Here is a 115,343-nt window from a genome sequence, read left to right as displayed (position 1 = left end):
ATAAATACGGTGCTCTTCATGTTCACATCCATGATCGTATTGTACATGTCAACGGTCATCTCCGCGTTCGGAACACGCTGCACCAGGTGACCGGCGTTATTCACGAGAATGTCCACCGTACCGCCGAACGCCTTCTCCACCTCGCTCACAAGCTTATCGATCTGTTCGAGATCCGTGACGTCCGCTTGCACTAGTACAGCTTCTCCACCCGCCGCGCGAATGGCGTCAACCGTTTCTTGCCCCTGCTGAACATTGCGCAAGCAGTTGACACCCACTTTCGCTCCACTCGCAGCCAAAGCCATAGCAATCGCGCGTCCAATCCCCGCATTCGAGCCTGTTACCAAAGCAATTTTTCCTGTCAAATCGATTTTCATAGTGAACCCTCCGCTGTTTTAATTTGGCCTGTCTTGATTTTAGGCGTTGGAGTGGCCGGCATGACCATCGTGATCCGACTGCCCTGTCCCCACTCGCTATCTATTTGAAGACCATATTGCTCTCCAAAAACCATTTGAATGCGCCGGTGTACGTTCATAATTCCGATGCCGCCCCGGCGCGGTCCTCCTCCGTGATCCTCAGCCAGCTTGTTCAGCTGCAGACGTCTTCGAAGCTCCTGCAGCCGTTCAGGACGAATCCCGGCGCCGTTATCTTCAATGATCACTTGGAAGAGACCGTTCTCCTTCTTCGCATCGATTCGAATATAATGATGCGGCTCAATGCCATCCGGAAACGCATGCTGGAAAATATTTTCCACGATCGGCTGCAGTGTAAGGCGAACCATTTTCTCCAACAGCAATGCCGGCGGAATGGCAACCTCGATCTCAAACTCACGGTCGATACGATGCTGCAGGATGATCATAAAATTACGCACATGATTGAGCTCGTTGGCTACCGTAATTTCCTCCAGATTCGCCTGGATGGAATAACGAAGCATGAAGGCCATGGCATCGACCATCTCTGTGATCTCATCGGAATCCTGAACAATGGCGTAACAGTTGATCGTCTCCAGCGTGTTGTATAGGAAATGCGGGTTGATCTGCAGCTGGAGCGATTGGTATTCCGCACGCTGCCGCTCCAGCTCCGTCTGATGCAGCTCCAGGTCGTGCTTCTGCTGCTGCAGCTCGGCCTGATACACCCGTTCGATCATGTCCGAGAGGCGCGTCACCATCAGATTGTAGCTGTGGATGAGTCCGCCGATCTCGTCGGTGCGGCCGATTTCATCGATATGCTGCCAGTTTCCCTTCTCTGTCTCGCGCATGCTGTCCTTGAGCTCCATAATCGGCGCAACAATGGAGCGTCCGAATTTGGCGGCAAGCCAGAGTGCCGCTATTAAAGTAAGCAAGCCCACGGCTAAGGTCGTCGTACGGATGAAGGATACCGGCTTGCGCATCTCGTCGACAGGCATCGCGACCACCAGATTCCATTTGGAGTAATCCGACTTCCGCGACAGCACCAATCGATTCTCTCCCCCGATGGATTCAACCACGGTCTTGTTCTCCGTCCGAAGAATGCGATTCGCCAGCTCCGGATCCATTTTGGTATCTTTCATGTGAACATCCGGGTGGTAAATGTAGTTCCCCTCATCGTCTACAATGAAGAAGTATCCTTTATTGCCCAGATTCACCAGCTGCCATACCCGGTACAGCTCATCCAGCTTGAATTCGATCGCTACAACCCCGCGGAAGGATTCGCCGTAAGAGGCTCCTCTTACCTTGCGCGCCATCGTGACGACGGTGCCTTTATCCTCAGGACGGATGCTCATATCAAGCAGTACAATCCTGCCGTTATTCGGAGTCGACTGCATCAAGTAGTCGAATTTTTCCGTAACCAGCTCGGGATCAACCGCCGAGAAGTTCTGATTGTCGTAAATAACCGAGCGGCCGTGCTGTCCTACGACATACACCATGTTCAGCTGCTTATAGATGTTATAGATCGAATTGACCGAGTTCTGCACAAATTTTTTGATGACGTCGGAGTAGTAATAGTACTCATATGAATCATCGCGGGATATCTCCATAAACTGCCTTACATCGGTATTCGACGAGAACGAGTTGCTGAACAATTCATAGGTCTGCAAATAAATGTCCGTCTGCGCGGAGGTGCTGTTGATCGTTTGCTCCATGTAGAGCTGCACCTGCTCGTCGATTGCCCGGGAGGATAGAACATAGCTCGCTACCCCGACACTCGTTAGTGAGAGAATGATCACGATAAAAAAGTAACGGTAAAGCTGTGCCGAAAGCGTTCGCTTTTTCATTATTCGATCCCCAGCCTCTGGCGATATTCCGAGGGCAGACAGCCGGTATACTTCTTAAAGGTCTTTGTAAAATGCGGATGGTCCGCATAGCCGACCTCTCCGGAAATATCGGTAATCCGATACTGCGGCTGCTGCAGCAGCTTTTTTGCTTTCTCCATCCTGGCACGGGTCCGGTATTGAACGAAAGTCTCCTGGGTGGATTGCTTGAACAGCTGACTAAAGTAGGAGGCATTTAGCCCGATACGCTCCGCCACCTCCTCCAGCGATACTTCTTCAGCAAGGTGCTCGTCAATGTATCGCTTCGCCTCCTCCACCGGATCCTTGGCTTTGCCTCGGCGCTTGACCCGAAGCTCCTCCAGCCGTCCGTGTATGCTTTGGGCAAACGACTGCCATACCTCCTCCTCGTCCGAGGAGGAACTGAGCATCAGCGATGCTTTGAGATTAAAGACATCTCTCGCATTAAAGGTTTTGGTGAGATGAGCATACATTTCCTCAAGGAGTTCTCTGTAGCGGTTCATTTTCAGATCAAGGGCTTTGAGGTCTTGGCGAATCCCTCCCAGAATACTAGTAAGCTGGGACTCATTCAGAGTCCATACGGCTTCCTCCAGCTCTGCGACCCAAGCTTCCAGCTGGGTAACGGTAACGAAGGATTCCGCCTTCTGCTTCAGACGAACCAGCTTTTCCAGCACATCTTGAATTTTCTTTTTGTTGACCGGCTTCAGCAAATATTCCTTTACCCCGAAGGAAACACATTTCTGCGCATAGGTGAAATCGCTGTAGCCGGAAATGACGACAATGTGGATATCCGCATTCATTTCGTACAGACTGCGGCATAGCTCCAGTCCGTCCATCTTGGGCATGCGAATGTCCGTGAACAAGAAGTCCGGCGCCTCTTCGGCGATAATCTCCAAAGCTTGTACGCCGTTCGTAGCTGTGCGAATGCCGGCGATCGGGATCCCCGACTGCTCCACCAGCTTCTGCAAGCCGCTGCGGATGATAGGCTCGTCATCAACGATCATGATTTTGTACATAGATGCACTCTCCTTTTGAAGCCGCTTCTTAACCTATCATATCAAAAGGCAGATTTACATGCTTGAAGGTAACTCCATCATACCCCGAAAAAACAGGCCGGACTATAGAATGACTTTTCACCTGCTTGTGTTTTTTTTAGGTTTATGTGTGTGCTAAAGAGCAAAAAAGCCGTTCCCCCACTTGCGCAGGGGAACGACTGTGTTGTGTTACTTACGAATCGCGTCGGCTTCGGCGCCGCGGATCTTAAAGTCCTTCTTCGCATCGTAGCGGGCTTGAGCTTCCTTAAGGATATCGTTACCGCCCTTGGACTTCCACTCCTCGATTACCTTCGGCCAATCGGAGATCGGTTCTTTGCCGTACACCATTTTGACCATGTGAGCTAACAGCAGCGGTGCCGGCTCATCGGAGATGGAGGCGGCATCCGGGTTTTTGCCCATTGCCTCCAAGCGAGGATCAAACTCGATACCGCCGCGGCCTTCCTTCGGCAGAATCGTTTCGAACGATTTCAACAGTTCCTTGCCGGCTGGCGTTGCTTCCAGAATCGGCTTGCGGTAAGCATCATCCTTCACCATGTGCAGGAAGCCTGTCAGATAGCGCTGCTCCGCCACTTCCTCCGGTGTCTTCGGCTCTACCGGCAGCGTCGTATCAAACCACTTATCCGCCTCTTGCGTTACCTGCCAATCGAAGAACTTGATGATCGCAGCCGCTCTGTCCTTCGCTTTAGCATTGATCAGGAAGCTTCTTGTAACCGGGGAATACAGGTAGCCGCCTCCCTTGCCGTCCGTACCGACAGGTGAAGGAATGATTTTGATCTTCGCGTTAGGGACATTCGCTTGAAGCTGGGTCTCCCATTGGAGCAGCTCCTGGGCGTTCATTTCCCACATGCCGGCTTTACCGGAAAGAATAATATTCTTGAAGTTCGTCGGGTTGATGGTCGCAAACTCCTTGCTGATCAAGCCTTCATCGAACATCGTTTTGTACGTATTGAGCGCTTTGGTCATATTCTCCACATCGAAGAATTTCGGCTGCACCTTGCCTCCGACAACCTCGAATTGGCTTTGGTACGTATAGACGTCATACGCTCCGAAGAACAGATCCGCATACTTGAACTTCTCGCGGCCCATGAACGGATGCTCTACGCCGATTTTCTTGAAGGCGCGAAGCATATCCATATATTCCTCCACGGTCTTCGGATCCTTCGTTATGCCTGCCTTCTCCATGAGATCGGCACGCACCCATGTTGCGCGGCGGGAGGAGCTGGATAAGAACTCCGGAATTCCGTAGATTTTGCCGTCATACTTCAGCTCTTCCCAAGCCTCTTTCGGAATCACCTTCAGCAGGTTCTGCCCATGCTCCTTAAGCAAGTCGTCCAGAGGGAGGAACACGCCTGCCTGTACCGAGCCTGCGAGCTCCTTGCCGTTGGTGCCTGCGCCTGCTTGCACGACATCAGGAATGTCATTGATGGCGAACATCTGAATCATCTTCTGCTCATAATCCTTATGCGGAATCAGCTTGATGTCCAAATCGACATTCGTTTTCTTCTCCAGCTCTTTGACCCACTTATCGTCATTGATATTGGCATGCTTCTCCACGTAATCGAAGTTCAGCGTACGCATGGAAATCGAAAACTTCGTCGGGCCTGCAGGTGCAGCGCCTCCCTGACCTTGATCCTTCGGAGCGTCCGTATTGCCGGCGCATCCTGCCAAGGTACCGAGTACAAGCGATAAAGCTACGGATGTCGTGACTACCTTCTTTTTCATGCTACCCCTCTTTTCTTTCGTTAGTATGGGTTGATATAGAGAAAGCCATTTGTAATAGCGCTTTCATCATCTACTGTCATTCTACATTTCAGAACAAACTTCAAACAATGGAGTGATTTTGTATGCGCTTGTATTTTCTTTAGATCGGGCTCAGGTTAGCTTTTGACGGAGCCGATCAGCATTCCCTTAATGAAATGACGCTGCAAGAAAGGATATATCAGCAGGATCGGTACGGTTGCGATAAAAACGGTTGCCATTTTGACGCCTTCGGGCGACATGTTCAGCATTTCGCTGTAAAGCGAGCCGTTAGGGTCCATACTCAAGGAGTCCGTGTCGATCATGGCGCGCAGTCTGACCTGAAGAGGCATCAGATTGCGATCATTCAAATAATAGATAGCGCTTTGGTACGAATTCCAGTGATACACCGCATAATAGATCCCCATCGTCGCCATAGCCGGCTTGGACAGCGGAAGGATGATGCGCCAAATAATACCGACCTCCGAGCAGCCGTCGATCCGTGACGAGTCGATCAGCTCATTCGGGATGTTCATAAAGAACGATCTCATCACAAAGAAGTTAAAAGCACTTACGGCATTGGGAATCATGACCGCCCACAAGGAGTTCATCAAGCCCAAATTTTTAATCAAGATAAACTGCGGGATGAGCGGCGCACTGAAGATGATGGTAAACAAGATCATGAGGAGCAAATATTTGCGTCCGACATACTCCTGTCTTGAGAGCGGATAAGCCAGCGACGACGTCATCACCAGGTTAATGGCCGTACCGACAACCGTGATCAGAACGGTAATGCCGAAGGCCCGCAGAATTGTCACATCCTGAAATACATACTGATAGTTAATCCATGTAAAATCGACCGGCAAAAGTCCCACAGAGCCGTTGGTGATCGCCTTCGAGCTGCTTAGCGACTGCGCCAGCACGTTAAGGAACGGCAGGAACATCAGCAGCGACATGATGCCTAAGAACGTCAAGTTAAAAACGTTAAATACTTTTTGGCCTTTAGTAATTCTGTAGTCCATAACGCACCCCCTAGAACAAGCTTTCTCCTGTTGCTTTTTTACTGAACTTATTGGCTGCGAGCAGCATAACGAGACCGACAACCGACTTGAACAGCCCTACCGCCGTAGAATAGCTGTACTCCTGCTGCATCAGACCGACCCGGAAAATGTACGTGTCCAAAATTTCACCGTTCTCGTAAGTGAGCGGGTTAATGAATACCCATACGCGTTCAAAGCCGTAATCGAGGAAATCACCGATTTTGAGCAGGAACAGGATCGTAATGGTCGACATAATCGAAGGAATCGTGATGGCAAGCGTTTGCTGCCAACGGTTCGCTCCGTCCATTTCCGCCGCCTCATAAAGATCAGGGTTTACACCGGCCAAGGCGGCTAAATAGATGATCGTCCCCCAGCCCACTTCCTTCCAGATCCCGGAGCCCACGAGTATGGTCCGAATCATGGAGTTTTCCGCCAGGAAATAGATCGGCTCAAATCCAAGCCACACCAGCGCATGGTTCACGACGCCCGTCGATGGAGAGAAAATACCAACGGCAATTCCGCTGATGATAACCCAAGATAAGAAATGCGGCATGTAGATAACGGTTTGTACAATTTTTTTGTACACCGCGATACGAACCTCATTCAGCAGCAGCGCTACGATAATCGGTGCCGGAAAGGCAAACAGCAGCTCCATCCCGCCGAGTATGACCGTATTTTTCAAAATCCGCAGGAAGTCCGCATGCTGGAACATTCTTTCAAAATGCTTTAACCCTACCCACGGGCTGCCCCATACCCCTTTAAAAATGTTGTAATCCTTGAAGGCAATGAAGGACCCCGCCAGCGGAATGTACTTAAAAATCAAATAGTACAAAATCCCCGGTAATGTGATGAAATAAAGCGCTTTATACTTCCACATGAATCTGAATACGCTGCTATTCTGACTTCGGATGCTTACCTTGTCAGCCGCGCTCACTTTGGCTCCTGCCATGACTCTCACCCTTTTCCTCTTGTCGTAGTTGATGGTTGTTTGTAGTAGTGTTTTACCGTATCTTTATAGTAGACTTTGGCTGTGAAACGGACAATGGACTCGTTATCATTGCCCTTGTGTTTTTTTTAGGTTTTGGTATAGTGGGTAAGCATACAGCTTGTCTGAAACAGGAGGCGTTATTTCGATTATGACTTTTCCAGGCTTTACTCAAGACGATTTCGATGTGTTTACTATACCGGGACTGGAGCCTCGAATGGAGGCGCTCATTGCGAACGTGCGTCCCAAGCTTCATCAGCTGGGCGATCTCGTCGGTCCCCATTTGACCGCCCTTTGCGGAGAAGAAATGTTCCCGCACGTCGCCAAGCATGCAAGGCGCACCATCAATCCGCCTAACGATACTTGGGTAGCGTGGGCTCATAATAAGAAAGGCTACAAGGCCCATCCCCATTTTCAAGTAGGCATGTGGTCCACCCACGTGTTCATCCAGTTTGCGCTGATTTACGAAAGCCCGAATAAAGCAAGCTTCGCGGAGAAGCTGGAGCAGCAGTGGAATACGATTCGGACACAGCTTCCGGCACACTATGTATGGTCTTTGGATCATATGCAGCCAGAAGGGATTCGCCATGAAGAAATGACAGAGGAACGCTTCGCGGATCTGGTACGAAAGCTGAAGCACGTGAAAAAATCGGAAGCGCTGTGCGGTCTGACGATTGATCGGCATGATCCCGTGCTGACCGACGGTAAACAATTCCTTAACGTCGTGGAACGTACATTCGAAACCGTACTGCCTTTGTACCGTCTCTCCTTCTGACACGAAAAAAGCCTGCTTCCCTGCATTCTTATGAAGAACGCTTCGGAAGCAGGCTTTTTGAAATTTTAGCTATTCTTCGTGCGGGTGAAGCCGAATTTGTTGATCAGAAACTCGATCAGGTCCTCTTCCTCCACATCGTCACCTTCAAGAAATTCGTTGATCATTCCGATGAATTGGATTTGCGAGTACTCTTTCTCGTTATAAAGCAGCAGGGTATTTCCTGTGCCCTGTTCTTCGATTTCGTAAGTAAACATCGTTCGTCCCCTCCCTTATCTTCTGGAATACAGATGAATGTTGGCCGTATACTCTTTCACCGTCTCTTCAATCGAGGCCAGCCGCTCCTTCAGCTCTCCCTGCTTCGACAGCTGATGCAGGATAACCTGCGTATAGATGCCGCATTTGTCCGAATCCGATTTGCGTATTTGCTCAAAGTCGTTCAAATACACCGGGATATAGAAGCAATCCAGCGTATTCATCGAGTAAACATAATCCTCCTGATGCTGATCGGACCATGCCTTTAATGCATCATAAAGCCCGCTTAGCGTAATCATTCCGAGTCGGAGCGATCTCCGGGTATTCTCGTGAGCCTCTTCCGTGATATGTCCGGCCTCGAGCTGTTTCGTGTTTCTTTCGTCAAATACATAAAGAACGCCGCCCCACTCGGAAGAAAAGCGCAGCCAAAAGTCGAAATCCTCCGCTTTAATGATAATGCGGATCATTTCATTAAAGACAACGTCCGGGTTGTCTGACAAACCTTTTTTCACACTCATTCATCCCTAACTCCTTATCGGCATAAAAGCTGTCCTTCTTTTTATACCACAAATTTGTGCTTGAAGGGAATGAACGATACCTTGCAAATTTCATGTTGTTTTAAGCTTCGCTTCACCTTCCCTTAAGGGCATTTGGATAAGCTAGGTATTGTGGGAGAAATCTAACTATTCCGCACAGAAAGGAAGTGAGTTACGTTGAGACCACCTTATACCAAAACGTTCCTCGTCTCCAGCCTTGCCTTGGCCTTGCTGCTTGGCGGAGGCACACTCTACAGTGCCAAGCACATTGCCCGAGCCGAATCGTCGGAAGCGCCTTCCGCCGTCAGCGGCGCTGTGAAGGACAAAGAGCTGAAGCCGGACCGTGAAGGACGTCAGGAGAAGCTCCCGATTTATGAGGAAGCGGCAACACTGCTTGGCATGGACAAGGAAACGCTGATGAAGCAGCTGAAAAGCGAAACGCTTGTGCAGATTGCGGCAGCCAAAGGCATCAGCGAGACCGACCTCATTGCCAAGCTGCAGGCTGAGCGCACGAAGAAAATCGAGGAAGCGGTTGCTTCAGGCAAGCTGACGGCCGAGAAAGCGGAGAAGCTGAAGGCCCACATGGAAAAGCATTTGAAGTTTATGGTCAACCATCCGGTGCGCAGCGATAAGGCACACCACGGCAAAGCAGGTAAAGGCCGATTCGACGCACTGCCTGCCCCGGAGAAGCTGGCTTCGATCCTCGGCATCACCGAGGAGCAGCTGAAATCCGAGCTCAAGGCGGGGAAATCCATGACCGAAATCGCAGCAAGCAAAGGCATGAGCAAGGAGCAGCTCGTCGCCAAGATCAAGGAAGAGCTGACCCCTTGGATTGAAAAAGCGGTAGACCGCAAGCACGAGAGCAAGCAGAAGTAACTACGAATGCAAAAAGAAAAGGACCTGAGCGGTTAAGCTCAGGTCCTTTCGATGTTAAGCCAGTGTTTGCGCCTTTACACGATCAGCCGCGACAAAACGATATAGAAGGTAAATCGCTGCAACGGATAACACGGCGCCGGTAAGGAACGGCAGGTTGTTGTTATAATCGTAGACACCGGCTCCAAGAAGCGGTCCCAGTATACGACCCAAGCTGTCCATTGACGAATTGAGACCGGAAGCCGTCCCCTGGCCTACCGTCGTCTTCTGTGTAATCAGCGACGTTACGCACGGGCGGATCAACGCATTCCCTGCACCGAAGATGCTTAAATATACCGTCGCGGTGAACAAGCTGTCGGACAGCAGGATCAGCCCGAAACCGACGGCTGACAGCAGCAGGCCGATTACGATGACCCGCTCCTCGCGCCCCTTCTTAATGAAGCGCCGAACGATGCCTCCTTGTACAAGGGCTCCTACCACACCGCAGATGGCAAACATAATGCCCAGCTGCGCCGCATCCGCCCCGATCTTATCCCTCTGAAACAAGAGTAAGGTCGCCTCAAGTCCTGCCAGCGAGAACGTAACGAAGAATGACAGGACATACAAATATTTCACCGAGCCGACGAATCCCGACCAGCGCGACACCTTAGCCTCCTGCGGCTTGCGTCGCTTCTCCTCGCTTAGGGACTCAGGGAGCATAACCAATGCGAACAGGAACGTCCCTAGTGCAATGATGGAGGCGGCGAAGAACGGAATCTGCGTTCCCCACGTGCTGAGGAGCCCCCCTACTGCGGGGCCGAAGATAAAGCCGAGCCCGATCGACATGCCGACAAGCCCCATGCCCTTCGTCCGATTCTCCTCCGTCGTGATATCCGCCACATAAGCAACCGCACAGGTCGTTGCGGCGCCGGAGAACAATCCTCCCAGAATACGTGACACATACATCAGAATTAAATTATCCTGTGCAATGCCGAACAGGAAGAAGCTGACGCTAAAGCCAAGCGCCCCTATGATGATTAGCGGCCGTCTGCCGATCCGATCGGACAAGCCTCCCCAGAACGGGGACATCAGAAACGAAGCAAGCGAATACACCGAAAGCAGCAAACCTAAATGAACGTTTTCCGCGCCAGATCCGGTGACGGCATCGGGCAGAACCGGAATGATGATACCGAAACCAATGAAAATGGTCATCAGCAGCACTGAGATAATGGCCAGCTGTTTTTTCATATAAATTCAAAGCCTCCCAGGCAAAAAAAAGATGGTTCCGTCGCCACAAAACGACTCTCATATCGTATCATATCTTGCTTCATGATGGAAATGGAGCGGAAGCAACCTTAACAAAATGGACATACACCGTCCTGCCGGTTATTTTGCGCCAAATCTTAACAAACTAATTTGGTCAAAGCTCTTGCATCCGTGTCTGTTTTTGCTATACTCATTTTGTTTGCTTAAAAAACAAGCTATTTCCTATAGAAGGGTAGGGATGATAGGTGGATCACAACCGCACTCCCCTGTTTACCGCGCTGAAGGCTCATGCCGAGCGCAATCCCGTTCAATTTCACATTCCAGGACATAAGAAAGGCGTCGGTATGGATCCCGAATACCGGGCTTTTATCGGAGATAATGCGTTATCCATCGACCTGATCAATATTGCGCCGCTGGACGACCTGCATCAGCCCACCGGCGTTATTGAGGAAGCTCAACGTCTCGCGGCGGATGCCTTCGGGGCGGATCATACGTTCTTTTCCGTTCAAGGAACAAGCGGCGCCATTATGACGATGATTTTGACCGTGTGCTCCGAGGGGGATAAAATCATTGTTCCCCGCAATGTGCATAAGTCTGTCATGGCCGCCATCATCTTCGCCGGAGCGAAGCCAGTATTCCTCTCACCGGTGCGCGATGAGAATTTGGGGATCGACCACGGTGTGACGACTCGGTCCGTCAAGCGCGCGCTAGAGCGTCATCCCGATGCCAAGGCCGTGCTCGTGATTAACCCGACTTACTACGGCGTATGTGCGAATCTGAAGGAAATTGTCGACATCGTACACGGCTATAACATCCCTGTCCTTGTCGACGAAGCACACGGTGTCTTAATCCATTTCAGCGATCAGCTCCCGATGTCGGCCATGCAAGCCGGTGCGGATATGGCGGCAACCAGCGTGCATAAGCTGGGCGGCTCGATGACGCAGAGCTCCGTGCTGAATATTCAGGGCAATCTCGTGAGCTATCGCAGAGCCAAGACGATCATCAGTATGCTGACTACGACGTCGACCTCCTATATTCTGCTGGCATCGCTGGACACTGCCCGTCGTCATTTGGCTCTCAACGGCCGGGAGATGGCTGCCCGATCGGTAGAGCTTGCCGAATACGCGCGTCATGAGATCAACCAAATTCCGGGACTGTCCTGCTTCGGCAGGGAGATCCTCGGCAGCGAGGCTACTTATGACCTGGATCCGATGAAGGTGAACATTCACGTGCGCCACCTCGGCATCACCGGTTATGATGTGGAGAACTGGCTGCGGGAGAAGTACAACATCGAGGTTGAACTAAGCGATATGTACAATATCCTTTGTCTGGTTACACCCGGCGATACGAAAGAGAACATCGACACCCTCCTATCTGCTCTTCGCGTGCTGTCGGAGGAAAATTACAATGTTCGCCAGGCCAACGAGCTGGTGATCAAAATCCCGAAAATTCCGCAGCTTACCTTGTCGCCGCGCGATGCCTTCTACGGGGATACCGAGCTCATTCCGTTCAAGGACTCCGCGGACCGAATTATCGCCGAATTCATCTACGTGTATCCTCCGGGAATTCCCATCCTTCTTCCTGGGGAAGTCATCTCGCAGGATTTGATCGACTACATTACCGAGCATATCGAAGTAGGCCTTCCTGTCAAAGGACCGGAGGACCGCAGTATCGAATTTGTGAAGGTCATCGTAGAAACACCGGCAATTTTCTAACGCCAACCGAAAGAACCTTGAAATGCAAGCTACTGGCTTGTTTTCAAGGTTCTTTCGGCATAAGCGTCAGCGGAATTCGTTAGGCATCGCAGCCGCAGGAGCCGGGGTAGCCGTCATTTTGCTGCTGCTCTCTCATATTTTTGCGCATCTCCGCATCGCCCGGCATTTCCGCGACCAGCTTCACCTTTTGCCGCGGGGCTTGGTTCTGACGCTGTTGTTTGCTCATTTTGTTCACCTCCCCAATTCGCCTGCGATTATTGTGCCAAGACGCGGCTCCACGGTATACGAATAGTGAAAAGGGAATAAATCCCCTCGGGCTGTGAAACATTACTGAGTAGGCGAAACCTAGGAGGAATGAATCGATGAACAAACAAGACCCGGCTGCAGAGAGCCTGCAGCAGAATGCCGATGCCGTCGCTTCGCACAAATATGAGGTAAGCGATTATCAGAATGAATCTCCGCTCTCCAAGGGGCTGGCCGAAACCCATGAACAGGTCAGCGACGTTTATGCCGCGGGACTGAGCAGCGGTATCGTGGAGCTCGAGCAGGGCAAGTCGTATCGTATACCGGATGGCGGATATGAAGAGGATCGTCAGCCGGAAGCCCGCCCATAAGCAAGGGGAGGGAGCCGGCACAACGGCGCTAACCCTCCCCTCTCTACTTCATCTTCTCGCATTCCCCTTGCATTCTTCCTCTTCGGATCGGGATCTGTGTATTGTATTTCCATTTTCATAATGCTATGATGTTATAGGTTCTATTATAGGTTATACATACCAGTCCATCCCTTGTAGGCAGGTGCAAAGTCATGGCGCAAAGCGCATACATTAAGTTTGTCGAAGGCTCCGCCGTTCCTTCGTTGACGCTGGAAGAGCTCAAAGCCCAATTGCTTCATTACCAAGAGCAGCTCAAATTAACTGGCAAGCAGCTTGGATGGGATTATGATGACGCCGGATTTCCTTATACAATCGAATCCAAGCCAGAAGGTGAAGGCAAATGGTTTTATCTTCGTGGAACCAACCCGCTCTATAAATATATCGTCCTCGGCATAGGCACCGAAGCTGCCGGTGAATCCGAGAAGCATTTTGTACAAATGGTGCTGCCGGACGAAGCGACCCACGGCGATAAAGCGAAGGGCAACGAGTTCTGCAAATACTTGGCCAAGCTATGGAAGGCAGAGCTGCACTTATTCAACGGTCGAGTCATGTATTATAACCCTCGCAAATAGGTAAGGATGTTCATAAAGATCAGAAGCTTGCTTGTGGAAGCAGGCCGTCTGATCTTTTTTCGTTTACGCATGCCTTCTTTAGAAAAAAGAAGCCCCTCTGCCAGGCAGAAGGGCTTCCGATCTTATTGCTCTTGCTCTTCAACGATTTCGTTGTAGATCGCAACCACGCGATCCCACTCTTCTTCATCCTCGATGCTCGCCAGGAAGGCTTCTCCGTCTTCCTCTTCGATACGGAAAATAACGCCATCCGCCTCGGTATCATTGCGATCGAGCAGCACTGCATAGGCACGATCATTCGCTTCAAAAGTATATACCATCACCATCTCATGCTCGACGCCGTCTTGATCGGTAACGATAAAAATATCGTCTTCGTGATCGTGATCGCAGGAAGCATCATGAATGTGATCGCTCATGGAAAAACCTCATTTCCTTATGTAATGGTCATTCCTACGTATCGTATCACGTTCCGAACGGGCGAGTCAATCGACGGACGCTAAGGCTTGCTCAACAGCCGAAAATTACTCGGATAAGATCTTTTTCTCGGAAACCACGACGTAGTCCCCGCCCTCTTCCAGCTTAATGGAGAATTTCACCGTATAATTGCCCGCTTTGTTAAAGGAGACGGTAAACGGCCATGGGTACCAGAAATTTTCCTTCTGACCTGCAACTACCTTCTCATGAGCCGGAGCGGCGAGCTCCCCTGATGGTGTCTCAATCGAAATCTTGAACGAATGGAAAGGCGTCGTCAAGCTGTCTACTTGGGCGAAAACGGCAAAATCAAGCCGGTCTCCCTTCTTCACTCCACCAAACGGCTGCTTAATGGAGTAGTCATCGTCTACTTTTTTGGCCACAAACATGTGCACATTGGGCTTATGAACGGAAACTGTCTGTGCAGAGCTATCCCATTTTACCAAGGCCTGCAAAGAATCTGACAAAACGCGAACCGGAAATACCGCGCTTCCTTTCATTAGAAAAGCCGGGGCCTCTTCACCGTCAAACGTTTTTTCTTGATTGTTAATTAACAGCCTTGTCTTCGAATACCCTTCATACTCGCCCCACATCGAGCTTGCTGCAACCGAAGCTGCCCCGATGAGCGACAAAGAGAGCACCAATGTTACGATCCGTGGCACTTTCATTTCCTGCTACCTCCATCATGTCTTCGTACTTTGTATCTGCTATTTTATACTCACCCCGGTGGCAAGAGTTGCGCTCATTTCTATAAAAATGAAAATATTTTTCGTGCAAATAACTATATCTTGTGAACCTTCCGTTAGAACGCTGAATTTTGACACAAAATATGCGATACACAAAAGTTATGTCGAATATCCCTTCCTCCACTGACGAGAGCTGCCGTTTTTTGCGCTTCCCCGGGAAATGAAGTGCGGGAAATGCCTTGTTGCCGAACAATTAACAATCGTTTCCTAAAGATCCGTTTATCATTTTTTTGACAAAACGTGTCATATTTATCTTGAATCCATCCTGCGAGGCGTGGTAGATTAATATGGATGCAACTGTCATGTTATTGTCGATTGGAGGATCGTCGTGAGCCTGCAAATTCAAATGATCGGAACGGGAAGTGCATTCAGCAAAAGCTACTACAACAACAACGCATTGGTAAGCAGCAACGGCTACAATCTGCTAATCGACTGCGGCTTTACTGCTCCCCGGGCCCTGTTCGAGCTTAATATCCCAATCCCACAGATCGATGCGGTCTTCATCAGCCATATTCATGCAGACCATATTGGCGGCCTGGAGGAGATGGCGTTTCAGTTAAAATATCGGTATCAACATAAATTGAAGCTCCTTGTACCGGAAGCGTTGCTTGCTCCGTTATGGGAGCATTCCCTGCGCGGAGGCTTGGAGAATCTGGCCGAAGGGATTACGTGTCTTGAGGATTACTTTGACGTTGTTCCCCTTCATGAAGGAAAGCATGAGCTTCACCCGGGACTCGTCATGGAAATTTTCCAGACCGAGCACATTCCCCGGAAAGCAAGCTATTCCGTGATTTTCAACGATTCGGTCTTTTATAGTGCAGACGCGAAGTTTGACTATGAGCTTCTGGTCCGTCTCTCGGATCAACGGGGAATCCGTTACATCCTGCATGACTGTGTACTCGGCGGCTCGGGTGCTGTGCATGCGACGCTTGACGAGCTGCTGACCTTGCCGGAGCATATCCAACGAAAGGTGCTTCTGATGCATTACAGTGACAACATGCCTGAGTATAAAGGCCGAACGGGTAACATGTCATTTATAGAGCAATTCAAGCTTTATACATTTTAAAAGGCGAACGGACGATTCTTCTTGCATCGTCCGTTTCTTTTATCCTTGCCGGCATGCGCCATGCAAGTTTTTTCATTGGACAAGCAGGATTTTCACGGCATGGCACAGAATTCCATAATTAAAATACCGTCATGTCAGGAGTGAAGACCAAGAATGAACTTGCGCTGGATCTTCCTTTTGTATATTGCAATCGTTTGCTTCTTTTCCCTTATCTCTCATCCGTCTTCCGCACAAGCTCCCTATTTAATTGCCTTCAGCTTCATTTATGCATTAAGCCACTTCACGAAGCATGAAGCCTCACCCGTTTTTCGATATATGCAGTACGGCTTGCTCATTGGCTTTCATTATATTAGTGCAACGGATTGGTGTTTGCCGTTGTATTTGGTATATATGGCCCAATCCATCGGAAGAGAACGTAAGATAACCGCTATTACCACCAGCTTTCTCTTGATGATCTTGTTTAGTGCCATAGCCTTTAGTTATCGTCCCGCGAACCTTCCTGAGCTAAGCAATGTCATTTTTATGGTTGCCAGCTGCCTCCTGTTGGCTTTATTATTTCGGAATTACTTGGCGGATATGGAGAAACAGGCTAAGGTATTGACGGATGAGAAGCAGCGGCTCACTACACATGATGCTTTGACCGGCCTTTACAATTATGAAGAATTTCATCGTCAGGTCGAGAAGCTGGTGGAAGCGAACCGGACCATCGCCATTACGCTCCTGGACTGCAAGGACTTGAAGTCATTGAATACAACGAACGGCTTTCAAGGGGTAAACAATATACTCCGTCAGGTAGGTCAGCTCCTTCGGATTATGTTTCCTGAAGCGCTCCTTGTTGCGCGGTACGGCGGGGACGAATTCGCCATTGTTTTGGAATCGGGCGATATGCAGCATACGCTGAATACCACCACGCAGCTGCTTGCTTCCGAATTTCCGAAGCTTACGGGTATAGAGATCAATTTTGGTATCGCTTTCTATCCGTTTGACGGCTATACGAAGGACGATTTGATCTTCGTCGCTGAGAAATCGCTGTATACCATGAAACGGGAGAGCTGGCTGAAACGCGAGGAGCATATGCTTCGTTCCGAGAAGCTGCGTGTCGTTGGGGAGCTGGCCTCCGGGATGGCTCATGAAATTCGTAATCCCCTAACTACAATTAAGGGATTTTTGCAGCTTTCCAAGGCAAGTCAGTACAATATTGAACCATGGTACGAGTTGATTATGGATGAAATTAATCGAATGAGCATGCTCACTGGAGAGTTTTTGCAATTTTCCAAGCCGCATACCAGTAAATACAAAGCGCTTTCTATCCAGGTATGCGTTGAGCGGGTGATCTCTCTCTTGGATTCCGAGTCAGCAAGGCTTGGCCATCGTATTCTCTTTGATCGCCCCAATGAGCCTGTACTTATGATGATGGATCAGGATAAAATACTCCAGTTGCTGCTCAATCTCGTAAAAAATGCGTTTGAGGCCATGCCGGAGCAAGGCCTCGTACACATCCGGTTGACCCACAACGGAGCCCAAGCCGTTCTTGAAATAACGGATACTGGAAAAGGGATCCCCAAGGATGAGCTTGATCAAATTTTTCTTCCGTTTTATACGACAAAAGACAGCGGAACCGGACTTGGCTTATCGATCTGCCACAAAATCATCCAGGATCACGAGGGTACCATCGAGGTGGAAAGTATTGCAGGCGAGGGCACCAAATTTACCATTTCCGTCCCCGTCGTAACAGCCGAAGAACCTATCGGAGTTTAGAGGACCTTCTTGAACGACTTCTTTTCGGTTCGATAATAAAGCTTATCGCACCTAGAAGCATACCCAGCAAGGCTCCTCCTGCCACCTCCTCGGGTACATGCCCGAGCCTTTCTTCGAGCTCCCTCTCCCGTTTCGTATGTAGCATTGACGGGTGCCGGCGGCTTAACTCTCCCACTTCTTCCTCCAGATCGTTCACCTGCATAGCGATAAGCCCGGCATGCCGACGTATACCCATGGCGTCATACATGACGATGAGACCGAGCATCGTTGACAATGCAAAGGGTATGGACGCTATCCCCTTCTTAAGGCCAATGTAAGTGGCAAGCGAAGCTACCCCGGCGGAGTGCGAGCTGGGCATCCCTCCGGTGGTCCATAATTCCTTCCAATCCCAACGCCCATTCCGATAGCGCGCAGTAGGTATTTTCAGCGCTTGGGCGATACCAATACTAGCCAGAGACGTCAATAACGCTCGGTTCATCCCTAATCACCTCATCTATAGAATGAAATGGGGAAGGGCATTGTATACTTGGGGATTCATTCCTGTAGCTTAAGCACAAGTATACCCTCATAAGAGAAGGCTACCCTAGACAGCGAACCAATGTTCATGATTGTGACGAACAAATCGCTTGTTGATGTGATTCATATCACATCTTCCTGCCTTTGGATTCGGTAAGGTAGAAGCAATAAGTTAGATTTCGCACGATCAGTTCATTCCCGAAGGGGGTACGCAACAATGCATGAACAACATAGTCATGAGGTAACAACTCAGGTGAGTAATACAGAATGCTTCTCTGAGGGAAGCTTGGAGAAGCTTGCCGGCATCATGTACGAAACGAAAGTAGCGGCTGGGGCTTATTTATTTTGGGAAGGCGATGCTGCGGATAAGCTGTATTTTTTGAAGCAAGGGCGAGTGAAAATCACAAAGAGCAACGATGAGGGGAAAGGCTTTATTCTCTACTTGCATAACGCGGGAGATTTGTTCGGACAAGTGGACCCTTTTCATAATTCGGTTCACAGCTTCAATGCAGAGGTGATGGAAGAAGCAATTATCGGGGTGATCCAACAAAAGGACCTTGAGGTCCTTCTCTGGCAGCATGGCGAGCTGGCTGTAGAATTTATGAAATGGATGGGATTAATTCACCGCCTGACGCAAACTAAGTTCCGGGACCTTATGATGTTCGGTAAGCCCGGTGCTCTCTGCTCGACCCTCATCCGTCTTTGTAATTCTTACGGTGAAACAACGGTTGAAGGCATCGTGATTACCAAGAAGCTGACCAATAGCGAGCTGGCCGACATGATCGGCGCAACCCGCGAAAGCGTCAACCGGATGCTTAGCGATTTACGCAAGCAGGACATCATTTCCATCGAGAACAATCAGATTATTGTAAAAAAGCTAGATTATCTACAGGACATTTGCCATTGTGAGAATTGTCCCAAAGATATGTGCCGCATTTAGAGCCGGACCAGCATCGAGATCGGAAAGCTGGCTTCCGGCTCGTTGTCCATGCTGCCCCATGCATATATTCCGTTAATATATTTAAGTTCAAACAGAGTCTGCACCCCATCCACTTTGTATACTCCTGGCGTAAAATCGGCGGGGTCCAAGGTGTAGGCCTTCGCCGTGACATATTTACTTTGTAGCACGTTTTTCTGGCTTGGAAACTCCGCTTTCTCCATAGCGCCGCTGAGCTCTCTCAACTCCGCTTCCAGCTCCTCTCTGGACATTTGACTGTATAGCTTTTTCATCGTGTCTCCCCCTTCGAAACGTGTAATTTTGTCGATCTTCACCTGTAGATAAAATCACTTTATTCCCGCTTTTTGTCACCTTCTGATGGAATTTATTTCTAGTTAAATCAAGGCGATTCCATTATAATGAATGATAGAATATGCAATGAGGAGGCCATGAGCCATGCGTACGGAGTTATCGATCAACGATAGGAAAATTCCCGTCAGCTTCATCTCCAGTGACCAGAAAGCAATTCCTCAGCTGCTGAATTTACTCAATAAGAATCGAATGAAGAATACGAATATGACATCCTCACCGACACTGGACATCGAAAGGATTGAAATTATCGGCAATCAAGCCGTGCTGCATTCCCATCACAGCGAGAAAGTCATTGAACTCCCGCTCTATTGAGCGGTTTTTTATCGCTTAGGACTTGTTGTACGTTTGACTTAAGCCTTAGAACAATGTGACATTCCTTACGAAGAAACCCTTCTCTTAAATCGCAGTCGATCAGCCTTGAAGGGCACAATAGAAGGTTTTCTTATGAGCACGAAATGCCTTGCACAGACTAAGATTCAAGGTTATTATGAGACACATAAAGGAATGAATACCATATCGCAAAGGATTTGTCATTTATGACCAATGATAACAAACGCGGCTTTTATCGTTTGCAATTTATTCATCCCCTCCTGGCCGATGCCAAGCTCATTGGTTTTGATGGATTGGAGCTTGATTACAAAATGGTAAAAGCCGCCCTCTTGGATCTAAGTGCAGGCGGCGCACGCTTCTATACGGATGCTCCGTTTCCGGATGAGGGCAATCTGCTGGTGGAGCTAAGGTTCATGGCGCTTGGCAAGGAGTTTCGGCTGCTCGGTCTCGTCGTGCGTACGATCCGCCCCGTGGAAGAACATTATGAGTATTGCGTCCAGTTTTCCCTCGACGAAGCGGATACGGCCGCATTAACGAGTATAGTCAATCAAATGTCCATCAAACTTAGGAAGACTCCCGTGCTTTCCAATTGCAGCTTCGCTACGGAAGAAGAGCTTCTTGCTTTCATGCCCCTACGCTCTCACTCGTCCTGACAGCCCTGCAACGAGATAAGACTTCCCTGACTCTGTATGCCATACCCAGCTCTTGAATAGCTGCTGTTCAGGCTTTAGCTTATCGAACAAATCTTTGAGGCCTATCACGGCCGATTCGATCCCATACTTGCCGAAGGCTTGGAAGAGGAACCTCACCCGTTCGTTATCGTTGCTCAGTTGATTAAGCTGGTCCAGCAAATCCTTCTTGGACTCGTCCAGCAGAATAATATCCGTCCAGGCTGCCACGCGGCCCTCCGGCTTTACGAGCGATATAAGCAGGGTATTGTAATCCGCCACCACGTTGTTCCTTAAGAAGCCCAAAGCCTCGACGATTTGTGCTGTGTCCGCCTCATTATATAAATGCATGTACTCGGCCAATTGCGATAACGCGTGTAAATAAAATAATTGCGTATGCACTCCGGAAGAAACGACTAGATTGAAGGACTTCTTCATATGAGGCAGCGCTTCTTCCCGTTTCACCAGAAACGCCTGGTCGCGCAGCCAACCTGCTAGCTCTCCCGCCGGTATGCCTGCCTGCAGCTTCTCTTCATAGTCTTGATAAAAGCCTAACTGGTCCAGGCAAGTATAGTCCACATGAGCAAGCGATTTGAACTTGGGTGAGGTGAACCCGCCTGTTGCTTCCATGAACTCCTCGATCGCATTCGCTTCTGTGTCGAGCACCGTGAGCTGGCTGAAACGTGAAGCAAGCTCCGGCAGATCCACATCTCCATGGTTCCCTGCACCAAGCACCGCCGCTTTATCGAAAGAGCTAAGCTGAGCGGTCGTATCCTCCAGCAGCTTGCGAACATGATACCGGTGAGTGCCCCACTCCTGCTCGCCCCAGTCCAGCTTGTCCTCACTCACCTCGGTTAAGCCACTACTGACCCCCGGAAAATCCTTCATAAGTCCCCTTCTTTCCAAGTGATTTTCTGTTGGTGACATTATATCATAATGTGCAGCTTTCGTGTCGACAGAGTCAGTTGGAGGACAAGATCCTTAATTTTTCAAAAAAAGTGTTGACTTTGTTGTCCAGGCTTGGTAATATAACACTTGTCGCTAAACAAAATACATCGAGACCTGTTAGCTCAGCTGGGAGAGCACCATCTTGACAGGGTGGGGGTCAGTGGTTCGAGCCCACTACAGGTCATACAAGAACAGCAACCGTGATCCTTCATAGGACACGGTTTTTCTCTTTTTTTTCACTGCCTGTTTAGTTTCCTTCTTGTCTGCTCTAACCTGATCCAAGGCTTAGAGGCGTATCAAGTGAACGTTTTGAATCTTCAAACACATTTTCGACTAATAGTTATTCCCAATAAAATTCTCATTACATTACACAACAAAATCAAAAGAACACCTCTGAATGTAGGAGGTGTTCAGAATATCGTTTATGTAGTTACAACAATAGCTACTAAATAATCTTATTCACTTGCTTCTTCTTCAGAAGCCTCCTGAACAGCCTCAACAACATCATCCTCATTCGAACCCTCGGAAACCTCTTCTACTACCTCAGCAGCTTCTTCAACCTCGTCAGCCAGCAATTCCTGATTTTCCTCTTGGCTCATATTTGATACCTCCTAATGGTTGATGTACATAATATACCATTAGGACGTTGCAAATTATGTAATTATATGGAGTTATATTTATCAAATATTGGTCAACAAAAGCCAAGTGACTAGAATGGTTAACCTTATTAATTCATTTATAATTTACATTGCCGTGTCGGTGTTGGCCTAATGGATGTACAAAATTGTGTTGTTTGCCGTTAAACAAATGCCGTATAGGTTAAAACCTATACAATAGAATACATACTGCATATGATGTGCGTAGAAAGCGAAAAGGAGGGATTCGCACATGAGTTGTGTTAAAGGATATGGAGGTTCATCCACAACAATTGTTCTGGTTCTTTACATTCTGTTGGTTATCATTTTGTCCGCAGGTTTCTTTATCTAATACTAATGCTGATAAAGTCAACGAAACAGAGCCTTTAATTTGCAAGGCTCTGCTTTTTATGTTTCTGGCCCCCTTCCCATTAAAGCGGAAGCCGCTCTATGCAACCAATCCGAACTGGACATATTTTTGTCGGGTGTAAATCCGACCTTTTTTACATACAAATTGTCGGGTATAGTGAAAGTATTGCTGCTACAATGACCCTATGGACGGTGAGACGCATGGATTTACTGAGAGCTATGAATAATGCCATTGCCTACGTGGAGGACAATCTTGAGGAAGCGGTGGACTTTGCCCAAGTAGCGCGCCTTGCGCATTGCTCCGAGCATCATTTCAGAAAGATGTTTTACTACCTGGCCGGTATAACCTTGGTGGAGTATATACGAAGGAGACGGCTGACACTAGCGGGCTTCGAGCTGCTGACCGATCAAGCCAAAGTGATTGATATTGCATTAAAATACGGTTATCAATCTCCCGACTCGTTCACTAAGGCCTTTCATAAGCTGCACGGTATGAATCCTTCCGAGGTGCGTAAATCCGGACATTCCTTAAAAGCGTATCCCCGCATGTCGCTTCAATTAACGATTCAAGGAGGAACGGAAATGAACTATCGCATTGTAGAGAAAGAGTCATTTCGTATCGTGGGATTGAAAAAAAGAGTGCCGATCATTTTTCATGGGGTTAACCCGGAAATCGCCGCTATGTGGAAAAGCTTGGACTTGGAATTGATTCAAAGACTTAAGTCGCTTTCCAATATCGAGCCCTCAGGACTGATCAGCGCTTCCGTCAATTTTTCCGAAGGAAGAATGGAAGAAAACGGAGAACTGGATCATTATATTGGTGCGGCTACGAGTGAACCGGCTCCAAGCGATCTCGCTCAGCTGGAAGTACCGGCCTTGACCTGGGCCGTGTTCAATGCCGTAGGCCCTTTTCCTGACACACTGCAGAGCATTTGGGGACGTATTTATTCGGAATGGTTCCCATCCTCGATATATGAACAAGCTGAAGGCCCGGAAATCTTGTGGAATAAGGACAAGGACACGACTTCACCTACGTTTACAAGTGAAATTTGGATTCCAGTAACGAAAAAATAAGTGCAACACAAGTTATCAAGAGATGCATACCTTCGACCCTGTCCAAGGCAGGTTATTGGGATGCATCTTTTTCCATTGGACAAATACTGTAATCATTTCCGCGCCCATACGAAGATCGATTACACTTTGTGTGAGCATTCCCAAGAAATCTGTGATACTATATAGAGTAAGCGGCCCATTATATGGGAATGATGGAATATAGATCATGTAAAGGAGCTAATGTTCTATGGACATCTTCAGCCTTGCCCTTCACTTATTGCCTCTAGCCTTCTTCGCGGCGCTTGTACAGGAGCTGGTCAGTAGGGGATCCAAAAATATCAATGAACACAAGAAAAAGGATTAGAGCATGAAAGCCGCTCTACCTACTTGAAGATGCCTACAGTATGATCATCAATAATAATCTCGATCTTCATCACATCTTCAAATGGAATCCACGTATACTCTTCCTTGTTCTCTACCCTGATGTTTCTTAGCTGCTTATCAAGCTGCGTAATCTTGCCTTGAAACGTCTGCAGCTGTGAATCTCCCCAAACGGAAATGATCGCCTCTCTCTCCGTGAACATAGCAACACCAAGACTCCGAATTAGCGATTCTTTCGCCTCCTCCGTTCTTAGCTGTTTCGTTCTTTGCGAAGGTAAGTATGCATGTATTGTAACCGGCACCAAACAGATCACCCCAATATCGAACATTTGTTCCCATATTAACAAAGTACGGACCTGATTGCAAGTTATCGCTCCTCCAATGACATTGCCAAGCGCAAAAAAGGCGCCCCGAGGTTAACGGAAGGCACCTGAATCGTATTCTCAAAGCTCTACATTCCCATCAAATACTGCCCTTCTGTCTTATCTAAACCAAGATATTCCAGAAATCGTACAAGCTCCTGTTCCCAGAATTGCCAGGTATGGCCGTGACCTTCCGCTTCATGATAGTGGTACTTGTATGGATTGCCCTCCAACGAAAGGAAAAAATCTCTCAACAGCAGGTTTAAATCAAGCCAAGGGTCCAAGCTGCCGCAGCCATGATATACGCGGGCAACGGACTTGCCTATCTTCAGCCCCTCACGTCCCAGATGCTTCAAGTCATTCTCCGTTCCCTTAAAGTCCCCTTCACCGAAGAGCATGATCCGATCCTTGGCACGCTGGGAGCCATCGTTTACGAATTCGATATCGGACTTGTCTCCCGCCGAAAATGCACCAATGGCGCCAAACAGGTCGGGACGAGCCAATCCTACCCTTAGACAGCCGTAACCCCCGTTAGAATATCCGGAAATATAATTATCCTCACGCGCAGGCGAAAGCCGCGGCAGCATATGCCGAATAATTCGCGGCAGCTCCTCGCTCAGATAAGTGAAATAACGTCCTCCATGCACCATATCGGTATAACATGACTGAAATGCTCCGGGCATAATCACAGCGAGTCCATACTCCATGGCAATTCGTTCAATGCTGCTCATTCGCTGCCAAGCCGTGTGATCGCCGGAGCCGCCGTGAAGCAGCCAAAGCACCTTCAGCCTTCCGTCCCCCGCATAGGGCTGCTTCTCCTGAGGAACAATGATGCTCACGTCCATCTCGGTCCCTAAGACCTCAGAGTACAGCTGGGTCTGGATGTATGCCATGCCATCTCCTCCTATTCACTGCGCTGCTTCCGCTCGGATAGCCATGTTACAAACTGCTCCAGCTCCTTGTCCCAATCCGCCCAGTTCCCTTTACCGTGATCCGTCCGGAAAATGAACGGTTGTTCAAGCTCCTTCATTAGCTTACAGAATTTCTCATTGTTATTGTAATTCGGACTTTCGATACTGCAGCTTACATACATTTCGGTTTTTGGCTTGTCCGACTCAGCAATCCGTTTCACGGCGGCGTTCAGGTCATTTGTACTGCCCGCTGCGAGCTCCCTTTCACCGAAAACATCCATCGCATGTCTTGGGTCCATGGAATCGTATGCTGCAAGTACATCCAGTGTACCACTGAAGGATCCCGCTGCTGCGAATGTGCTTGAAGCAAGCAAGCCTGCCTTGACCGCGCCATAGCCACCTGCACCGGCTCCGGCGATATAGCGTCCATCTCGATGGGCCGCAAGCGGGAAGGTCCTTTCACAAAGCGCCGGCAGCTCCTCTGTAATAAAGCGGAAGTAATCGCGCCCGAAAGCCATATTCGTATACCAGCCCAGATGTCCGGCCGGCATTATTACGGCAAGCGGAAGCCTCTCTGCATATCTTTCCACCCCGGAACGTCTCAGCCAAGCGCTATGTCCGTCTCCCATATCATGCAGCAGATACAATGTCTCATAGGCACCGCTTCCCTGCTCGGGAAGCAACACATCCATGGCTACGGGCAACCGCAGTGCTTCCGAGTAGTAATTTATTTTTAGCCAAGCCATACGGTCATCTCCCTTCAAAAGCGAATTCACACTATGTATCACTTTCTACTTGAAAATCACAACTGATTTAAGGATACTTGTTGTAGTAAGTATCACTCAACATATCCATGCTTCTTTTTCAATACTTGTTGTGGGTAAAGAGTAAGTGGCAGGGTTGTCCTCCCAAGTCTTAGATCATTCTTTGCTAGATTCTTATTATCATCTCAACACGGGAGAGGTCGAATTGAACCACAATCGTTTGCTATCGGATTCTGAGGAACTGCGGGCGCGTACCAACCAGCTAAAAAAGCAGCATGAGAAAGCTGCTAAACTATGTTAGCAGCAACCGCAGACGTTTAGAATCGCTCAGCACCAGATAAAAAGAAACAAGGCGGTTTTCCATTCCCTCAAGCATCAGCTAACCGATTTGATTCTTCCCCCGGAAGATAATAATTCTTATTGAGTCTCACTCTCGCAGCGCCTCTCTCAACTTGCTTGACATCACCGGATTCGAACGTTGAAGAGAGGCGGCTCGCAGCCTTGCATTCTCTTCCTTCAATCGTTCCACCTCCGCTTCAAGCTTAGCAACACGATCGAGCGCTTGTTGCAGCGGTTCTCGAATCTGCTCCTCCATGGTAAGTACACCTGCTTTCTATTCTTGCTATACTTCTGATTATATCACGGCTCTATGCCCATTTCCCCCCAAAAAAAGAAGACCACCGAAGTGCACTATGTACACGCAGCAGTCTATTGTTTGTCGGCGAATCCTATGCAGGGCTGACCCGTTGTTCGCAGAACGACCGCAGAGGGAAGCTCTCTAGTTTTAATTCCGTAGCTTCGGCATCCCCTTGGGAAGCTTGGGTCCCAGGTTACATAGAAGTACTTGCATTGAAAACAATTGATCCTTACATTCTTGTCGTTAGCGGCGTTTGGCTTTACGTTCATGCCCGAGTTGATTGGAAAAATTCGATCCACTCGCCATCCGGTCCATGAAAGAAAAAGTATCGACTGCCATTCGGAAGGGTCGTAATTTCCGAATCGATCAGCTTCATATCGGCAAGCGACTGAATTCGTGTCCATTCCTCTTCGATATCGTCCACCGTAAAGGCAATGTGATGCACCTTCCCCTCCTGCGGAAGCCCTTCGTTGTAGCCGTATATTAACTCCAGCTCCGTCTCGTTCGTCTCGTTAAAGCCCATAAAAGCAAGCTTAATGACGCCGTTCGTATGGTCCAGCATGCCTCTCAGCTCAAGTCCCACGACCTCCCGGTAAAATGCAACCGACTTGTCCATATCGCTAACCATAATACCGACGTGTTCGATTTTTTTGCGAGCCAATGGGGAAACCTCCTTATATCCATTCACATTTGGTATAATAATCTAGATCAGTTTATCAGTTCTTGAGGCTGGTGACAACGCTGTTCAGCAGCAACAGACTTACCATAATTCGATCCCGTTAGGAGGAAACCATCTTGATTCAAGTACACCCTGCAGACCAACGCTACAGCGCCGACCACGGCTGGCTCAAAAGTAACTTCAGCTTCTCCTTCGCCGATTACTACGATCCGAATAATACGGAATTTGGCCCGCTTCGCGTACTGAACGACGATATCGTCGCACCCCAACGAGGCTTTGGTGCTCATCCTCACCGCGAGATGGAGATCGTTTCCATCGTGCTTCGAGGAGAACTGAAGCATGAGGACAGCACAGGACATTCCGCCGTCACTACCTTCGGTGGTGTACAACGCATGACGGCCGGTACAGGAATTATCCATTCGGAGGTTAATCCCGGAGACGTCGAGGTAGCTTTCCTTCAGCTTTGGTTTACCCCGGATACACGAGGACTTGAGCCCTCTTATGAGACCACACAATATGAACCTGCTCAGCTGACGAACCGGCTTCTTCCTATCGTAGCCAAATCGGGAGGAAACGGAATCGCGTCAATCCATCAGGATTTGACACTTTATTTGTCCAAGCTGGAGGCGGGGAAAGCACTGACCTTCACACAGCCCGAAGGGAGACGTATTTATGTTCACGTGCTGGAGGGAGATCTGCAGCTTAACGATTCCACGAGCTTAAAGACAAGAGACGCAGCCCGGATTACCCAAACCCCGGAGCTGACTCTTCATTCTGCAGAAGGCGCCTTCTTCATGCTGATTGACCTGCCCTAACGGTATCTGCCCCTGGAGTGGATACAAGCCCTTTATCCGCCCTAGGGGCTTCTTCATGCAAAAAAATCCCTCCAGTTAGCTGGAAGGAGTTATATAGGGCGTTTGCCCTTAAGAAGCTGGCGAATATTTAAGACTCGCGCCTCGGCTCGAACAATATCCAACGATCCGATCTGAAGCAACGAGGAGTTCGTAACCGAGAACACCCTCACCCGATTTACTTTGATAAAAGGGTTCGTATCCCGTACTTCCATCGTTACCTCATCCTCCGGCACTACCTGCGGAATCGGGCGAGTGAAAGTCCTATAATCGCTGAACGCACCCTCTTTTCCAAAAAAGGTAGGCAGCTCCCTTTGAACCGCTAAAGCTTTGTTGACCGGGAGGAAAGCCTTCATGTCACCGACGAACAGCACTCCCGCGGAATCGACGCCGATCACTTTCACTTCATTGACTACAGAGGTCCTAGGTTTACGGTAGGTCATCGCTTCCCCGTCTCGGGAGCAAGGGGAACAAGGGGGCCGATAATTAGTGACTCCGGAGGAGTATCAAAAACGGAAGACAGCGTAATATTTTGTGCATCCCCAATCAGCAATAAGGAGGAACTGGCCACGCCGACAACTTGAATATTACCCACACTTATTTCCTTATTCTCTACCTGCAGAATCATCCGTGTCCTTCCCCTTTCCAGCCTTGTTTCGGAAATATTGTTCAATTCCTATTCGAATATCATGGACGACCTTATCCGTTACCATCTGTTCCTTGTCAGGGGGAAGCATCCCCGTTTTGTTATCCTTCATCAGCTGGGTATAAGCATCGATACGTTCCCCAATCTGACCTCGCAAATCAGCCAGCATCTGATCCTGCATATCTTCCTCAAGAGGACTGTCGTATTCCTCCGCCCTCCTCTGCAGCTCACCTGGTCCCTCCCGCTCCAAATACGATAGGACTGCGCCATGAATCCTCTGAAATCCTTCGGAAATGGCCGTATTATTCACGACTTCCTTCCCGCCCACCGTCAGATCGTCAAGCGACTTATCGGATAACCCTGAAGGCGATATTCCTACGTTTAAAGTGCCCTCCAGCTTATCTACCTTCAGTTGATCGAAGGTGTATTCGATTTTCTCAATTGTAATACCGCGCTGCTTTCGAAGAGCCTCCACTTCCTTGTCTAGCATGGTCACTTTTTGCTCCAGTTCCCGAATCCGCTCGGTTTGCCATTGCAAGTACGCCTGCAGCTGTTGAAAATATGCGTGGATATCGGCTGGTTGCATGCTTTTCCTCCGTCTTACGGTGTTACCGACGGCAGGGGAACGAGCGGTGAAGGAAACTCCTGCACCCCCGCTTCAGGAGCCGGGCCGGTAAAACCGCCTGTATTATATAGATTGGATAGCGCTCGAATCGCCCCTGTCGTACCGATTTGCAGTACGGACGAATTGTTAAGTGCGTCTACCTTTAGCTGATGAATACAGATGCTCTGATGGACCACAATCGACATGTTCTAGATCCCACCTACCTTGTTCACAGAAACGGGATTGGAATCAAAAATATCACGGTCATTCGTATTAGTATTGCTGTACCAGTTCATGACGCGCAAGTAATCCCCCGTATTGAACGAACCCGCTCCTGCGAACGTCTTGGCAGAGCTTTGCGGGGCAAGCTGAAGAGAATCGCCGATTTGAACAATCGAACTGGGACCAACACTTACAATCTTAATACTTCCTACGATAGCCGGCATAGCAAACACCCTTACATTCTATGACATCGTGTGTATGTTGTTTTATGTATATGTTTGTTGAGGTAGGAGTATGTGCTCCTTACTGAAACTGTGCCTGAGACATTCATGCTTTTCTCTTAGAGTACATATATTTATGCCGAGGAGTGATGCATATGGCGGACGGAAACAAGAGTAACGGGAATCCTTACGGAACCTTTGATTGGAAGCAATTCGAGCAATTTTTCGGAGGAAAGCTCCCCTTCGCGCCCGGCGGATCCGGCAAGGGAGAGGGGCTTGCCTGGATACAGGAATATGTTCAAGATGTTATGAAGCAGGCTTTGCCGAGTGTAAACAATGCTACCGAGCGTGTCAAGAACCATCTGCACACGGAAACCTTCGAGACGCACAACAACGTGATTGTTAAGATACACGTTCCCGACCGGGATCAAGCCCGTAAAATTCGTGTAGGCTTAAGCGTGAATGCCGTTCGTCTGACCGGTTTACCGGATAGAAAGGAGCAAACGATCCGGTTGAACCGGTTGATTTATCCCGATAGCTGCAAAGCCGTGTATCGGGACGGAATCATTCAATTGCATATGCGCAAGCATCTGGGGGATCATACTTTTCGTGACATTGATGTAAGGTTTTATTGAGAAGAAAAAACGCACGCTCCCTTACGGGAGACGTGCGTTAATTATTGCCTGCATTGTTCGAGTCAAAGGCATCCGGATCAATGGTATTGGTCATACTGAATACCGATAGAATGGTCATGAAGTCACCTGTATTTCCCCCGCCGGCACCTGAGTAACCCTTATCTGTGCTTTTGGGCGTTATTTGCAGCACATCCCCAAACGTCACTTCACCGGAAGCATCCACAAACTTGATCGGAGCCAAAATGATAGACGGCATAGGCGTCTCCTCCCTGCTCTTGCACTAATGAATTATATATATGCAGGCACCGGCCCAATTGATCACTTCTATAGAAAGTAAAATCCCGAGAAAGTAAAAAATCCTGCTCAGCGCTGCTCAAGCGAGCGCTTCACAGGATTCTCTGTGTTGATGCCGAAGACCGGGGTCGAACCGGTACGGTAGTCACCTACCGCAGGATTTTAAGTCCTGTGCGTCTGCCTATTCCGCCACTCCGGCATTTTCATGTGGTGGGCCCTGAGGGACTCGAACCCCCGACCAATCGGTTATGAGCCGACCGCTCTAACCAACTGAGCTAAGGGCCCTAATGCTTTGGTTGCGGGGGCAGGATTTGAACCTGCGGCCTTCGGGTTATGAGCCCGACGAGCTACCGGGCTGCTCCACCCCGCGTTGGTTAGCTTTCGTTCGCAAATGGCGACAAAACTAAATATACACGATTGTGGAGTCGATAGTCAAGATTTTTTTACAATAAATATCTTACACCGAATCGGCCTTTTTTGGATTTGTAAACCTGAACCTCCGCCGGACACTCATAGCCGTATATCCACCAGTCTTCCTCCATGCGCTTCGCGAGACACCCGGCTTGAAATTTGCTTTCATATAGCTTACTCCAATAAACCCAGCTCATTGTTCTTCACTCCGTATCAGAAATGGGATTAAGGTCGTTACTTAGCATAACCCAAAAAGAGCCTCCTTATTTTTAAGAGGCTCTCTCCAGTATTTAACTGCGCTCCGACTCATCCCTCTGATGATGTGCGATTCGGCTTGCAGCAGATGCTGCAATGCTGGCTACCAGGTCGTCCAGAAAGGTGTTTACCCTACTGCCTGCCTTCGTGTCCAGCTTCTTTATCATTCCGATCTTCTGTTTATCCAAATGTCCGAAGGTGGTTACGCCAATGCTTCCATAGCTGAACACAGAGCCAAGCGCTAAAGTTTCATCACAGCCAAACAAGCCTTCATCCGATTCGATGATCGATTGGATCGGCTCTGACAGTAAGCCCCTTTCCGCCAAAACATCCAGTTCGATGCCTACCAAGATGGCATGCTGCAATTCTCTCTTTTGCAATACGGCATGAACCGCATCGATACATACATCCATGGTTAATGTGGGATGATAAGGTAGCTGCATTTCGCGAACGATCCAAGCTACTTCTTCCAGAGCCACTCCGCGTTCCTGGAGCTTCCGAAGAGCAGCGTCCTTTACCTCATCGCTGTGCACTTGTCTTCTCATCAGCACCGCCCCTTAACAGAAGGTAAAAGAAATACCCTTTATTTTATTGTATGGAGTCAGTACTTGCCATGTGTATATTTTCTAGAAGCATAGCAACAATCGCCCCGACACGCTATAATGAAGTATGGGCGAATATTGCCCTGATGAGGTCGATAAGGAGGGATTGTATGTTGTACGGACTTGCCGTATTTCCATCTTCCGAAATCCAGGAATTCGCTGATCGTTACCGAAAGCGATACGATACCCATTACTCCATCATAAAGCCTCACTTGACCCTCCGGGAAAAGGAGCTCATCTCCGAGGAGCAGCTGGAGAAAGGCATTTCCTATTTGACGGAAGCGTCCAAGAAGCTGGAGCCTTTTATATTGCATTTTAATCGGTTCTCTACCTTTTATCCGGCAAACAATGTCATTTATATGGCGCTGGCGGACCCCGAGCCGATGCAGAAAGCGTATGAGGTGTTGTGCAGCGGTGTGCTTCAGGAACAGGCCAAACCGTATGCTTTTACTCCTCATCTGACGATAGCCCAAGAGCTGGGAGACGATGAACTGCACGATGTCCTGTCCAGCGTCCGTAAGCAACCTGTCGATTTCCGCTGCACGGTGAACCGCGTTGTTCTGCTGAGGCAAACCGAAAACGGCATTTGGCAATCGGTTCAAGAGTTTCCCCTTGGGGGAAGCGGCGAGTAAATTGTTATGGCAAAACCCCCGACTCCTTCATTAAGAGAGTCGGGGGTTTGTTGTATTGCTTATGAGTTTTGAAAAATTATTGCTTGTAGCTACCAATAAGGCGCTTGGATTCACCTGCAGGTGTGGTGAAGACTTCGTACATTTTAATTGTAAGCGGAATTTCCAGCTGCTCAGAGGACGAAGTAAACGAAATGTTATTTTCCCCGGATACAAGACGGCCCGGTCCAACCAATCCAACTTGCGTAGATCCGATTAAGCTTCCGTTTTTATTCAGGAGGTCAAACTGTACTTTGGAGAAGCTGTTATCCAATTGCACTTGTTCTTGACGCTTCATATCCAAGTTAAATTTAACGTGATATACATAACGGTAGTTAGTGGACTGTCCATAATTGGAACCAGCAGTCCAGAAATTCACCTTAACATCGAACGGATAGATAGTGAAAGTCTCGCCATCTCCCTGAGGCTGAAGCTTCATACCGTAAGTCGCCAACGGCGTTTTGTAAGGTGCAGCCGAGATCGTGTCGACGACTTTAAGCGCCAACCCTTCCCCTGTTTCCGAATTAGGCAAAACGTAGGAATAGTTCAACACTAAAGAAGAATTCGGCAGTACCCGCTGCGTAGTGATGCTTTGACGGTTACCGCTGTAGATGTATCCGTCAGCACTGATCAGCTCCGTTTGGAAGACAGGTACGCTGAGAGGACGATCGCTTTTGTTTGTAAGCATGAACTTGGCAGTTACATCTTTGGAACCGTCCGTATCATTCTCATTCATATGGAACTCCACTACGGATACGGCTAAATCCGGATGAATCAGCTTGCTTAACGTATCGAAATTCATGGGTTTGCCGAATTCGTATGCTGTGTATGCCTCTCCCGCTTGCTCTGTAGGAAGCAGAATATTGAGACGTCCTACCGTATAGTTGACGGGAGCAGGCTTGCCGTCCGGACCAACCTGTACAAAGGATTCCGGTGTTAACAAATTCAGGCTGGCAAGCATGGTGTCCTGATCAGTAGGAATGGCGTAGTGAATGTATTTCTCTTCCCCTGCCTCAAGGTACAATTCTCCTTGTTCTACACGGTTACCGGAGAAAACCTTGGAATCCGTTTTCCCCTCGAGCAGGAATGCAGGAATGGCTTCACGTTTGTCCGTTGCATTCGAGACAAGCAGCTGTACAACATAGACGGTCCCTTTGTCTGTTGATTCCTTATTAATGTTCATAGGCTTGTACGTAAGCGGCGACGTTACGGACGGGATGGCAAAGGAATCGGACCATTTCTTAACCGCTGCAGGATCTGTAATCGGCGTATCGCTCCCCGACCATGGCTTGGATTCTACCGGCACAGCCAGCAGTACCGTTTCCGCCTTAGGATACACATAGTAATCCACATCCGTCCAGTTCACTTCCGTGAGCGTCACTTCGTCGGTACGGTCGATCACAGCCATGTAGCTGAGCTCCGAGGTTGCTTTTGGCTGAATGGACTTGGCATTTGCCGCGCTGGATTGAAGCGTGTATTCTACGCCGTCGCCCGTTTTAACGCGGAGCTCATATTCCGGTACGCGATGAATTTTCGCGCTATTGTTCTTCATTCGAACGACAACGCCCAGACGGTTTCCATCGGCTACCTTTTCACTCAACACGCTCTTCACTTCAACATCCAGCAGATCCGTGAGTTTATAGGAAACGGCAGACGGTGCAGTGATGGCGGACGGAGCGTCCGCCGCCAAAGCGGAAGCCCCCGTAGTCATAAGCGCGGCTGTAATCACAACAGATGTAAAGGACTTCTTCCAGTTTTTCGTCACGAGCTTTCTCCTCCTGATGGTTCTTTATTTAGCTAGCTGAACTTTTTCTTTATCTTTAATTTGATGTTGGCCGGAGACTATCAGCTGCTCGCCTTCCTTCACGCCGGAGAGCACCTCCTGAATCGTTTCGTTCAACCGGCCAAGCTCAACCTTGCGTTTTTCCGCTACATCTCCGTTCAAGACGAAGACAAAGGTGTCTCCTCCTTCACGGACGACACTAAGCGTAGGCACGGTTATGACGTTTTGATCATTCTCTTCTGTCAAAAGCACCTGAACCTTCATGCCTGGCTTCAGCTTCCGGTCCGCGTTCGGTATTTCCAGCTCCAGAGTATACGATTTGGTCTGGGTGCTCATCACATCGGCCAAATAGCTTACCTTCCCTTTGAGCTTCTCGGTAGTTCCAGGAACGTAGAATTGCAGCTCCTCCTTGCCGCGGACCAGCTTGGCCGAATCCTCGGTCAGCTCAGCCTTGATCTTGATCGGGTCTAGCTGCTGCACTTGCCCCGCACGGTAGCCCGCAGGCAGGGTCATTCCCACTTCGATGGGCAGCTCGGTAATGACACCGCTGACCGTCGCCTTCACTTCCATGTTGCCCAAGGTTCTTTCCAGCTCACGAAGGGATACGTTGGACGACTCTACGGATTGCTCCATCTGGGCTAAAGAATTCGTTTTTTCCAAGGTAGCCAGCTTGCTCTTGGAGCTTTCAAGGTCCATTTTGAGGTTCGTTACGCGGGTCTCCAGCTGCTCTAATTGAAACTTAGTAATCAACCCAAGATCATAATCGTTACGCCCTTTGTTATAGTCCTTCTCGGCATCTCGCAGCGCCTGCTCCGTCTTGGCAATGCCGTTCCTTAATTCCTGCTTTCCATTGGCAAGATCCTCACGTGCTTTGGCCATTTGCTGATTCGCAGAACGAAGCCCGATTTCGATTTTTTCCTTGTTGATCAGTACATCTGTAGTGTCTAATCGAAAAATCACATCGCCCTTCTCGACCGAATCCCCGCGTTTCTTGAGAATTTCAACAACATCGCCGCCTACCTTCGCAGGCACATCCAGTTGAATGGACGAGACGACATCCGCTACCTGCTCGAGCGGATCGCCGATTCGTTTTTTCTCAATTTTCGCTACCTTCACTTGCTTCAGCGTTACCTCAGCCGCGTTGGCAGGCTTGGCTTCCGGCGCCGGATTGGCGGAGCAGCCTGTGATGAGAGCCGCGCCAATGACGACGGCCCCCACCACTTTACTGCTTTGTTTCATTGATTTTGCAATGGCATTATTCATTTTGCCGATTCTCCTTTTCCCTTGACAGTCAGTGTCTCTATCTACTTATTGCGAAACGGTGGCAACCTTCGCTTCCACAGCGATCTTCTCTTTCCCCTTAAAGATGCGGGCAACCCGCTGATTAAAGTTCGTAATCATCAGATATGCTACCGGCACAATAACAAGCGTGAGCAGGGTCGAGGTCGTCAAACCGCCGATAACAACTACTGCCAGACCCTTGGAAATGAGCGTCCCTTTAGACAGCCCTAACCCCAGAGGAAGCAACGCAATGATCGTCGCCCCCGCCGTCATAATGATCGGACGAAGACGGGTTACCCCTGCCTCTATTAGCGCCTCGAACACTTCGAGTCCTTCTTCGCGAAGCTGCTGAACGCGGTCAACAAGCACAATGGCATTCGTAACTACGATACCTATGAGCATCAGGAAGCCGATCAAGGATGTAATGTTAACCGACTCGTTAGTAATCAAAAGCCCGAACAAACCGCCGATTGCTGCAAGCGGCAACGAGAACAAGATGGCGAAAGGCGCGCTGCCGTTTCCGAACGCAAGAACCATGACAAGGTATACGATGAAGATCGAAGCTCCCATGGCCAAAAACATTTCGTTAAAGCTCTTTTGGATGTCGTCCGTAACCCCTTTGACCTCTGTGCGAACTCCCGACGGAAGCTCAAGCGTCTTGAGCGCTTCCTGTACTTTAACGCTGACCCCGCCCTTATCGATGTTATCGATCTTCGCCGTTAAGCGCACATACTGCTCCTGCATCTCACGGGTAATCGCTACGGGCGCGGCAATTTGATTTACTTTAGCAACTTCGTTTAATTTGATCGTATGGCCCGTAGGTGTCTTAATATAGAATTGGCTTACCTTATCAATGGAATCTTTAAAGCTCGAATCTAGCATAACCTTGGTTTCATATGTAATATTATCGAATTTCAGGTCTCCAAGCTTCTCTTCTGCGAGCCAAGAGCTCACCGCCGACATGACCTGGGCTGAAGAAAGACCGTAAAGTCGCGCCTTATTTTGATCGACGCTGATCTCAACCTCGGTTTTGGATTCACTCAGGGAATCCTTAATATCCTGAAGCTCAGGGAATTCCTTCAGCTTCGCTTTGACCAGCTCGGCACCCTGCTTCAGTGTGTTCAAGTCATCTCCCTTCAGGTAGTAGGAGAAGTCGGCTCCCGCCCCCGGAGGACCGCCCGCACTAAGCACAGCACCATCAACCTCGGAACCGCTCGGCAGCAAATAAGCCATTTTTTCCTTATAGTCTTTAAATACCGCTTTGGCATCTGAAGCTGGAGAAGCGGCAGCAAAGAACATGGTCCGGTAAGCGACGCGATCCGTACTATTGTTATAGCCGATGAGCGATTCCACATAGTCGAATACAGGAGCGCCTGTCGCGTCTTTGCCCTCCGCCATCATCGCTTCAATTTCTTTTACCTTCTCATTCATCGCTTCAATCGTTGTTTCCCGAGGCATCTTCAGTGTAAACTGCATCATTTTATCCGAAGAGCTCTCCGGCATAAAGGAGGTAGCCAAGAACGGCACCGTGCCTCCAACCGAAACGACCAGCAGAAGCAAAGCGGCCATTGCCGTTTTCTTGCGATTATTCAAAGACCAAATAAGCATTTTCTTATAGCCGTTCGCCAGCTTGCCTTTGCCTTCCTCATGCGTACCGAGATTTTTGCTTCGAAGCACCATAATTTTAGCAAGCATAGGAATGACTGTTACTGCAACGATCAGGGAAGAAAGCAATGCAACGGCCAACGTAATCGCAAAAGGCCTGAAGATTTCGCCGAGCACACCGCTAACGAATGCAATGGGACCGAACACTCCGACAGTTGTGATGGTCGAGGAGGTAATAGCGGACGCCACCTGCGCCGTTGCCAGCTTGATGACCGATTCCCCGCGCTCCTGCGCCTTTTGCAGCTGGCTATAAATGTTCTCGATAACAACGATACTGTCATCCACGACCCGGCCGACTGCGATCGCCATACCGCCTAAGGTCATGATGTTTAAAGATATTCCAAGCGGCGCCATAATCAGCAGCGTTACGAGCATCGACAATGGAATCGAGACTAAAACGATAAAGGTCATACGAACATTTCTTAAAAAGAGCAAAATCATAACGGAAGCAAGTATGGCGCCGAGAACGCCTTCCTTCACCATTCCGTTGATCGATTCTTGAATATCCTTGGCAGAATTATAAATCGTATGGAATGTTATGTTCGGGTATGTAGTCTTCCATTCAGCCATGAGCCGGTCGGCTTCCGCACCGAATTCTACCGCATTGGCATTTTTTGTCTTAAACAAATGAACGCCAATCGCAGGCTTTCCGTTCAAGCGGGAGAAAAATTCCGCTTCCCTGATCGCTTCAACCTTAGCCAGCTGCTTCAGCAGCACCGTGTCCCCTGTGTTCGTAGTAATTTTCATATTCTCAAGGTTATACACGGTATTTAGATCGCCCTTCACGCGAACCATCTGTTTGTTCCCGCTGAAATCAACCGATCCTACGGGGCTTTGAGCAAGGGAAGCTTGGATTCGCTGCGATACATCGGCTGGCGTCATGCCGTAGTTGTTGATGGCGTTCGCATTCAGCTTCAGCGTAAGCACGGCTTCCTGGTTCCCGATCGAGTCAACATGGTCAATGCCCTTCATCGAGTTGAAGCCCGGCAAAATGACGTCCTTGTAAATCTTATCAAGCTCTTCCTGCGTCATTCCGTTGTTAGCATACACGGACAAATAGTACACCGGCTCCGACGCAAAGCCCATGGTTTGCACCTTTGGCTTTTCCGAGCCTTGAGGAAGCTTGACGTTGGCGACTAAACTCTCAACGTCCTTCTTTACATCCTCAGGGTCCTCGCCGTTCTCGAGCTCGATCACTATGGATGAGAAGTTATCGCTTGAGGTAGATGTTAAATTTTTCATCCCCGGCAGTCCCGTCAGGGATTTCTCAAGCGGCTTCGTTACATCCTCCAGCACGTCCTTAGGCGGTGCGGTGTACTGGGTATTTACGACAACGACAGGGAAGGAAATGTCGGGAAAGCTCTCGACCTTTAGCGTAGTGGTGGCGTACAACCCTCCCCCAAACAGCAACAGCACGATGATGACAACGGCTGTGATGTTTTTTAATGAAAACTCGGTTAATTTGTTCATCTCTCTACTCCTCCATAAGAAAACCTCTATCGAAGCCATGCAACGACGAGAATTTCTTGCTCGTTATACGGCTGCCGACATCTTAGACGACGGATCCACTTATACCCCTTCAAAAATACTGAAAGTTTATTGACCCTTGAATAGTATACTGGGATTTTCCGGTCCTGTAAGGTGAAAAAAGTCACTTCGTCAGCGTGCATAGCGTCACATTTCGTTCTTAAACTGCAGCATGATTTGCTCCCGCTTTTGCTTCCACTCCTCTTCAAAGCCCTCCAAACGAGTTAAATAGGCTTGATACAAAGCATCCATCTCGATAAATCTGCGCTTGAACGCATCATGGGAGGCTACCTCCTCCGTCTTGATATCCTGGATGAAGGCCAACACGTTAAGCGTCGATTGAATTTGGCCTTGCACGCTTTGAATCTTCTGGATCGTATTGCGGGCCACAGTCATCGTAAAATCATCCGCTATGTAATAGTAATCCTTCCGGTCGCTTCGAGTGGCCAATCTCTGGCACATCGCGTGCTTTTCCAAAGCACGAACCTGCACGCTGACTGCGGCCTTCGTTACGCCGAGCCGGTCTGCCATCTCTTGAAGACTTAAGGGCTCCGGTGCAAAAAGAAGCAAGGCGAAAATTTTACCGACGAGCGGACTGAAGCCCTCCGATTCAAAAAGCAAAGACATATGATTGCTGATCGAGCACTTCAAGTCGGAAAACGAATGCTGAGAAGGTTCCATATAGTACTGTATCTCCTTGATTGCATTATGTTCTTATCGTTAAGAAGGTTGTTAACGACAATAACATACTACCGAAAGCTAAAAACTGTCAATAGAACCAATGAAGATTTAACCATTACTTCACATTCATGAGACCCGACTCACAACGAAAAACGCCTCCATGAAATGATACGCTGGCTCACGGAGGCGGTTTCCTTTGAAAACGCTATGTTTCATCAAGTTTCAGTTAAAAGAATATGACATTAATCCGTCATGCTGAACCAATCTACCTTCTTCTTCGCTAACAGCCTTTTATGTCCTTGATAGGAATCATAGATACTAAGCTGGTACGTCTTAAGAAACTGCAATCGATAGATTAAGTCGGAATCCGAAACCTTGATTTGGAATTCCTTGTAGCTGCCGAGTCTAAGCTTATCGTCGGCTTTCGATGCTGCTCCGGAAGAAGCCGAGGCCGTTTCAAAATCCTTCAGCTCAAACTCCTGCGTAAACTCGAGCTTTCCGTTCTCATCTTCAAAGCCAATCACAAGCTTGCGACCTTCGTTGTTCATCTCTACCATCATGTCACGGGAGAGCTTGTAATCAAACTCAAGCGTAACCCCGGTTTGATCCAATGCCGTCTTGATACGGTTCATGGAGAACTTATAAGGCGCCAGTTCTACCTCCAGAAGATCCTCCTTCACTGCCGTGTCCTGCTCAGGAAGCCAGAAGGCCGCTGCATTGACATAGGCGTCCGGTTGGCCGTCCTTTTCCGTCAGCTTGTTGTCGGTTACGGCTTCTCCGATTAAGAGCTGCATGCCGGTTGTCTGGAAGTCCTTAGGCACATTCGCAGAGACGAGCAACACGGCTTTTCCGTCCGGCCGAATCTTCGTTTTGATTTCACTGACGGCCGCCGGGAGTACCGTACCGTCAGTGGTTTTGAAGTGAGCTACCAGCTTCGTTACATCGATCGCACGCTTCTCCAAATTGCTTGCTTCCAGCTGGATCGTCAGAAGATCCGACGTTTCACCCTCGTATATGCGGGTGTTGCGCGCCGAATAGCTGGCACTGCGTCCGATGCTTTTCACTTGGTAAGTTTCAAAAGCATTAAGGTAGGGAACATTCATAAGCTCCGAGCGGTGTACAAACTCCAAGAGCTCCGTTACGCTGCCTCCCGTGCCGGAATCCCCTCCCGTGCTGCCGCCGGAGGTGCCCTCCTTCTCTAGAAGCACCAGCTTGGCTTTGCCGAATTCATAGGTATAAGGCATTTTCCCGACAAATTGAAAGGTTGCAGCAGCTTTCGGAGCTAGACCGATGACCTTATCGGTTCGGATCAGCTTCGCTTCTACTTTGACGGCGTCATCCAGCATGAAGTATCCCGCCAACTCGGGGAGCGGCAACGATTTATCCCCCTTGTTCGATAAGATCATGCTCGCCGTAAGCAGGTCCTGATCTTCCCACGGCACGCGCGTCAAGCTCTGCAGCTGAGTCGTATACGTTCCCTCTTTATTGGAAAAATTGTATTCCTTGCCCGTATCCACATCATCTGTTGGAGACACCGGGGGCAGCGCGAAGAAGGCAATGGGCAAATTGATTTTCAAGTCCGATGCATGCTGCATGATAACCAGCTGCCACCCATCGGTCGAAACGGAAACAGGAACCGAGCCGGACAGCTCGATTTCTTTGTTCGTTTGGGGATGGATCGATACATCCTTAACCCCCTTCGCCTCAAGCGGATACATATATCCCTCGCTTGTGCGAAGCAAATATTGATAGGTCGGAACGGCCGAGCTTCGGCTGCCGACATTCTCCAGATTCACGATCAGAGTAGGCGCGTAGTTTTTCTCATTCTTGGTCAGCAGCACCTTCTTAATGGTGGTGTTCACGGCATTGCCTTCCATCAGAATGGATCGGGAGGCTCCGGGCTCCGTCAGAACACTATAGCTCTCAGGCACGGCGATCTCCCCGATTTTGCGTTCGAAATCAGACTGACTGAAGTCCCACTTAATGAATTCAAAGGTCAAATCCGTGAGCTCGGTCGTATCGCTTACACTTGCGAAGAAGCCAATATCCATACGCGTGCCCGGCGACACCTTATTTTTGTCCTTATCCTGGGGCATCTGACGGACGGAGATGGTTTGTCCGGACTTGGTCTTAATGCGCACCCAATAATCGATAAAAAGCAAATCCCCGCTTCCTTCGTTGTTTATGCTGACGGTAAACGTCACGGTTTTATTCTTCTGCTCCTGAAGCATCAGAACGTCCTTCAGTTCAAAGCTGCTGCTGCCGGCAACGGGCACCGATCCGAGGACCGGAGCGCTGCCCAGCGAGATAGCGGCAGCCGCTCCGGGGGTCGTCCCCCCATCGGCCGCCCATGCGGCTGGAGCGACCGAACCGAAGGTTAGTGCCGCTGATAACAGCAGCACCCCCGTCGTGTAGAATTTTTTGGGTTTGGTGTTCATCTGAAGCTGCTCCTCCCTGTTGTAAGCTATCTCATCATCATCCCTTGGTCGCGTGCAGGGCCATTGGGGTTATCCTTCAACGATTGCAGCAGCGCATCCCCTTCCGTCTGCCATTTTTTCAACCCGTCCTTCACGGACAGCTTCCCTTGGGACACCTCTTCAAAGGTGCGGTAGGCGATTTCGTTCACCTGAACGATACCCGGCTTCTCGCGGTACAGCTTGTTGTCAAACTGCTGGTTCATGACAGGCGTCAGCGTCGTGAAGGCTGCGATATTGAACTCTACGCCGTTCTTAGGCTTGATGTATTTCTTGCGGGAAACAATATAGTTCGAGCTGCTCGACTTCAGCTTTGCATACTCTTCGCCGTTAATAAATTTAATAAACTTCCATGCATCCTGGACATTTTGCGCCTTCGCATTGATGGACATGATTCCATCCATGTACATCTGACCTCCGACATCCGGCGCCTCCTGATGCACCGGTACGGTGACAACATCCCAATCAATCGGAGTGAAGCCCTTGATGTTCTGGGCACTCTTGTTCGCATTGACGATTTGATCCAATTGACCGTAATGAATAATCGACATCGCCACCCGTCCGGACAGGAAATCGTCCCCTTGAAACGGATTGAAATTTTCCTGATCCATGGAACGGTTTCTCATGGCATTGTAATCGATCGGCCCTGGAATCAGCTTCTCGTTCTTCCATTGGAGAGCTGCGTTCCATACCTTCTCCCAGCTTGGGTTGTCGACCGTCATCTTCTCGCCTTTCTCGTCGTACATGCGGAGCTCCAGCGGAGCGCTCATCATCTGAGCGGCGTAAAACATGTTCTCGCCCATGTTATGCGTTGAGAACGAAAAGCCGTATTTGCGGGACTCCCCTTCTCCTTTGACAAGACGGCGTGCCAGCTCCATGGTTTCTTCCCATGTCATTTTGTCTTTCGGGTAGGGAGCTCCCGCTTCATCGAACATCTTCTTGTTGTAAATCAATGCAGAGGATCCAAAGTTAGGCGCTAAAGCGTACAGCTTGCCGTCGCCGACCTTTTTCAACCCCTCCAGCACGGCAGGAACAATATCGCTCGTATCGAATTTATCCTTCGTAATCATAGGATCAAGCTGGGTCAGCATATTGCTGCTGATGAGCTCCGGCAGCTGTTCATACCCTACCATGACGACATCCGGCGGGTTATCGCCCTCCATCAGCTTCTTCATTTTCTCCATCGGGTCCTCAGGCTTCGTATTCGGATCCGGGCGTCCGTACATGAACCGTTCGTCCTGAGTAGTCAGGATCTCCAGCTTGATGTTCGGATTTGCAAATTCGAACAGCTCCGTAAAACGCTGGCGGAACCATTCATCATTCGCGGAATAGCCCATGCTGGTAGCAATGCGAAGCACCCGTTCCGTCTTGTCGTCCGATTGATTCGCTTTGGTGCAAGCGGCAAGCATGGGGATCATCATGCTGACGCAAACGGTCATAAGGACCGATTTTTTCATGATTTTCATACAGGGTTTCCCTCCAAAAATGGTATGCTATCCAAGCGACTTCGGCGTTCGAATAATGATCTTCTCGCCGTCGAATTCCATGGATGCCTTGCCTTCGATTTGCAGTGCCTGAAGATAAGCTTTAGGAATTTGTAGTCTGCCCGCCTTATCAAGCACAACGTATTCCTCATGCCCCGCCTGGATGTCTGCATGAGCGGCGGCCGCTTCTCCCTCCGCTTCCTCCAAGCTTGGATTGCGCTTCACAAACTCAGTGCTGGTCATCCCGTCGCGAATGGCTACAACGCGATCTACTTTGCTGGCCAGCGCCATATCATGGGTTACTATGACGATCGTAACCCCGAGCTCTCTGTTCAGGCGACGGAAAATGTCCATAATCATATCGGAGGTTTTGGTGTCAACCGAGCCGGTCGGCTCATCCGCCAGCAGCAATGAAGGACGGTTCGCAAGGGAAATCGCAATCGCCACCCGCTGCTGCTCCCCGCCGGAGAGCTGCTGCAGCTTATTGTCCAGCCGATGGCTCAGCCCGACCCATTCCAGCAGCTGCTTGGCGTAAGCGCGGTCCAGCTTGCCGCTCAGCATCATCGGCATCTCGACATTCTCCAGCGCCGTTAGATACGGCACCAAATTGCGTGCGTTGTTTTGCCAGATGAAGCCTACCGTCTTGCGCTTATATTTCACCAGCTCATCATCCGTAATCTTCAGTAAATTCCATTCCCCGACCGTAACTTGGCCGGCCGAAGGCCGATCCAAGCCGCCGAGGATGTTCAGGAGCGTCGATTTGCCGCTGCCGCTATTCCCGATGATCGCCATCATTTCGCCCTGCGCGACGGAAATATTCAAGCCCTGAAGCGCCACGACCTCGATATCATCGGTTTTATAAATTTTGACGAGACCTTCGCAATGAATCACAGCTTATCTCTCCTCTCCCAGCTTCACCGCTTGATGCACGCGCAGCCTGCGGATATGCAGAATCAGGAGCGTAGCGCCGGTCAGCATCATAACGCCTACGACAACATAAAGCTGATCGGTGTCCCGCGCATCGAAGATGACCCGGAACGGAGGCACCTGTGTCTTCACATTGTCCGCCGTTTGCAGAAACGGAAGGAATAAGTAGCCTGTCAGCTTCCCTATGGCAACCCCCAGAACGATCGACAAGCCGGCCGTAAAGCCCTGCTCCAGGAGCAGCATTCCCGTCAGCTGTCGTCGCGAAAGGCCCATGGCGCGTAGCACGCCGAACTGCACGACACGGCTGGAAAGGTTGAAAAACCAGTAAAGAATATAGCCGATAAGAGAAATAAATACGGATACCAGAAACCCTAAGCTTAGGATGCCGAACACACCGCCGCGAGCCGGATGACGCTTCTGAGTAATCAGCTCGTTGCGTACGTCCTTCACGCTTGCGATCTCCACCTTCTTCGCCTGCAGTGCCTCCAGCAGCGGCGCAACCTTAGCGCCCTCCTTCATTTTGAGCCATACCTCATAAGGTACGGTCGGAGCCTGGTCATACACATATTCCAAATTGGCGATGAAGAATGGCGTTTGCTCCGGATATTGGCTGGGCCAATACGGTACCGTCGCCACGATAACAAATTCAACGGGCTGCTGTGAGACCGTAATGCTGAGCAGATCTCCCGGCTTCAGCTGGTGCTTTTGGGCGAACGATGTCGGGATGATAATGGCCTGCTCATACTGCCCCAGCAGGTTTAAGTATTGGTTCGGATGCGTTGCGAACAAATCCTTGCGGAACCAGCCCACCTTGGCAAAATCTACATTATCGATACCCATCAGCAAACCCTGCCCAAGCGATTTGCCCGAAACGACCACGTTCCCTTTGGTCTGCAGCACCCGCGCAGCCTGCTCGACTCCCTCCAGCTCGCGGAAGACCGCAAACGGCGGCTCAATATAACGCAGCCTTGGAGGCGGCCCCTCACCTTGCCCCGCACCCGGGGGCTGACCTGCCCCCTGACCCGGGCCTTGACCCGAGCCGCTTCCTTGACCGCCCTGTCCTTGCCCTTGACCGCCTTGACCGCCTTGACCGCCTTGACCCCCTGCATTCGGATCCGGCATTTCGTCAGAAACGCCTTCCCAAACGGCCTGCATTATGACATCCGAGCCATAGGCATACAACGTACGGTCCGTAGAGTTCAAATCGATCGTTCTTGCAGCTGAGGCGTTGTACACACCAAGCCCCAGCGTCAGGATCAACAGCAGCATCAACGGATAATAAGACGCCGAAGAGCGGGACAGCTGGGTAAGCGTCAGGAAGACAGGAACGGGCAGCAGTCTTTTCCCGAGCCAGTTGCCTAAACGCAGCAGCCATGGAAAGATTCGCAGGAAGAACAGCCCCAGCGAGATGATCGATAACGCCGGGATAAAGAACAGCAGCGGATGCACTTGCAGCTGATCCGTGGTCATGCCCGTCTGGAGGGAAAGCACCTGGCGCTGATCGAACAAATAATAGCCGTAGCCCACGATGCCGAGCAGCACCACATCCAGGAACCATTTTTGCCAGAAGGGCTTCCGGTCCGAACGGGCGAGCTGCTGCTTATGGCTGACAATCGAGGCGCGTGCATAAATTACCGCCGGAATGACGCTGGCTAAGAGGGCGATCACCACAGCCGCTCCTCCGTAGAGCAGTGCCTCCGTGCTTACGCCCACCGGTACCGATTTGCGGTCCACGAAGGTAAGGAAGCCGCTGGAGGAGCCGATGCTCTTCGCCATGAACCAGCCGAGCAGCGGTCCGAGCAGCAAGGAGACGCCTCCCAGCAGGAGACCCTCGAGCACGTAAATCCAGATGATCTGGTTGGTGCTGCCTCCGCGGCTCCGTACGACCGCTATCAGCGTACGTTGTCGGTCAAGAGACTGTCTTGCATTCATGACAATGTAATAGAACACCATCGCGATCATCGGTGCAGCTAGCGTAAAGAGCAGGATTTGCAGCTGCAGGCTCTGCACCTTGAATTCCTGAAGGATCGGGATAAACGAGATGTCGACCCGCGTATTCTTCAGCTTCTGGAACAAGATGATATCCAGCCGCTCCAGCTTCCGCTCCAGGGAGCTGAGCTGACTCGTCTGAATCTCGCGAAGATCGAAGGCATAGTACCAGTTGCCCAGGTTCAGCGGGATCTTCTTCTGCTTGAGCACATACTCCTCAAACGCCTGATCGCTGACCAGCATGAGCGATGTGAGCCCCTCCAAGCCCTGGAACCAGTAAGGATCCGTATCCACCTTAGGTTTGAAAGCCCCGGTAATCTTCACCTTAAGCGGGGCGATCCCAAGTCCGCCGGATATCGGGTAATTGAAGACATCGCCGATATGAATATCGTTGCGGAACATTGCCTCTTCGTGAATGACGGCTTCGAGTATGCCCCCGTTCACCTGATTCGAATGCATTTGTCCCTGGGTCAAATCAATCTTTTCCCGGAGACCGTTCTGTGCGGCCAGCGTCATCTGCCTCCGCTTGCTGGGATCCACCTTCGACGGATCATCGGGAGACAGCGAAGCCGCCCGTAGAGAGTAGCTCCGAACATAAGCTTCGTAAGGGAAACCGATGTCGCTCGGCAGCGTTTCCGTAATATATTGATCCGCTTCGTGCAGCGAATCCAGCTCAGCTCTTTCACTGCCCGAAGCCTGATACCGGATCAGGACGGAGCCGGGGGGCAAGCCTCCCGTTTTCTCCTGGAGCGATTTAGCCACCACCCGCTTCAGCGAGCCGTCCGCATACATCGGAATGCTCGTCGTGAAGGCAACCGCCATAATCAGGCCGACCAGCGAGCTCAAGGTCAGCCAGCGTGTGTTCCACATTTTACGAATCAAAAAACGAAGCATCGGCATGGACATCAGCGACCCACTACTTTCTGCCCCGGGGTAAGCCCCTTCACGATCTCCACATCCGTGGAGGTTTGCTGCCCGAGCTCCACATCCACTTCCCGTTTATTGCCTTCGGCGTCCACTACCTGTACGTAGTTGCGGCCTGCATAGGACCTGAGCGCAGCAAGCGGAATAGTAACCGCATTTTCCTTACGCTGGGTAATGATGCTCACGCTCAGCGGCGTTCCGCGGTTCAAGCCCTGCGGGAACGGATCCAGCTGAACGATCAAATAATTATCGATGGAATCCGGTTGTCTGGACCCGCCGGAGCCACCGGGAAAACCGCCGCCCTGATCGTCCTGCGACTTAGGAACGGGTAACGTCAGCACCTTGCCTTTATGCTGGCCGGCACCGTTAATATCAACTACCGCCTCCATGCCGACCGAGATCTTCTTGAGATCCTCGTTCCCGATCGTCGCCGCAACGGTGAGCTGCGATAAATCGGCGATCGTAGCGATGACGTCGTACGCCTTCGCGGAATCGCCTTTTTTCATATGTACATTGACAATGGTTCCCGAGTAAGGGGCTGTGAGCTTCGCACCGGCAATCGTCCTCTCCAGCTTGGCCAGCTCCTCGCGCTTCAGCTCGAAGTCAATCTTGGCCTGCTCCAGCTGCTCCGCGCTCAGCTCATCGGCCTTGCGCAGCGTCTCGATCATCTGCAGCTCATCCTTGCGCGTCTGCAGACGCTTTTGCTTGACCTGGCTTTCCAGCTCGGTCACGTCCAGCTCTGCAATCAGCTGCCCCTTCTCTACCGGGTCTCCTGTTTTAACGTAAAGATTCTTAATCCTGCGGCTCGTCTCGTCCGTAAAATATAAATCCTCCTCCACCGTAGCCATCAGTCGGCCCGAGCCTCGGACCTTCGACTCCAGCGTTTCCGTTTTGACGGGATATTCCGGCTTCTTGGATATTTTCGGAGCGGTGACGGCGGGGAGAACCTCTTCCTCCTCTTCCTTAGGCAGCACGGAGCAGCCGCCGGTCACGGCTAGCACCGCCACCAAGGTCATGAGCATAAGTACTCTTGACCTTCCGCTTGACCTCCGTTTGGCGTTACGAAACGAATTTTCCATCCACCATCTCGAATACATGGTCGGCAACCTCCATTATCGTCGGGTCGTGTGTAGTCATGCATATGGTCACATGCTCTGTTTGGATAATTTCGCGAAACACGGCCATGACCTGCGCGCCCATCTGAGAGTCTAACTCCGCTGTCGGCTCATCGGCGAGCAGCAGGCTGGGACGGTGCGCAATCGCTTTGGCGATCGCTACCCGCTGCTGCTCTCCCCCGGAAAGCTCGAAGGGCCGGTGGTGCATGCGCTTGGTAAGACCCACCAGCTCCAGGCAGTGAGCTACCCGGCCCTTCCATTCGGATCGGGGTACTCCGGACATCCGAAGCGACAGCTCTACATTCTCCCAGGCAGATAACAAAGGCATCAGAGCGAACGATTGAAAAATAAAACCGATGTCCTTCCTCCGGATCAAGGTTCGTTCATCATCGCCCAGCCGATGAAAGGGATGCTCCCTGAACACGATCTCCCCCTGGTTCGGTTGATCAAGCCCGCCGATCATATTAAGCAGTGTCGTCTTGCCGGAGCCGGAGCGGCCCTTCAGCATCACAAGCTGCTTCGGATAAAGCACCATATCGATCCCTTTCAGTACGTGCAGGGGCTGCCCGCCGACCTGAAACGAGCGTTCGACTCCGGCTACACGGAGCAGCGGTGCGTTTAGATCCAAATTCATCTGCTCTAAGGCTGGCTCTAAGTTCAACCCTTCGGCTGTTCGTTCCGCAGGGATTTCTTCGGCCGGGCTTTTCTGTGATTTACGCAGCCATGAAAGCATTGTCCCCCTCCTCTGTCCCTCCGCTTTCTCTCTCTTTCTTCTTGTCTTCTGGATGATTTTACAAATTATAGACGTGAGCTTATGCCCAAATGTTACAAAATTTATACCGAAATATTAAAAATTTTTTTCACTTTGAAAACATTTGTCGGAAAAACCTTTTCATGAGAGGCAGTTAAGGCATAGACCTGGTGAACGCCGATGAATACAAAAAACGACCTGCTTCGCCCGACAGGGAGATGCAGGTCGTTCTTATTTTACCGCGAGGAGCGGAATTTCTGTGCATATTCCTTTGCTTGCTGGGCGCTTGTCACCCGGTTGCGATGCCATTCAATGAGAATCCGGTCGATATACCGGAAGTGTACCTTCCCTGCGAATACCGCTTCCTTCAGCCCCGCCAGAATAAGCTCCTCCGGGTAACGGTCCTTATCGAGCCAGCCCGTAATCGACTCCAGCTCCATGGGGGTGAGCGGCCGGCCGAACTCTTTTTCGAAGGTCGAATAAATATCGTTTCCCTTCGAAGACGGAGCCGTCCGCGCCGCCAGCTTTTGCGCCATCAGGTCATCGACCCGCTGCTCCGCAAGCCGCTGCATCAGCGGATTCCAGTTATACTTCTCGCAATGGACCCCGCTGACCGGATCCACCTCTTGATCAATCTGGAGCAGCCCTTCCTTCAGAAGCTTCTGCAATGTGGAGATGACCTTCTCCGGGGAAACGGACATCCTGTCCTGCAGCTCCTCCAGCGTCGGAAAGTCCTTGCCCTCCTTCGCCTTAAAAGCCATCACATGCAGCACCAGCATGACGTCCAGCTCATTGATGCCCAGCCTTGTGTAATATTGAAACAGCCAGTAGGGAACATCGACACTCCCTTCCTTCCAGCCGGACAGCAAAAGGGAAGTCAGCTCCAGCCTATCCGAATCATTATGCTTCATGACATATCCCTCTCTCCCCTAATCGTATGCCTGCAGCCAATGAAGCTCTGTTTACGGGTAAAGACGGTACAGGAGCCTTGGGAACGGAATCGTTTCGCGCACGTGATCCAGCCCGCAGATCCAGGCAACCGTCCGCTCCAAACCAAGGCCAAAGCCCGAGTGCGGAACCGACCCGTATCGGCGAAGATCCAGATACCATTGGTACGCCTCTTTAGACAGCTCATGCTCCTGGAATCGCTGCTCCATCAGCTCCGGATCGTCGATCCGCTGACTTCCGCCGATGATTTCGCCGTAGCCCTCCGGTGCAATCATGTCCGCGCAGAGCACCACCTCGGGACGATTCGGGTCCGGCTTCATGTAGAACGCCTTAATCGAGGTCGGATAATGGGTGATAAAGACCGGCTTGTCGTATGACTCGGCAATCGCCGTTTCGTGCGGCGCACCAAAATCCTCGCCCCATGTGAATTCATGTCCGTTACTTTGCAGGAATTTCACAGCCTCATCATAAGTAATGCGCGGGAACGGGGCCTGAATCCGCTCGAGCTTGGAAATATCCCGCTCCAGCACCTCGAGCTCCTTGCGGCATTTCTCCACGACCGACTGGACCACGTAAGATACGAACTGCTCCTGCACTTCCAAATTCTCCTCATGCGTTACGAAGGCCATCTCCGGCTCAATCATCCAGAACTCGATCAAGTGACGGCGGGTCTTCGATTTTTCCGCGCGGAAGGTCGGTCCGAACGAATAGACTTTGCCGAGTGCCATCGCTGCAGCTTCCATGTAGAGCTGCCCGCTTTGCGTCAAATAGGCATCCTCGTCAAAATACTTCGTATGAAACAGGTTTGTCGTCCCCTCGCAGGAGGAAGGCGTCAAGATGGGAGGATCAACTAAATGGAAGCCCCGCTTATCGAAAAATTCCTGAACCGCTTGAATGATCTGGGCACGGATCACGAGAATCGCCCGCTGCCGCGGAGAACGAATCCACAGGTGACGGTGGTCCATAAGGAAATCCACCCCATGCTCCTTGGGAGTAATCGGATAATCCGTCGCAATCTGAATGATCTCCACGCCGGTAACCGTCAGCTCGAAGCCGCCTTTGCTCCGCGTGTCTTCACGCACAACGCCCGTTACGTACAGCGAGCTCTCCTGCGTAAGCTTTCCCGCATCCTCCCATATTTGCTCCGCCACTTCGCTTTTCACCACAACGCCTTGAATGAAGCCCGAACCGTCGCGCAGCTGAAGAAAGCGAATTTTGCCGCTGGAGCGAATATTGTGCAGCCAGCATCCGATGGTCACCGTTTCATTTATATGCTGATCCACGTCGCGGATCATGACTAAATTTCTGCCCATACCGGTCTACCTCCTGTCAAATGTACCTTGTTAGTATGTATTCATTGCAACGTATTATTTTACACGGTTTTGTTCCAAAATCAATCGATGCGTATCGCGTGCAATGACCAGCTCTTCATTCGTAGGGATGATCAGCACCTTAACGCGCGATCCCGGCTTGGTGATTTCCCTGTCCCCCGGCTCCCGGCGGGCATTGGCCTCCTCATCGAGATCCACTCCGAAGTAAGTGAGATTCCGGCACACCGCCGCCCGAAGCACAGCAGAATTCTCCCCCACTCCAGCCGTGAACACGATCGCGTCCAGTCCGTTCATCGCAGCCGCGTAAGAACCTATATACTTGCGCAGACGGTACTCATACATATCGAAGGCAAGCTTCGCGTTGCGATCCCCCGCCTCCATCGCTTGCGTAACCTCACGCATATCGCTGCCGAGGCCCGATATCGCCATTAAGCCGCTGTGTTTGTTGAGCATGGAGCTTACCTCGTTCAAGGTCAGCTCTTCCTTGCCCATCGTGAAAGGCACGATGGCCGGATCGATATCGCCGCTGCGCGTTCCCATCATCAAGCCTTCCAGCGGGGTCATTCCCATGCTGGTATCGACAGATTTGCCTTCCAGGATCGCTGCACAGCTTGCCCCGTTCCCGATGTGGCAGGTCACCAGCTTCAATTTCTCCAGAGGGCGCCCAAGGTATGCGGCCGCCCGTTCGCTCACATAAGCGTGGGAGGTGCCATGGAAGCCGTAACGCCGAACCTTGTGCTTTTTATACAGCACCATAGGGATCGGGTACAAATAAGAAACCGGCGGCATGGACTGGTGGAAGGAGGTATCAAACACAAGCGCCTGCGGGGTGTCCGGCATATTCGCTTCCACCGCATTCAAGCCGAGCATGGCCGCAGGATTGTGCAAGGGCGCCAGATCGAACAAACGTTTGATTTCGCGCTTCACTTCCTCATTCACGATCACCGAGCTGGAGAACGTCTCTCCTCCGTGCACAACCCGATGGCCGACGGCATCGATCTCTTGAACGGAGGTAAGCACGCCGTGCGTGCGATGAACCAGCATCTCCAGCACCTTGCGGACGGCGGTCGTATGCTCGAGCACCTCCTCGACTTCCCGGACCTCCGGCCTATCACCCGGTTCATAGGTCAGAATCGCCGATTCCATGCCGATGCGCTCTACCCGGCCCTTGGCCAGCACTGATTCGTCCTCCATATTGTAAAGCTGAAATTTAAGCGACGAGCTCCCCGCATTAATAACAAGCACGTTCATAGCCGGTCACCGTCCTCATCATATCGAAAAAAGCCTTGCCCCGTTTTGGTCCCCAAATGCCCCGCCCTCACCATTTGCTTCAGCCGGACGGCCGGACGATATTTCAGATCTCCGAACTCCCGGAACATCCGCTCCATCGCGGCCAGCACGGAATCGAGCCCGAACCGGTCCGCCATCTCCAGCGGTCCGTAGTGAAAGTCATAACCGATACGCATTGCCGCATCGATATCCTCCGCTGTGGCTACCCCCTCCGACAGCACGTGCAGCGCCTCGTTGATCAGGGTGCAGATCAGCCGGGTCGTTACGAAGCCAGGGGATTCATAGACCTGAATGCCCCGCTTCTGAATCGTATTTTCAACGAACCTTTTCGTTTCAGTGAAGGTCTGTTCACTTGTGCGCAAGCCCCGGATGATTTCCACAAGATCGATTTTGGATACAGGATATATAAAGTGCAAACCGATTACCCTTTCGGGGCATCCGGTTTCCGCCGCAATTTCCGTCAGGCTGAGAGTGGATGTATTACTGGCCAGGATGATAGGCTTCGGACAAACGGCATCCAGCTCGCGGAACAGCTGCTTCTTGATGTCCACATCCTCGCTTACGGATTCAATGACCAGCTGACAATCCGCCAGCGGCTGCAGCTCCCGGCTGCATTGAATTCTTCCGAGAATCAGCTTCTTCTCGACGGCGGTGATGGCCCATTTCTCCAGCTGCTTATCCAGGCTCATCTCTATCTGCTTGAGGGCCTGATCGATCTTCTCCTGGGAGCGTTCAACGAGCACCACCTCCAGCCCTTGAGCCGCCAGCATCTGCGCAATGCCTTGACCCATCGTCCCTGCTCCCACTACACCGATACGGCTGTATGTCAACATAGTTCACGATACACTCCTTCACTCGTCTAACCACTTCTGCTCAGTGTTATTATACACAACCGTTCGACAAAAAGGAAAAACCGCCGAGAAGCTTAGATCGTTATCCTAAGGGAAGGATAATGTCTTTTTTTGTCGAATAAGAAGAGTGATGAAATAAATGGGCGGTGTTTACCATGGATGTTATTTTGCAAAACTCCTTGATTTCTCTTTTCGATGATAATCCGGACCCCTGCTATGTGGTTGACTTAAAGGGAAGGTTCACCGCCTGCAACGAAGCCTTCTTTCAGGTTACAGGCTATTCGGAGAAGGAACTAATCGGCATCTCCTTCCTCCCTCTGATAGCGCCCGCATATGTTCCGATGTCCCAAATGATTTTTCGGAAGGTAGCTTATCACGGACATCGTGCCGATTTCGACATTGGGATTCTTCGAAAAAACGGCGAGCATGCGGATATCACCATAACTGCCGTACCGGTAATGACCCGCGGACAAATTACCGGCGTTATTGGGATCGCAAAGGATATGACCCACCGTAAGCAGCTGGAAAAAGCTCTGTTGACCACACAAATGCATTTGCAAAACATATTTGAATCCATCGACGTTTGTCTCTGGTCTATGGACGTTCGAAGCCGTAAGCTGCTCAGTATATCCCCAGCCTGTCAAATAATTTACGGGTATACGCAGGAAGATTTCTCTCATGAGCCCAGTCTGTGGAGGCAGCTGATTCACCCGGAGGATTTGCCAAGAGTCGAGGAAAAGCAAGCTTCTCTGGGGGATGGCATGAAAATCAAGCACGAGTATCGAATTTTTCGGGCAGACGGCAGCCTTCGCTGGATATATGATTACACGGTTCCCGTGATGGATGAATACGGTGAGCTGCTGAGGCTCGACGGGGTGATTACGGATATCACCGAGCGCAAGCAAACCGAGGTTCGACTGCATGACATGGCGTATCGCGATGCATTAACAGGCCTGCCGAACCGCCGCTGTGTCCGTACTCAGCTCACGGACGCCATGGAGCGGGCCGAGCGCTGCGGACAAATGGCCGCCGTCCTGTATCTCGATTTAGACGGCTTCAAGGTCATTAACGATTCGCTCGGTCACGAGCTGGGAGATCAGCTGTTATGCGCGGCCGCGCTCCGCATCAGCCGCAGTGTTCCCGAGAACGCTAAAGTGGCCAGGCTTGGCGGGGATGAATTTGCGGTTATTGTTGAGAATATTTCGAGTTTGTCTGATGCCGGCGATGCAGCCAAGCGTATTCTTCTCCGGTTGTCCGAGCCTTTCCTGCTCGCCGGTTATGAATTGATCATCACCGCAAGCATCGGAATTAGCGGCTATCCGATCCATGGACATCACTATGAAGATCTGATTCAACGTGCGGATCAAGCTATGTATTTGTCTAAAGCAAAAGGAAAGAACACGTATCAGCTGTTTACGGATGACCTTACTGATAAGTATCAGGAACGCTTACTGCTTGAACAGGGACTTCGCAAGGCATTGGAGCACGATGAGCTGGAAGTCCATTACCAGCCGATTGTTGATGCGGAGAATAACCGAATCAAAGGCATGGAGGCACTTCTACGTTGGAAATTGAACGGGAGCTTCGTTCCTCCCATGGAGTTTATTGCTATAGCGGAGGAAATCGGCTTGATCGAGGCCATCGGACAATGGGTCCTGCAGCAGGCCTGCAAGCAAACCAAGGAATGGATCGATCAAGGCTTCTCCGACTTTTTTATCTCCGTGAATGTGTCGGTGAAACAGCTGGAGCAAGGACACTTTACAGCCGTTGTAAAGGATGCGTTGGATCAATGCGGTCTCGAGCCGGCTCATCTTCATTTAGAGGTTACCGAGACGGCGGCGATGAGTAATGTCCACCATACCGTTCACATTCTTCAGAAGCTGGCTGACCTCGGCATTTCTATTTCTATCGATGATTTCGGGACCGGTTATTCATCCATAGGCTATCTTGAGAAATTTCCCATTCATACCATCAAGATCGATCGTTCCTTTGTAAAGGATGGCAAGGATGCTATTATGAAAGCGGTCATTGCCATGGCAAAAAGTTTGCAGCTAAACGTGATTGCCGAGGGAGTGGAGAGCGCTGAGGATAAAGACAAGCTGCTTGGTATGGGCTGCACACAAATGCAAGGCTACATGTTCAGCAAGCCGGATAGCGCCGCAGAAATGTCAGCTCTCTTAAAGCAGTATATGACAAAAAAACCTGCACCTCGCAAATGAGGTACAGGTTTTTTTTGTTAGTTCACGTTATAAGCCAGGCGATCCTTATGCGCAGCTTCATATGCGGCAATTTTGTCTTCATGCTTCAGCGTCAAGCCGATATCATCAAGACCCTGCAGCAGGAACTGGCGGCGGTGCTCATCCAGGTCGAAGGAGATCTCAAGGCCTTGAGCGTCCGTAATCTTCTTGTTCTCCAGATCCACTGTCAACTGGTAGCCTTCGTTCTTCGCTGTGCGCTGGAACAGCTCTTCCACCTGTTCTTCGCTCAGCTTGATCGGCAGGATTCCGTTCTTGAAGCAGTTGTTGTAGAAAATGTCGGCGTACGAAGGGGCGATAACCACCTTGAAGCCGTAGTCCTGAATCGCCCAAGGAGCGTGCTCACGGGAGGAGCCGCAGCCGAAGTTCGCGCGGGAGATCAGTACGGATGCGCCTTGGTAGCGCGGCTGATTCAAGGAGAACTCAGCGATTTCCTTGCCGTTCAGGTCAAAGCGCCATTCATAGAAAAGGAACTGACCGAAGCCGGAGCGCTCAATACGCTTCAGAAATTGCTTAGGGATGATGGCATCTGTATCTACATTCACACGGTCCACGGGACCGACTAATCCGGTATGCTTAGTAAAAGCTTCCATGTCGTCTATCTCCTCACATCGCTAAGATTAAGCTTCTTGCTTTACTTTGAACTTCCAGTCGCGCACATCGACGAAATGACCTTCGATCGCAGCTGCTGCCGCCATCGCCGGCGATACGAGATGCGTACGTCCGTCGCGTCCTTGACGACCCTCAAAGTTCCGGTTGGAGGTGGATGCGCAGCGCTGACCTGGCTTCAGTACGTCAGGGTTCATCGCAAGACACATCGAGCAGCCTGCATCGCGCCATTCAAAGCCTGCTTCGGTGAAGATCTTGTCGAGACCTTCCTTCTCCGCCTGCAGCTTCACTCGGCCGGAGCCTGGCACCACGATCGCAGTTACGCTTGGATCTACCTTGTAGCCTTGAGCAACAGCCGCTGCCGCGCGAAGGTCTTCGATCCGTCCGTTCGTACAGGAGCCGATAAATACATAGTCTACCTTCAGCGCCGTCATAGGCGTACCTGGTGTCAGACCCATGTACTCGATAGCCTTCTCTGCTGCCTTACGCTCATTCTCTGTAGCGAAATCCGCAGGGTTCGGTACGTTCGCAGTAACGTCTGTACCCATGCCCGGGCTTGTGCCCCAGGTTACTTGCGGGATCAGGCTGTCGGCGTCGAACTCTTCTACGCGGTCATAGGCAGCGCCTGCATCGGTAGTCAGCTTCTTCCACTCAGCTACAGCTGCGTCGAATGCTTCGCCTTGCGGCACGTATTGACGGCCGCGCAGGTATTCGAACGTCGTTTCGTCCGGAGCGATCAAGCCTGCGCGTGCGCCAGCTTCGATGGACATGTTACAAACGGTCATACGCTCTTCCATGGACAGGTTGCGGATGGCTTCACCGGTGTACTCGATAACGTACCCTGTAGCAAAATCCGTACCGTATTTCGCAATGACGCCGAGGATCAAGTCCTTCGCCGTAACGCCCGGCTTCAGGCTGCCGTTAATGCGCACTTCCAGTGTCTTCGGCTTCGATTGCTGCAAGCACTGAGTAGCCAGAACGTGCTCTACTTCGCTCGTACCGATACCGAAAGCGAGTGCGCCGAATGCGCCGTGAGTCGAAGTGTGGCTGTCGCCGCACACGATCGTCTTACCCGGGTGAGTCAAACCAAGCTCAGGTCCCATAACGTGAACAACGCCTTGATCGATGCTGTTCAGGTCGAACAGCGTTACGCCGAAGTCGGCACAGTTCTTCGACAAGGTGTCGATCTGCTGCTTGGAGATCGGATCCGTGATGTTGAAGCGGTCCTTCGTCGGCACGTTGTGATCCATCGTTGCGTATGTCAGGTCCGGACGGCGAACCTTGCGGCCGCTCAGGCGAAGCCCTTCGAACGCTTGCGGGGAAGTCACCTCATGAACCAGGTGCAGGTCGATATAAATGACGCTCGGCTTGCCGGCTTCAGATTGAATGACATGGTTGTCCCAAATCTTCTCGAACATTGTTTTTGCCATCGGTTCCACCTCTTAAAAAGTTAAGTATGCATCAAAAGTGCTTTATTGCTATCATACTATCATTTCTTTCTTGATTGTTCCAAGATATAATATCTATAGGCTTGATAGGTTTTAGTAATAAACTATAAGGATGTGCTGATATCGAATGAATATGGAAATCGAACGCAAGTACAAGCTCGGACGCTTTCCACAGGTGGAAATCGAGAACGGTTCCCTGCGGCTGCTAACCCGCCAGGAGATTGACCAGACCTACCTTGCTTTCTCCAAGCAAGAAGAAATCCGCATCCGCCGCCTCTCTTCCGAAGCGGGGGACACCTTTACCCACACATTCAAAAGAGGGCACGGCATGTCCCGGGAGGAGATCGAGTATTCCATTTCCTCCGATATTTATGAGCAGCTGCTGGGCCATTCCGGGAAAAAGCCGCTGCGCAAGACGCGGACTTCCTTGGAAGCAGGCGGTCTGCACTACGACATCGACGAGTATGAGCAATTTGACCTCCGAGTGGTTGAGGTGGAATTCCGGTCCGAGGAGGAGGCGAACGGCTTTCAGCCCCCGTCCTGGTTCGGCCCTGAGGTCGGCAGCGAAGAGGAGTACCGCAATAAGCAGCTGTGGATTCATGTTCAGAATAACGGCAAGGAGGTATAGCCGGTGGAGCTGCGACAGCTGCAATATGCCCTTCAGATTGCCATAGACAAAAACTTCTCCCGTGCGGCGGAGAAGCTTCATATTGCTCAGCCCTCTCTCAGCCAGCAGCTGTCCAAGCTGGAGAAGGAGCTCGGCGTTCTGCTGTTCCAGCGGACGACGAACTCCGTCGAAGTGACCCATGCCGGCTCCTTATTCGTAGAGAAAGCACAGTCGATTCTCGATATGGTCGAGCAGCTGAAGCGTGAGATGGAGGACATTTCCCAAATGCGCAAAGGCAAGCTCGTGGTAGGCAGCTTGCCGATTACCGGAGCCCATGTGCTTCCGCTTGTCCTCCCGGTATTTCAGACCCGCTACCCGGAGATCGAGATCGTGCTTGTGGAGGAAACCTCCGCCAATCTGGAGCATTTGACAGGTATTGGCCAGGTGGATATCAGCCTGCTCTCCCTGCCGCTTGCCGATGATTCCCTTACCTATGAAACGGTGATCGAGGAGCAGATCGTCCTGGCGCTGCCGCCGCAGCATCCGCTCACCCGTTCCGGGTCTGGGCATCCGATCGACATCGCCGCGCTGCGGAGCGAGCCCTTCATCGCCTTGAAAAAAGGGCAGGGCTTCCGCCAGATTACGCTGGAGCTTTGTCAGACGGCCGGCGGCTTCACTCCGAAGATCGTCTTTGAGAGCAGCAATATCGAGACAGTGCAATCGCTGGTGGCCGCCGGCATGGGCATTGCGTTCGTGCCGAACATGGTGTCCCGCGGCGGCTGGAGCGAGCTGACTCCCGCTTACCGTCCGCTGGCAACCCATCCGACAAGAACGCTGGTGATCGCATACCGGAAGGGACGTTATTTGTCCAAGGCCGTAGAGGCGTTCATGCATACGTTCCGTGAAGTAATGGAGCGGCAGGAGTAAGCTCAGGCACGTCCCGAATTATCAAAGAAGCCTTGAGCTGTCCGAACCGGATGCCCAAGGCTTCTTACTTTTATTAGTATAATGCAGGCCTGCGATCCTCGAAAATCGGGATCCGGCTTCGCACCTCCGGCACAGTCGAAAGGTCAATGGCAGTCCGGATGACCTGCTCCGTCCCATCGCCCTCTGCGAGCACCTCTCCCCACGGATCGATAACCATGGAATGACCGAAAAATTCGGTGGTGCCGCTAACGCCTACCCGATTGCACGATACGACGAACATTTGATTCTCGATTGCGCGCGCCTGAAGCAGCGTCCGCCAGTGATGCAGGCGCGGATTCGGCCATTCGGCCGGCACGAACAGGATTTGGGCTCCTCCCAGCGCCAGCTTGCGCGCGAGCTCCGGAAAGCGGATGTCGTAGCAGATCATCATTCCCGCCTGCACGCCGTCCAGCTGCAAGGCCCCTACGCGATCCCCGCTTTGGAGAAACTTCTCCTCATCCATCAGACGGAACAGATGAATTTTGGAGTAGTCCGCCACCCGCTCCCCTTCACGGTTATAGGCGTAGATCGTATTGTAGACGCCGTCGCTCCGCTTCTCCGCGATCGAGCCTCCTACGAGATTCACCCCGTGCTTACGGCTGAACGAGGACAATAGCTCGGAGGTTCTTTCTCCCATCGGATCCGCGAGCTCATCGATTCTCTCCAGCGCATAGCCTGTATTCCACATTTCCGGAAAAACAATGACATCCGGCTTTTCCTCATGCTGCACAGCTTGCTCCAGCAGCTCCTCCAGCTTCGCAAAATTCCGGTCTGGCTCCCCGATGGCAATGTCCATCTGCAGAAGCGCAATATTCCATCGCGTACTCATCATAGCAGCGCTCCCCTCGAATAATTAGTTTCTATGATAGTCTATGCATACGGGAAGATCAACGGCCCATCCTAGGAAAAGCATATACACCCCTGCCGTTTCGTGGTAAATTAATAGCTGTATGCTTAGCCGACTATACCTACATTGATGGAGTGAATTATAGATGAATATGAACAATCCGTACGTATCGGCTTTTCCCGTTACTCCGGCAGAGCGCATGCAGCACCTGCCGACACAATTTTTTGCCAAGCTGGTACGCAAGGCGAACGAGCAAATTGCAGCCGGCCATGATGTGATCAACCTGGGGCAAGGCAACCCGGACCGGCCTACGCCCCCTCATATTGTCAAGGCATTGCAGGAAGCTGCGGAAAACCCCCTATACCATAAGTATCCTCCCTTCAATGGGTTTCTTTTCCTGAAGCAAGCCGTCGCCCAGCGCTACCGCGAGGATTACGGTGTAGAGCTGGATCCGGAAACGGAAGTGGCCATTCTTTTCGGAGGCAAAACCGGCCTTGTGGAGATCGCCCAGTGCCTGCTGAACCCGGGTGACGTATGCCTGGTGCCTGACCCTGGATACCCCGATTACTGGTCGGGCGTCGCCCTCTCGGGTGCCCGGATGGCCTTCATGCCGCTAAGAGAGTCCAATGCCTTCCTGCCGGACTACTCGGCTTTATCTGCGGACGACGTGAATAAAGCGAAGCTGATGTTTATCAACTACCCGAACAATCCTACAGCGGTTTCCGCACCAGCTTCCTTCTATGAGGAAACGATTCGCTTCGCCGCACAGCACGGCATCGTCGTCGCGAGCGACTTCGCATACGGCGCTATCGGCTTCGACGGACAAAAGCCCGTAAGCTTCCTTCAGCTGCCGGGAGCCAAAGAGGTCGGCGTTGAATTTTACACCTTGTCCAAAACCTACAACATGGCCGGCTGGCGCGTCGGCTTCGCCCTTGGCAACCGCGAGGTCGTTCGTCTGATCAACCTCATTCAGGACCACTACTACTGCAGCTTGTTCGGTGGCATCCAGGTCGCTGCGGCCGCCGCGTTAACCGGTCCACAGGACTGCGTGGAACAGCTCGTTTCCGTTTATCAAAGCCGACGGGACGCGCTGTTCGGTGCGCTTGACCGCATCGGCTGGGAGGCGAACCGCTCCCAGGGCTCGTTCTTTACTTGGCTGCCGGTGCCCAAAGGCCATACCTCTTCCTCACTCGCAGATTTGCTGCTGGAGGAAGCGAAGATCGTCGTCGCCCCGGGCATCGGTTTTGGGGACCACGGCGAAGGCTATGTCCGCTTAGGTCTCCTTAGCTCGGAAGAGCGCCTGCAAGAGGCAGTCGATCGCGTAGCTAAGCTGCAGCTGTTCGGCTAAGATCGCCTTTACAAACAAAGGTTTGCATGCTATCCTATATAGAAAAACAAACGTTATGAAGGGAATAGTAGGAAAGTCCCCGCACGCGCAGAGAGTAAATTCCATCGGCTGCAAGAATTTACCGTGACCGCTTCCCGAACCCGCCCCGGAACGGCCAACGACGAGTTGGACGGTTGCCCTGCTGTTATTAGGGTGTGAGTAGGATGAACTTTTTTCATCAAGCAAGGTGGTACCGCGGAAGCTGCAGGCTTTCGTCCTTCATGGACGGAAGCCTTTTTTGATTTTGTTACATAAGCATTCAGTCGGAAAGAAGGGACTTATGCGATGCATACGATCGTTGTCAAAATCGGAAGCAGCTCTCTTACCTCGGACGAGGGCGGCTTAAACCGGGACAAAATTGAATTTTTTGCTCAGGAGCTTGCCTCGCTCCACCGGCAAGGCGAATCGGTTCTGCTCGTCACGTCGGGAGCGGTGGCGGCCGGCTTCCGGGAGATCGGCTACGCGAGCCGCCCCAAGCTGGTCCATGAGAAGCAGGCTTCCGCTTCCGTAGGGCAGGCGCTTCTGATGCAAGCCTATCAAGCGGCGTTCTCACGTCATGGCATTGGGGTCGGGCAGATTTTGCTGACCCGCTCCGATTTTTCCAACCGGAAACGAATTCACAATGCGCAAATGACGATTGAAGAGCTGCTGCGGCACAGCATCATCCCCATCATCAACGAGAACGATACGGTATCCGTTGACGAGCTGAAGTTCGGCGATAACGATACGCTCTCTGCCCTGGTAGCGAATCTGCTTCGGGCCCGCAAGCTGATCATTATTACCGATACGGAAGGCATTTACACCGAGGATCCCCGGAAAAATCCGGATGCGCAGCGCATCGACCGGATCGAGGAAATCAGCGAGGAGCTGTACCGGATGGCCGGAGGCTCCGGCTCCTCGGTCGGCACCGGCGGTATGCGCTCGAAGGTGGAGGCAGCGCGAATCGCCATGCGCGGCGGCGTCCCCGTCTTCGTCGGACGCGTTAACGAGCCGGGAGACCTGCTGCTTGCTGCAGAGGATCGAGGCAAAGGGACGTACTTCGTCACCAGTGAGCATAACCTCCCCGTCAAAAAGCAATGGCTGGGATTCCACTCCCAGCCGCAAGGCCGGGTGGTTGTCGATGACGGGGCGGAGCTCGCCATGGTTTCCGGCGGCCGCAGCCTCCTCCCCGCCGGTGTGCGGGAGGTGCAAGGAGAATTTCATCCGGGCGACGTCATTGAGGTCGTCAATCAGAGCCAACAGACGGTTGGCCGGGGTGTCGTCAATTACGCTTCCTGGCAGCTTCAAGCCGTTGCCGGCCTAAGCACTGAAGAAGTACAGAAGCGTATTGATGTCAACCGCATGGAAGTGATTCACCGGGATGAGTGGGTCACCCTGGCCATCTCCATGAAGCAGCGCGGCTCGGTAAACTAAACTTATAAGAAAGCGGGGAATGAATATGTCTCAACTCGAACAAACCATACAAGTAAGTGAAGTCGTACAAAAAGCGCGATTGGCGAAGCAAGCGGCACCTAAGCTGGCGCGTCTGACAACGGAACAGAAGAATGACGCTTTGCTCGCTATGGCCGACGCCCTTGTAACCGAGCAGGCTTCCATCATCGAAGCCAACGCCCTCGATCTCCAGCGCGGCCGCGAGAACGGCACAAGCACTTCCCTGCTCGATCGTTTGGCATTGAATGAGCAGCGCATAGCAGCTATGGCGGAAGGTCTCCGTCAGGTGGTGGAGCTTCCTGATCCCGTTGGAGATACCTTGGAGGAGTTCGCCCGTCCGAACGGTCTCCAGGTGCGCAAGGTACGCGTGCCTCTCGGCGTCATCGGCATGATCTACGAGGCGCGCCCGAACGTTACGGTGGATGCCGCAGGCCTGTGCCTCAAAACGGGCAACGCCGTTGTCCTGCGCGGCGGGTCCTCGGCACTAGAATCGAACCGCCGCATTGTCGAGGTGCTGCATGCCGCCCTTGCACAAACAGCCATGCCGGCTGACGGCTTGCAGCTTATTCTTGACCCGGATCGCGGCTCTGTCGACGAAATGCTGAAGCTGAACGGCCTGCTGGACGTAGTTATTCCACGGGGCGGCGCTTCCTTAATCCAGACCGTAGTCAAGAACGCCACCGTTCCCGTCATAGAAACCGGCGCCGGCATCTGCCATACCTTTGTGGATGAGAGCGCGGATCCCGATATGGCTTTGCAAATTGCCGTGAATGCCAAAGTTCAGCGCCCGTCGGTTTGCAATTCTATGGAGACGCTGCTGCTGCATAAGGGCTTCGCAGCCCTTCATTTGCCAACCGTTGCGAGCCGCTTCACCGATTTAAACGTAGAGCTTCGCGGTGACGAGAAGGCTGTGAGCGCCATTCCCGGCATCAAGTCGGCCGCGCCACAGGATTGGGACACCGAGTACAACGATTACATCCTGAATATTCGCATTGTGGATAGCCTGGAAGAAGCGCTGGAGCACATCCGTCTGCATGGAACGATGCATTCCGAGTGCATCGTTACGGAGAACGCAGACAATGCGGCTCGCTTCCTACATGAAGTGGATGCGGCAGCTGTATATCACAATGCCTCCACCCGCTTCACGGACGGCTTCGAGTTCGGCTTCGGCGCGGAGATCGGCATCAGCACACAGAAGCTTCATGCCCGCGGTCCTATGGGCTTGCCGGCGCTAACATCCACTAAATACATCGTCAGCGGCAGCGGCCAAGTGCGCGGCTAGCCCCTGACAAAGGGAGTAATGCTATATGTCTCTTACATTATCCGATTCGAAAATAACTTTCGTCGGCGCAGGCAGTATGGCGGAGGCCATCGTACGCGGACTCGTCTCCGTCCAGCCTGATTCCGCTGCGAACGTACACGTGACGAATCGTTCGAATACCGCACAGCTGGAAAAGCTTCATGAGCTTTACGGTGTACAGTACGTTACCGACCCGGCAGACAAAAACAAGGTCGTGCAGAACGCCGACATCGTTGTCCTCGCGTTCAAACCGAAAGATGCTGTGGAAGGCCTGATCGGGCTCAAGAGCTATCTGCGCAAGGAGCAGCTGATCGTATCGGTCATTGCCGGCCTCTCCATGGACACCATAGAAGCGATTTTGGGCGTATCGGGCCAGCCGATGGTCCGGACGATGCCGAACACCTCGAGTACGATCGGCCTCGGAGCAACGGGGCTTAGCTTCTCCCCGGCCGTGACGGAGGAGCAGCGTCAGCTCGCACTGGAAATGTTCGAAACCACGGGCATTGTTTCCGTTGTTAAGGAATCGCTGCTGGACATCGTTACCGGCGTCTCCGGCAGCGGCCCGGCTTACATTTACTACATGATGGAGGCTATGATTGCCGGAGGAGTCCAAGGAGGATTATCGCCGGAGGAAGCCCGGCGCTTAACCGTACAGACGGTGCTCGGAGCAGCCCAGATGGTAGAGACGACCGGCGAGGATCCGGCCGATCTCCGCCGTAAGGTGACCTCACCGAACGGCACGACGCAAGCCGCCCTGGAGAAGCTTGCATCCTACGAATTCGAGACCGCCGTGTCCCAAGCGGTCCTTCGGGCCGCGGAACGCGCATCGGAGATCGGCGCCGCCTTAAGCGACTCTGTCATTTCCAAATCCAAGTAAAGCAGGTGAAAACGAAAGATGAGCACATCCTACTCTAATTACTGCTTGGCTACTTATCGTCTGTACGATGAGAAAGCCGACTTTGATAAAAAAGCGCTCGGCATTGCCGTCGGTCTAACGGTCGGCAGCTGGACTGAGCTTCCTGAAGCAAAAAAAGCCGAAATGGAGAAGCATCTCGGACGTGTCGTCAAGGTAGAAGTCCATGAGCCTTCTGCAGGAGAACCGGCTTCGAGCCGTTATGCCGATATTCAGATCGCCTACCCTGACGTCAACTTCAGCCGGGACATCCCCGCACTGCTCGTGACCGTGTTCGGCAAGCTGTCCATGGACGGCCGGATCAAGCTGATTGATTTGGAGTTTTCGGAAGGCTTCCTGAGTGCTTTCCCCGGTCCGAAGTTCGGCATCCAAGGGGTGCGCAATTTGCTCGGCGTTCATGACCGCCCGTTATTGATGAGCATTTTCAAATCCGTCATCGGACATGATTTGCCTGCCTTGAAGGAGCAGTTCTACCTTCAGGCGGCCGGCGGCGTAGATTTGATTAAGGATGACGAAATCTTATTCGAAAACCCGCTGACGCCGATCGAGAAGCGTGTAGAGGCTTGCATGCAGGCTGCTGCACAGGCTGAACGGGAAACCGGACAAAAGCTGCTGTATGCCGTCAATCTGACCGGACCTACCTTCTCGCTTTTAGATCAAGCCAAGAAAGCGATTGACGCCGGAGCCAACGCCCTACTCTTTAACGTGCTGGCTTACGGCTATGATGCGCTCCACGAGCTAAGCCGCAACCCGGACATTCGCGTACCGATCATGGCTCATCCTGCGCTTGCGGGTGCCTTCTATCCGTCGCCTCATCATGGTATTGCCGCTAACGTACTGCTCGGCAAGCTCATGCGTCTGGCCGGGGCCGATTTGGTGCTGTTCCCCTCCCCTTACGGCTCTGTCGTCATGCCGCGGGAAGAGAACATGGCCATCAAGGAAGTGCTGCTGAATACCCAAGGCTCGCCGCTTAAGCAAAGCTTCCCTGTTCCCTCCGCCGGGATTCATCCGGGACTTGTGCCGCTGATCCTCAAGGACTTCGGCAGTGAAGTGATAGTGAACGCCGGCGGCGGCGTCCACGGCCATCCGATGGGCGCCATTGCCGGGGGCAAAGCGTTCCGTCAAGCCATCGACGGCGTGCTGAGCGGCCAATCCTTGCGCGAATACGCATCGCAGCATCCTGAGCTTCAGACAGCCATCGAGACCTGGGGGATCAAGGAATGACGAAGAAGCGCATCATTTTCTGCGATTTTGACGGGACGATCACTGTTAACGACAACATCGTCGCAATCATGAAGCATTTCAAACCGGAGGGCTGGGATACCCTGGTGGATCAGGTCATCTCCAAGCAGATCTCCATCCGCGAGGGGGTCGGCCGCATGTTCGCTCTGCTGCCGACCTCGATGAAGCAGGAAGTCATCGACTATGCGATCGGCAACGTAACGATCCGGGCGGGCTTTCAGGAGCTGCTCGACTATTGCAGGAAGGAAGCGATCACCTTCCTGGTTACGAGCGGCGGCATTGACTTTTTCGTGTACCCGGTATTATCCGAGTTTGCCATCCCTAAGGAAAGCATCTATTGCAACGGCAGCGACTTTGGAGGCGACCGCATTCGCATTACGTGGCCGCACGCATGCGACTCGCATTGCAGTAATGACTGCGGTATGTGCAAGACGACGATTATCCGATCCTATCCCGCAGAGGAATATCATCGCATTCTGATCGGTGACAGCGTGACGGATTTTGAAGGCGCCAAGCTGGTCGATACGGTGTTTGCCCGCTCTCATTTGATTCAAATGTGCGAGGAGCTCAGGCTCCCTTATGACAAATATGAGGACTTTTACGACGTAATTAACCGCTTAGAGGAGATGAAAGTGAAGTGAGCTACAGCAGCATTCGTTTGGAAGACAAACAGCAGGCTTTCGCCGAGCTGACGGAGATCAAGACGAATTTAGCCGCAAGAGGCTGGTTTCAAGGGACAAGCGGCAATTTATCCATTCGCGTCGGCGATTTCACGCCGGAGCAATTTGCTTTCGCCATCACGGCCAGCGGCAAAGATAAATCGGTTAATACTCCGTCGGACTATTTGCTCGTCGATCAGCAAGGTAAACCGATCGAGCCGACCTCATTGAAACCATCCGCCGAAACGTCGATCCACTGCGAAATTTATCGCCTGACGGGCTGCGGCGCCATTTTTCACGTACATACGGTATTTAATAACCTTGTCTCGGAGCTATTCTGGGAGCGCGGCTCGATACCGGTGGATGGCGTTGAGCTGATTAAGGCGTTTAACATTTGGGACGAGGAAGCGCATATCGAGATTCCGATTGTGCCGAATTACGCGGACGTCCCTCGTATTGCTCCTCTGATTGAAGGTGCGATGAAGCCCCGCATTCCAGGGATTATGCTTCGTAAGCACGGTATTTACGCCTGGGGTGCCAATGCCTTCGAGGCCAAGCGCCATCTGGAGGCGTTCGAGTTCCTGTTCGAGTATGTATACCGCTGGGAGCTGCTGAAAAAGTAGAAAAAAAAGCCTTAATCGATCACAGCTCGATTAAGGCTTTTTCTCAACTTACTTCCCGTACTCGCTTGGATTTGCGCGCCACGCCCGCAGCGCTTCCAGATCCTGCTCCTCAATGCTTCCCTGCTTCAAGGCAACGTCCACAAGCGTCGTGTAGTTGGTCAATGTCTCGAAGGGCACTCCCGCACCGTCGAACGCTTCCTTCGCTTTATCAAACTGATAGGAGAAAATGCCGAGCACCCCTAGCGATTGTGCTCCCGCTTCGTTTACAGCAAGAGCAACCTTCAGAGAGCTTCCCCCTGTGGAGATCAGGTCCTCGATTACCACGGTCTTTTGCCCCGGCTGAATGGCCCCTTCAATCAGGTTTTCCTTCCCGTGCCCTTTCGCTTTATCCCGCACGTAAACCATCGGCAGATTCAGCTTCTGCGCAACCCAAGCCGCGTGAGGAATGCCGCCTGTAGCCGCTCCGGCAATCATCTCCGCGTCGGGATAGTTCTCTTTAATCAGCTGGACGAAGCCATCCGCAATCATCTCTCGTACTTCAGGATAAGAGATAGTCAGCCGGTTATCACAGTAAATCGGGGATTTCAAACCCGAAGTCCAAGTAAACGGCTGGTTCGGACGAAGGGCTACCGCCCCGATCTTAAGCAAAGCCGCAGCAATATTTTCCGCCAGCTTCGGGTTCGTACGAATGGAATTAGCGCTCATGCGTTTGTACAACTCCTCGGTTATATTATTGGGAAACAGCGATCGCTTCGATAATCGATTCCAAGGCCGCTCTAGGGCTCGCAGCAGCCGTGATCGGCCTGCCGATGACCACATAGTCCGTTCCTTGACGGAACGCTTCCTCCGGCGTCATGACGCGGGACTGGTCGCCGATGTCTGCGCCGGCCGGCCGTATCCCCGGAGTTACCGTCACAAAGCTTGTCCCGCAGGCTTCTTTAATCCGTACCACCTCAAGCGGCGAAGCTACAACGCCATGCAAGCCGGCGGACCTCGCCAGCTCCGCATAACGAATCACGGCACTCTCCACCGAGCCTTGAATTCCAATTTCGCCGTTCAGGACCTCTTGACTTGTGCTGGTGAGCTGGGTAACCCCAATGACCACCGGCTTCACAGCACCGGCAGCCATCCCTTTGTCCACCCCTTCCAGCGCAGCCTCCATCATCTGCTTTCCGCCCGCGGCATGCACGTTAAACATATCGACGCCAAGACGCGTTACACTTTCAGAGCCGCCTTTCACGGTATTCGGGATATCATGCATCTTCAGATCCAGGAATACATGATATCCGCGTTCCTTCAGACTTGCCACAAATCCGGGACCGGCACTGTAAAACAGCTGCATTCCTACCTTCATCCAGCAAGGAATGCCTTGAAGGCTTTGTACGAGCGCCTCCGCTTGATCGGCTGTCGGATAATCTAGCGCCACCATAATTTTTGATGCTGCATTCGGCAGACTGGACAACGTGCTACTCCCCTTCCATATGGTGAAGGCAGTCCGAAGACCGCCTAAGCATGGGATTAGCACAGCCTCCTGGGAAGAATCCCCAGGCGCTGTGCTAATCGAACCTTGTTACTGCTTATACGTGTGCCGGCATAGCCGTCGATTGGAAGTTAATCGCCTCAAGCATATGCAGAAGCGCGTTGACCGTATCCAGCGACGTCATGCAAACCACACCGTTCTCAACCGCTTCACGGCGAATCCGGAAGCCGTCACGCTCCGGCGTTTTGCCTTTGGTCAGCGTATTGACGACGAAGTGAGCTTCTCCGTTGCGGATCAGGTCAAGAATGTTCGGCGTGCCTTCGCTCAGCTTGTTCACGCGGGTTACGCGCAATCCGGCTTGCTCCAGTGCATCGGCCGTACCGCCTGTTGCCACAATTTTGTAGCCCAGGTTGTAGAAGCCGCGAAGAATTTCCGTAGCCTCTTCCTTGTCCTTATCCGCTACCGTAGCGATAATCGCGCCGGTTGGCGGAATCTTCATGCCGGAGCCGATAAGGCCCTTATACAACGCCTTGCTGAAGTTCTTGTCGCGGCCCATGACTTCACCGGTCGATTTCATCTCCGGTCCTAGCGTCGTATCTACTCGGCGCAGCTTCGCGAAGGAGAAGACCGGCACCTTCACGGATACGAAATCATCCTCCGGCCACAAGCCCGTTTGATAGCCCATATCAGCGAGCTTCTCGCCCATGATCACGCGGGTAGCTACGTTGGCCATCGGTATTTTCGTAACCTTGCTGAGGAACGGTACGGTACGTGAGGAGCGCGGATTTACCTCGATCACATACACTTGCTCTTTATAGATAACGAATTGGATGTTGACCAAGCCGACAACCTGCAGGCCGCGGGCAATCTTCGTAGTAATTTCAATGATTTGCTGCTTAATGTTCTCCGAAACGGTTTGCGGAGGATATACCGCGATCGAGTCTCCGGAGTGAACCCCGGCGCGCTCGATATGCTCCATGATGCCTGGAATCAGAACGGTTTCCTTATCGCAGATCGCGTCAACCTCGACTTCCTTACCCAGCATGTAACGGTCGATCAGAACCGGATGCTCCGGATTGATTTTCACCGCATATTCCATGTAGCTGAGCAGCTCTTCGTCGGAATAGACGATCTCCATCGCACGACCGCCCAAGACGTAGGAAGGACGTACCAGCACCGGATAACCGAAGTTGGATGCCATGCCTACCGCCTGGTCGACCGAGGTTACCGTTCCGCCCGGCGGCTGAGCAATCTCAAGCTCGCGGAGCAGCGCTTCGAACTTCTTGCGGTCTTCCGCCGCATCGATGTTTTCCAGCTCCGTACCCAAGATCCGCACACCGGCTTTGGACAGCGGAGCGGCCAGGTTGATCGCCGTTTGCCCGCCGAACTGGACGATAACTCCCAGCGGCTGCTCGCGCTCGATCACGTTCATGACATCCTCGAAGAACAGCGGCTCAAAGTACAGACGGTCGGAGGTGCTGAAATCCGTCGATACGGTTTCCGGGTTGTTGTTAATGATAACCGCCTCGTAGCCCGCCTTCTGGATCGCCCATACGGCATGCACCGTGGAGTAGTCGAACTCAATCCCTTGACCGATACGGATCGGACCGGAGCCTAGGACAACGACCTTCTGCTTCGTTGTTTCGGTCACTTCATCCTCCGTCTCGTAGGTCGAATAGTAGTACGGTGTCGTAGCTTCAAACTCGGCCGCGCACGTATCTACCATTTTGTAAACCGGCTTGATATTCAAGCTCTTGCGGTATGCCCGAATCTCCAGCTCGTTCGTGTAGGTGCTTAGGCCCGCCTTCGTGCGAAGCTCGGCGATAGCGCGGTCCGTGAAGCCTTTGCGCTTCGCTTGATACACGAGTTCTTCGGTAAGCTCAGCCTGCTGAAGCTCCTCTTCAAACTTGATGAGACCTTCCAGCTTGTGCAGGAACCACCAGTCCACATGCGTCAAATCTTGCAGCTGCTGTACGGTATACCCGCGGCGCAGAGCCTCAGCGATCAGGAAGATGCGCTCATCGTCCGGCTTGATCAGGCGCGCTTCCAGGGTTGCTTGGTCAAGGCCTTCGGCATCCTTCAGGTAGAGACGGTGCACACCGATCTCCAGGGAACGAACCGCTTTGTGAATCGATTCCTCGAAGGTGCGGCCGATCGCCATCACCTCGCCTGTCGCTTTCATCTGCGTGCCGAGCTTGCGGTTGGCTGCCGTAAATTTATCGAATGGCCAGCGCGGGATTTTGGAAACGATATAATCCAGCGTAGGCTCAAAGCATGCGTAGGTTTGACCCGTTACCGGGTTGACGATTTCATCCAGCGTGTAGCCGATTGCGATTTTGGCCGCCATCTTGGCGATCGGGTAGCCTGTCGCCTTGGAAGCAAGCGCAGAGGAGCGGCTTACGCGCGGATTTACTTCGATAACATAATATTGATAGCTGAGCGGATCCAAGGCGAACTGTACGTTACATCCGCCCTCGATGTTCAGGGCGCGAATGATTTTGAGCGATGCCGAGCGAAGCATTTGATACTCGCGATCGGACAGCGTTTGGCTCGGCGCAACTACGATACTGTCTCCCGTATGTACGCCTACCGGGTCGAAGTTTTCCATGTTACAGACGACGATACAGTTGTCGTTCGCATCACGCATGACCTCGTATTCGACTTCCTTCATGCCGGCGATGCTCTTCTCGATCAAGCACTGATTAATCGGGCTGTAGCGGATTCCGGAAGCAACCGTTTCAAGCAGCTCTTCTTCGGTGGCGCAAATTCCGCCGCCTGTACCGCCAAGGGTGTAGGCAGGACGTACGATGATCGGGTACCCGATTTCATTGGCGAAATTGAGCGCCTCTTGCACGGTTGTAACGATCGTGCTCTCCGGAACCGGCTGCTCCAGCTCGCGCATCAGGTCGCGGAACAGGTCGCGGTCCTCCGCCTTCTCAATGGCGGTAAGCTGTGTACCGAGCAGCTTCACGTTCTCGCGCTCGAGGACGCCTGCGCGGGCCAATTCAACGGCCATGTTCAGGCCCGTTTGACCGCCGAGGGTAGGCAGCAAGCCGTCCGGACGCTCTTGGCGGATGATTTGGGTAACGAAGTCCAGTGTAATCGGCTCGATGTACACCTTATCGGCCATATTCGTATCGGTCATGATGGTTGCCGGGTTGCTGTTGATCAGGACAACCTCCATACCTTCTTCCTTCAGCGCTTGGCACGCCTGCGTACCTGCATAGTCGAACTCAGCCGCCTGGCCGATAACGATCGGACCGGAGCCGATAACGAGAATTTTTTTGAGTTCTTTATTTTTGGGCATACGAGAATTCTCCTTTCGATGCTGCAGTTGCCGCTTTTTGCGCTTGATAAGCCGCCGCGATCCGGGCTTGTCTGGATTCCTGCGGGTTGTTTTCTTTGTGATCGCGGATCATTTGGATAAAGTCGTCGAACAGATAGCTGGAATCGAACGGTCCAGGTGCCGCCTCCGGATGGTATTGCACGGAGAACGCCGGATATTTCTTATGACGCAGACCTTCGATCGTCCGGTCGTTGTTGTTGATGTGCGTTACTTCCAAATCCGTTCCCGCAATGGAGTCTTCCTTCACCGTGTAGCCATGGTTTTGGGAAGTGATGTAGCAGCGGCCGGTTTGGAGATCCTTCACCGGATGGTTGCCGCCGCGATGACCGAATTTCAGCTTCTCGGTATCGGCGCCGCTGGCGAGAGCGAACAGCTGATGTCCGAGGCAGATACCGAAGATCGGGAATTCGCCGAGCAGCTCTGCGATCATCTTCGAACCATGAGCTACATCCTTCGGATCCCCAGGGCCGTTGGACAACAGAATGCCGTCCGGTGCTAGTCTGCGGATTTGCTCCGCCGTCGTGTCGTGAGGCACAACCACGATGTCGCAGCCGCGCTTGCTCAAGTCACGCATGATGCCGCTCTTGGAGCCGAAGTCAACCAGCACGACGCGTTCCTTCGTTCCCGGTGAGCTGTAGACGCTTTTAGTAGAAACGCGAGGCACTTGATCCGTCATCAAAGAAGCGCCCTTCATTTGCTCCAGCAGCTCTTCTACACGCTTCGTGGAGGTCGTCAGGATCCCCTTCATTACGCCGTGGTGGCGGATCCTTCTTGTCAGCATCCGGGTATCAATGCCGCTGATCCCTACGATACCGTACTCCTTCAGCAGGCTGTCGAGCGAATACTCCGCTCTCCAGTTGCTGGGCACCATTTCGTGCTCGCGAACGACGAACCCGTGAATAAAAGGACGGATCGACTCGAAGTCGTCACGGGCAATGCCGTAGTTTCCGATAAGCGGATATGTCATCGTTACGATCTGGCCGCAATAGGACGGATCGGAAAGCACCTCTTGATAGCCTGTAATTCCTGTATTGAAAACAACCTCACCGATCGACTCGCCTTCGCTGCCGAATGCTTTTCCGGTAAATACGGTTCCGTCTTCCAAAATCAATCTTGCCTGCATTCCTTTTCAACTCCCCAAAGTTGTTAGTCTATCCTTGACTGCATCGTCATCGCAAAATTATTCCGACCAGACGACCTTTCCTTCCACGATCGTTGCGGTCGGCCAGCCTTTCAGCTTCCAGCCGGTAAACGGCGTGTTCCGTCCCTTGGAGGCGAACTCCGCAGGGTTCACTTCTTTTTCGGTTTCGAGATCAATGATCGTGATGTCCGCCGTTTTGCCCGGCTCCAGCGTACCCCATGGCAGTCCGAACACGTCCGCCGGGAGCTTCGTCATTTTGTCGACAAGGAACTGCAGCGTCCACTTGCCGGTGGCCACGAATTTGGTGTAGAGCAGCGGGAAGGCCGTCTCAAAACCTACGATGCCGAAAGGTGCGAGCTGCATCCCTTTTGCCTTCTCTTCCTCGCTGTGAGGAGCATGGTCGGTTACGACGATATCGAGCGTTCCGTCCTCCAAGCCCTCGATGCAAGCCTGCACATCACGCGGTGTACGCAGCGGCGGGTTCATTTTCCAATTGGCATCCATGCTGTCGGGTATGTCCTCGTCCGAGAGCAGCAGATGGTGAGGACAAACCTCAGCCGTCACCTTGATGCCGATCTGCTTCGCTTGGCGAATGAGCCGTACCGACTGCTCCGTACTGACGTGGCACACATGGTAGTGAACCCCCGTTGCCTCTGCTAGCAAAATATCCCGTCCGACATGGATCGCTTCGGATTCGTTCGGGATTCCCTTCAACCCGTGCTTCCGGGCGAAGGCGCCCTCGGAAACGGCCGCTCCTTCCACCAGCGTGTTGTCCTCGCAGTGAGCGATGATCGGCATGCCGATCGACGCCGCCTTGGCCATCGCATCCTTCATCATCTGTGCACTTTGCACACCGACGCCGTCATCGGTATAGCCGATGACCCCGGCTTCCTTCAGCGCGTCAAAGTCCGTCAGCTCGCGGCCAAGCTCGTTCTTCGTTATGCAGCCGTACGGCAGCACGCGAACGATGCCCTCGGTGCGGGCTTTATCCAACACCAGCTGCACCGTGTCCACGGTATCGATTACCGGACGCGTATTCGGCATGCACGCAATCGTAGTAAAGCCGCCGCGTGCCGCAGAGCGGGTTCCCGTTGCGATTGTTTCCTTATGTTCAAAGCCCGGCTCTCGCAAATGCACGTGCATATCGATCAGCCCCGCCGTTACCAGCTTGCCTGCTGCATCAATGATTTCGTGTCCTGTCGTATCCGACAGGCCCGCGCCTGCCTCTACGATTTGCTTGACGACGCCGTCTTCCATGAAAATATGTTTGCTTGCGAGCTCATTCCCTGCTGCCACTGTTTTTGCATTGATAATCCAAACGCCCATGAGAACCTCCTATAACGTATGCTTCCACTTTTTGTCCTGCATCTATCCCGTTGATTTTGCTCTCCGCTTGCGTTAGCTTAAGGCTCTCTCGATAACCGCCATGCGAATGGGAACCCCATGACCCATCTGCGCGAAAATTTTGGATTTCGGACATTCCACCAGCTCGTCATCGATTTCCACATTGCGGTTAAACGGAGCCGGGTGCATGATGATCGCATGAGGCGCCATCCGGGAAGCCCGCTCCGCCGTCAGGCCGTATGCCGCCCGATACTCCTCGGGCGCTCCGAAGATCGAGCCCTCGTGGCGTTCCAGCTGCACACGCAGCATCATGACGACGTCGGCCTTCAAGGCCTCTTCGATCGGCACATACGGCGCGTGCTCGCTCAGCTCGGCAGCCTGCATGGTCGGCGGCGCGCAGAAGCTCACTTTCGCCCCGAGCGTCTGCAGCGCCCAAAGGTTCGAACGGGCTACCCGGCTGTGCTGAATGTCGCCGATGATGGCCACATGAAGTCCCCGGAGTTCCCCGAACTGCTTGCGCATCGTGTACAGATCAAGCAGCGCTTGTGTCGGATGCTCGTTGTTGCCGTCCCCTGCATTGATCAGAGGCACCTTGATCTTCTCGGCCAGCTCGGCAAGCAAGCCGTTTGGTTTCATCCGGATCACGCCGGCGTCAATGCCCATCGATTCGAGCGTTCTGACGGTATCGTAGATCGATTCGCCTTTTTGCACACTGGACACGGCTGCCGCGAAATTCAGCACCTCCGCGCCCAGCCGCTTCTCGGCAACCTCGAAGGAAAACCTGGTTCTTGTACTGTTCTCAAAAAACATGTTGGCCACAAAGCGTCCTTGCAGCTGATTCGTCACTTTCACAGGATGATTCTCCCAATAGGCGGCGCGGTCCAGTATGGAGTAAAGCTCGTTTGCGCTCATGCCTTTTGTGCCAAGGAGATGCTTCCCTTCTAGCGTTTGCAGCGATGTCATTCGTTTGGCCTCCTCTGTCCGGTAATTACAACCTGATCGATGCCGTCAAGCTCCTGTACCTGTACCTCAATGCTTTCCATCCGCGAGGTCGGGATGTTCTTTCCTATATAATCGGGACGAATCGGCAGCTCCCGGTGCCCTCTGTCAACCAGTACCGCCAGTTGAATCATTTGCGGTCTGCCGAGATCCATCAGTGCGTCCATCGCTGCTCTTACTGTGCGCCCTGTATAAAGTACATCGTCGAACAGGATCAGCTTCTTGTTATGCACTTCCAAGGCGTCGAGCTGCTCGGCGCCGGCCGCTTCTTCGCCGTTACCGACCAAGGCGGATGCCGCCACTCGGTCGTCCCGGTACCTCGTTACGTCAATTTCACCGACCTGCGCGGGAATCCCTTCAATCTCCCGGATCCGGTCAGCCACTCGCTGAGCCAGATAAATGCCTCTCGTACGAATGCCGATCAGCATGCAGTTCTCGAAGCCTTTATTCTTCTCGATGATCTCGTGTGCAATCCTCGTTAATGCCCGTCTTATGGCGGTTTCGTCCATCAGCACGTGCGCTTCTTGCATAGTTCCGTTCCTCCTCGCCTGCAGGATCCGTGCGAATTCCAGACCATTACGCAAAAAAACCTTGCCGTTTATTCGGCAAGGTTAGAGCACACCAGATTAGAACCGTCCTTTGGACATACATAACAACAGGATACACCTGCTTCATGTACGTAAGAAACGTCCTATCAGATCGTTCACCTTGCCAGCCTCACGGGACTGTATTTAAAGGTGCTATTCGGTTACAAGCATTATCCCACGTTCGACAACGCTTGTCAATAGGATTTGTCGCCCCCTGTCGGAAGCCCATGGTCCAAGCATTGCCAGTCCCGCTCATTTATGCTATAAAAGATGTAGTTCGTGCTTACCACGGCATTATGTACATAAGGAGCTGGATTCGAATCATGTCCATCGAAATGAATACAGAAGAAGTCATTAATCTCATTAAAACCAGCAAAAAGAAAACTCCAGTGAAAGTATATGTGAAAGGCGATCTCGCATCCGTTGATTTCGGTGCCGGCATCCAAACCTTCATCACCGGCAACAGCGGCGTTGTGTTCGGCGAATGGACCGAAGTGAAAGCCGTTCTCGATGCCAATAGCGCGAAGATCGAAGACTATGTAGTGGAAAATGACCGCCGCAACTCCGCTATTCCTTTGCTTGATCTGAAAAACATCAACGCACGCATCGAGCCGGGCGCGGTGATCCGCGAGATGGTAGGCATCGGCGACAACGCCATCATCATGATGGGCGCCGTCATCAACATCGGTGCATCCATCGGCTCCGGTACGATGATTGATATGGGCGTCGTCATCGGCGGACGGGTAAAGGTCGGCAACATGTGTCACATCGGCGCAGGCTCCGTTCTTGCCGGCGTGATCGAACCGCCATCCGCACAGCCTGTTGTGATCGAGGATGACGTAATGATCGGTGCGAATGCGGTAGTACTGGAAGGCGTTCGCGTAGGCAAAGGCTCCGTTGTAGCGGCAGGTGCCGTAGTCGTTGAAGACGTTCCTGAGTACACGGTCGTTGCAGGTACGCCTGCTCGCGTGATCAAGAAGGTTGACGACAAGACCAAGTCCAAGACCGAAATCTTGAAAGAGCTTCGCACTCTGTAATAAAATAAAGCAAAAGCCTGAAGGCTCGGCGCCGTACGCCGGGCTTTTTTGCACAAAGACGCATACCGCGAGGAGGACCATGGAATGACTTCGGCTGACATATCTGCATTCGTGCGCATTCGCAGGGATCTGCATCAAATTCCGGAGCCCGGCTTTCTGGAATTCAAAACGCAGCGTTATTTACTGGATTATATCAACACGTTACCTAAAGATAGACTGGAACTCCGCACCTGGCGCACCGGCGTTCTGGTGAAGGTCAGAGGAACGAACCCGCAGCGGTGTTTCGGCTACAGGGCGGACATGGACGGCCTTCCGATCAACGAGGATACGGGCTATGATTTCCGCTCCTCCCATCCCGGGTACATGCATGCTTGCGGCCATGATATGCATATGGCTATCGGCCTCGGCATTTTGACCCATTTTGTCCGAAACCCGATTCGCGATGATATCACCTTCCTGTTCCAGCCCGCGGAAGAAGGACCTGGCGGTGCCGAGCCCATGCTGGAAAGTGAGCAGCTAAGCGATTGGATGCCCGATCAAATCGTCGCGCTGCATATTGCGCCGGAGTATCCTGTAGGCACGATCGCGATCAAGCCGGGCATCCTGTTTGCCAACACCTCAGAGCTATTCATTGATCTGAAGGGCACTGGAGGACATGCCGCTTTTCCTCATAAGGCCAATGATATGATCATCGCCGCATGCCAGCTGGTGGGACAGCTTCAGACGATCGTTTCGCGGAATGTCAACCCTCTGGATTCCGCTGTTATTACGATCGGCAAGATGGAGGGTGGAACGAAGCAGAACATCATAGCGGAGACGGCACGGCTGGAAGGAACCATTCGAACGCTGTCCAAGGACAACATGGACCTGGTCAAGAAGCGGATTGAAGCGGTAGTCGGAGGAATTGAAGCGTCCTTCGACTGCAAAGCGCAGATTGATTACGGCGCTAATTATCGACAGGTGTATAACAATGAAGAAGTCACCAAGGAATTCATGCATTGGCTCGACCAGCGCGTCGACGATGTTCGGCTGTTTGAATGCACCGAAGCAATGACCGGCGAGGATTTCGGATACTTCCTGGAGAGGATACCCGGCTTCATGTTCTGGTTGGGCGTCAACACTCCGTATGGATTGCATCATGCCAAGATCGAACCGGATGAGCAAGCGATGGACGTTGCCATTCGTGTCGTGACCGATTATTTCACTTGGAAAAGCTCGCAGTAAGCGCCCTTACGCAAAAAGCGCCTGCCTCTCTTTCGAGAAGTAGGCGCTTTTGCATTACGTTAAGACTTTCACGAAAGCTTCCAATCGATCCAGTCCCCGCTCCAGCACATCCATCGCATACGCGTAGGAGATGCGAATATAGCCTTCCCCGTAAACCGAAAACGCATCCCCGGGAACGACTGCCACCCGATGCTCCTCCAGCAGACGTGTGGCAAATTCCATGGAGGGGATTCCGAACCGCTCAATAGAAGGGAATAAATAGAACGCCCCTTCCGGCTTGGTCAGCTCGAAGCCCATCCCAACTAAACGATCATAGACGTAATCGCGACGCTTCACATATTCCGTCTTCATTGCGGCAGCGTCATCCACACCGTGAGTCATGGCTTCCAATGCCGCATACTGACTGATGGAGCTCGCACAGGTCACATTGTATTGATGTGCCTTGATCATATGCTGGCTCACATAGGCAGGAGCAAGTGTATAGCCGATCCGCCAGCCTGTCATGGAATGTGATTTGGACAAGCCGTTGATGACAATCGTTTTATCTCTCATCCCCGGATATGTCGCAATGGAACGGTGTGGCGCGTCATAGATCAATTCACTATAAATTTCATCGGATATCACGAATATATTTTTGTCTGAGAGCAGCTCAGCCATTTCCTGCAGCTCATCAGGGCTCATGACTCGGCCCGTCGGGTTGGACGGATAACATAGCACAACAGCCCGTGTCCGTTCGGTCAAATGAGGCTCCAGCAATGAAGCCGTTAGCTTAAACCCATTCCTGGTTGTGTCAACGTATACCGGGGTCCCGCCGCAAAGGCGTACGAGCGGTTCATATCCCGGGTAGATCGGTCCCGGCAGAATGACCTCGCAGTCTTCCTGCAGTATGGTGCGCAGCGTAATATCCAGCGCCTGAGTCGCTCCTGCGGTCACGATGATTTCCTCTGCCGCGGAATACTGCTGACCGTATTTCCCTGCGACAAAGGCGCTGATTGCCTGCCGAAGCTCCAAGAGCCCTGCATTGGCCGTATAGGTTGTCTTCTGCTCGGCAATGGCCTTCTCCGCGGCGCGCATAATATGCTCCGGCGTCGGAAAGTCGGGTTGACCGATAGTGAGCGAGATTGCGTCCGGATACGCGGCCACCTTGTTAGCTATTTTTCGAATCCCCGAAATTTGAATTTCCTTCAACCGCGGATTGATTAACCTCTCCATCGACTCCATAGGCTTCTCTTCCCTTTACCGTGTTCTAAGAATGGACAGAACCTTCTGCATATCCTCCGGAAGCTCCGCTTCGAATTGCAGCGTTTCCTTCGTCCGAGGATGAATGAAGCCAAGAACGGCCGCGTGAAGCGCCTGTCCTTCCATCATGACACCCTTCGCTTTGGTAGGACCGTAGGCAGGGTCTCCTACGAGCGGATGTCCGATAAACTTCATATGCACACGGATCTGATGCGTCCTTCCCGTTTCCAGCTTCAATTCCACCAGTGTGTAATCCCCAAATCGCTCCAGGACCAAAAAATGAGTAACGGCGTGCTTGCTATTGCGCTCAGTTACCGTATACAGCTTGCGATCCTTTGGATCTCTGCCGATAGGAGCGTCAATGGTTCCATGCTCATGAGGAACACTCCCATGGACCAATGCAATATATTGGCGGTTGACCGAATGCTCCTTAAGCTGCTCGGCCAAGCCGGCATGAGCCAGGTCATTTTTGGCCGCCATCAGCAGCCCCGAAGTATCCTTATCGATACGATGAACGATACCCGGACGCATGACGCCGTTAATCCCCGAAAGGTCCTTGCAATGAAACAGCAGCGCATTCACTAACGTGCCGCTGGAATGTCCGGGTGCCGGGTGAACCACAAGCCCCCGGGGCTTGTTAACTACAATGACATCTTGGTCCTCATACACCACGTCTAGAGGAATGTTTTCCGGCTCTAAGTCCAGCTCTTGGGCTTCCGGCATATGAAGAACCACGGTTTCTCCTGCCGCAAGCTTGCGGTTCGGCTTCACCGCAGCCCCATCTACCGTGATATGCCCGTCCTTAATCCACTGCTGAACCTGCGAACGGGACACATCCTCCTCCAACGATTCTGTAACGTATTTATCGATTCGTTCTCCTGCATCTTCCGCTTCGGTTACCCACTCATAACGGGCTTCCGCAGAATCCGTTTCCTGCATGACATCCATTTTAGGCTTCCCCGCTTTCTTGCTTGCTTTCATTGAGGTTGGAGCCTTTCTGCTTACTCTCGTTTCGCCATCCCAAGAAAGAATCAAGGAAAATCAGCGCTACCCCGACAACGATTCCCGAATCGGCAACATTAAATATCGGGTAATTGTAAAGGAACGGCTCTCCCGGCCAAGGAATCGTAAAGCGGAAATCCAAGAAGTCTACGACTTCACCGAATAAGGCCCTGTCAACAAAATTGCCCACGGCTCCACCCAGAATAAGCGACAGCGCGAGCGGAAGCAGCCTTTGGCCTTCTCTAACCGCTTTACGCAGATACCACACAATTCCGATCACTACAACAATGGTAATGACAATAAAAAACCAGCGCTGATTTTGCAAAATGCCAAAGGCGGCTCCCCGGTTCCGGTGCGAGGTGATCATAAAAAAGTCGCCGATAACGGAAATGGATTCGCCATAGGCCATATTTTTCACGATCATCCACTTGGTGATCTGGTCGATAACAAGCACAATCAAAGCATAAATGTAATATCTCAACATCTCATCTCCTTGATACAAGGATTTACCTAGCTAAAAAATCGTTTCTTCGCCAAAAATAACACCATAGCTACATTAGCAAAGGAGGCGTCTGATCTTGAAGAAGCGTCCGGAATCCGCAGCATCTCATTTAACTGCCGATCAGCTTCAACAATTACAGTCCAAGCTGCTCGAGGAGAAAAGGTGGCTGGACGGCCATTTTGAACAGAACGAAAATTATGGACTCGGCGACTCACAAAGGGTACAGACAGGAGAGCTGTCTGCCGTTGATAACCATCCCGCCGATCTCGGCTCTGAAATGTTCGAGCGGGAAAAGGATATTGCCCTGAATGAAAATGCCGAACGCCATCTCACCGATGTAAACGAAGCTTTGACCCGTATGGAAAACGGGCAGTATGGAGTATGCCGCACGTGCGGTGCTCCGATCTCCTTCGAACGTCTCCAGGCGCTCCCGACGGCTTCCTACTGTGTCGAGCATGTTCCCGACCCGCATATGTCCGAGCGTCGTCCTGTAGAAGAGGAAATTCTTCAACCGCCTTTCGGACGAACCAGCTTGGATGAGCTCGATGAGCAGAACCAGTTCGACGGTGAGGACGCATGGCAAATCGTTGAGAACTACGGCACCTCGAATACTCCGGCCATGGCGGAGAACCCTAATGTTTCGGATAATTACAATGACATGGAGATCGAGGCTGACGAAAACCTCGGTTACGTCGAAGCCTTCGAAAGCTTTCTTGCCACTGATATGTACGGTCAGCACGTTACTGTCGTCCGCAACCGGACCTATCAGGATTACATGCAGAGCGGTGAAGGCTGGGGCTTGCTGGAGCCCGACATGACCGCTGAAGACCGAATGGAATAAATGGAAAGAATACGAGCTCATCCGCCTCCTTGGGCGGATCAGCTCGTTTTTCTTAGCTGTTTTTAATCACGCTGGAGCAACGCTTGCAAAGAGTCGGATGCTCTGCATCATGACCTACCTCAGGGGTAACGATCCAGCAGCGCTCGCACTTCTCCCCTTCGGCTACCGCAACCTTCACGGACAAGCCTTGGAAGGTAAGAGCTCCTTCCGGTACAGCCGCACCCGGCTGATGCAGCGCTACGGCCGAAACGATAAACAGCTGATCCAGCTGCTCAAAGCCCTGAAGGAAGTCGAACGTTTCTTGGTCAGGATAAAGCTGTACCTCGGCACTTAGCGAGTTTCCGATCAGCTTCTCCTTGCGGGCTTCCTCCAATGCCTTAAGAACCCCGTCGCGAAGCTCCGTAAACTTCTCCCACTTGCTTTCAAGCGCCTCATTGAACAGGCTCTCGTCTACTGCTGGAAGCTCTGCCATCTGTACTGTTTCATATGGTTTACCTGCGATGAATTGCCACACCTCGTCCGCGGTATGCGGCAGGATCGGAGCAATCAATTTAGTTATTGCCGTGAGCGCATCATATAATACGGTTTGCGCCGCGCGGCGGGAGGCATCCCCCGGTGCATTAGCATAGAGCCGGTCCTTGATAATGTCCAGATAGAACGCGCTCATTTCCACTGCGCAGAAGTGATGCACCGCTTGGTAGACCACATGGAATTCATATTTGTCATACGCTTTTACAACGCGATCCGTCATGCGCTGAAGGCGAATCATAGCGAAGCGGTCCAGTTCGTTCATCTCAGAGACGGCTACGCGATCGGTTGCCGGGTTGAAATCATACAGGTTTCCGAGCAGGAAGCGAAGTGTATTGCGGATTTTCCGGTACACCTCGGTAATCTGGGTCAGGATGTTATCCGAAATCCGCACATCCGACTGATAGTCCACGGAGGAAACCCATAGACGGAGAATATCCGCCCCCAGCTTATCGCATACCTGCTTCGGATCGACCGTATTCCCGAGCGACTTGGACATCTTGCGGCCTTCTCCGTCCAGTGTAAAGCCGTGGCTGAGGATCCCCTTGTAAGGCGACTGTCCTTTGACCGCTACACCGGTGATGAGCGACGAATTGTACCAGCCGCGGTACTGGTCGGAGCCCTCGAGGTATAGATCCGCAGGCCACTGCAGCTCTTCACGGGTCTCTAGCACCGCCACATGGCTGGAGCCGGAGTCGAACCATACGTCCATGATGTCCGTTTCCTTACGGAAATGATCATGTCCGCATTTCGAACATACCGTTCCTGCCGGCAGCAGGTCCTTTTCCTCTCTTTGGAACCAGGCGTTAGAGCCCTCTTGCTCGAAAATGTTGGCCACATGCTCAATCGTCTCATTGTTGACCAGCGGTTCGTTACAGCTGCGGCAATAGAAGATCGGGATCGGGACACCCCACGCCCGTTGACGGGAAATACACCAGTCTCCACGATCGGCGATCATGTTATGCAGACGAACCTCGCCCCACTCCGGCGTCCAGTTGATGCGCTTGATTTCATCGAGCATCGCCTGACGGAACTTATCCACGGAAGCGAACCATTGCTCCGTTGCCCGGAAAATGACCGGCTTCTTCGTCCGCCAGTCGTGCGGATATTGGTGATTAATGAAACTGAGCTTGAGCAGGTGGCCTGTTTCCTCCAGCTTCTCGGTAATCATTTTGTTCGCTTTGTCGTAGAAAATCCCTTCAAAGCCCGGCGCCTCCGCCGTAAATTTGCCCTGGTCATCCACCGGACATAGCACGCCCAAATTGTAGCGCTGACCGATCACAAAGTCGTCTTCCCCATGTCCTGGAGCCGTGTGGACACAGCCGGTACCTGCTTCCAGCGTGACATGCTCGCCTACCATGACAAGTGAGGTACGGTCATAGAACGGATGCTGACAAAGCACGCCATCCAGTTCGCTTCCCTTGACCGTGAAGAGCACCTTGACATCGGTCCAGCCGATTTCCTTCGATGCTGCTTCCAGCAAGCCCTGCGCCAGCACATATTTCTTGCCGCCCGTCTCGACTACGGCATATTCAAAATCCGGATGAAGACTGATGCCGAGGTTAGCCGGCAGCGTCCAAGGTGTAGTCGTCCAGATCACAATGGCTGCATCCTCCGGAAGCTTGCCCTTGCCGTCCTTTACCTGAAACGCAACATAGATGGATGCGGATGTTTTGTCCTTATATTCGATCTCCGCTTCCGCCAGCGCACTTTCAGAGGACGGAGACCAATAAACCGGCTTCAGCCCTTTGTAAATATAGCCTTTATTCACCATACCCCCGAAGACGCGGATTTGCTGCGCTTCGTATTTCGGCTGGAGCGTAATATACGGGTTATCCCAGTCGCCTCGGATGCTCAGCCGCTTAAACTGGCCCTTCTGCTTCTCCACCCACTGTAAGGCATACTCCTTGCAATAATCGCGAAATTCGTTGACGCTCATTTTCTTGCGATCCACTTTCCCGCCGTTGGCGATCGCTTGTTCAATCGGCAAACCGTGCGTATCCCAGCCCGGAACATAAGGAGCATCGAAGCCCTGCATCGTTTTGAAGCGTACGATAATGTCCTTCAAAATTTTGTTCAGCGCATGCCCGATATGGATATCGCCGTTCGCATAAGGAGGTCCGTCGTGCAGGATGAATTTCGGTTTGCCCTTCCGGCTCTCCTGCACCTTCGCATAAATGTTGATGTCCTCCCAATGCTGCTGCATTTTCGGTTCGGCCTGCGGCAAATTGCCGCGCATAGGGAAATCCGTTTGAAGTAAATTTAGTGTTTTGCCATAGTCCATACTGCTACCACTCCTGATCTCTTCCATAATAACTAATGCTACAGCTTCTTCGTAAAAATCAAAAAAGACCTCGCATCCCTGACTAGGGACGAGAAGTCTCGCGGTACCACCCTGATTAAGGCTGCAAGCAGCCTTCACTCAAACGATCGATAACGGGATCAGCCGATACTCTCTACATCGGATCATCAGTTGGCAGCGGATAGCGGCATGCATGCCGGATCACTGCAACGAGGTTCAAGAGACGCTCCTGGGTGATATTCCACTGCTGCAGGAAGTCCGGGCTTGCACCAAAATCCCGGCTCGCTGGCATCCGCTTGGCAGCGTACTTGTCCCAGTCATCGCTTTGGTTTATGTTAACTCAGGTAATATAGAGGAGTATAGCGAAAATCGTGTCCAACGTCAACTTTCTCAGTTGGATTCGATCTCAATTTTCTCCAAGGTGCTCCAATCCTCCGTGCTGAGCAGCTCGAGCTGAGCTTCAATCAGCGTGCGGAAGCGCGTGCGGTAGATGGAGGCCTGCTTCTTCAGCTCTTCGATCTCAAGGGCGATCTTGCGGGATTTGACAAGCGATTCGTTGATGATCCGGTCCGCGTTCTTCTCCGCTTCCTTCAGGATCAATTGCGCTTCCTTCTTGGCGTTCGTTTTCACTTCGTCCGCAGCTTCCTGCGCCACAATGATCGTTTTGCTGAGGGTTTCCTCAATATTCGAAAAATGGTCCAGACGCTCTTGAATCGATGCGAGCTGATTCTGCAAATCTTTATTTTCACGGATCAATGCCTCGTAATCCTTGATCACTTGGTCGAGGAACTCGTTCACCTGGTCTTCGTCATAGCCTCGGAACGAACGGCTGAATTCTTTATTATGTATATCGAGCGGGGTTAAAGCCATTGCTGCACCTCCAAAGTTTTATCCGACTGTATGGTATTGCTATATTCGACAGGAGCCCACATTTTCCTGCAATCCGTAACAAAAAAAATCGGCAAACTATGCATATTTGCCGATTCTTACGCGCTGTCTTCCTTTTTTGGATACTCCCTCGACCTCAAGCACCTTGAACCGGCCGAAACCCTGCAGCGATACCACATCCCCAGCTTGAAGCGGCTTGCTGGGATCCTCCTCCTGCTTCCAGTTCACTTTACAGCGGCCTGCCTTAATCGGCAGCAGCACTTTCGCGCGGCTTAGACGATACACATCGCTGACGATTCCGTCGAGTCGCATCGAAGCGACGGAAAGGCTCAATTCCTCCAGCGACACATCCGTAGCAATAAGCCGTTCCAGCGGCAGCTCCTCCGTCATGACATGGGCACGGTGCACCTGAGTCAGGTTCAATCGCATGTAGTCGGCCACTTCAGCTGCAACCAGAAAGTGACAACCGTTCTCCCGGACATAAATGTCGCCGATCTTGTCCCGCTTCAGACCGAGACCTAGGATGGCTCCCATGTAATCCCCGTGATCCAGATCCTTAAGCTTCTCGTCCGGCGACTCGACCGAGATCAAGCGGATTCCGATATCCTCGGAAGCCAAATCCCGATAGTCAGGCGCAATGATCGCCCGCTTGCGCTCCGCATTCTCGTGCCCACCGTCAAAGCGAACCTGAACGTCACCGGATCGGTTCACCAATGTGTTCACTATAAACGCTTGCCGCGGATCAAGAAAGTCCGTCAGCTTCAGCGCATGCTGCTCCGCTCTCTCCACCCATTCGGCGGCCTTATCGACGAATCGATGTTCATCCGGGTGAAAATGTGAGTAAATGTTCTCGTTGTTCAATTTCCTTCACCTGCTACACAAAGAAACCGATGACGGCTGAAAGCCCCAGCTCGATAAAGAACAGTGCCAGCAGCGCTACGATTGGAGAGATGTCAATCATACCGCCGATCGGCGGGATAAAACGACGAAAAATCGATAAATACGGCTCGCATAGCTTCGCCAAAATCTCACCGATAAAGCTTTCTCTTGCATTAGGCAGCCAGGACAGCAATACATAGGCGATGAGCACGTAGCGGTAGATCAAAATCAATGTATGAATATAACTTTCAATGACGTACAAGCTGATCACCTCGTTAACTGTAATAGGACTTCTTCGTTACGTTACTGTTCTTCCCGATGGAGATTCTCCGTAATGGAGCCGTGAATCTCCACACCTTCCGGCGTGCACAGGAAAATATTCGGCCCTAGCTTGGATATCGAGCCATTCAGAGCATACACCGTTCCGCTCAGAAAATCAAAGATGCGCGTCGTGTGATCCGGCCGGGCCCGATGAAGATTGACGACAACCGGCCGGCGGGACCGCAGGTGATCGGCAATCTCCCACGTTTCTTCATAAGAACGGGGCTCGTTCAACACAACGCGGACGCTTTTCTGCGAATGAATGCTGACGATGTTTCCCTTATTCCTACGTGTATCCTGCACAGGGGTTTCGTTTTCCTCCTGCTGCGGCTCCACTACCCGTTCGCGTTCAATGACTTCTTCTTCTTCCTGCAGACCGAGAAAGTTCATGAACTTATTCATAACGCTCATTTTCAACTCCTCCTTATTTATAGTACTGATCACCGGATCACGGTTATTCCTTGCCGACCAAAATGGATCCGAGCCGGACCCAGGTTGCCCCTTCCTCTATAGCCACCTCGAAGTCGTTTGACATCCCCATGGATAAATGCGGCACCTCGTAATCCAGAATTCCCTCGGCATTCAATCGGTCCCGCCATTCCCGAAGCCCGCGGAATACCGGCCGGGTCGATTCCGGCTCCGCTTCATAAGGAGCCATCGTCATCAGCCCTACAATCCGGAGATGCTCGAATGGTTTCAACTCGCGTACCAAATCAAACAGCTTGTCCGGCTCCAAACCGTGCTTCGTCTCTTCACCGGAAATATTCAGCTGAAGAAAGACCTGTACGACGATGCCCATGGCTGCAGCCTTCTTCTCCAGCTCTTTCGCCAATGAAAGCCGGTCAAGAGAGTGGATGTACGCGAATTTACCAACGACATCCTTCACTTTATTCGTCTGAAGATGGCCGATAAAATGCCATGTCGCTCTGTCGTGATACGCTTCCCACTTCGGCTGTACATCCTGCCAACGATTCTCTCCGATATGGTTCAGTCCTGCCTCCAATGCCGCGCCTGTCGTTTCCAAGGACACGTATTTCGTGACGGCAATTATCTGTACGTCGTCGCGAGCCCTGCCTGCTCGATCGCAAGCAGCCTGAACTTTATGTTCCACGTCCGATATTCTCTGCTGTAATTCCTGTAACAAAGGCCCTTTCACCTCGCTGTCCGCCCGTTCTAACGGCAGGCAACCGATGAGGATATACCTGCGCTACTCCCGTATGCCGATCCAAGCCGCCATCCGTCCTGTTTTGCCGCCTTCCTTCCGATGGGAAAAGAAGTCTTCCACTTGACAGCTTGTGCATAACGTACTTATTTCGATATGAACTGGCATAATTCCTGCTTTTATCATAATTTGTCGGTTCAATTGTTGCAAGCTTAACATCCATTTTCCTTCGGATATTGTTTTATATACATATTCCTGAGCTCCCACCTGGTTGCTAAGCCCCAGTTCGCGCAGCGTCTTATCCACCCTGGTGATGACATTCTCGTCCACCTCATAGCAGCAACCCTGAATGGAAGGCCCTATGGCGGCATAAACGTCCCTCGGCTTCGTTCCATACGCCGCGCTCATCGTCTCCAGAGTAGCCTTGGCGATTTGCAGCACCGTTCCCTTCCAGCCCGCGTGAGCCAGCCCAACCGCCTTGTGTACCGGATCGTAAAAATATAACGGTACGCAATCGGCAAACAGCGCATGAAGATAAATGCCGGGTACGTTCGTGACAAACCCGTCCTTGGCCTGCAGCGCTTTTTCTCTAGAGGAGTTCCCCGCTCCTGCCTGTGCCTTCGCGACCACTTGAATTTCCCTTCCGTGAACCTGTTCGGCATAAGTGCAGGCATCAAATGACGCGCCGATCGCCTCCGCAAGCAGCTGCCGGTTGGTCACCACATCCGCGGGATTATCGTTCACATGAAGTCCGCAGTTTAAGCTGTCGAACGCCTCACGGCTGACTCCGCCCTTTCGCGAGGTAAAGCCTGACGTAAGCTGAGGATACTTTTGCTCCCAATTTGCCAGTCTCCAGGTCTCACAGCCATTCTCCGCGATTGTCCTAACAAAAGGCTCCATCCAGTCCTCCTCCTCCTTGCACCTGTTTTCACCAGTATACCGATCCTTCACCCGAAAAAAAAGAGCACACGCCCGTATGCTCTTCTTCGGCAATTTCTACTACTCCCGATATTGGCGGTTGTATTCGTAGGTCACTTCTCCTTCGTCCTGCTGACGATACGTTCGAAGGTCATCCAGCTTCACCAGAACGACGTCCATGCCGATCTTGACGATATTTCTCCAAGGAATAACAACCTCAGTCGCTCCGCCGAACAGACCGAAGAATCGCGCCGAATTCGGCACAATGATAGCCTCAATGCGTCCATGCCGCAAATCCAGCTCTAGGTCACTCACCTGGCCGAGCTTCTTGCCGTCTACAATATTGATAACATCCTTCGTTTGGAAATCGGATATTTTCATGATGCCCATCACCACCGAAAGCAGCTCCTGTGACCGTGCATCTAAGGAACTGGGTATATAACTATATGTATGTAGGTGAAAGGGAAAATGTCCTGCCCTGATGAAAAAAAGGCACAGAAGCCTGAAACGGACTCTGTACCTTATCCCTTCGCGGGAGCTTAGTTTTTAACGTGCTTTTGCATTTGCGAAATCGCTGATTTTTCCAAGCGGGATACTTGTGCTTGAGAAATGCCGATCTCATCGGCAACCTCCATTTGCGTTTTCCCATCAAAGAAACGCATGGAGAGAATCATTTTCTCGCGGTCGTTCAGCTTGCGCATCGCCTCCCGGAGGGCAATTCCCTCGATCCAGGAGACATCCTTGTTGCGATCGTCGCTGATTTGATCCATGACATAGATCGGGTCCCCGCCGTCATGGTAGATTGGCTCGAAGAGCGACACCGGGTCCTGGATGGCGTCTAAGGCGAAAACCACATCTTCCTTCGGCACATTGAGCGCTTCGGAAATTTCGTAAATCGTAGGCTCGCGCGAGTTCTGATTCGTTAATGCATCGCGAACCTGCAGCGCCTTATAGGCGATGTCGCGAAGCGAGCGGGACACCCGAATCGGATTGTTATCCCGCAGGTAGCGCCGGATTTCCCCAATTATCATCGGTACGGCATAGGTGGAAAACTTCACATTTTGACTTAAATCAAAATTATCAATAGCCTTCATCAGTCCGATGCAGCCAACCTGAAATAAATCATCGACAAACTCGCCGCGGTTATTGAAGCGCTGAATGACGCTGAGCACCAAGCGGAGGTTGCCATTCACCAATTTCTCTCTTGCAGTCCGCTCATTCTTCTCTTGAAGCTGAACGAATAACTCACGCATTTCCGCGTTGGTCAAAACAGGTAGCTTTGCAGTGTCTACACCGCAAATTTCGACTTTATTTCGGGTCACCGTGATAACCTCCCAAGGAGAAACATTATTGTTAATTATAACCTTGGAAGGTTTTTTTATGCGCTGCAGAACTTGTCCCGCAAGTGCCCTCATCCGTCAAAATTGGACAAAACCCAGATAAATCAAGGACGTTTTCGCTTACATTTTTTTAAAAATTATCAGTTTCCAGATTACACCATTTTATTGAATTCCTTGCGAAGACGCTTGATAATGCGCTTCTCCAGACGGGAGATATACGATTGCGAAATGCCCAGCATATCGGCGACATCCTTCTGCGTCTTCTCTTCTCCGTCCGTCAACCCGAAGCGGAGCTCCATGATGATCCGCTCCCGCTCCGAGAGCTTATCCAGCGCTTTATGCAGCAGCTTGCGGTCAACCTGCTCTTCGATGTTGCGGTAGATGGTGTCGTTCTCCGTTCCGAGCACATCGGAGAGCAGCAGCTCGTTGCCGTCCCAATCGATATTGAGCGGTTCGTCGAACGATACCTCCGTACGAATTTTGCTGTTGCGGCGAAGGTACATCAGAATTTCATTCTCTATGCATCGGGAGGCATAAGTGGCCAGCTTGATCTTTTTCTCCGGATCAAATGTATTGACCGCCTTGATCAGCCCGATGGCTCCGATCGACACCAAATCTTCAATGTTGATGCCGGTATTCTCAAATTTGCGAGCAATGTATACGACCAAACGCAGATTGCGTTCAATAAGCATTCCCCGTATGGCGGCGTCGCCTGATGGAAGCTTTTCCAGCAAATATTCTTCCTCTTCGCGGGTGAGCGGAGGCGGCAGCGCTTCACTTCCACCGATGTAATAAATTTCTTCGCCCTTGAGCCCGAGCAGCAGCAAAAGACGGAAATAGATAATTTGCAGTTTCAGCTTCCATTTGACTAACATCATTCGCTTCCTCCTATAAGTTGATCTATGCTGGACAGCATGTATCATGGGATCCTGATTTTTGTTTACGATTGCAGCAGCGAAGGATGAATGATCGCTTGGTACGCATTGTCGGAGCTAAGCCTGCCCCCGTCAAGGCCTATGAGCACCTTCATCGCTTCGATTTGCGTCTCGCCCGTGGTGATGACGACCCGATCTGGTTTGATCGCCAGCATAAATTGCGTGTTGCGGTTCACCCCCCGATAAGGCACTAATCGAAGCCGGTCCTGCCAGACGAAGGGCTCGGTCCCGATCGCGGTCACGATTTGATCCACTTCGGCCTGCCGGATTTTTTGCATCCAGGCTTCTGGAATTTGCTCGCTCCATTGGGCGGCCTCCATGACCATGACCGGCGTTTTGGTCAGAGGATCATACAGCTGATTGCCTGTATCAATGAGCCCAGTGCAGCTGGAGAAAAAATCATCGATATGTACGTCCACTTTGGCTATAAAGGTCGAAAGCTGTTCCTTCCGCTTGGCGAAGGAGGAGACTTGCCGGAATAACCAGAACCCGAAGGGCAGCGAGACCACGGCCAGTGTCACCGCTACGTTGAGCTGATGACCATACACGATACCGCTAACCACTTCGCTTGAGGATTGCAGGAAATAGTGCACACCAAGAATCGTACCGGCTGCAGCGAAGTTAATAAGGTAGAATGAGCCTAAATTTCTCAGAAAATGCTGAAGCCCGCCATAGCCGAATGCCGTTAGCAGCATGAGTAGGGACAAGAGAAACTTAACGCCGAACGTGAACAATACATCAAGAGGCGGAAAAAATAGAAACACGACATAGCCTGCTCCTATGCCGGCGGATAACAGCAGCCTCCACCAACGAAAGCTCAGCTTCCTCGACCAGGCGGTAGTCCAAAGCAGCAGTCCATCGATGATGAGATTCACCAGGAAAATGATATCGATGTACACAATCATTCTCCTATACCTCCCAGCTTGAAGCCCATTCGTCACGAATGAGACAAGTATATAGCAATCTATCATCAAAGTCTGTTGAAACGTGGTGGTGGTGAGCGTCTTCTTTTGTCGAGTGCTGCGGTGGGGAAGAGTTGATTGGTGAGAGAATTGGATATATATCCATCGGCATTGATAGAAGGATTGACTCGATGATAACTCGATTACGCGAAGAGGTTACTTTGTTTGAGCATGTGCAATGGGGAGATGAGGTATTTGTTGACAGCAGGTTATGCTGCTAATAGATAGACTCAGAAATCTCGATCTAAAGTGATATTTTCATCTTACAGATGTGAAGCAGTGCCTATTATATTGTGTAAGATGATTTTATATCGTAACAGCAGTGTTCTTAAGCTCATCAGATAGGAAATAACATCTGTTAAAGTGAAAATATATCGTTTCAGACCATTTCCCGGTCGAGAATGTACCTGTAAGGTGATTTTATCTCGTAATAGCTCTGCCCTAACAAAACAAAAGCCCTCGATCTACCAAAGTAGAACCGAAGGCTGAAATGATTACTTATCGAAATTGTTGCGATTGCGGTTACGAAGGAACGTCGGGATATCCAACTGATCACCCTGCCCGTTGCTGCCTCCGAACGGACGAAGATTGTTCAGACGGGAATCCGAGCTTTCCTGCTGTACGTTTCCGCTTGTAGCGCTTGTGCCTGTAGGCTTGCGCATCGGCGGCGCCGTGAGGTTCTTATGCTCAAAGCCGGTCGCGATAACCGTTACCTTGATGTCGTCCTTGAGTGTCTCGTCAATGACCGCACCGAAGATCATATTAACTTCGGAATCGGCTGCGGAGGCAACGATATCGGCAGCCTCGTTCACCTCATACAGGGACAAGTTCGCGCCGCCCGTAATGTTCAATAATACGCCGCGAGCGCCGTCAATGGACGTTTCGAGCAACGGCGACATGATGGCTTTCTTCGCCGCTTCCGCCGCACGGTTCTCACCGTTGGCAACACCGATTCCCATCAGCGCGGAGCCTCGCTCCGTCATGATCGTCTTCACGTCGGCGAAGTCAAGGTTGATCAGACCCGGTACGGCGATCAGGTCGGAGATACCTTGTACCCCTTGGCGAAGTACATTGTCTGCTTCGCGGAAAGCTTCAAGCATCGGAGTCTTCTTATCGACGATCTCGAGCAAGCGATCGTTAGGAATCACGATCAGCGTATCTACCTTCTCTTTGAGAGCTGCAATCCCCTGATCCGCCTGCAGGGACCGCTTGCGGCCTTCGAAGGTGAACGGCCGCGTTACGACACCAACCGTCAAAGCTCCGCATTCTTTGGCAATTTCTGCAATAACCGGCGCAGCACCCGTCCCCGTACCTCCGCCCATACCGGCTGTTACGAAGACCATGTCCGCACCTTTCAGTGCGTTATAGATCAATTCTCTTGACTCTTCCGCCGCCTTCTTACCCACTTCAGGATTCGCTCCTGCGCCAAGTCCCCGTGTCAGCTTGTCGCCAATCTGCAGTCGTTGCTCGGCCTTGGCGGAATGAAGCGCCTGTGCATCCGTGTTCACCGTAATGAATTCTACGCCCTTCACGCCGGTTTCGATCATTCGGTTCACCGCGTTGCTGCCGCCGCCGCCGCAGCCAATGACCTTAATCTTGGCCATTAGGTCCATGTCCATATCAAATTCAAACATTTAAGAGTCTTCCCCCTCAATTAGCTTCAAGCTTGCCCGGTCCAATAACCAAAGTGTTTAGATGAATTCACTGATCCAATTTTTGAAGCGCTCCACCATGGTTTGTTTCGGCTGATCGTTATCGGAACCCGACGGTTTCTTAGCAACGGATCTTCTCGTGTTGCCGCTTTGCTTCGAATGTCTCAAGTATTTTGTAGCATATTGAATAATGCCTACGCCGCTAGTAAAGGACGGATCACGAACACCGATATAATCCGGAACGGCGATGCGCACCGAAGTAGCCAGTTCCTCTTGAGCGATGGCAAGCATGCCCGGCATGGATACCGTACCGCCTGTCAGAACATAACCTCCGGGCAAGTCGCCGTATCCCATTCTGGCAACCTCTTGCCGAATCAGATGAAATATTTCTTGAACCCGCGGTTCGATGATGTTAGCCAAATCAACCTGCGAGAACTCCTTGTCCACATTGCTTCCGATTCGATTGACTTTAAATACCTGATCGCCAGCCGCATGATCAACTACCGCGCAACCGAACTTTAGCTTGATTTTCTCGGCAATGTCCGCCTGAGTCCGCAAGCCATAAGCGATGTCATTAGAGATAAATTCGCCGCCGATCGGCAGCGTCGTCGTAGCAACCATATTATTCTCGTTAAAAACGGCAATCGTCGTTGCCCCGGCGCCGATATCGACCAGCACCGTCCCGATAGCCTTCTCATCCTTGGAAAGGGCTATATGTCCTGCCGCAAGCGACATGAGTATGAGGCCGGCGACCTTTAAGCCCGATTTTTCAACTACCCTCAGCAAATTATGTATGGCCGTCTTGGTCCCGGTTACAATCGTAGCCTCTACTTCGAGCCGTACGCCAATCATACTGCGGGGGTCTTGAATTTGATCCGTTCCATCCACTACATACTGATTCGGTACTACGCCTATGATTTCACGTTCCGGTGCTAATGGAATGACTCTGGCGGCTTGAATAACGCGCTCGATATCGTCATCTCCGATCTCGCGATCCTCGTTGGCAACTGCGACTACCCCATGACTGGACTGAAGAGCGATATGATTACCCGATATCCCGACATATACCTCGGAAATCTGAATGCCTACCATACGTTCCGCGTGATCGATTGCACTTCGAATGGATTGCACCGTCTGATCGATATCGACGATAGCTCCCTTGCGTATTCCTTGTGAGTCGGCAGATCCTACTCCAATTATATTAATGGCGCCGTTAACGACTTCTCCAATAATAGCACGAACCTTGGATGTACCGATGTCCAAACTAACAATGATGTCATTGCTGCTCAACCCGTGGCACCTCCTATGACCTTTATTCGATATGAGCCTCGGTGTAAAAACCTCCTGTACTTATTCAACACGGCTCTTCATTTCCCTCTTTTTTTTGCAATTTTTTTCACTCGTGCATGGAAATATACCAATAGCTCCAATTCTATCATTATTTTCTAGTATTGAGTAGTGGTAAATCCTTAATTTCTCTGTGTTCCATTGCCAGGAGTATTCGAGGTCTGATTCGGATTCGTTTCCTTGCTTGAGCCTGCATTTCCCGAAGGAGCGGCGGCTTTATTATCCGTTTTGGACGGCTCTGCCTCAAACGGGGTGTGGGAATCGGTTTCCAGCAGTCTGAGGATCCCGCCCTTCACCTTGTTCTCGCGAAGATTCGCAATATAGCTTTCCATATATTTCATTTTCTCAGGTAAATATCCGATGGTCGTTTGTACCTCATATTGGGAGCGAGTATACATCTTAATTTTGTCCGGATACGAAGCGGTAGGGTCCGGCTTGATCTCGGAAACGTCGGCGAACAGTACGGAGGGGAGCTGCCCCATTACACGGCAGAGCATCTCCTTCATCCCGGAGGCGTCCTCTTTAGGCCATCCAGAGAGGATCGGCATGTCAAGGACAGCCCCGAGCGCGGTTACCTTCACAACGCTGGCATCGGCGAGCAGCGCTTCCACTTGGCCGGACTCATTGAACTGATAAGCGACCTTCGGGTACTCCTTTACCTCGATTTGAATTTTGCCTGGAAAATGCTTCGAAACCGTCACCGTCTCGATCATTCTCAAGCTCTTAATACGGCTCTCGATTTCATTTGAGGATACGGAAAAAAAATGATCTCCCGGCTGTACGGCGGCTGCTTGTCCGATTTCGCCGACAGAGACATGCTCCTGCCCGCTAATCTCCACCTCAGTAATCTTGCTTAAGGTAGATTGAAAGAATAGCACCAGCAGCAGCGTGATAAAGAAGACAAACAGAAAAACAAGCAGCTTCGGGCTGCTTCGGTTCCGCTTCTTCGGCTCTTTCATAACAGGTAATCGTTCGGCTTGCATGCTGGGTCCTCCTGGAGGAAAAAATATGTAAACCGCTGATACCCCTCCGGTTACGGAAAGGGATATTTCAGCGGTGATGTTCATATGGATAAAGTAGGAATATTAGTGCTTCTCGGTTTGCACCGGCGTGGAGCGTTGAATCTTCGCGCCCAGCTGGGTAAGCATCAGCTCGATCCGGTCGTAGCCCCGGTCGATATGATGTATCTGATCGATGATCGTCGTGCCCTGGGCCGCCAGTCCCGCAATGACCAGCGCGGCTCCGGCACGGAGGTCGGTAGCCTCTACGGAAGCGCCGTACAATCTAGGCACCCCGCGAATAAAGGCAGAGTTCAAATCCACTCGAATATCCGCTCCCATACGGGAAAGCTCATCAACGTGTTTAAAGCGCCCTTCAAACACTGTCTCCTTCACGATGCTAAGGCCATCCGCCAAGCTGAGCAAAACCATGATCTGCGACTGCAAATCCGTAGGAAACGCCGGATGAGGCGAAGTGATGATCCGCTCCACCGCCTTGGGGCGGGTCAAGCAGCTCACATTCATTATATCACCGTCAATCGCAATTTGAACACCCGTACGCTTCAGAACATGAATCGCCGAGGTCAAATGGGCCGGATTCACCCGCTCCAGCGTGACATTGCCTTTGGTAACCGCAGCGGCAATCATGATGGTTCCCGCCACAATCCGGTCAGGAATAATGCGATAAGTACAAGGAGCCAATTCCTTTACGCCTTCGATCGTAATCGTGTCCGTTCCGGCTCCAATAATATTGGCACCCATGGAGTTCAGGAAGTTCTGCAAATCCTGAATCTCCGGCTCTCTTGCTGCGCCTATGATCGTAGTCATGCCTTTGGCCATGACGGCCGCCATCATGATATTTTCCGTGGCGCCTACACTCGGAAAATCAAGTGCGATTTCCGCTCCGAGCAATTGCTCGGCCGTACAGACGATTTTGCTGCCGGTCTCTTCGATCTTCGCTCCAAGAGCGCTAAGTCCCTTCAAATGCAGATCGATTTTTCTTTCGCCGATGGCACAGCCGCCGGGCTGATACAGCTCTACGCGGCCCAGCCTCGCTAGCAGCGGTCCCATAAGGAAGATCGAGGACCGCATCTGGCTCATCAAATGCTCCGGAATATGGGTCTGATGAATGCCCATGGTGTTAAGGGTTACCGTATCCCCCTGCTGTTCTGCCTCGCACCCCAAGCTCCGCAGAATGCCGAGCATGACTCCAATGTCGGACAATTCCGGTACATTGGTTAAAGTAACTGTGCCCTCCGCCATAATGGCGGCAGCCAGGATAGGTAGTGCAGCGTTCTTCGCTCCGTGAATTTTGATGGCTCCCGATAGAGGTTTCCCGCCTTCGATAACCAACTTTTCCAAAATCCCACCTCCGATTTAGCGCTCTCCCACCACCAAAACTTCTGGTACAAGCTCCACGCCATACGTTTGCTTCACGATGGATTTCACTTGTTCGATGAGGCTGAGCACGTCGTGAGCTGACGCTTGCCCGGTGTTAACGATGAAGTTGGCATGCAGCGGCGATACCTCGGCGCCTCCGACACGAAGACCCTTGAGGCCTGCTGCTTCAATCAGCTTGGCGGCGAAGTGCCCTTCCGGATTGCGAAAGACGCTTCCGGCGCAAGCCATTTGCAGCGGCTGGGTGCGAAGCCGGCGATCCTTGTTGGCTGCCAGAGCCGCAGCAATCTCCTTGCGATCGCCCGGGGCCAGCTGGAATACGGCCTCCGTTACGATCCCAGGCTGCGATTGCAGCAGCGAATGACGGTAAGCATAAGCAAGGTCCGCCTGCTTCATAATGACCAACTCCCCGTCAGGGAGCAGCACTTCAGCTTGCAGTAAGATGCGCGACACATCCGACCCGTGCGCTCCGGCGTTCATGTAGACGGCGCCTCCCACCGTTCCCGGGATGCCTCCCGCGAACTCCAATCCGGTCAGTCCTTCCTTGCCGGCCATGACGGATAGCTTAATAAAAGAATAAGCGCCACCGGCATAAACCGTGTCCCCCTCGAATCGGATCGTATCGAGCGCATCGCCCAGCTTCAGCACAATGCCCCGAATCCCTTTGTCGGTAATCAGCATGTTGGAGCCTCTGCCCAGCACCGTCCAGCCGATTTGATGACGATGCAGAAGCTTTACCGCTTCCACCAGCTGAACCTTATCGTGCGGAGTCAGCAGCACATCGGCAGGTCCGCCGATTTTCCAAGTGGTATAAGGGGCGAGCGGTTCATTCAGCCGGACTTCGCCATAGGATCCGGTGAGCAATTCAGAAATGACCTGTTGCAATGGGAAAACCTCCTTCACAGAACGCTCCAAGCGGCCGATTTGCGGATTATATTTCCGAAAACCGCGAAGATCCGTCAGCATCTTTGCTTTTTCTTTATTTGGCTTTTCGATGCTTTCCGTCTCTCTGCCGGGTGGTCTGTCACGGTTATAGTGTAGTTTATGTGAAATCGGAAGATAGTGTGACAATCGCCTATAGCATTTTTCACTTGCGGGAGCTTGAAGCAAGGTCCTCTATCAGCTCTACAATGCGATCCGTGCCGTTTAAGTAAGGGCTGGCCGCCATTTGCCGCCGATAGCTGTCCCGGCCGTCATAAAGCGCCTCTAGGCCCTCCAGCAGCGCAGCTGCGTTCAGTTCCTCCTCTTGAACGACACGGCAGTAGCCTTGTTGTTGGAAAGATTTGGCATTGAGAATCTGATCTCCCCTGCTGGCTTGAAGCGACAACGGAATGAGCAGCATCGGCTTCTGCAGCGCCAAAAATTCGAAGATGGAGGTAGAACCCGCTCGGGAGACGACTACATCCGCGCAGGCCAGCAGATCGGGAAGCTCTTGGCTGACATATTCGAACTGCTTATAACCTCTGCGGCCTTCAAATACCGCGTCCACGTGGCCTTTCCCGCAAATGTGAATGATCTGATACCGCTCCAGCAGCGCATCGAGTTCTTCCCGAATGATGCGGTTAATCGCCTGCGCCCCCAGGCTACCGCCCATAACGAGCAACACCGGCTTCTGAGAATGAAAATCACAAAGGGTAAGTCCCTTTAGCGGTTTTCCTTCAAGAATCCGGTCGCGGATAGGCAAGCCCGTGCACTCCCCTTTGGAGCTTTTGAGATAGCGCAGCGTTTCAGGAAAGGTGACGCAAACGCGAGAGGCGAAGGGCGTGGAGATTTTGTTGGCAAGTCCCGGCGTGAAGTCGGACTCATGGGCAATGACCGGAATCCGGTTCAGCCAGCTCGCCAAAATGACAGGGACGGAAACGAAGCCGCCCTTAGAGAAAACAAGATCCGGCTTCAGGCGGCGAAGCAAGCGATAAGCCTCCGCCACCCCTTTAACCACGTTGATGGGGTCCTTGAAATTTTTAACATCAAAATAACGCCGCAGCTTTCCGGAGGAGATATGATGGAAAGGAATGCCCTCCTGATCGATAATTTCTTTCTCAATCCCGTCACGAGAGCCGATGTATTCCATGTCCCAGCCCCGCGGCCTCAGCTTGGCCATGATCGCCAGGTTCGGCGTAACATGGCCTGCGGAGCCGCCGCCGGTAAAAATGATTTTTTTTGTATGCATAATTCACCTCGAGTACCGGGAAATGTTAAGAAGGATGCCGATAGCCGTCAGCATCAGGGTGAGCGAGGAGCCGCCTGCGCTGATCAGCGGCAGCGTAATGCCGGTAACCGGGAACATCCCGATGACGACACCGATATTGATGATGACCTGTACGGCAATCATGCCGACAATACCCGCTGCCAGGAGACTGCCGAACGTATCCGGCGCTGTAATGGCCGTCCTCATTCCGCGCCATACAAGCAAAGTAAAGAGCACCAGCACCAGAGAACCGCCGATAAACCCAAGCTCTTCCGCAATAATGGAAAAAATAAAGTCCGTTTGAGGCTCCGGCAAATAGCTGTACTTCTGGCGGCTCATCCCTAGACCGAGTCCGACCAGGCCCCCGGGGCCGATCGCATAGAGCGACTGAATGGCCTGATAGCCTGCTCCGAGCGGATCCTCCCAAGGGTCCAGGAAGGCGGTAATTCGTTTCAAGCGGTACGGCGCAGCAATAATCAACCCGACAAAGCCGATCAAGCCGACCAGTCCAAAGTACGACAGGTGCACCAACCGAGCCCCCGCAGTATAAATGATGAGCAGCGAAGCGCCGACAAGCACCGCACCGGTCCCGAGGTCCGGCTGCAGCATGATGAGCCCGAAGGCTAGTCCTACCAATCCAAGCGGCGGCAGCAATCCTTTGGTGAAATCGGTAATCTTCCCCTGATCCTCCGAGAGCCATTTGGACAGAAACATGATCATGCCCATCTTCATGAACTCGGAAGGCTGAATGCCGAAGGAGCCGATTCCCAGCCAGCTTCGCGCACCTCCGCGCACGACGCCGATGCCGGGGATCAGCACGGCAACAAGAAAAACAAAACAGATGAGCAGCAGCAGCTTGGAATACTTTTTCCAAACGACATAGTCCGTGTTCATCGTGAAGAACATAGCGACGACACCGAGAGCGGCGAACAACCCTTGCCGTTTCAAATAGAAAAACGCATCACCGTGCTCTCGGAGCGCCATGACCGCACTTGCGCTGTATACCATGACAACACCGATCGCAAGCAGCAGCAAGGTGGAGCCGAGCATAAGAAAGTCTGGAGCCGAACGTGCTTTGACCATTGCGCCTACACCTCTAACCTTTGATTATCGGGAGGCTTGGTTCCCCCCTCTTTAAAGGTTATGCACGGACTCTTTAAACATGCTTCCCCTCACCTCATAGGATGAAAACATGTCCCAGCTGGCGCACGCAGGCGAGAGCAGCACGATATCTCCCGGCTTCGCCATCGCATAAGCCGATCGGACCGCTTCCAGCACGGTATCCTGTACATGCTCTCCAGTATCGACGATTTTGACGAACTGTAATCCTGCGAGCTCCGCTACGCGTCGCAGCTTTTCCTTCGTCTCGCCCAGCGCTACTAGGCCCTTGACCTGCCCCTGAAAAGCCGGGAGAAGCTCCATATAGTCCGAACCGCGGTCCAATCCGCCGGCAATCAGAATAATGTCCTGCTTGAAGGCTTCAATCGTCTTGAGCGTAGCCACAGGGTTCGTTGCCTTGGAATTGTTGTAAAACGCGACCTCGTTCTTCACCGCCACACATTCCAATCGGTGCTCCACTCCCCGGAAATCGCGAAGAACGCCGGCAATCGCTTCCGGGGCAACCCCTAAGCTTAGAGCCATCGCGGCGGCAGCCATCGCGTTCTCCACGTTAAAGCTGCCTGGGATCCCCATCTCCTCTACAACAAGGATATGGATCCTATCCCCCTGCCTGTTTTTATATACGATATTGCCGTTGTGTACATATACTCCATAGTCCAGCTGCTGCTTCAGGGAAAACGGCAGTACGGACGATTGCACCTGCTCAGCGACTTGGCGGCATACCGAATCGTCCCAGTTCAGCACGGCGGTATCCGTATCCGCTTGATTCGCAAACAGCTTGGCTTTGGAAGCGATGTAATCGTCCATAGTGCCGTGATAATCCAGATGCGTCTCATAAATGTTCAAAAGACACCCGATCCGTGGAGCGAAATCGCGTGTTCCCTTCAGCTGAAAGCTGCTCAGCTCCACCACCATGATGTTGTCCGGTTCCGCCTCGAGAGCAGCCTCCGTCAGTGCTCTACCGATATTGCCCGCCACAATCGGCTTCTTGCCCCCGGCTTCCAGCATCAGTCCTGTCAGGGTAGTGGTCGTCGTCTTGCCGTTCGACCCGGTGATCCCCACAACCGGCGCCTTGCAAATATGGAAGGCCACCTCAACCTCGGTGACTACTTCAATGCCGAGTGCCAGAGCGCGCTTAACGGGCTCTATGGAATAAGGGATCCCCGGGTTTTTGACAACCAAGGCAATCCCCTCATGGACGAGCCCTTCCGGATGCTCTCCGCATATAACAGAAATACCCAGGGCCGTCAATTCATCGGCCTCAGGGCACAAGTGACGCTCTTTTTTGTCGTTCACGGTCACGGCGGCGCCCATCTCGTAGAATAGCTTAGCTACAGCGACACCGCTGCGTGCAAGACCCAAGATGACGACCTGCCGGCCGCTGTAGTTTTTCGGATGCTCCATCCTTATAACACCTCATTAATGTAAAGTCCAATGCCCGCCAGGATGAGTCCAGCTGTCCAGAAGGAAATGACGACACGCCATTCCGACCACCCGACCAATTCGAAATGATGGTGAATCGGACTCATTTTGAATACCCGCTTACCCCTTGTCTTAAACGAAACGACCTGAATAATCACGGATAAGACCTCGACAACGAATACTCCGCCGATCATGGCAAGCAATATTTCCGCTTTGGTCAAAATCGCCACGGCAGCAAGTCCTCCGCCGATCCCGAGCGACCCCGTATCGCCCATGAACACCTTGGCCGGATGGGCGTTGAAAACGAGAAAGCCTAACACGGCACCGACCATAGCTGCGGAAAAAATGGCCACATTCGGCTGGCTGTTGCTTAAAGCGATAATCGAATACGCTCCAAAGGCAATGGCGCTCGTGCCTGCCAGCAAGCCGTCAAGTCCGTCGGTAAAGTTAACGGCATTGGATGTTCCGAGCATCAGAAAGATAACGAACGGGAAATAAAGCCAGCTAAGATCAAACGTGAAATCCAGATAAGGAATCCGGATATCCGTGCTATGTCCCACCATCGACAGCATGACGCAAACGATAATGGAGACGATCAGCTGCCCGAGCAGCTTTTGCTTGGCGGTTAAGCCGAGCGAGCGCTTGAACAGGATTTTGATATAATCGTCCAGAAAGCCGATAAAGCCGTACCCGAGAGACGCAACAAGCAAAATCGCCGTCTCCAGGTTTTTCTCCCCGAAGCGAAGGACTGCTACGGCCAAGGCCAGCATAATAATAATGCCGCCCATGGTCGGCGTTCCCGCCTTTTTCAGATGTCCCTGCGGACCGTCGGTTCGAATCTGCTGTCCGAACTTTAATCTCCGCAAAAGCGGGATAAACAGCGGGCCCATTATGACAGCTAATAAAAAGGCCGCGCCCAAGGTAATCATGACAATTTTGAAATCCACCGTTAAACTCCCCCCACCTGCATCAACCGTGCCGCCACCTGTTCCATTTTCATGCCGCGCGATCCCTTGATCAGGACGACATCTCCATCGGCGGTTGCAGCGGACAGCGTATGTGCAAGCTGTTCTTTCTCTTCAAAATAACGAACCCGATCCTGCGGGAACTTCTCCCTTGCGCCTTCCGCAATATAAGCCCCCAAAGGTCCGTACGTGTAAACCGTATGCACATGGGCAGGGTTCAAATGCCGACCGATTTCCCTATGAAAATCGGCCTCCTGCTCACCCAGCTCCAGCATGTCGGCCAGCACCGCGAATTTACGTCCTTTCGCCTGCAGCTCCTGCAGCAGGTCGATGGCCGCTCGCATGGACGTCGGACTTGCGTTGTAAGCGTCATTCAGAATCGTTACCCCGGACGGCGTTTCCGACACTTCAATCCGCATGCCGGTCATGACGAGGCTTCTCAGCCCTTCCGCCATGGTGTCGTTCCGCAGACCAAAGTGCTTGCCGACGGCAAGCGCGGCCAGTGCATTGATTACGTTGTGACCGCCGAGCAGCGGTATATAAACCGTTGTATCCTTATCGGAATTCACAGTGAAATACGTGCCTTTGCCCTCCATACGGATCTCCAGAGGATACAAATCATTGTCGGTTCCCGCACCGAATCTTACGCGCCGGAAGCTCTTGCCGAGCCTGCGTCCCGGTTCGTCAAGCTCCGGCAGCACCTCTTCAATCAGCGGTTCGTCCCCATTATATACAAGCACTCCGTCCTCTTGAAGTCCGGCCAAAATCTCCGTTTTCGCCCGGGCAATTTCGGTTCGCGAGCCGAGCTGAAGAAGATGGCTCTCCCCGATATTCGTAATGACCACAATCTCGGGCTCAGCGAGTCGGGAAAGAAAATCGATCTCCCATCGACCGCTCATGCCCATCTCAAGAACGGCGATTTGCGTCTCCTCCGACAGCTGGAGCATAGTGAGCGGCAACCCGATGTGGTTATTATAATTACCCAACGTTTTGTGTACCTGAAACCGGGTGGATAACACGGCCGCCGTCATATCCTTGGTAGTCGTCTTGCCGTTGCTGCCCGTAATGCCGACCACCCTTACATCGAGCTGATGACGGTAAGCCTTCGCCAGCTGCTGAAGAGCGGCAAGCGTATCCTCCACTATGATTAACGGCACTCCTGTAGGAGGATGCTCATGATCCTTCTGCCAGAAGGAAGCGGCAGCTCCCTTCTCGAACGCGCTTTGCACGAACGCATGCCCGTCGAAGGCTTCCCCGATCAGCGGTACGTATAAATTTCCTTGTTCTATTGTTCTGGTATCTTTCGATACGCCCTGAATGAGCTGCCCCCCGTCCGCGTCGCCGGAGAGGGTGCCGCCCGACATCGCAGCGACATCGGCTAACGTACGCTTTATCAAATTGATCGACCCCTTATGGCATCCTTGGCAACAAGCCGATCGTCAAAATCGATCTTGCGCCCCATGATCTCCTGATATGTTTCATGGCCTTTGCCGGCAATCAGCACGATGTCCTTCGGACCCGCAAGCCGGATCGCTTTATGAATCGCTTCCCGCCGGTCGACGACCAGCTCATAGCTGTCCTCATCGAACCCCGCTTCCCGGATGCCCGGTACAATGTCTTCCAGGATTTGCTGCGGCTCCTCGGTGCGAGGGTTATCCGACGTCACCAGCAAATAATCGCTGTACTTTGCCGTTACCTGCCCCATGAGCGGACGCTTCCTCCGGTCCCGGTCTCCGCCGCAGCCGAACACGCTGATCACGCGGCCTTCGGCAAATTGACGGATTGTCGCAAGTGCGTTCTCCAGACCGTCCGGCGTATGGGCATAGTCAACCAGCACCAGAAACGGCTGCCCTTCGTCGACGATCTCCATTCGTCCTTCCACGGAAGCTACGCCCTCCAGGCTTTCCTTAATGCGCTCCAGCTCAATACCCTCCGCGAGCGCTGCGGCAATCGCTCCGAGCGAATTATACACATTGAATTCACCGACCAGCTTCATGGCAAAATCCGTCGTCCCCGCGAAGGTAACGCAGCGGAATTCCGTCCCCTTGGCCGTGACCCGAATATTCTCTGCCCGAACGTCGGCCTGCCGCTCTATACCATAGGTAATCACTTGGGCAGCCGTTTGCTCGGCGAAATCGGCCGTGGCCGCATCGTCCGCATTCAGGACGGCAAAGGCCCGCTCTTCCGGCTTCGCACTGAAGCCGTTGCCCATACGGGAGAACAGCAGCGCTTTCGCCGCTTGATACTTTTCCATCGTCCCGTGATAATCCAGATGGTCCTGGGTTAAGTTCGTGAAAATCCCCGTACGAAATTGTGTGCCTTTCACTCGTCCGAGCGCTAGACCGTGAGAAGAAACCTCCATAATACAGTATTCCGTTCCCACGTCCCGCATTCGACGAAGAATTCTCTGCAGCTCCAAGGCTTCTTGCGTATTGGTGCTGTGATTCACCAGAAATTCATCGCCAACCTTGATATGGATATTCCCCATCAGCCCGGTTGTATGACCTTGATCGCGTAATATTTTTTCAAGCAGGTAGCTTGTCGTCGTTTTCCCGTTCGTTCCCGTAACGCCGATCACCTTCAGCTCCCGGCTCGGGTATCCGTAGAAATGGCTTGCCACAACGGCCATAGCATATCGCGAATCCTTCACGATCAGCTGCGGAACCGGCACATCCAGCTCCCGCTCCACGATCAACGCGGCCGCCCCAAGACCGATTGCGGCTTCCGCAAACTTGTGTCCGTCGACGGAAAGCCCGGTGATACAAATGAACAAGTCGCCTGGGGCTACCTTGCGGGAATCCGTTTGAATACCGGTAAGCTCAATGCTCTCGTCTCCGACGACACGCCTTACCATCAGAAGAGAAGCCAGTTCCTTCAGCTGCACGCGAGACCCCTCCCATTGTAAACACATGGTATCTATTATGGACAAAAATATGAGCAATGAAAAGCCTATTTTGAGAAAAATAACCTACTTATCATGGAGTTGTCGGTTTCGGCGCACCCTGCTCCGGCATACCTGGATCTCGATCCGACAAGTAAACGCGAATCGTCGAGCCCTGATCGACCCTTGCCCCCGGTTTGGGTACCTGATTGACCACATATTTGCCGAGCCCCGATTTGGCGAGATTGAAATTCATATTCAAATCCTCATAAATCTCCGTCACCGTACGCCCCACCAGATTCGGCACCTCAACGATCGGCGTATCGCCGTAGACAAACTTGCGGTCCAATTGCTCCTTGCGCTGGGGTACCTTCATATAGCGAAGCGTATCCGCCATGATGTTCTTAACCAAAGGCGCGGCGATCAAACCACCGAACTGCAGCCCTTGCGGATCATCCACCGCTGCGTAAATCACCACTTTGGGATCGTCTGCAGGGGCGAAGCCGATAAATGAAACGATATGCTCATCCGCCGAGTAGCGTCCGTTGATGACTTTCTGCGCCGTACCTGTCTTGCCGCCCACCCGATAGCCGTCGATAAAGGCATTGCGCCCGGTTCCGTTGGCCACGACGCTCTCCAGCGTCTCTCTCACCTGCTTGGAGGTTTCCGGTGAGATCACCTGCCTTACCTGCTCAGGCTCAAACTTATCCACCAACTGACCGGAATCCGGATGATACCAAGCCCTGGCTACGTGCGGCTTATACAGCTTTCCTCCGTTAATCGCTGCCGAAACCGCCGTAATTTGCTGAATCGGCGTGACGGATACCCCTTGCCCGAAGGAGGTCGTCGCCAGCTCTACTGGGCCGACGCGCGACGGCTTGAACAAAATACCGTTCTCCTCGCCGCCGAGATCTATGCCGGTTTTTTTACCGAACCCGAAGTTATTAATATACTCGAAAAGCTTATCTTTGCCAAGACGTTGGCCCATGACAACGAAGCCCGGGTTACAGGAGTTCTCCACCACCTGCAGGAAGGTTTCGCTTCCATGTCCGCCCCGCTTCCAGCAGCGCAGCCTTGCTCCAGCCACTTCAATGGCGCCCGGATCGTGGAAAGAATCCTGCAGATTGACCTTTTTCTCCTCCAAGGCGGCAGCCAGCGTGATGATCTTGAACGTGGAGCCCGGCTCATAGGTCATCCAGATCGGCAGGTTCCGGTCGTAGCTCTCCTTCGGATACTCGCGGAATCTTCCGGGCTCGTAGCCGGGCCGCGAGCCCATCGCCAAAATTTCCCCATTGTTCGGATCCATCATAATGGCGATTACACTCTTGGCCTGATACTTTGTCATCGTTTGATCCAGCTCTCGCTCGAGGATCGATTGCAAGTGACTATCAATCGTCAATTGCAGATTCAAGCCGCTCTTCGGCTCCACATATTGAAGCGAAGAGCCGGGAATATTGCGTCCTGCCGCATCGGCAAGATAAGACACATTGCCGTTCACGCCGCTCAGACCCTTGTTATATTTTGCTTCAACCCCGGTAAGTCCGTTATTGTCAATGCCGGCAAAGCCGAGAATATGAGCGGCCAAGCCTCCGAAGGGATAATGGCGCTTGTTATCCTCCGCAACAATAATTCCCGGCAGACGAAGGTTGCGAATTTCATTTGCTTTTTCCTGCGAGATTTTCCAGCCGCCCGGCTGAATGCGCACATTGAGCGCCCTCTTGGTAATCAAGGATTCCACCTTGGCCGGATCCATCTGCAGCTGGGCGGCAAGCGCTGCTGCCGTAGCTTGCGGATCTTTAATTTGCGCGGGGATGGCCCAAACCGTCGGCGTGCTCATATTCGTAACGATCTGCACGCCGTTGCGGTCCAGAATTTCCCCCCGTTTGGCGCTGAACGGTATTTCGCGCCTCCAGGAATCTTCGGCCTCCGCCGACAGCTTAGGTCCCATCCAGATCTGTACATAGGCGAGCCGCACGGAAAGCAGCAAGAACAGAAAAGTTCCGACGATCAAGGCGGCATATAGACGACGACGAACGGTGACGTTCGATGGTCTCACACTCGCTTCCTCCCCTCCTGAATAGCAATCGCTTCATATCATGCCTATTCAGGACAACCAGGGGTTAGAACAAGCTATGGGGTGTTTGCCGCAACTTTAGACGGTGAATTTCCTGTTGCTGCTGACTGCGTCGTTTTGGTCGCAGGCGTTTTGGATGCAGGCTGCGTCGTTTTCTTCGAATCCGGCTTGGCGGATGTTTCCGTTTTCCCGTCCTTCTCCTGAACCGGAGATTGGAGCAGCTCGTTGTAAGGCTTCAGTTGAAGAGTCACGACGCGTTCCTCCCCTTCAACACTTGTTGTCTGCGAAGCTACATACCCTTCACCTGTAGACTGGCAGCGCACCTTTACGATAGCACATACCTCAAGCGCATCCCGAAGAGACTTGCCCGTCATATCAGGAACAGGAAGCTCTCCTTCTTCCTGCAGTACTACATACATTCGCTGCCCTTGGGCAATTTGAGTTCCTTTCGGCGGAGATTGGGCGATTACCTTGCTGCCCTTGCCGATGCTGTCGACAACCACGCCGTACTTGCTCATCGTAGTTCTCGCCTCATCTACCGTTTGCCCGGTCAGGTCCGGCGCGTTGGCGTGAGACGTTTGCTCCGTTACCTGCACCTGTTGAGGCTGCTGTGACGTGGAAGGCACTCCCATATTGCGAAGCGATTGAGAGACGATTTCTTTGAAGGCCGGAGCAGCTACATCTCCCCCCAAATGGTAATCTCCCTTCAAATCCGGTTCATCCGCGATAATCGTCACCAAAATTTTCGGATTTTCCACCGGCGCATAGCCAATAAAGGAAATGACCCATTTCCCTTCCGCATATCCCTTTTCTCCCGGAACTACCTTGTTCGCCGTACCGGTCTTGCCTGCTACGCGGTAGCCGTCAATATACGCTTTTCGTCCCGTACCCATCGCCTGGTCCGAAACGACCTGCTCCAGATAAGAGCTTACTTGTGTCGCCGTACTCTCGGAAACCACTTGCCGGATGACCTGCGGTTCCTTCTTTTCCACGACTTCTCCGGTGCTCGGATTATAAATTTCCTTGATGATATATGGCTTCATCAGCTTGCCTCCGTTGGCAATCGCGGCATAGGCAGCCGTTTGCTGAATCGCCGTTGCAGTCATCCCTTGTCCGTAGGTCGAGGTAGCGAATTCGGAGGGACGCCTCATATTGATAATCCCCGGGACTTCACCCGGAAGATCGATGCCTGTCTTGACACCGAAGCCGAATTTATCGATGTATTGCCGCAGACGCTCCTGCCCGAGCTTCTCCATCCCCAGCTTGACGAAGGCAACGTTACTGGAGCGCTTCAAACCTTCCAAGTACGAAATTTTGCCCCACCCGGTAATATTGTGGTCATGCAGTCTGCGGTCCGTCACTACGATCGATCCGGATTGATATTTCTCATCAGGATTAAACAGCCCCTCCTCCACAGCACCGGCCAGCGTGACCAGCTTAAAGGTAGAGCCCGGCTCGTACTGCGAGGCAACCACATGGTTCACATCGCTGGATACCTTTGTTTCCCAATACCGGTTCGGGTTGAAATTCGGCATGTTGACCATGCCCAAAATTTCCATCGTATTCGGATCCACCGCGACGGCCATCAAGCTTTTGGGATTGTACTTTTTGTACACCTTTTCCAGTGCATTTTCCATATAAAATTGAATATTTTTATCAATGGTTAAACGGATATTGTTGCCATTGGATGGGGGCTGGAAGGTTACCTTGGCATCCGGCAGCTCGACTCCATACCGATCCTTCTCATAACTAAGCCAGCCGTCGACGCCTTTGAGCTGATTATCCAGCGTCTTCTCAAGTCCCATAATGGGCTTTCCTTCTTTATCGGTATACCCTAGCACCTGTGCAAGCAGCTGCCCTCCCGGATAGAAGCGCTTGCGCTCTTCCAGAAGGTAAATCCCGAGGCTTTTCTTCGTCTCCAAGGTGCTTTGCAGCTCGACGATCATCTTCTTGATCTGATCGGCCATAGCTACGTCGATTTTCCAGCCCTCGTTGCGAATCTCAACCTGAGGATAATAGGAGCCATCGTCACGCTTCTTATTTAATCGCGTACGAATCTTATCCTCTAAGGCGGAGAGTGCGCCGGGATCATTGGAGGTGTTCAGGATTCCAGCCAAGCCTTTGACTACCTCTTCGACGATCTTTTTGTCATGAATGATTTGCGGATTTAAAGCTACCGTAAAGGCGGGCGCATCCTCCGCCAGAATTTTATCATTGCGGTCCACGATCGTTCCGCGGACAGGGTGAAGCACTTTATCGGTTTCCCAGCGAGCTTGGGCCTGTGACAAAAGATCGGCGCCCTGAACTACCTGAACCCAATAGAGTCTGGAAACCAAGGCAATAAAAAAGAGGGTGAATACCCCTCCAATGAGCAGCGAACGCAGCTTTACTTTCTTCGTCATGAACTCTTTCCCTCCAGGAACTTTCTTCAGAAAAGAATGATGTAGTAGGTTCTCTATATGTAATTATGGGGTTTGCTTCGATGAGCCGGGCTTCTTGGCGCTATCCGCGGCGGATTTGCTCGGAGTCGACTTCGCGGCGGTGGAATTTTTCGGCGAGGTCACCGTCTTGATTTGCGGCACCTCCGGCGGACCGTAGCTCCACTGCTTCGCCAGCTCATTCAGGCGCTCCGGCTTGGACAGCTCGCTGACCTTATACTTCAATACGGTATTTTCCGCCTCCAGCAGCTGAATCTGCTTTTCCACCTGTTGAATGCGCATATTCATTTCATAAATCTGCGCATATCGCCAAATGATCACACCCGCAACGACCGCACAGATAACCACTGTGAATAAATAAAGCAGCTTTTCCTGAATAGGCAATGTTTTCTTTCGGGTTACAAGCTTCTTTGTTTCCTTAATTTTGACCTTCGGCTCTTGTTCTCGCGGCTGTGTTGCTAAGCTTCCATGAATGTAGGCTGGCACCGGATGTTCCTCCTTTATCCCTTAAATATTCATTGGCATATGTCCGTAGTTTTGTTCTCTCTATAGCTTCTCGGCGACGCGAAGCTTCGCGGAGCGCGCCCTTGGGTTGACCGAGAGCTCTTCCTCCCCTGCTTCGATCGGCTTCCGATTGATCAGCTTGACGATTCCTTGATTATTGCATACGCACATCGGAAAATCCGGAGGACACGTGCATTTCGCTACGTACTTGGCAAACGTCGTCTTGCAAATGCGATCCTCCAGAGAGTGGAAGGTAATAACCGCCACTCTTCCTCCGGGAGCTAAGCAGCGTATCGACTGCTCAATCGCTTCCTCAAAGGCACCCAGCTCGTCATTGACGGCAATGCGCAGCGCTTGAAAGCTTCTCTTCGCAGGATGTCCACCGGTCCGTCTGGCCGCGGCGGGAATCCCTTCCTTAACGAGCTCCACCAGTTCTCCCGTCGTTTCAATGGGCTTAATCGATCTGGCAGCGACAATCTTGCCTGCAATGCGCCGGGCGAATTTCTCTTCCCCGTATTCGAATAAGATCTTCGCAATCTCCTGCTCGGACCATTCGTTGACAATCTCCTTGGCTGTGAGCCCTGCGGTCATATCCATTCGCATATCCAGCTCAGCATCCTGATGATAGCTGAAGCCGCGGTCCGCTTCATCCAGCTGAGGAGAGGAAACTCCCAAATCGAAGAGAATGCCGTCGACTTGAGGCTTACCGTCCTTTATCGCTTCCGGGATGCGGCTAAGCTCAAACTCCAGGTTGCGGAAGTTGCTGCGAACAAGCCGCACACGATCGATGACAGGAGCAAGCTTTAATTTGGCGTTCTCGAGTGCGGTATCGTCCTGATCGAAAGCGATCAACAGCCCGCCTTCCGTCAGCTGCTCAGCGATAACCAAGCTGTGTCCTGCTCCGCCCAGCGTACAATCGACGTAAATTCCGTCCGGCCGTATATGTAAACCGTCTACCGCTTCTTCTTTCAATACCGTTATATGATGAAACATGAGCTTGTCCTCCAAGATGTCGTATTGTGGGTGCATTAGAGATCGAAGTTGAAATCGACCAGCTTCTCTGCGATTTCACTGAAGCTTTCCTCCGATTGCTGGAAATAGTTTTCCCAGATTGACTTGCTCCAAATCTCAACCCGGTTGGAAACGCCGATAACGACGCAATCCTTCTCCAGTTTCGCATGCTCCACTAGATTATTAGGCAGGTTTACGCGCCCCTGCTTATCCAATTCGCATTCTGTGGCGCCGGAGAAGAAAAACCGGGTGAAGGCCCGGGCATCGGATTTCATTAAAGGCAGCGCCTTCAGCTTCTGTTCGAGGACAGCCCATTCGGACATCGGGTAAACGAACAAGCATTGATCCAAGCCGCGCGTGACAATGAATGATGTTCCAAGGGATTCACGGAATTTCGCCGGCACGATCATCCGGCCCTTCTCATCTATGGTGTGCTGAAATTCCCCCATGAACATCCCACTTGTCACCCCTTTCCCACCACTTTACCCCACTTTCCACCACTTGTATAGTATGTTTTCTCCATAAAAACGAAAAATCCTGCTAAAGTCAAAGACTTCGCAGGATTTTTTAATCCTATTAATGATCTCCCGATGAGGGCGGCGGCGGAGTATCTTCGGTCAGCTGCTTGCGGATCTCCGCAAGCTTGCGACTGCGGCGTACGCGAACCAACCAGAACAGACCGCCAAGGATGATGGCGACCATAAGAACCGGCAGCGCTCCAGCCACAATGACTACCACCCATTGCGCGATGACGGAAAGCACCGCGGTAGTTCCGTTCAGCGCAGCGGCGGCCCGCTGGAAGAGCGGACCTCGGTCCTTAGCCTGAATGAGCTCGGTGGAGCCGATCCGCTGGTACACCCTCAGCTCTATCGTCGAGTAGTCGACATTTTGCTCCAGATACCGCATGCGTCCCTTAATGCGCTCGATTTCCTCCTGTACCTTTCCCAGCTCATTGGAATACTGAATCAACTCATCCGTTTTCTTAGCATCCTTCATAAAGTCCAAGAGCCGGCTTTCTACCGCCTGTCTTGCCTTGAGTCGCGCCGTAAGGTCAACGAATTCCTCCGTCACATCCTGCCCTTGGATGTTCTTCTGCTTTAATGGATGAAGCTTTTCCAGTTCTGTGAGCAAGGACTGAAACCCATTCGCCGGAACCTTGATGACGAACATCCCGTTTTTCTCGGTGGCGGTTTCATTTTCATTGAACTGAAGCACATAACCGCCCGAGCGCTGCACAACCTCCTGTATGGCCCGCTGAGATTCCGCATACACCTCGACCTGCATGGTCAATTGGGCTTTGTACATGATCTTGCGGCTGAGTGCATCGGACCCTTCGGCCGCTAGACCGGTGAAGCCGCTACCTGTCCGCTGCAGATCAGCAGGCTGCGATGTATTCACTGCCTTCGCATTCTCATCCGCCGCCGCGCCCGCATTCGCCGCGCTGCTCGGCTTCGCTTCCGCCACGGCAAGCTGTTCACTGCTTGCCTTATCATTGCTGGCGCTGCAGCCGCTGATCAACCAGCTAAGCATTGCCGCCGCCGCCGCGAAGCGCGCCGCCTTCCGGAACAGCTCTTTCTGTAGTGTCATGTTCCGCCCCCCTCGTCTTTCCCATAAGATTAAGTTGTTGAGCCCCCAACAAGCTCACCTACTAGACGTGGAGGGAAGGAACGAAGTTGCAGGAATGGACAAGCATGGAAAAAATAAAGCCGTCCCACCAAGTAAACTACTTGGGGGACGGCCTCATAATGCAATGGTTACTTATCTTCTAGAAATGATCTTCAGCCCAGTTATCCAGATATGCCTTCTGCTGATCAGTCAAAGCGTCGATCTTAATACCCATCGATTCCAGCTTGACGCGGGCTACTTGCTCATCCAGCTCATATGGAACATTGACAACCTTCTTGCCGATTTCCTTATAATTGTCATTCACGTATTTCAAGGACATCGCTTGGAGCGCGAAGGTCATATCCATGATTTCAGCCGGATGGCCGTCACCGGCAGCCAGGTTGACAAGACGACCTTCCGCCAGCAGGTAGAACTTGCGGCCGTCCTGCAGCGTGTACTCTTCGATATTACGGCGAACCGTACGCTTCGATACGGAAATGGCGTCGAGATCCGGCTTATTCACTTCCACATCGAAATGACCGGCATTGGACAGGATTGCGCCATCCTTCATTACTTTATAATGCTCTCCGCGGATAACATCGCGGTTTCCTGTGACAGTGACGAAGAAATCGCCTACCTTCGCCGCATCCTCCATCGACATTACCGCAAAGCCGTCCATGTACGCCTCAACTGCCTTGATCGCATCGATCTCCGTGACGATAACGTTAGCGCCAAGACCCTTA

General features: G+C 52.0%; 111 protein-coding genes, 4 tRNA genes and 1 other annotated feature (2 of these 116 only partly in view). Of the genes, 28 read left to right on the top strand and 87 right to left on the bottom strand.

What is annotated here, in order from left to right; all coding sequences use genetic code 11:
* From QMO62_RS04140 to QMO62_RS04115, 6 genes are all read right to left on the bottom strand, one after another.
* Nucleotides 1–374, bottom strand: partial view of an SDR family NAD(P)-dependent oxidoreductase gene (locus tag QMO62_RS04140; RefSeq protein ID WP_284638846.1) — the beginning only. Its footprint begins 394 nt before the window's first position; 374 of the gene's 768 nt are visible here — the first part of the coding sequence; its start codon is at nucleotides 372–374; its stop codon lies beyond the left edge, outside the window.
* The gene (locus QMO62_RS04135) at nucleotides 371–2,251 is read right to left on the bottom strand and encodes a cache domain-containing sensor histidine kinase (RefSeq protein ID WP_284638845.1); all 1,881 of its coding nucleotides are present in this window, start codon (nucleotides 2,249–2,251) and stop codon (nucleotides 371–373) included. The genes QMO62_RS04140 and QMO62_RS04135 overlap by 4 nt, the downstream gene beginning before the upstream one ends.
* Nucleotides 2,251–3,282: a response regulator transcription factor gene (locus QMO62_RS04130; RefSeq protein WP_284638844.1), complete on the bottom strand. Its 1,032-nt coding sequence runs from the start codon at nucleotides 3,280–3,282 to the stop codon at nucleotides 2,251–2,253. Before QMO62_RS04130 ends, QMO62_RS04135 begins: the two co-directional genes overlap by 1 nt.
* A gap of 207 nt (nucleotides 3,283–3,489) precedes the next feature.
* Nucleotides 3,490–5,043, bottom strand: a complete 1,554-nt coding sequence (locus tag QMO62_RS04125; RefSeq protein ID WP_284638843.1) for an extracellular solute-binding protein — start codon at nucleotides 5,041–5,043, stop codon at nucleotides 3,490–3,492.
* A 155-nt stretch (nucleotides 5,044–5,198) separates the two neighbouring features.
* The gene (locus QMO62_RS04120) at nucleotides 5,199–6,080 is read right to left on the bottom strand and encodes a carbohydrate ABC transporter permease (protein ID WP_284638842.1); all 882 of its coding nucleotides are present in this window, start codon (nucleotides 6,078–6,080) and stop codon (nucleotides 5,199–5,201) included.
* Between the two features lie 10 nt (nucleotides 6,081–6,090).
* On the bottom strand, nucleotides 6,091–7,047 hold the full coding sequence (locus QMO62_RS04115) for an ABC transporter permease (protein WP_284638841.1): 957 nt from the start codon (nucleotides 7,045–7,047) through the stop codon (nucleotides 6,091–6,093).
* A 187-nt stretch (nucleotides 7,048–7,234) separates the two neighbouring features.
* Here QMO62_RS04115 and QMO62_RS04110 point away from each other — a divergent pair, with 187 nt between their 5' ends.
* Complete coding sequence (locus QMO62_RS04110; protein WP_284638840.1) at nucleotides 7,235–7,858, top strand: YktB family protein; 624 nt, start codon at nucleotides 7,235–7,237, stop codon at nucleotides 7,856–7,858.
* A gap of 65 nt (nucleotides 7,859–7,923) precedes the next feature.
* On the opposite strand, the gene QMO62_RS04105 is transcribed toward QMO62_RS04110, so the two are convergent.
* Nucleotides 7,924–8,112: a hypothetical protein gene (locus QMO62_RS04105; RefSeq protein ID WP_284638839.1), complete on the bottom strand. Its 189-nt coding sequence runs from the start codon at nucleotides 8,110–8,112 to the stop codon at nucleotides 7,924–7,926.
* 15 nt (nucleotides 8,113–8,127) lie between these two features.
* Nucleotides 8,128–8,628 carry a hypothetical protein gene (locus tag QMO62_RS04100; RefSeq protein ID WP_284638838.1) on the bottom strand — a complete coding sequence of 167 codons (501 nt, stop codon included), beginning with the start codon at nucleotides 8,626–8,628 and terminating at the stop codon, nucleotides 8,128–8,130.
* Between the two features lie 195 nt (nucleotides 8,629–8,823).
* Between QMO62_RS04100 and QMO62_RS04095 the strand changes: the two genes are divergently transcribed.
* On the top strand, nucleotides 8,824–9,522 hold the full coding sequence (locus QMO62_RS04095; protein WP_284638837.1) for a hypothetical protein: 699 nt from the start codon (nucleotides 8,824–8,826) through the stop codon (nucleotides 9,520–9,522).
* Between the two features lie 54 nt (nucleotides 9,523–9,576).
* Here QMO62_RS04095 and QMO62_RS04090 read toward each other — a convergent pair whose 3' ends face one another.
* Nucleotides 9,577–10,746, bottom strand: coding sequence for an MFS transporter (locus QMO62_RS04090; RefSeq protein ID WP_284638836.1), 1,170 nt, complete (start codon nucleotides 10,744–10,746; stop codon nucleotides 9,577–9,579).
* Between the two features lie 263 nt (nucleotides 10,747–11,009).
* Between QMO62_RS04090 and QMO62_RS04085 the strand changes: the two genes are divergently transcribed.
* Nucleotides 11,010–12,479, top strand: coding sequence for an aminotransferase class I/II-fold pyridoxal phosphate-dependent enzyme (locus tag QMO62_RS04085; RefSeq protein WP_284638835.1), 1,470 nt, complete (start codon nucleotides 11,010–11,012; stop codon nucleotides 12,477–12,479).
* Between the two features lie 79 nt (nucleotides 12,480–12,558).
* On the opposite strand, the gene QMO62_RS04080 is transcribed toward QMO62_RS04085, so the two are convergent.
* The gene (locus tag QMO62_RS04080; RefSeq protein ID WP_284638834.1) at nucleotides 12,559–12,705 is read right to left on the bottom strand and encodes a hypothetical protein; all 147 of its coding nucleotides are present in this window, start codon (nucleotides 12,703–12,705) and stop codon (nucleotides 12,559–12,561) included.
* 136 nt (nucleotides 12,706–12,841) lie between these two features.
* On the opposite strand from QMO62_RS04080, the gene QMO62_RS04075 reads away from it, so the two are divergent.
* Nucleotides 12,842–13,093: a YozQ family protein gene (locus QMO62_RS04075; RefSeq protein ID WP_284638833.1), complete on the top strand. Its 252-nt coding sequence runs from the start codon at nucleotides 12,842–12,844 to the stop codon at nucleotides 13,091–13,093.
* 191 nt (nucleotides 13,094–13,284) lie between these two features.
* The gene (locus tag QMO62_RS04070; protein ID WP_284638832.1) at nucleotides 13,285–13,704 is read left to right on the top strand and encodes a DUF1885 family protein; all 420 of its coding nucleotides are present in this window, start codon (nucleotides 13,285–13,287) and stop codon (nucleotides 13,702–13,704) included.
* Between the two features lie 122 nt (nucleotides 13,705–13,826).
* Here the strand turns inward: QMO62_RS04070 and QMO62_RS04065 are convergent, their stop codons facing one another.
* Nucleotides 13,827–14,117, bottom strand: coding sequence for a DUF1292 domain-containing protein (locus tag QMO62_RS04065; RefSeq protein ID WP_284638831.1), 291 nt, complete (start codon nucleotides 14,115–14,117; stop codon nucleotides 13,827–13,829).
* 105 nt (nucleotides 14,118–14,222) lie between these two features.
* Nucleotides 14,223–14,840, bottom strand: a complete 618-nt coding sequence (locus QMO62_RS04060; RefSeq protein ID WP_284638830.1) for a stalk domain-containing protein — start codon at nucleotides 14,838–14,840, stop codon at nucleotides 14,223–14,225.
* A gap of 406 nt (nucleotides 14,841–15,246) precedes the next feature.
* On the opposite strand from QMO62_RS04060, the gene QMO62_RS04055 reads away from it, so the two are divergent.
* A complete protein-coding gene (locus tag QMO62_RS04055) occupies nucleotides 15,247–15,984 on the top strand; it encodes an MBL fold metallo-hydrolase (RefSeq protein ID WP_284638829.1) in 738 nt (245 codons plus the stop codon).
* Nucleotides 15,985–16,137: 153 nt separating this feature from the next.
* On the top strand, nucleotides 16,138–17,742 hold the full coding sequence (locus QMO62_RS04050; RefSeq protein WP_284638828.1) for an ATP-binding protein: 1,605 nt from the start codon (nucleotides 16,138–16,140) through the stop codon (nucleotides 17,740–17,742).
* On the opposite strand, the gene QMO62_RS04045 is transcribed toward QMO62_RS04050, so the two are convergent.
* Complete coding sequence (locus QMO62_RS04045; protein WP_284638827.1) at nucleotides 17,729–18,220, bottom strand: divergent PAP2 family protein; 492 nt, start codon at nucleotides 18,218–18,220, stop codon at nucleotides 17,729–17,731. The two genes, QMO62_RS04050 and QMO62_RS04045, sit on opposite strands and share 14 nt — an antisense overlap.
* Before the next feature lie 255 nt (nucleotides 18,221–18,475).
* Between QMO62_RS04045 and QMO62_RS04040 the strand changes: the two genes are divergently transcribed.
* A complete protein-coding gene (locus QMO62_RS04040) occupies nucleotides 18,476–19,198 on the top strand; it encodes a Crp/Fnr family transcriptional regulator (protein WP_284638826.1) in 723 nt (240 codons plus the stop codon).
* Here the strand turns inward: QMO62_RS04040 and QMO62_RS04035 are convergent.
* Nucleotides 19,195–19,488, bottom strand: a complete 294-nt coding sequence (locus QMO62_RS04035; RefSeq protein ID WP_284638825.1) for a DUF1811 family protein — start codon at nucleotides 19,486–19,488, stop codon at nucleotides 19,195–19,197. The genes QMO62_RS04040 and QMO62_RS04035 overlap by 4 nt on opposite strands.
* Before the next feature lie 163 nt (nucleotides 19,489–19,651).
* On the opposite strand from QMO62_RS04035, the gene QMO62_RS04030 reads away from it, so the two are divergent.
* Nucleotides 19,652–19,879, top strand: coding sequence for a hypothetical protein (locus QMO62_RS04030; protein ID WP_284638824.1), 228 nt, complete (start codon nucleotides 19,652–19,654; stop codon nucleotides 19,877–19,879).
* A 224-nt stretch (nucleotides 19,880–20,103) separates the two neighbouring features.
* A complete protein-coding gene (locus tag QMO62_RS04025) occupies nucleotides 20,104–20,550 on the top strand; it encodes a PilZ domain-containing protein (protein WP_284638823.1) in 447 nt (148 codons plus the stop codon).
* Here QMO62_RS04025 and QMO62_RS04020 read toward each other — a convergent pair.
* Nucleotides 20,530–21,453 (bottom strand): hypothetical protein, encoded by a 924-nt coding sequence (locus QMO62_RS04020; protein ID WP_284638822.1) that lies wholly within the window; start codon nucleotides 21,451–21,453, stop codon nucleotides 20,530–20,532. The two genes, QMO62_RS04025 and QMO62_RS04020, sit on opposite strands and share 21 nt — an antisense overlap.
* A 171-nt stretch (nucleotides 21,454–21,624) precedes the next feature.
* Here QMO62_RS04020 and QMO62_RS04015 point away from each other — a divergent pair.
* Nucleotides 21,625–21,697 (top strand) — tRNA-Val (locus tag QMO62_RS04015).
* 271 nt (nucleotides 21,698–21,968) lie between these two features.
* Here the strand turns inward: QMO62_RS04015 and QMO62_RS04010 are convergent.
* A complete protein-coding gene (locus QMO62_RS04010; protein ID WP_284638821.1) occupies nucleotides 21,969–22,112 on the bottom strand; it encodes a hypothetical protein in 144 nt (47 codons plus the stop codon).
* Nucleotides 22,113–22,718: 606 nt separating this feature from the next.
* Here QMO62_RS04010 and QMO62_RS04005 point away from each other — a divergent pair.
* Nucleotides 22,719–23,591 (top strand): AraC family transcriptional regulator, encoded by an 873-nt coding sequence (locus tag QMO62_RS04005; protein WP_284638820.1) that lies wholly within the window; start codon nucleotides 22,719–22,721, stop codon nucleotides 23,589–23,591.
* A 362-nt stretch (nucleotides 23,592–23,953) separates the two neighbouring features.
* Here the strand turns inward: QMO62_RS04005 and QMO62_RS04000 are convergent, their stop codons facing one another.
* From QMO62_RS04000 to QMO62_RS03975, 5 genes are all read right to left on the bottom strand, one after another.
* The gene (locus QMO62_RS04000) at nucleotides 23,954–24,280 is read right to left on the bottom strand and encodes a YolD-like family protein (RefSeq protein WP_284644856.1); all 327 of its coding nucleotides are present in this window, start codon (nucleotides 24,278–24,280) and stop codon (nucleotides 23,954–23,956) included.
* Nucleotides 24,281–24,402: 122 nt separating this feature from the next.
* A complete protein-coding gene (locus tag QMO62_RS03995) occupies nucleotides 24,403–25,206 on the bottom strand; it encodes an alpha/beta hydrolase (RefSeq protein WP_284638819.1) in 804 nt (267 codons plus the stop codon).
* A gap of 11 nt (nucleotides 25,207–25,217) precedes the next feature.
* On the bottom strand, nucleotides 25,218–25,970 hold the full coding sequence (locus QMO62_RS03990; protein ID WP_284638818.1) for an alpha/beta hydrolase: 753 nt from the start codon (nucleotides 25,968–25,970) through the stop codon (nucleotides 25,218–25,220).
* A gap of 445 nt (nucleotides 25,971–26,415) precedes the next feature.
* Nucleotides 26,416–26,583 carry a hypothetical protein gene (locus QMO62_RS03985; RefSeq protein WP_284638817.1) on the bottom strand — a complete coding sequence of 56 codons (168 nt, stop codon included), beginning with the start codon at nucleotides 26,581–26,583 and terminating at the stop codon, nucleotides 26,416–26,418.
* A gap of 307 nt (nucleotides 26,584–26,890) precedes the next feature.
* A complete protein-coding gene (locus QMO62_RS03975; protein WP_284638815.1) occupies nucleotides 26,891–27,286 on the bottom strand; it encodes a VOC family protein in 396 nt (131 codons plus the stop codon).
* Nucleotides 27,287–27,420: 134 nt separating this feature from the next.
* Here QMO62_RS03975 and QMO62_RS03970 point away from each other — a divergent pair, with 134 nt between their 5' ends.
* Complete coding sequence (locus QMO62_RS03970) at nucleotides 27,421–28,119, top strand: pirin family protein (RefSeq protein ID WP_284638814.1); 699 nt, start codon at nucleotides 27,421–27,423, stop codon at nucleotides 28,117–28,119.
* A gap of 89 nt (nucleotides 28,120–28,208) precedes the next feature.
* On the opposite strand, the gene QMO62_RS03965 is transcribed toward QMO62_RS03970, so the two are convergent.
* From QMO62_RS03965 to QMO62_RS03945, 5 genes are read right to left on the bottom strand one after another with little or no spacing between them, the layout of a single operon-like run.
* Entirely contained in the window at nucleotides 28,209–28,598 is a 390-nt protein-coding gene (locus QMO62_RS03965; protein WP_284638813.1) for a spore germination protein GerPE, read from the bottom strand.
* Nucleotides 28,595–28,783 (bottom strand): spore germination protein GerPD, encoded by a 189-nt coding sequence (locus QMO62_RS03960; RefSeq protein WP_284638812.1) that lies wholly within the window; start codon nucleotides 28,781–28,783, stop codon nucleotides 28,595–28,597. Before QMO62_RS03960 ends, QMO62_RS03965 begins: the two co-directional genes overlap by 4 nt.
* Entirely contained in the window at nucleotides 28,761–29,387 is a 627-nt protein-coding gene (gene gerPC, locus QMO62_RS03955) for a spore germination protein GerPC (RefSeq protein WP_284638811.1), read from the bottom strand. Before gerPC ends, QMO62_RS03960 begins: the two co-directional genes overlap by 23 nt.
* A 14-nt stretch (nucleotides 29,388–29,401) precedes the next feature.
* Nucleotides 29,402–29,611, bottom strand: coding sequence for a spore germination protein GerPB (locus tag QMO62_RS03950; protein ID WP_284638810.1), 210 nt, complete (start codon nucleotides 29,609–29,611; stop codon nucleotides 29,402–29,404).
* A gap of 3 nt (nucleotides 29,612–29,614) precedes the next feature.
* Complete coding sequence (locus QMO62_RS03945) at nucleotides 29,615–29,851, bottom strand: spore germination protein (RefSeq protein ID WP_284638809.1); 237 nt, start codon at nucleotides 29,849–29,851, stop codon at nucleotides 29,615–29,617.
* Nucleotides 29,852–30,003: 152 nt separating this feature from the next.
* Between QMO62_RS03945 and QMO62_RS03940 the strand changes: the two genes are divergently transcribed.
* Nucleotides 30,004–30,483, top strand: coding sequence for an Hsp20/alpha crystallin family protein (locus tag QMO62_RS03940; RefSeq protein WP_284638808.1), 480 nt, complete (start codon nucleotides 30,004–30,006; stop codon nucleotides 30,481–30,483).
* 37 nt (nucleotides 30,484–30,520) lie between these two features.
* On the opposite strand, the gene QMO62_RS03935 is transcribed toward QMO62_RS03940, so the two are convergent.
* The 5 genes from QMO62_RS03935 to QMO62_RS03915 all read right to left on the bottom strand — a co-directional run bounded on the left by QMO62_RS03935 (nucleotide 30,521) and on the right by QMO62_RS03915 (nucleotide 31,988).
* Nucleotides 30,521–30,739 carry a spore germination protein gene (locus tag QMO62_RS03935; protein ID WP_284638807.1) on the bottom strand — a complete coding sequence of 73 codons (219 nt, stop codon included), beginning with the start codon at nucleotides 30,737–30,739 and terminating at the stop codon, nucleotides 30,521–30,523.
* Between the two features lie 151 nt (nucleotides 30,740–30,890).
* A tRNA-Leu gene (locus QMO62_RS03930) sits at nucleotides 30,891–30,976 on the bottom strand.
* Nucleotides 30,977–30,985: 9 nt separating this feature from the next.
* Nucleotides 30,986–31,062: transfer RNA gene (locus QMO62_RS03925), tRNA-Ile, on the bottom strand.
* A gap of 8 nt (nucleotides 31,063–31,070) precedes the next feature.
* A tRNA-Met gene (locus tag QMO62_RS03920) sits at nucleotides 31,071–31,147 on the bottom strand.
* 331 nt (nucleotides 31,148–31,478) lie between these two features.
* Nucleotides 31,479–31,988: a phosphatidylglycerophosphatase A family protein gene (locus QMO62_RS03915; RefSeq protein WP_284638806.1), complete on the bottom strand. Its 510-nt coding sequence runs from the start codon at nucleotides 31,986–31,988 to the stop codon at nucleotides 31,479–31,481.
* A 167-nt stretch (nucleotides 31,989–32,155) separates the two neighbouring features.
* On the opposite strand from QMO62_RS03915, the gene QMO62_RS03910 reads away from it, so the two are divergent.
* Complete coding sequence (locus QMO62_RS03910) at nucleotides 32,156–32,677, top strand: 2'-5' RNA ligase family protein (protein WP_284638805.1); 522 nt, start codon at nucleotides 32,156–32,158, stop codon at nucleotides 32,675–32,677.
* Between the two features lie 76 nt (nucleotides 32,678–32,753).
* On the opposite strand, the gene QMO62_RS03905 is transcribed toward QMO62_RS03910, so the two are convergent.
* The 14 genes from QMO62_RS03905 to QMO62_RS03840 all read right to left on the bottom strand — a co-directional run bounded on the left by QMO62_RS03905 (nucleotide 32,754) and on the right by QMO62_RS03840 (nucleotide 53,716).
* Nucleotides 32,754–34,478, bottom strand: a complete 1,725-nt coding sequence (locus tag QMO62_RS03905; protein ID WP_284638804.1) for a hypothetical protein — start codon at nucleotides 34,476–34,478, stop codon at nucleotides 32,754–32,756.
* A 24-nt stretch (nucleotides 34,479–34,502) separates the two neighbouring features.
* A complete protein-coding gene (locus QMO62_RS03900; protein ID WP_284638803.1) occupies nucleotides 34,503–35,735 on the bottom strand; it encodes an efflux RND transporter periplasmic adaptor subunit in 1,233 nt (410 codons plus the stop codon).
* A gap of 69 nt (nucleotides 35,736–35,804) precedes the next feature.
* Nucleotides 35,805–38,912 (bottom strand): efflux RND transporter permease subunit, encoded by a 3,108-nt coding sequence (locus tag QMO62_RS03895; RefSeq protein ID WP_284638802.1) that lies wholly within the window; start codon nucleotides 38,910–38,912, stop codon nucleotides 35,805–35,807.
* A 204-nt stretch (nucleotides 38,913–39,116) separates the two neighbouring features.
* Nucleotides 39,117–39,650: a GbsR/MarR family transcriptional regulator gene (locus tag QMO62_RS03890; protein ID WP_284638801.1), complete on the bottom strand. Its 534-nt coding sequence runs from the start codon at nucleotides 39,648–39,650 to the stop codon at nucleotides 39,117–39,119.
* A 242-nt stretch (nucleotides 39,651–39,892) separates the two neighbouring features.
* Nucleotides 39,893–42,088 (bottom strand): hypothetical protein, encoded by a 2,196-nt coding sequence (locus tag QMO62_RS03885; protein ID WP_284638800.1) that lies wholly within the window; start codon nucleotides 42,086–42,088, stop codon nucleotides 39,893–39,895.
* A 26-nt stretch (nucleotides 42,089–42,114) separates the two neighbouring features.
* Nucleotides 42,115–43,590, bottom strand: coding sequence for an ABC transporter substrate-binding protein (locus QMO62_RS03880; protein WP_284638799.1), 1,476 nt, complete (start codon nucleotides 43,588–43,590; stop codon nucleotides 42,115–42,117).
* 27 nt (nucleotides 43,591–43,617) lie between these two features.
* The gene (locus QMO62_RS03875; protein ID WP_284638798.1) at nucleotides 43,618–44,499 is read right to left on the bottom strand and encodes an ABC transporter ATP-binding protein; all 882 of its coding nucleotides are present in this window, start codon (nucleotides 44,497–44,499) and stop codon (nucleotides 43,618–43,620) included.
* A 3-nt stretch (nucleotides 44,500–44,502) separates the two neighbouring features.
* Nucleotides 44,503–47,424, bottom strand: a complete 2,922-nt coding sequence (locus QMO62_RS03870; protein WP_284644855.1) for an ABC transporter permease — start codon at nucleotides 47,422–47,424, stop codon at nucleotides 44,503–44,505.
* Nucleotides 47,425–47,429: 5 nt separating this feature from the next.
* Nucleotides 47,430–48,545, bottom strand: coding sequence for an efflux RND transporter periplasmic adaptor subunit (locus tag QMO62_RS03865; RefSeq protein WP_284638797.1), 1,116 nt, complete (start codon nucleotides 48,543–48,545; stop codon nucleotides 47,430–47,432).
* On the bottom strand, nucleotides 48,508–49,296 hold the full coding sequence (locus tag QMO62_RS03860) for an ABC transporter ATP-binding protein (protein WP_372516645.1): 789 nt from the start codon (nucleotides 49,294–49,296) through the stop codon (nucleotides 48,508–48,510). The genes QMO62_RS03865 and QMO62_RS03860 overlap by 38 nt, the downstream gene beginning before the upstream one ends.
* A 254-nt stretch (nucleotides 49,297–49,550) precedes the next feature.
* On the bottom strand, nucleotides 49,551–50,225 hold the full coding sequence (locus tag QMO62_RS03855; protein ID WP_284638796.1) for a DnaD domain protein: 675 nt from the start codon (nucleotides 50,223–50,225) through the stop codon (nucleotides 49,551–49,553).
* Between the two features lie 51 nt (nucleotides 50,226–50,276).
* A complete protein-coding gene (gene asnS / locus QMO62_RS03850) occupies nucleotides 50,277–51,575 on the bottom strand; it encodes an asparagine--tRNA ligase (RefSeq protein ID WP_284638795.1) in 1,299 nt (432 codons plus the stop codon).
* A gap of 54 nt (nucleotides 51,576–51,629) precedes the next feature.
* Entirely contained in the window at nucleotides 51,630–52,844 is a 1,215-nt protein-coding gene (locus QMO62_RS03845) for an acetate/propionate family kinase (protein ID WP_284638794.1), read from the bottom strand.
* Nucleotides 52,841–53,716 carry a 3-hydroxyacyl-CoA dehydrogenase family protein gene (locus QMO62_RS03840; RefSeq protein WP_372516644.1) on the bottom strand — a complete coding sequence of 292 codons (876 nt, stop codon included), beginning with the start codon at nucleotides 53,714–53,716 and terminating at the stop codon, nucleotides 52,841–52,843. The genes QMO62_RS03845 and QMO62_RS03840 overlap by 4 nt, the downstream gene beginning before the upstream one ends.
* A 173-nt stretch (nucleotides 53,717–53,889) precedes the next feature.
* Between QMO62_RS03840 and QMO62_RS03835 the strand changes: the two genes are divergently transcribed.
* Entirely contained in the window at nucleotides 53,890–55,953 is a 2,064-nt protein-coding gene (locus QMO62_RS03835; protein ID WP_284638793.1) for a sensor domain-containing protein, read from the top strand.
* A gap of 17 nt (nucleotides 55,954–55,970) precedes the next feature.
* On the opposite strand, the gene leuD is transcribed toward QMO62_RS03835, so the two are convergent.
* Together leuD and leuC are read right to left on the bottom strand one after the other, a co-directional pair.
* Nucleotides 55,971–56,582: a 3-isopropylmalate dehydratase small subunit gene (gene leuD, locus QMO62_RS03830; protein WP_284638792.1), complete on the bottom strand. Its 612-nt coding sequence runs from the start codon at nucleotides 56,580–56,582 to the stop codon at nucleotides 55,971–55,973.
* A gap of 27 nt (nucleotides 56,583–56,609) precedes the next feature.
* Nucleotides 56,610–58,028, bottom strand: a complete 1,419-nt coding sequence (gene leuC, locus QMO62_RS03825; RefSeq protein ID WP_284638791.1) for a 3-isopropylmalate dehydratase large subunit — start codon at nucleotides 58,026–58,028, stop codon at nucleotides 56,610–56,612.
* Nucleotides 58,029–58,173: 145 nt separating this feature from the next.
* Here leuC and QMO62_RS03820 point away from each other — a divergent pair, with 145 nt between their 5' ends.
* Both QMO62_RS03820 and QMO62_RS03815 read left to right on the top strand, forming a co-directional pair.
* Nucleotides 58,174–58,674, top strand: coding sequence for a CYTH domain-containing protein (locus tag QMO62_RS03820; protein WP_284638790.1), 501 nt, complete (start codon nucleotides 58,174–58,176; stop codon nucleotides 58,672–58,674).
* 3 nt (nucleotides 58,675–58,677) lie between these two features.
* A complete protein-coding gene (locus QMO62_RS03815; RefSeq protein WP_284638789.1) occupies nucleotides 58,678–59,580 on the top strand; it encodes a LysR family transcriptional regulator in 903 nt (300 codons plus the stop codon).
* Between the two features lie 73 nt (nucleotides 59,581–59,653).
* Here the strand turns inward: QMO62_RS03815 and QMO62_RS03810 are convergent, their stop codons facing one another.
* Nucleotides 59,654–60,451, bottom strand: a complete 798-nt coding sequence (locus tag QMO62_RS03810) for a carbon-nitrogen family hydrolase (RefSeq protein ID WP_284638788.1) — start codon at nucleotides 60,449–60,451, stop codon at nucleotides 59,654–59,656.
* Between the two features lie 160 nt (nucleotides 60,452–60,611).
* Between QMO62_RS03810 and QMO62_RS03805 the strand changes: the two genes are divergently transcribed.
* The 7 genes from QMO62_RS03805 to mtnB all read left to right on the top strand — a co-directional run bounded on the left by QMO62_RS03805 (nucleotide 60,612) and on the right by mtnB (nucleotide 68,021).
* On the top strand, nucleotides 60,612–61,814 hold the full coding sequence (locus QMO62_RS03805; RefSeq protein ID WP_284638787.1) for a pyridoxal phosphate-dependent aminotransferase: 1,203 nt from the start codon (nucleotides 60,612–60,614) through the stop codon (nucleotides 61,812–61,814).
* 324 nt (nucleotides 61,815–62,138) lie between these two features.
* Entirely contained in the window at nucleotides 62,139–63,266 is a 1,128-nt protein-coding gene (proB, locus tag QMO62_RS03800; protein ID WP_284638786.1) for a glutamate 5-kinase, read from the top strand.
* A 25-nt stretch (nucleotides 63,267–63,291) separates the two neighbouring features.
* Entirely contained in the window at nucleotides 63,292–64,566 is a 1,275-nt protein-coding gene (locus QMO62_RS03795; RefSeq protein WP_284638785.1) for a glutamate-5-semialdehyde dehydrogenase, read from the top strand.
* Nucleotides 64,567–64,591: 25 nt separating this feature from the next.
* Nucleotides 64,592–65,461, top strand: coding sequence for a pyrroline-5-carboxylate reductase (gene proC / locus QMO62_RS03790; RefSeq protein WP_284638784.1), 870 nt, complete (start codon nucleotides 64,592–64,594; stop codon nucleotides 65,459–65,461).
* An 18-nt stretch (nucleotides 65,462–65,479) separates the two neighbouring features.
* Complete coding sequence (locus QMO62_RS03785; protein ID WP_284638783.1) at nucleotides 65,480–66,721, top strand: 2,3-diketo-5-methylthiopentyl-1-phosphate enolase; 1,242 nt, start codon at nucleotides 65,480–65,482, stop codon at nucleotides 66,719–66,721.
* The gene (locus QMO62_RS03780; protein WP_284638782.1) at nucleotides 66,718–67,380 is read left to right on the top strand and encodes a 2-hydroxy-3-keto-5-methylthiopentenyl-1-phosphate phosphatase; all 663 of its coding nucleotides are present in this window, start codon (nucleotides 66,718–66,720) and stop codon (nucleotides 67,378–67,380) included. The genes QMO62_RS03785 and QMO62_RS03780 overlap by 4 nt, the downstream gene beginning before the upstream one ends.
* A complete protein-coding gene (mtnB, locus tag QMO62_RS03775) occupies nucleotides 67,377–68,021 on the top strand; it encodes a methylthioribulose 1-phosphate dehydratase (RefSeq protein ID WP_284638781.1) in 645 nt (214 codons plus the stop codon). The genes QMO62_RS03780 and mtnB overlap by 4 nt, the downstream gene beginning before the upstream one ends.
* Before the next feature lie 48 nt (nucleotides 68,022–68,069).
* Here mtnB and pyrE read toward each other — a convergent pair whose 3' ends face one another.
* From pyrE to pyrR, 7 genes are all read right to left on the bottom strand, one after another.
* Nucleotides 68,070–68,726 (bottom strand): orotate phosphoribosyltransferase, encoded by a 657-nt coding sequence (gene pyrE / locus QMO62_RS03770; protein WP_284638780.1) that lies wholly within the window; start codon nucleotides 68,724–68,726, stop codon nucleotides 68,070–68,072.
* Nucleotides 68,727–68,751: 25 nt separating this feature from the next.
* Complete coding sequence (gene pyrF, locus QMO62_RS03765; RefSeq protein ID WP_284644851.1) at nucleotides 68,752–69,474, bottom strand: orotidine-5'-phosphate decarboxylase; 723 nt, start codon at nucleotides 69,472–69,474, stop codon at nucleotides 68,752–68,754.
* Nucleotides 69,475–69,598: 124 nt separating this feature from the next.
* Nucleotides 69,599–72,808 carry a carbamoyl-phosphate synthase large subunit gene (carB, locus tag QMO62_RS03760; RefSeq protein ID WP_284638779.1) on the bottom strand — a complete coding sequence of 1,070 codons (3,210 nt, stop codon included), beginning with the start codon at nucleotides 72,806–72,808 and terminating at the stop codon, nucleotides 69,599–69,601.
* Nucleotides 72,795–73,970 carry a carbamoyl phosphate synthase small subunit gene (locus tag QMO62_RS03755; protein ID WP_284638778.1) on the bottom strand — a complete coding sequence of 392 codons (1,176 nt, stop codon included), beginning with the start codon at nucleotides 73,968–73,970 and terminating at the stop codon, nucleotides 72,795–72,797. The genes carB and QMO62_RS03755 overlap by 14 nt, the downstream gene beginning before the upstream one ends.
* Nucleotides 73,971–74,027: 57 nt before the next feature.
* Nucleotides 74,028–75,314 carry a dihydroorotase gene (gene pyrC / locus QMO62_RS03750; protein ID WP_284638777.1) on the bottom strand — a complete coding sequence of 429 codons (1,287 nt, stop codon included), beginning with the start codon at nucleotides 75,312–75,314 and terminating at the stop codon, nucleotides 74,028–74,030.
* A gap of 72 nt (nucleotides 75,315–75,386) precedes the next feature.
* Nucleotides 75,387–76,295: an aspartate carbamoyltransferase catalytic subunit gene (locus QMO62_RS03745; RefSeq protein WP_284638776.1), complete on the bottom strand. Its 909-nt coding sequence runs from the start codon at nucleotides 76,293–76,295 to the stop codon at nucleotides 75,387–75,389.
* Nucleotides 76,292–76,861, bottom strand: coding sequence for a bifunctional pyr operon transcriptional regulator/uracil phosphoribosyltransferase PyrR (pyrR, locus tag QMO62_RS03740; protein ID WP_284638775.1), 570 nt, complete (start codon nucleotides 76,859–76,861; stop codon nucleotides 76,292–76,294). Before pyrR ends, QMO62_RS03745 begins: the two co-directional genes overlap by 4 nt.
* 380 nt (nucleotides 76,862–77,241) lie before the next feature.
* On the opposite strand from pyrR, the gene dapD reads away from it, so the two are divergent.
* A complete protein-coding gene (gene dapD / locus QMO62_RS03735) occupies nucleotides 77,242–77,955 on the top strand; it encodes a 2,3,4,5-tetrahydropyridine-2,6-dicarboxylate N-acetyltransferase (protein WP_372516643.1) in 714 nt (237 codons plus the stop codon).
* Nucleotides 77,956–78,039: 84 nt separating this feature from the next.
* Nucleotides 78,040–79,179: an N-acetyldiaminopimelate deacetylase gene (locus tag QMO62_RS03730; RefSeq protein WP_284638774.1), complete on the top strand. Its 1,140-nt coding sequence runs from the start codon at nucleotides 78,040–78,042 to the stop codon at nucleotides 79,177–79,179.
* Between the two features lie 54 nt (nucleotides 79,180–79,233).
* Here the strand turns inward: QMO62_RS03730 and QMO62_RS03725 are convergent, their stop codons facing one another.
* From QMO62_RS03725 to lspA, 3 genes are read right to left on the bottom strand one after another with little or no spacing between them, the layout of a single operon-like run.
* On the bottom strand, nucleotides 79,234–80,391 hold the full coding sequence (locus QMO62_RS03725; protein ID WP_284638773.1) for an aminotransferase A: 1,158 nt from the start codon (nucleotides 80,389–80,391) through the stop codon (nucleotides 79,234–79,236).
* Between the two features lie 24 nt (nucleotides 80,392–80,415).
* The gene (locus QMO62_RS03720; RefSeq protein ID WP_284644849.1) at nucleotides 80,416–81,366 is read right to left on the bottom strand and encodes an RluA family pseudouridine synthase; all 951 of its coding nucleotides are present in this window, start codon (nucleotides 81,364–81,366) and stop codon (nucleotides 80,416–80,418) included.
* A 1-nt stretch (nucleotide 81,367) separates the two neighbouring features.
* Nucleotides 81,368–81,901: a signal peptidase II gene (lspA, locus tag QMO62_RS03715; protein ID WP_284638772.1), complete on the bottom strand. Its 534-nt coding sequence runs from the start codon at nucleotides 81,899–81,901 to the stop codon at nucleotides 81,368–81,370.
* Nucleotides 81,902–81,998: 97 nt separating this feature from the next.
* Here lspA and QMO62_RS03710 point away from each other — a divergent pair, with 97 nt between their 5' ends.
* A complete protein-coding gene (locus QMO62_RS03710; protein WP_284638771.1) occupies nucleotides 81,999–82,763 on the top strand; it encodes a TraR/DksA C4-type zinc finger protein in 765 nt (254 codons plus the stop codon).
* 52 nt (nucleotides 82,764–82,815) lie between these two features.
* On the opposite strand, the gene ileS is transcribed toward QMO62_RS03710, so the two are convergent.
* The 29 genes from ileS to QMO62_RS03565 all read right to left on the bottom strand — a co-directional run.
* Entirely contained in the window at nucleotides 82,816–85,575 is a 2,760-nt protein-coding gene (gene ileS / locus QMO62_RS03705; RefSeq protein WP_284638770.1) for an isoleucine--tRNA ligase, read from the bottom strand.
* 81 nt (nucleotides 85,576–85,656) lie between these two features.
* Nucleotides 85,657–85,923: a binding site (T-box leader), on the bottom strand.
* A 60-nt stretch (nucleotides 85,924–85,983) separates the two neighbouring features.
* On the bottom strand, nucleotides 85,984–86,463 hold the full coding sequence (locus QMO62_RS03700) for a DivIVA domain-containing protein (protein WP_284638769.1): 480 nt from the start codon (nucleotides 86,461–86,463) through the stop codon (nucleotides 85,984–85,986).
* 96 nt (nucleotides 86,464–86,559) lie between these two features.
* Nucleotides 86,560–87,342: a YlmH family RNA-binding protein gene (locus QMO62_RS03695; RefSeq protein WP_284638768.1), complete on the bottom strand. Its 783-nt coding sequence runs from the start codon at nucleotides 87,340–87,342 to the stop codon at nucleotides 86,560–86,562.
* A 13-nt stretch (nucleotides 87,343–87,355) separates the two neighbouring features.
* Complete coding sequence (locus tag QMO62_RS03690; RefSeq protein WP_284644848.1) at nucleotides 87,356–87,622, bottom strand: YggT family protein; 267 nt, start codon at nucleotides 87,620–87,622, stop codon at nucleotides 87,356–87,358.
* A gap of 41 nt (nucleotides 87,623–87,663) precedes the next feature.
* Nucleotides 87,664–88,092 carry a cell division protein SepF gene (locus QMO62_RS03685; RefSeq protein ID WP_284638767.1) on the bottom strand — a complete coding sequence of 143 codons (429 nt, stop codon included), beginning with the start codon at nucleotides 88,090–88,092 and terminating at the stop codon, nucleotides 87,664–87,666.
* A gap of 43 nt (nucleotides 88,093–88,135) precedes the next feature.
* Complete coding sequence (locus QMO62_RS03680) at nucleotides 88,136–88,825, bottom strand: YggS family pyridoxal phosphate-dependent enzyme (protein WP_284638766.1); 690 nt, start codon at nucleotides 88,823–88,825, stop codon at nucleotides 88,136–88,138.
* A 63-nt stretch (nucleotides 88,826–88,888) separates the two neighbouring features.
* Entirely contained in the window at nucleotides 88,889–89,743 is an 855-nt protein-coding gene (pgeF, locus tag QMO62_RS03675) for a peptidoglycan editing factor PgeF (protein WP_284638765.1), read from the bottom strand.
* Between the two features lie 99 nt (nucleotides 89,744–89,842).
* Complete coding sequence (locus QMO62_RS03670; RefSeq protein ID WP_284644847.1) at nucleotides 89,843–90,142, bottom strand: YlmC/YmxH family sporulation protein; 300 nt, start codon at nucleotides 90,140–90,142, stop codon at nucleotides 89,843–89,845.
* Nucleotides 90,143–90,300: 158 nt separating this feature from the next.
* On the bottom strand, nucleotides 90,301–91,083 hold the full coding sequence (gene sigG / locus QMO62_RS03665) for an RNA polymerase sporulation sigma factor SigG (RefSeq protein ID WP_284638764.1): 783 nt from the start codon (nucleotides 91,081–91,083) through the stop codon (nucleotides 90,301–90,303).
* 170 nt (nucleotides 91,084–91,253) lie between these two features.
* Nucleotides 91,254–91,976: an RNA polymerase sporulation sigma factor SigE gene (gene sigE, locus QMO62_RS03660; protein WP_284644846.1), complete on the bottom strand. Its 723-nt coding sequence runs from the start codon at nucleotides 91,974–91,976 to the stop codon at nucleotides 91,254–91,256.
* Between the two features lie 65 nt (nucleotides 91,977–92,041).
* Nucleotides 92,042–92,941: a sigma-E processing peptidase SpoIIGA gene (gene spoIIGA, locus QMO62_RS03655; protein ID WP_284638763.1), complete on the bottom strand. Its 900-nt coding sequence runs from the start codon at nucleotides 92,939–92,941 to the stop codon at nucleotides 92,042–92,044.
* A gap of 551 nt (nucleotides 92,942–93,492) precedes the next feature.
* Nucleotides 93,493–94,632, bottom strand: coding sequence for a cell division protein FtsZ (ftsZ, locus tag QMO62_RS03650; RefSeq protein WP_284638762.1), 1,140 nt, complete (start codon nucleotides 94,630–94,632; stop codon nucleotides 93,493–93,495).
* Between the two features lie 57 nt (nucleotides 94,633–94,689).
* Entirely contained in the window at nucleotides 94,690–95,940 is a 1,251-nt protein-coding gene (gene ftsA / locus QMO62_RS03645) for a cell division protein FtsA (RefSeq protein WP_284638761.1), read from the bottom strand.
* A gap of 179 nt (nucleotides 95,941–96,119) precedes the next feature.
* On the bottom strand, nucleotides 96,120–96,980 hold the full coding sequence (locus QMO62_RS03640; protein WP_284638760.1) for a cell division protein FtsQ/DivIB: 861 nt from the start codon (nucleotides 96,978–96,980) through the stop codon (nucleotides 96,120–96,122).
* Nucleotides 96,981–97,082: 102 nt separating this feature from the next.
* Nucleotides 97,083–98,357 (bottom strand): UDP-N-acetylglucosamine 1-carboxyvinyltransferase, encoded by a 1,275-nt coding sequence (gene murA, locus QMO62_RS03635; RefSeq protein WP_284638759.1) that lies wholly within the window; start codon nucleotides 98,355–98,357, stop codon nucleotides 97,083–97,085.
* A gap of 15 nt (nucleotides 98,358–98,372) precedes the next feature.
* On the bottom strand, nucleotides 98,373–99,278 hold the full coding sequence (gene murB, locus QMO62_RS03630) for a UDP-N-acetylmuramate dehydrogenase (RefSeq protein ID WP_284638758.1): 906 nt from the start codon (nucleotides 99,276–99,278) through the stop codon (nucleotides 98,373–98,375).
* 202 nt (nucleotides 99,279–99,480) lie between these two features.
* Entirely contained in the window at nucleotides 99,481–100,563 is a 1,083-nt protein-coding gene (gene murG, locus QMO62_RS03625; protein WP_284638757.1) for an undecaprenyldiphospho-muramoylpentapeptide beta-N-acetylglucosaminyltransferase, read from the bottom strand.
* 3 nt (nucleotides 100,564–100,566) lie between these two features.
* On the bottom strand, nucleotides 100,567–101,664 hold the full coding sequence (gene spoVE, locus QMO62_RS03620; protein WP_284638756.1) for a stage V sporulation protein E: 1,098 nt from the start codon (nucleotides 101,662–101,664) through the stop codon (nucleotides 100,567–100,569).
* A gap of 51 nt (nucleotides 101,665–101,715) precedes the next feature.
* Nucleotides 101,716–103,104 carry a UDP-N-acetylmuramoyl-L-alanine--D-glutamate ligase gene (murD, locus tag QMO62_RS03615; RefSeq protein ID WP_284638755.1) on the bottom strand — a complete coding sequence of 463 codons (1,389 nt, stop codon included), beginning with the start codon at nucleotides 103,102–103,104 and terminating at the stop codon, nucleotides 101,716–101,718.
* Nucleotides 103,105–103,106: 2 nt separating this feature from the next.
* The gene (gene mraY, locus QMO62_RS03610) at nucleotides 103,107–104,069 is read right to left on the bottom strand and encodes a phospho-N-acetylmuramoyl-pentapeptide-transferase (RefSeq protein WP_284638754.1); all 963 of its coding nucleotides are present in this window, start codon (nucleotides 104,067–104,069) and stop codon (nucleotides 103,107–103,109) included.
* A 2-nt stretch (nucleotides 104,070–104,071) separates the two neighbouring features.
* Nucleotides 104,072–105,484, bottom strand: coding sequence for a UDP-N-acetylmuramoyl-tripeptide--D-alanyl-D-alanine ligase (locus QMO62_RS03605; RefSeq protein ID WP_284638753.1), 1,413 nt, complete (start codon nucleotides 105,482–105,484; stop codon nucleotides 104,072–104,074).
* Nucleotides 105,481–106,971, bottom strand: a complete 1,491-nt coding sequence (locus tag QMO62_RS03600; protein ID WP_284638752.1) for a UDP-N-acetylmuramoyl-L-alanyl-D-glutamate--2,6-diaminopimelate ligase — start codon at nucleotides 106,969–106,971, stop codon at nucleotides 105,481–105,483. The genes QMO62_RS03605 and QMO62_RS03600 overlap by 4 nt, the downstream gene beginning before the upstream one ends.
* A 91-nt stretch (nucleotides 106,972–107,062) precedes the next feature.
* Nucleotides 107,063–109,024: a stage V sporulation protein D gene (locus QMO62_RS03595; protein ID WP_284638751.1), complete on the bottom strand. Its 1,962-nt coding sequence runs from the start codon at nucleotides 109,022–109,024 to the stop codon at nucleotides 107,063–107,065.
* A gap of 74 nt (nucleotides 109,025–109,098) precedes the next feature.
* Nucleotides 109,099–111,444, bottom strand: a complete 2,346-nt coding sequence (locus QMO62_RS03590; RefSeq protein WP_284638750.1) for a penicillin-binding transpeptidase domain-containing protein — start codon at nucleotides 111,442–111,444, stop codon at nucleotides 109,099–109,101.
* 63 nt (nucleotides 111,445–111,507) lie between these two features.
* A complete protein-coding gene (ftsL, locus tag QMO62_RS03585) occupies nucleotides 111,508–111,966 on the bottom strand; it encodes a cell division protein FtsL (protein ID WP_284638749.1) in 459 nt (152 codons plus the stop codon).
* Nucleotides 111,967–112,026: 60 nt separating this feature from the next.
* Complete coding sequence (gene rsmH / locus QMO62_RS03580) at nucleotides 112,027–112,977, bottom strand: 16S rRNA (cytosine(1402)-N(4))-methyltransferase RsmH (RefSeq protein WP_284638748.1); 951 nt, start codon at nucleotides 112,975–112,977, stop codon at nucleotides 112,027–112,029.
* A 35-nt stretch (nucleotides 112,978–113,012) separates the two neighbouring features.
* Nucleotides 113,013–113,450, bottom strand: coding sequence for a division/cell wall cluster transcriptional repressor MraZ (gene mraZ / locus QMO62_RS03575; RefSeq protein ID WP_284644845.1), 438 nt, complete (start codon nucleotides 113,448–113,450; stop codon nucleotides 113,013–113,015).
* Nucleotides 113,451–113,571: 121 nt separating this feature from the next.
* Nucleotides 113,572–114,582, bottom strand: a complete 1,011-nt coding sequence (locus tag QMO62_RS03570) for a DUF4349 domain-containing protein (RefSeq protein ID WP_284638747.1) — start codon at nucleotides 114,580–114,582, stop codon at nucleotides 113,572–113,574.
* 178 nt (nucleotides 114,583–114,760) lie between these two features.
* Nucleotides 114,761–115,343 carry the final stretch of an adenosylhomocysteinase gene (locus QMO62_RS03565; protein ID WP_284638746.1) on the bottom strand. It continues 689 nt past the right edge of the window, so only the last 583 of its 1,272 coding nucleotides appear in the window; the start codon falls outside the window, past its right edge; its stop codon occupies nucleotides 114,761–114,763.

This window comes from Paenibacillus silviterrae (assembly GCF_030167925.1).
Taxonomy (GTDB): domain Bacteria; phylum Bacillota; class Bacilli; order Paenibacillales; family NBRC-103111; genus Paenibacillus_G; species Paenibacillus_G silviterrae.
This window is presented reverse-complemented; position numbering and strand designations above follow the sequence as displayed.

Coding starts and splice junctions, on each gene's coding strand:
- QMO62_RS04135 (WP_284638845.1), bottom strand. CDS start 2,251: ATGAAAAAGCGAACGCTTTCGGCACAGCTTTACCGTTACTTTTTTATC.
- QMO62_RS04130 (WP_284638844.1), bottom strand. CDS start 3,282: ATGTACAAAATCATGATCGTTGATGACGAGCCTATCATCCGCAGCGGC.
- QMO62_RS04125 (WP_284638843.1), bottom strand. CDS start 5,043: ATGAAAAAGAAGGTAGTCACGACATCCGTAGCTTTATCGCTTGTACTC.
- QMO62_RS04120 (WP_284638842.1), bottom strand. CDS start 6,080: ATGGACTACAGAATTACTAAAGGCCAAAAAGTATTTAACGTTTTTAAC.
- QMO62_RS04115 (WP_284638841.1), bottom strand. CDS start 7,047: ATGGCAGGAGCCAAAGTGAGCGCGGCTGACAAGGTAAGCATCCGAAGT.
- QMO62_RS04110 (WP_284638840.1), top strand. CDS start 7,235: ATGACTTTTCCAGGCTTTACTCAAGACGATTTCGATGTGTTTACTATA.
- QMO62_RS04105 (WP_284638839.1), bottom strand. CDS start 8,112: ATGTTTACTTACGAAATCGAAGAACAGGGCACAGGAAATACCCTGCTG.
- QMO62_RS04100 (WP_284638838.1), bottom strand. CDS start 8,628: ATGAGTGTGAAAAAAGGTTTGTCAGACAACCCGGACGTTGTCTTTAAT.
- QMO62_RS04090 (WP_284638836.1), bottom strand. CDS start 10,746: ATGAAAAAACAGCTGGCCATTATCTCAGTGCTGCTGATGACCATTTTC.
- QMO62_RS04080 (WP_284638834.1), bottom strand. CDS start 12,705: ATGAGCAAACAACAGCGTCAGAACCAAGCCCCGCGGCAAAAGGTGAAG.
- QMO62_RS04075 (WP_284638833.1), top strand. CDS start 12,842: ATGAACAAACAAGACCCGGCTGCAGAGAGCCTGCAGCAGAATGCCGAT.
- QMO62_RS04070 (WP_284638832.1), top strand. CDS start 13,285: ATGGCGCAAAGCGCATACATTAAGTTTGTCGAAGGCTCCGCCGTTCCT.
- QMO62_RS04065 (WP_284638831.1), bottom strand. CDS start 14,117: ATGAGCGATCACATTCATGATGCTTCCTGCGATCACGATCACGAAGAC.
- QMO62_RS04060 (WP_284638830.1), bottom strand. CDS start 14,840: ATGAAAGTGCCACGGATCGTAACATTGGTGCTCTCTTTGTCGCTCATC.
- QMO62_RS04050 (WP_284638828.1), top strand. CDS start 16,138: ATGAACTTGCGCTGGATCTTCCTTTTGTATATTGCAATCGTTTGCTTC.
- QMO62_RS04045 (WP_284638827.1), bottom strand. CDS start 18,220: ATGAACCGAGCGTTATTGACGTCTCTGGCTAGTATTGGTATCGCCCAA.
- QMO62_RS04040 (WP_284638826.1), top strand. CDS start 18,476: ATGCATGAACAACATAGTCATGAGGTAACAACTCAGGTGAGTAATACA.
- QMO62_RS04035 (WP_284638825.1), bottom strand. CDS start 19,488: ATGAAAAAGCTATACAGTCAAATGTCCAGAGAGGAGCTGGAAGCGGAG.
- QMO62_RS04030 (WP_284638824.1), top strand. CDS start 19,652: ATGCGTACGGAGTTATCGATCAACGATAGGAAAATTCCCGTCAGCTTC.
- QMO62_RS04025 (WP_284638823.1), top strand. CDS start 20,104: ATGACCAATGATAACAAACGCGGCTTTTATCGTTTGCAATTTATTCAT.
- QMO62_RS04020 (WP_284638822.1), bottom strand. CDS start 21,453: ATGAAGGATTTTCCGGGGGTCAGTAGTGGCTTAACCGAGGTGAGTGAG.
- QMO62_RS04010 (WP_284638821.1), bottom strand. CDS start 22,112: ATGAGCCAAGAGGAAAATCAGGAATTGCTGGCTGACGAGGTTGAAGAA.
- QMO62_RS04005 (WP_284638820.1), top strand. CDS start 22,719: ATGGATTTACTGAGAGCTATGAATAATGCCATTGCCTACGTGGAGGAC.
- QMO62_RS04000 (WP_284644856.1), bottom strand. CDS start 24,280: ATGTTCGATATTGGGGTGATCTGTTTGGTGCCGGTTACAATACATGCA.
- QMO62_RS03995 (WP_284638819.1), bottom strand. CDS start 25,206: ATGGCATACATCCAGACCCAGCTGTACTCTGAGGTCTTAGGGACCGAG.
- QMO62_RS03990 (WP_284638818.1), bottom strand. CDS start 25,970: ATGGCTTGGCTAAAAATAAATTACTACTCGGAAGCACTGCGGTTGCCC.
- QMO62_RS03985 (WP_284638817.1), bottom strand. CDS start 26,583: ATGGAGGAGCAGATTCGAGAACCGCTGCAACAAGCGCTCGATCGTGTT.
- QMO62_RS03965 (WP_284638813.1), bottom strand. CDS start 28,598: ATGACCTACCGTAAACCTAGGACCTCTGTAGTCAATGAAGTGAAAGTG.
- QMO62_RS03960 (WP_284638812.1), bottom strand. CDS start 28,783: ATGATTCTGCAGGTAGAGAATAAGGAAATAAGTGTGGGTAATATTCAA.
- gerPC (WP_284638811.1), bottom strand. CDS start 29,387: ATGCAACCAGCCGATATCCACGCATATTTTCAACAGCTGCAGGCGTAC.
- QMO62_RS03950 (WP_284638810.1), bottom strand. CDS start 29,611: ATGTCGATTGTGGTCCATCAGAGCATCTGTATTCATCAGCTAAAGGTA.
- QMO62_RS03945 (WP_284638809.1), bottom strand. CDS start 29,851: ATGCCGGCTATCGTAGGAAGTATTAAGATTGTAAGTGTTGGTCCCAGT.
- QMO62_RS03940 (WP_284638808.1), top strand. CDS start 30,004: ATGGCGGACGGAAACAAGAGTAACGGGAATCCTTACGGAACCTTTGAT.
- QMO62_RS03935 (WP_284638807.1), bottom strand. CDS start 30,739: ATGCCGTCTATCATTTTGGCTCCGATCAAGTTTGTGGATGCTTCCGGT.
- QMO62_RS03915 (WP_284638806.1), bottom strand. CDS start 31,988: ATGAGAAGACAAGTGCACAGCGATGAGGTAAAGGACGCTGCTCTTCGG.
- QMO62_RS03910 (WP_284638805.1), top strand. CDS start 32,156: ATGTTGTACGGACTTGCCGTATTTCCATCTTCCGAAATCCAGGAATTC.
- QMO62_RS03900 (WP_284638803.1), bottom strand. CDS start 35,735: ATGAAACAAAGCAGTAAAGTGGTGGGGGCCGTCGTCATTGGCGCGGCT.
- QMO62_RS03895 (WP_284638802.1), bottom strand. CDS start 38,912: ATGAACAAATTAACCGAGTTTTCATTAAAAAACATCACAGCCGTTGTC.
- QMO62_RS03890 (WP_284638801.1), bottom strand. CDS start 39,650: ATGGAACCTTCTCAGCATTCGTTTTCCGACTTGAAGTGCTCGATCAGC.
- QMO62_RS03885 (WP_284638800.1), bottom strand. CDS start 42,088: ATGAACACCAAACCCAAAAAATTCTACACGACGGGGGTGCTGCTGTTA.
- QMO62_RS03880 (WP_284638799.1), bottom strand. CDS start 43,590: ATGAAAATCATGAAAAAATCGGTCCTTATGACCGTTTGCGTCAGCATG.
- QMO62_RS03870 (WP_284644855.1), bottom strand. CDS start 47,424: ATGCCGATGCTTCGTTTTTTGATTCGTAAAATGTGGAACACACGCTGG.
- QMO62_RS03865 (WP_284638797.1), bottom strand. CDS start 48,545: ATGTATTCGAGATGGTGGATGGAAAATTCGTTTCGTAACGCCAAACGG.
- QMO62_RS03860 (WP_372516645.1), bottom strand. CDS start 49,296: ATGCTTTCATGGCTGCGTAAATCACAGAAAAGCCCGGCCGAAGAAATC.
- QMO62_RS03855 (WP_284638796.1), bottom strand. CDS start 50,225: ATGAAGCATAATGATTCGGATAGGCTGGAGCTGACTTCCCTTTTGCTG.
- asnS (WP_284638795.1), bottom strand. CDS start 51,575: ATGGGCAGAAATTTAGTCATGATCCGCGACGTGGATCAGCATATAAAT.
- QMO62_RS03845 (WP_284638794.1), bottom strand. CDS start 52,844: ATGAACGTGCTTGTTATTAATGCGGGGAGCTCGTCGCTTAAATTTCAG.
- QMO62_RS03840 (WP_372516644.1), bottom strand. CDS start 53,716: ATGTTGACATACAGCCGTATCGGTGTAGTGGGAGCAGGGACGATGGGT.
- QMO62_RS03835 (WP_284638793.1), top strand. CDS start 53,890: ATGGATGTTATTTTGCAAAACTCCTTGATTTCTCTTTTCGATGATAAT.
- leuD (WP_284638792.1), bottom strand. CDS start 56,582: ATGGAAGCTTTTACTAAGCATACCGGATTAGTCGGTCCCGTGGACCGT.
- leuC (WP_284638791.1), bottom strand. CDS start 58,028: ATGGCAAAAACAATGTTCGAGAAGATTTGGGACAACCATGTCATTCAA.
- QMO62_RS03820 (WP_284638790.1), top strand. CDS start 58,174: ATGAATATGGAAATCGAACGCAAGTACAAGCTCGGACGCTTTCCACAG.
- QMO62_RS03810 (WP_284638788.1), bottom strand. CDS start 60,451: ATGATGAGTACGCGATGGAATATTGCGCTTCTGCAGATGGACATTGCC.
- QMO62_RS03805 (WP_284638787.1), top strand. CDS start 60,612: ATGAATATGAACAATCCGTACGTATCGGCTTTTCCCGTTACTCCGGCA.
- proB (WP_284638786.1), top strand. CDS start 62,139: ATGCATACGATCGTTGTCAAAATCGGAAGCAGCTCTCTTACCTCGGAC.
- QMO62_RS03795 (WP_284638785.1), top strand. CDS start 63,292: ATGTCTCAACTCGAACAAACCATACAAGTAAGTGAAGTCGTACAAAAA.
- proC (WP_284638784.1), top strand. CDS start 64,592: ATGTCTCTTACATTATCCGATTCGAAAATAACTTTCGTCGGCGCAGGC.
- QMO62_RS03785 (WP_284638783.1), top strand. CDS start 65,480: ATGAGCACATCCTACTCTAATTACTGCTTGGCTACTTATCGTCTGTAC.
- QMO62_RS03780 (WP_284638782.1), top strand. CDS start 66,718: ATGACGAAGAAGCGCATCATTTTCTGCGATTTTGACGGGACGATCACT.
- pyrE (WP_284638780.1), bottom strand. CDS start 68,726: ATGAGCGCTAATTCCATTCGTACGAACCCGAAGCTGGCGGAAAATATT.
- carB (WP_284638779.1), bottom strand. CDS start 72,808: ATGCCCAAAAATAAAGAACTCAAAAAAATTCTCGTTATCGGCTCCGGT.
- QMO62_RS03755 (WP_284638778.1), bottom strand. CDS start 73,970: ATGCAGGCAAGATTGATTTTGGAAGACGGAACCGTATTTACCGGAAAA.
- pyrC (WP_284638777.1), bottom strand. CDS start 75,314: ATGGGCGTTTGGATTATCAATGCAAAAACAGTGGCAGCAGGGAATGAG.
- QMO62_RS03745 (WP_284638776.1), bottom strand. CDS start 76,295: ATGACATCGCTGCAAACGCTAGAAGGGAAGCATCTCCTTGGCACAAAA.
- pyrR (WP_284638775.1), bottom strand. CDS start 76,861: ATGCAAGAAGCGCACGTGCTGATGGACGAAACCGCCATAAGACGGGCA.
- dapD (WP_372516643.1), top strand. CDS start 77,242: ATGTCCATCGAAATGAATACAGAAGAAGTCATTAATCTCATTAAAACC.
- QMO62_RS03730 (WP_284638774.1), top strand. CDS start 78,040: ATGACTTCGGCTGACATATCTGCATTCGTGCGCATTCGCAGGGATCTG.
- QMO62_RS03725 (WP_284638773.1), bottom strand. CDS start 80,391: ATGGAGAGGTTAATCAATCCGCGGTTGAAGGAAATTCAAATTTCGGGG.
- QMO62_RS03720 (WP_284644849.1), bottom strand. CDS start 81,366: ATGGATGTCATGCAGGAAACGGATTCTGCGGAAGCCCGTTATGAGTGG.
- ileS (WP_284638770.1), bottom strand. CDS start 85,575: ATGGACTATGGCAAAACACTAAATTTACTTCAAACGGATTTCCCTATG.
- QMO62_RS03700 (WP_284638769.1), bottom strand. CDS start 86,463: ATGGCTTTAACCCCGCTCGATATACATAATAAAGAATTCAGCCGTTCG.
- QMO62_RS03685 (WP_284638767.1), bottom strand. CDS start 88,092: ATGAGCGTTATGAATAAGTTCATGAACTTTCTCGGTCTGCAGGAAGAA.
- pgeF (WP_284638765.1), bottom strand. CDS start 89,743: ATGGAGCCTTTTGTTAGGACAATCGCGGAGAATGGCTGTGAGACCTGG.
- QMO62_RS03670 (WP_284644847.1), bottom strand. CDS start 90,142: ATGAAAATATCCGATTTCCAAACGAAGGATGTTATCAATATTGTAGAC.
- sigE (WP_284644846.1), bottom strand. CDS start 91,976: ATGTTAGTCAAATGGAAGCTGAAACTGCAAATTATCTATTTCCGTCTT.
- spoIIGA (WP_284638763.1), bottom strand. CDS start 92,941: ATGATTGTGTACATCGATATCATTTTCCTGGTGAATCTCATCATCGAT.
- ftsZ (WP_284638762.1), bottom strand. CDS start 94,632: ATGTTTGAATTTGATATGGACATGGACCTAATGGCCAAGATTAAGGTC.
- QMO62_RS03640 (WP_284638760.1), bottom strand. CDS start 96,980: ATGCAAGCCGAACGATTACCTGTTATGAAAGAGCCGAAGAAGCGGAAC.
- murG (WP_284638757.1), bottom strand. CDS start 100,563: ATGCATACAAAAAAAATCATTTTTACCGGCGGCGGCTCCGCAGGCCAT.
- spoVE (WP_284638756.1), bottom strand. CDS start 101,664: ATGGTCAAAGCACGTTCGGCTCCAGACTTTCTTATGCTCGGCTCCACC.
- murD (WP_284638755.1), bottom strand. CDS start 103,104: ATGGAGCATCCGAAAAACTACAGCGGCCGGCAGGTCGTCATCTTGGGT.
- QMO62_RS03590 (WP_284638750.1), bottom strand. CDS start 111,444: ATGACGAAGAAAGTAAAGCTGCGTTCGCTGCTCATTGGAGGGGTATTC.
- rsmH (WP_284638748.1), bottom strand. CDS start 112,977: ATGTTTCATCATATAACGGTATTGAAAGAAGAAGCGGTAGACGGTTTA.
- mraZ (WP_284644845.1), bottom strand. CDS start 113,450: ATGTTCATGGGGGAATTTCAGCACACCATAGATGAGAAGGGCCGGATG.
- QMO62_RS03570 (WP_284638747.1), bottom strand. CDS start 114,582: ATGACACTACAGAAAGAGCTGTTCCGGAAGGCGGCGCGCTTCGCGGCG.